The organism is Streptomyces sp. TN58 (genome assembly GCF_001941845.1).
Taxonomy (GTDB): Bacteria; Actinomycetota; Actinomycetes; order Streptomycetales; family Streptomycetaceae; genus Streptomyces.
In genome coordinates, this window is the sequence record NZ_CP018870.1 from 5,370,001 (window position 1) to 5,485,343 (window position 115,343).

The 115,343-nt window shown below is 72.4% G+C and carries 91 protein-coding genes, 1 tRNA gene and 2 rRNA genes (2 of these 94 only partly in view); 54 read left to right on the top strand and 40 right to left on the bottom strand.

Annotated elements, in window-relative coordinates; translation table 11 throughout:
* The 3 genes from BSL84_RS24565 to BSL84_RS24575 form a co-directional block, all read left to right on the top strand.
* A 23S ribosomal RNA gene (locus BSL84_RS24565) occupies window positions 1–2,616 on the top strand; it begins 508 nt to the left of the window's first position.
* A 79-nt stretch (window positions 2,617–2,695) separates the two neighbouring features.
* A 5S ribosomal RNA gene (gene rrf / locus BSL84_RS24570) occupies window positions 2,696–2,812 on the top strand.
* A 5-nt stretch (window positions 2,813–2,817) separates the two neighbouring features.
* Window positions 2,818–2,893: transfer RNA gene (locus BSL84_RS24575), tRNA-Thr, on the top strand.
* 121 nt (window positions 2,894–3,014) lie between these two features.
* Here BSL84_RS24575 and BSL84_RS24580 read toward each other — a convergent pair.
* Window positions 3,015–5,600: a SpoIIE family protein phosphatase gene (locus BSL84_RS24580; RefSeq protein ID WP_075971125.1), complete on the bottom strand. Its 2,586-nt coding sequence runs from the start codon at window positions 5,598–5,600 to the stop codon at window positions 3,015–3,017.
* Between the two features lie 168 nt (window positions 5,601–5,768).
* On the opposite strand from BSL84_RS24580, the gene BSL84_RS24585 reads away from it, so the two are divergent.
* The 8 genes from BSL84_RS24585 (at window position 5,769) to BSL84_RS24620 (ending at window position 19,658) form a co-directional block, all read left to right on the top strand.
* A complete protein-coding gene (locus BSL84_RS24585) occupies window positions 5,769–11,297 on the top strand; it encodes a HAMP domain-containing protein (RefSeq protein ID WP_199838743.1) in 5,529 nt (1,842 codons plus the stop codon).
* A gap of 274 nt (window positions 11,298–11,571) precedes the next feature.
* Entirely contained in the window at window positions 11,572–12,255 is a 684-nt protein-coding gene (locus BSL84_RS24590) for a response regulator (RefSeq protein ID WP_030031912.1), read from the top strand.
* 115 nt (window positions 12,256–12,370) lie between these two features.
* Window positions 12,371–15,205, top strand: a complete 2,835-nt coding sequence (locus BSL84_RS24595) for an FtsK/SpoIIIE family DNA translocase (protein WP_075972212.1) — start codon at window positions 12,371–12,373, stop codon at window positions 15,203–15,205.
* Window positions 15,206–15,425: 220 nt separating this feature from the next.
* Window positions 15,426–16,322 (top strand): helix-turn-helix domain-containing protein, encoded by an 897-nt coding sequence (locus BSL84_RS24600; RefSeq protein ID WP_030029311.1) that lies wholly within the window; start codon window positions 15,426–15,428, stop codon window positions 16,320–16,322.
* A gap of 127 nt (window positions 16,323–16,449) precedes the next feature.
* A complete protein-coding gene (gene rimO / locus BSL84_RS24605; RefSeq protein ID WP_030029314.1) occupies window positions 16,450–17,955 on the top strand; it encodes a 30S ribosomal protein S12 methylthiotransferase RimO in 1,506 nt (501 codons plus the stop codon).
* The gene (gene pgsA / locus BSL84_RS24610) at window positions 17,952–18,608 is read left to right on the top strand and encodes a CDP-diacylglycerol--glycerol-3-phosphate 3-phosphatidyltransferase (RefSeq protein ID WP_030029316.1); all 657 of its coding nucleotides are present in this window, start codon (window positions 17,952–17,954) and stop codon (window positions 18,606–18,608) included. Before rimO ends, pgsA begins: the two co-directional genes overlap by 4 nt.
* A gap of 23 nt (window positions 18,609–18,631) precedes the next feature.
* The gene (locus tag BSL84_RS24615; protein WP_075972213.1) at window positions 18,632–19,171 is read left to right on the top strand and encodes a CinA family protein; all 540 of its coding nucleotides are present in this window, start codon (window positions 18,632–18,634) and stop codon (window positions 19,169–19,171) included.
* Window positions 19,172–19,280: 109 nt separating this feature from the next.
* The gene (locus BSL84_RS24620; protein ID WP_030029320.1) at window positions 19,281–19,658 is read left to right on the top strand and encodes a helix-turn-helix domain-containing protein; all 378 of its coding nucleotides are present in this window, start codon (window positions 19,281–19,283) and stop codon (window positions 19,656–19,658) included.
* A 416-nt stretch (window positions 19,659–20,074) separates the two neighbouring features.
* On the opposite strand, the gene BSL84_RS24630 is transcribed toward BSL84_RS24620, so the two are convergent.
* From BSL84_RS24630 to BSL84_RS24645, 4 genes are all read right to left on the bottom strand, one after another.
* Window positions 20,075–20,845: an SDR family NAD(P)-dependent oxidoreductase gene (locus BSL84_RS24630; protein WP_045322156.1), complete on the bottom strand. Its 771-nt coding sequence runs from the start codon at window positions 20,843–20,845 to the stop codon at window positions 20,075–20,077.
* 83 nt (window positions 20,846–20,928) lie between these two features.
* Complete coding sequence (locus BSL84_RS24635; protein WP_030031444.1) at window positions 20,929–21,723, bottom strand: Fpg/Nei family DNA glycosylase; 795 nt, start codon at window positions 21,721–21,723, stop codon at window positions 20,929–20,931.
* Window positions 21,724–21,903: 180 nt separating this feature from the next.
* The gene (locus BSL84_RS24640) at window positions 21,904–22,590 is read right to left on the bottom strand and encodes a hypothetical protein (RefSeq protein ID WP_052680558.1); all 687 of its coding nucleotides are present in this window, start codon (window positions 22,588–22,590) and stop codon (window positions 21,904–21,906) included.
* Between the two features lie 155 nt (window positions 22,591–22,745).
* Window positions 22,746–27,335, bottom strand: coding sequence for an ATP-dependent helicase (locus tag BSL84_RS24645; RefSeq protein WP_045322155.1), 4,590 nt, complete (start codon window positions 27,333–27,335; stop codon window positions 22,746–22,748).
* Window positions 27,336–27,415: 80 nt separating this feature from the next.
* Between BSL84_RS24645 and BSL84_RS24650 the strand changes: the two genes are divergently transcribed.
* The 3 genes from BSL84_RS24650 (at window position 27,416) to BSL84_RS24660 (ending at window position 29,450) form a co-directional block, all read left to right on the top strand.
* On the top strand, window positions 27,416–28,336 hold the full coding sequence (locus BSL84_RS24650) for an AraC family transcriptional regulator (protein WP_075971128.1): 921 nt from the start codon (window positions 27,416–27,418) through the stop codon (window positions 28,334–28,336).
* A 101-nt stretch (window positions 28,337–28,437) separates the two neighbouring features.
* On the top strand, window positions 28,438–29,145 hold the full coding sequence (locus BSL84_RS24655) for an AzlC family ABC transporter permease (RefSeq protein WP_075971129.1): 708 nt from the start codon (window positions 28,438–28,440) through the stop codon (window positions 29,143–29,145).
* On the top strand, window positions 29,142–29,450 hold the full coding sequence (locus BSL84_RS24660; RefSeq protein WP_045322152.1) for an AzlD domain-containing protein: 309 nt from the start codon (window positions 29,142–29,144) through the stop codon (window positions 29,448–29,450). The genes BSL84_RS24655 and BSL84_RS24660 overlap by 4 nt, the downstream gene beginning before the upstream one ends.
* Here the strand turns inward: BSL84_RS24660 and BSL84_RS24665 are convergent.
* Window positions 29,419–30,504 carry a hypothetical protein gene (locus BSL84_RS24665; RefSeq protein WP_234363504.1) on the bottom strand — a complete coding sequence of 362 codons (1,086 nt, stop codon included), beginning with the start codon at window positions 30,502–30,504 and terminating at the stop codon, window positions 29,419–29,421. The two genes, BSL84_RS24660 and BSL84_RS24665, sit on opposite strands and share 32 nt — an antisense overlap.
* Window positions 30,505–30,585: 81 nt before the next feature.
* Between BSL84_RS24665 and BSL84_RS24670 the strand changes: the two genes are divergently transcribed.
* Entirely contained in the window at window positions 30,586–30,780 is a 195-nt protein-coding gene (locus tag BSL84_RS24670) for a DUF3046 domain-containing protein (RefSeq protein WP_030033419.1), read from the top strand.
* A 219-nt stretch (window positions 30,781–30,999) separates the two neighbouring features.
* Window positions 31,000–32,214, top strand: coding sequence for an AI-2E family transporter (locus BSL84_RS24675; protein WP_075972215.1), 1,215 nt, complete (start codon window positions 31,000–31,002; stop codon window positions 32,212–32,214).
* Here BSL84_RS24675 and BSL84_RS24680 read toward each other — a convergent pair.
* Entirely contained in the window at window positions 32,168–32,923 is a 756-nt protein-coding gene (locus tag BSL84_RS24680; RefSeq protein WP_030026784.1) for a Clp protease N-terminal domain-containing protein, read from the bottom strand. The two genes, BSL84_RS24675 and BSL84_RS24680, sit on opposite strands and share 47 nt — an antisense overlap.
* 117 nt (window positions 32,924–33,040) lie before the next feature.
* Here BSL84_RS24680 and BSL84_RS24685 point away from each other — a divergent pair, with 117 nt between their 5' ends.
* Window positions 33,041–33,676, top strand: a complete 636-nt coding sequence (locus BSL84_RS24685) for a class I SAM-dependent methyltransferase (protein WP_075971130.1) — start codon at window positions 33,041–33,043, stop codon at window positions 33,674–33,676.
* A gap of 63 nt (window positions 33,677–33,739) precedes the next feature.
* Here the strand turns inward: BSL84_RS24685 and BSL84_RS24690 are convergent, their stop codons facing one another.
* The gene (locus BSL84_RS24690; protein WP_075971131.1) at window positions 33,740–34,783 is read right to left on the bottom strand and encodes a S66 family peptidase; all 1,044 of its coding nucleotides are present in this window, start codon (window positions 34,781–34,783) and stop codon (window positions 33,740–33,742) included.
* Window positions 34,784–34,845: 62 nt separating this feature from the next.
* Window positions 34,846–35,907 carry a PP2C family protein-serine/threonine phosphatase gene (locus tag BSL84_RS24695; RefSeq protein ID WP_037660878.1) on the bottom strand — a complete coding sequence of 354 codons (1,062 nt, stop codon included), beginning with the start codon at window positions 35,905–35,907 and terminating at the stop codon, window positions 34,846–34,848.
* A 235-nt stretch (window positions 35,908–36,142) separates the two neighbouring features.
* Here BSL84_RS24695 and recA point away from each other — a divergent pair, with 235 nt between their 5' ends.
* Both recA and recX read left to right on the top strand, forming a co-directional pair.
* Window positions 36,143–37,258 carry a recombinase RecA gene (recA, locus tag BSL84_RS24700; protein WP_045322149.1) on the top strand — a complete coding sequence of 372 codons (1,116 nt, stop codon included), beginning with the start codon at window positions 36,143–36,145 and terminating at the stop codon, window positions 37,256–37,258.
* 3 nt (window positions 37,259–37,261) lie between these two features.
* The gene (gene recX / locus BSL84_RS24705) at window positions 37,262–37,828 is read left to right on the top strand and encodes a recombination regulator RecX (protein WP_075971132.1); all 567 of its coding nucleotides are present in this window, start codon (window positions 37,262–37,264) and stop codon (window positions 37,826–37,828) included.
* A gap of 261 nt (window positions 37,829–38,089) precedes the next feature.
* Here the strand turns inward: recX and BSL84_RS24710 are convergent, their stop codons facing one another.
* From BSL84_RS24710 to BSL84_RS24740, 8 genes are all read right to left on the bottom strand, one after another.
* Window positions 38,090–38,512, bottom strand: a complete 423-nt coding sequence (locus BSL84_RS24710; protein WP_045322147.1) for a rhodanese-like domain-containing protein — start codon at window positions 38,510–38,512, stop codon at window positions 38,090–38,092.
* A complete protein-coding gene (locus BSL84_RS24715) occupies window positions 38,509–39,060 on the bottom strand; it encodes a cysteine dioxygenase (RefSeq protein ID WP_030026796.1) in 552 nt (183 codons plus the stop codon). Before BSL84_RS24715 ends, BSL84_RS24710 begins: the two co-directional genes overlap by 4 nt.
* Before the next feature lie 78 nt (window positions 39,061–39,138).
* Window positions 39,139–39,225, bottom strand: coding sequence for a putative leader peptide (locus BSL84_RS37815; RefSeq protein WP_324610027.1), 87 nt, complete (start codon window positions 39,223–39,225; stop codon window positions 39,139–39,141).
* A 32-nt stretch (window positions 39,226–39,257) separates the two neighbouring features.
* Window positions 39,258–40,850: an FAD-dependent monooxygenase gene (locus tag BSL84_RS24720; RefSeq protein WP_045322146.1), complete on the bottom strand. Its 1,593-nt coding sequence runs from the start codon at window positions 40,848–40,850 to the stop codon at window positions 39,258–39,260.
* 186 nt (window positions 40,851–41,036) lie between these two features.
* Window positions 41,037–41,930, bottom strand: a complete 894-nt coding sequence (locus BSL84_RS24725; RefSeq protein WP_030026800.1) for an amino acid ABC transporter permease — start codon at window positions 41,928–41,930, stop codon at window positions 41,037–41,039.
* Window positions 41,927–42,601, bottom strand: a complete 675-nt coding sequence (locus BSL84_RS24730; RefSeq protein ID WP_030026801.1) for an amino acid ABC transporter permease — start codon at window positions 42,599–42,601, stop codon at window positions 41,927–41,929. The genes BSL84_RS24725 and BSL84_RS24730 overlap by 4 nt, the downstream gene beginning before the upstream one ends.
* An 83-nt stretch (window positions 42,602–42,684) precedes the next feature.
* Window positions 42,685–43,536 (bottom strand): glutamate ABC transporter substrate-binding protein, encoded by an 852-nt coding sequence (locus tag BSL84_RS24735; protein WP_030026802.1) that lies wholly within the window; start codon window positions 43,534–43,536, stop codon window positions 42,685–42,687.
* A gap of 118 nt (window positions 43,537–43,654) precedes the next feature.
* A complete protein-coding gene (locus BSL84_RS24740; protein WP_030026804.1) occupies window positions 43,655–44,440 on the bottom strand; it encodes an amino acid ABC transporter ATP-binding protein in 786 nt (261 codons plus the stop codon).
* Window positions 44,441–44,811: 371 nt separating this feature from the next.
* Here BSL84_RS24740 and BSL84_RS24745 point away from each other — a divergent pair, with 371 nt between their 5' ends.
* A complete protein-coding gene (locus BSL84_RS24745; protein ID WP_030026807.1) occupies window positions 44,812–45,516 on the top strand; it encodes a response regulator transcription factor in 705 nt (234 codons plus the stop codon).
* 12 nt (window positions 45,517–45,528) lie between these two features.
* On the top strand, window positions 45,529–46,941 hold the full coding sequence (locus BSL84_RS24750; RefSeq protein ID WP_075971133.1) for a sensor histidine kinase: 1,413 nt from the start codon (window positions 45,529–45,531) through the stop codon (window positions 46,939–46,941).
* A 22-nt stretch (window positions 46,942–46,963) separates the two neighbouring features.
* Here BSL84_RS24750 and BSL84_RS24755 read toward each other — a convergent pair whose 3' ends face one another.
* Together BSL84_RS24755 and BSL84_RS24760 are read right to left on the bottom strand one after the other, a co-directional pair.
* A complete protein-coding gene (locus tag BSL84_RS24755; RefSeq protein WP_075971134.1) occupies window positions 46,964–49,186 on the bottom strand; it encodes an endo-beta-N-acetylglucosaminidase in 2,223 nt (740 codons plus the stop codon).
* Window positions 49,187–49,196: 10 nt separating this feature from the next.
* Complete coding sequence (locus tag BSL84_RS24760; RefSeq protein ID WP_045322134.1) at window positions 49,197–50,468, bottom strand: glycoside hydrolase 5 family protein; 1,272 nt, start codon at window positions 50,466–50,468, stop codon at window positions 49,197–49,199.
* A gap of 287 nt (window positions 50,469–50,755) precedes the next feature.
* Between BSL84_RS24760 and BSL84_RS24765 the strand changes: the two genes are divergently transcribed.
* Both BSL84_RS24765 and BSL84_RS24770 read left to right on the top strand, forming a co-directional pair.
* Window positions 50,756–51,868 carry a LacI family DNA-binding transcriptional regulator gene (locus BSL84_RS24765; protein ID WP_079273280.1) on the top strand — a complete coding sequence of 371 codons (1,113 nt, stop codon included), beginning with the start codon at window positions 50,756–50,758 and terminating at the stop codon, window positions 51,866–51,868.
* Window positions 51,865–52,890, top strand: a complete 1,026-nt coding sequence (locus BSL84_RS24770) for an ROK family protein (protein ID WP_420711172.1) — start codon at window positions 51,865–51,867, stop codon at window positions 52,888–52,890. Before BSL84_RS24765 ends, BSL84_RS24770 begins: the two co-directional genes overlap by 4 nt.
* 3 nt (window positions 52,891–52,893) lie before the next feature.
* Here the strand turns inward: BSL84_RS24770 and BSL84_RS24775 are convergent, their stop codons facing one another.
* On the bottom strand, window positions 52,894–53,889 hold the full coding sequence (locus BSL84_RS24775; RefSeq protein ID WP_075971136.1) for a TAXI family TRAP transporter solute-binding subunit: 996 nt from the start codon (window positions 53,887–53,889) through the stop codon (window positions 52,894–52,896).
* Between the two features lie 174 nt (window positions 53,890–54,063).
* On the opposite strand from BSL84_RS24775, the gene miaB reads away from it, so the two are divergent.
* Both miaB and BSL84_RS24785 read left to right on the top strand, forming a co-directional pair.
* Window positions 54,064–55,587, top strand: coding sequence for a tRNA (N6-isopentenyl adenosine(37)-C2)-methylthiotransferase MiaB (gene miaB, locus BSL84_RS24780; protein WP_075971137.1), 1,524 nt, complete (start codon window positions 54,064–54,066; stop codon window positions 55,585–55,587).
* A gap of 35 nt (window positions 55,588–55,622) precedes the next feature.
* Entirely contained in the window at window positions 55,623–56,345 is a 723-nt protein-coding gene (locus BSL84_RS24785) for a hypothetical protein (RefSeq protein WP_075971138.1), read from the top strand.
* Window positions 56,346–56,445: 100 nt separating this feature from the next.
* On the opposite strand, the gene BSL84_RS24790 is transcribed toward BSL84_RS24785, so the two are convergent.
* Entirely contained in the window at window positions 56,446–56,691 is a 246-nt protein-coding gene (locus BSL84_RS24790; protein WP_030027316.1) for an antitoxin, read from the bottom strand.
* Window positions 56,692–56,714: 23 nt separating this feature from the next.
* On the bottom strand, window positions 56,715–56,882 hold the full coding sequence (locus tag BSL84_RS24795) for a gliding motility protein (protein ID WP_324610026.1): 168 nt from the start codon (window positions 56,880–56,882) through the stop codon (window positions 56,715–56,717).
* Between the two features lie 226 nt (window positions 56,883–57,108).
* Here BSL84_RS24795 and miaA point away from each other — a divergent pair, with 226 nt between their 5' ends.
* The 6 genes from miaA (at window position 57,109) to hflX (ending at window position 65,084) form a co-directional block, all read left to right on the top strand.
* Window positions 57,109–58,047 (top strand): tRNA (adenosine(37)-N6)-dimethylallyltransferase MiaA, encoded by a 939-nt coding sequence (gene miaA / locus BSL84_RS24800; RefSeq protein WP_075971139.1) that lies wholly within the window; start codon window positions 57,109–57,111, stop codon window positions 58,045–58,047.
* Window positions 58,048–58,173: 126 nt separating this feature from the next.
* Window positions 58,174–58,692 (top strand): hypothetical protein, encoded by a 519-nt coding sequence (locus tag BSL84_RS24805; protein WP_037661161.1) that lies wholly within the window; start codon window positions 58,174–58,176, stop codon window positions 58,690–58,692.
* Between the two features lie 53 nt (window positions 58,693–58,745).
* On the top strand, window positions 58,746–59,621 hold the full coding sequence (gene dapF, locus BSL84_RS24810; protein WP_075971140.1) for a diaminopimelate epimerase: 876 nt from the start codon (window positions 58,746–58,748) through the stop codon (window positions 59,619–59,621).
* A gap of 139 nt (window positions 59,622–59,760) precedes the next feature.
* Window positions 59,761–61,842, top strand: coding sequence for a RelA/SpoT family protein (locus tag BSL84_RS24815; protein ID WP_030027321.1), 2,082 nt, complete (start codon window positions 59,761–59,763; stop codon window positions 61,840–61,842).
* A gap of 88 nt (window positions 61,843–61,930) precedes the next feature.
* A complete protein-coding gene (locus BSL84_RS24820; RefSeq protein WP_075971141.1) occupies window positions 61,931–63,445 on the top strand; it encodes a M1 family metallopeptidase in 1,515 nt (504 codons plus the stop codon).
* A gap of 133 nt (window positions 63,446–63,578) precedes the next feature.
* The gene (hflX, locus tag BSL84_RS24825) at window positions 63,579–65,084 is read left to right on the top strand and encodes a GTPase HflX (protein ID WP_030027323.1); all 1,506 of its coding nucleotides are present in this window, start codon (window positions 63,579–63,581) and stop codon (window positions 65,082–65,084) included.
* Window positions 65,085–65,220: 136 nt separating this feature from the next.
* Here hflX and BSL84_RS24830 read toward each other — a convergent pair whose 3' ends face one another.
* A complete protein-coding gene (locus BSL84_RS24830; RefSeq protein ID WP_030027324.1) occupies window positions 65,221–66,390 on the bottom strand; it encodes a hypothetical protein in 1,170 nt (389 codons plus the stop codon).
* 185 nt (window positions 66,391–66,575) lie between these two features.
* Here BSL84_RS24830 and BSL84_RS24835 point away from each other — a divergent pair, with 185 nt between their 5' ends.
* The 5 genes from BSL84_RS24835 to BSL84_RS24855 all read left to right on the top strand — a co-directional run bounded on the left by BSL84_RS24835 (window position 66,576) and on the right by BSL84_RS24855 (window position 75,216).
* The gene (locus tag BSL84_RS24835; protein WP_079273281.1) at window positions 66,576–68,027 is read left to right on the top strand and encodes a diaminobutyrate--2-oxoglutarate transaminase family protein; all 1,452 of its coding nucleotides are present in this window, start codon (window positions 66,576–66,578) and stop codon (window positions 68,025–68,027) included.
* Between the two features lie 539 nt (window positions 68,028–68,566).
* Window positions 68,567–70,456, top strand: a complete 1,890-nt coding sequence (locus tag BSL84_RS24840) for an IucA/IucC family protein (RefSeq protein ID WP_420718802.1) — start codon at window positions 68,567–68,569, stop codon at window positions 70,454–70,456.
* A gap of 33 nt (window positions 70,457–70,489) precedes the next feature.
* Complete coding sequence (locus BSL84_RS24845) at window positions 70,490–71,200, top strand: GNAT family N-acetyltransferase (RefSeq protein ID WP_030027005.1); 711 nt, start codon at window positions 70,490–70,492, stop codon at window positions 71,198–71,200.
* Between the two features lie 98 nt (window positions 71,201–71,298).
* Window positions 71,299–73,191 carry an IucA/IucC family protein gene (locus BSL84_RS24850; RefSeq protein ID WP_075971142.1) on the top strand — a complete coding sequence of 631 codons (1,893 nt, stop codon included), beginning with the start codon at window positions 71,299–71,301 and terminating at the stop codon, window positions 73,189–73,191.
* Window positions 73,192–73,245: 54 nt separating this feature from the next.
* Window positions 73,246–75,216 (top strand): ATP-dependent DNA helicase, encoded by a 1,971-nt coding sequence (locus BSL84_RS24855; RefSeq protein ID WP_030027003.1) that lies wholly within the window; start codon window positions 73,246–73,248, stop codon window positions 75,214–75,216.
* A gap of 92 nt (window positions 75,217–75,308) precedes the next feature.
* On the opposite strand, the gene lexA is transcribed toward BSL84_RS24855, so the two are convergent.
* A complete protein-coding gene (gene lexA, locus BSL84_RS24860; RefSeq protein ID WP_030027001.1) occupies window positions 75,309–76,103 on the bottom strand; it encodes a transcriptional repressor LexA in 795 nt (264 codons plus the stop codon).
* Between the two features lie 473 nt (window positions 76,104–76,576).
* Here lexA and nrdR point away from each other — a divergent pair, with 473 nt between their 5' ends.
* From nrdR to BSL84_RS24900, 8 genes are all read left to right on the top strand, one after another.
* Window positions 76,577–77,086, top strand: coding sequence for a transcriptional regulator NrdR (nrdR, locus tag BSL84_RS24865; protein ID WP_030027000.1), 510 nt, complete (start codon window positions 76,577–76,579; stop codon window positions 77,084–77,086).
* A gap of 145 nt (window positions 77,087–77,231) precedes the next feature.
* The gene (locus BSL84_RS24870; protein WP_045322138.1) at window positions 77,232–80,123 is read left to right on the top strand and encodes a vitamin B12-dependent ribonucleotide reductase; all 2,892 of its coding nucleotides are present in this window, start codon (window positions 77,232–77,234) and stop codon (window positions 80,121–80,123) included.
* A gap of 194 nt (window positions 80,124–80,317) precedes the next feature.
* A complete protein-coding gene (locus BSL84_RS24875; RefSeq protein WP_030026998.1) occupies window positions 80,318–80,923 on the top strand; it encodes a YdbC family protein in 606 nt (201 codons plus the stop codon).
* Between the two features lie 72 nt (window positions 80,924–80,995).
* Window positions 80,996–81,655: a histidine phosphatase family protein gene (locus BSL84_RS24880; RefSeq protein WP_030026997.1), complete on the top strand. Its 660-nt coding sequence runs from the start codon at window positions 80,996–80,998 to the stop codon at window positions 81,653–81,655.
* Window positions 81,656–81,666: 11 nt separating this feature from the next.
* The gene (locus BSL84_RS24885) at window positions 81,667–82,581 is read left to right on the top strand and encodes an ADP-ribosylglycohydrolase family protein (RefSeq protein WP_030026996.1); all 915 of its coding nucleotides are present in this window, start codon (window positions 81,667–81,669) and stop codon (window positions 82,579–82,581) included.
* Between the two features lie 163 nt (window positions 82,582–82,744).
* Complete coding sequence (locus tag BSL84_RS24890; RefSeq protein ID WP_075971143.1) at window positions 82,745–84,490, top strand: DUF4173 domain-containing protein; 1,746 nt, start codon at window positions 82,745–82,747, stop codon at window positions 84,488–84,490.
* Between the two features lie 706 nt (window positions 84,491–85,196).
* Window positions 85,197–85,907, top strand: coding sequence for a ribonuclease HII (locus BSL84_RS24895; RefSeq protein ID WP_030030962.1), 711 nt, complete (start codon window positions 85,197–85,199; stop codon window positions 85,905–85,907).
* An 8-nt stretch (window positions 85,908–85,915) separates the two neighbouring features.
* Window positions 85,916–86,605 carry a hypothetical protein gene (locus BSL84_RS24900; RefSeq protein ID WP_045322125.1) on the top strand — a complete coding sequence of 230 codons (690 nt, stop codon included), beginning with the start codon at window positions 85,916–85,918 and terminating at the stop codon, window positions 86,603–86,605.
* A 259-nt stretch (window positions 86,606–86,864) separates the two neighbouring features.
* Here the strand turns inward: BSL84_RS24900 and BSL84_RS24905 are convergent, their stop codons facing one another.
* Window positions 86,865–87,494, bottom strand: a complete 630-nt coding sequence (locus BSL84_RS24905; protein WP_030031094.1) for a hypothetical protein — start codon at window positions 87,492–87,494, stop codon at window positions 86,865–86,867.
* 302 nt (window positions 87,495–87,796) lie between these two features.
* On the opposite strand from BSL84_RS24905, the gene BSL84_RS24910 reads away from it, so the two are divergent.
* The 4 genes from BSL84_RS24910 to BSL84_RS24925 all read left to right on the top strand — a co-directional run bounded on the left by BSL84_RS24910 (window position 87,797) and on the right by BSL84_RS24925 (window position 93,041).
* Window positions 87,797–89,956 carry a RecQ family ATP-dependent DNA helicase gene (locus BSL84_RS24910; protein ID WP_045322124.1) on the top strand — a complete coding sequence of 720 codons (2,160 nt, stop codon included), beginning with the start codon at window positions 87,797–87,799 and terminating at the stop codon, window positions 89,954–89,956.
* A 144-nt stretch (window positions 89,957–90,100) separates the two neighbouring features.
* Complete coding sequence (locus BSL84_RS24915; RefSeq protein ID WP_199838744.1) at window positions 90,101–91,294, top strand: serine hydrolase domain-containing protein; 1,194 nt, start codon at window positions 90,101–90,103, stop codon at window positions 91,292–91,294.
* 112 nt (window positions 91,295–91,406) lie between these two features.
* Window positions 91,407–92,216, top strand: coding sequence for an SDR family NAD(P)-dependent oxidoreductase (locus tag BSL84_RS24920; RefSeq protein ID WP_075971144.1), 810 nt, complete (start codon window positions 91,407–91,409; stop codon window positions 92,214–92,216).
* 72 nt (window positions 92,217–92,288) lie between these two features.
* Window positions 92,289–93,041, top strand: a complete 753-nt coding sequence (locus tag BSL84_RS24925; RefSeq protein WP_045324235.1) for a TylF/MycF family methyltransferase — start codon at window positions 92,289–92,291, stop codon at window positions 93,039–93,041.
* Window positions 93,042–93,132: 91 nt separating this feature from the next.
* Here the strand turns inward: BSL84_RS24925 and BSL84_RS24930 are convergent, their stop codons facing one another.
* The 4 genes from BSL84_RS24930 to BSL84_RS24945 are packed head-to-tail and all read right to left on the bottom strand — an operon-like array spanning window position 93,133 to window position 96,828.
* Window positions 93,133–94,059 (bottom strand): aromatase/cyclase, encoded by a 927-nt coding sequence (locus tag BSL84_RS24930; protein WP_075971145.1) that lies wholly within the window; start codon window positions 94,057–94,059, stop codon window positions 93,133–93,135.
* Between the two features lie 3 nt (window positions 94,060–94,062).
* A complete protein-coding gene (locus BSL84_RS24935) occupies window positions 94,063–94,320 on the bottom strand; it encodes an acyl carrier protein (RefSeq protein WP_030028307.1) in 258 nt (85 codons plus the stop codon).
* A gap of 34 nt (window positions 94,321–94,354) precedes the next feature.
* Window positions 94,355–95,566, bottom strand: a complete 1,212-nt coding sequence (locus tag BSL84_RS24940; protein WP_030028306.1) for a ketosynthase chain-length factor — start codon at window positions 95,564–95,566, stop codon at window positions 94,355–94,357.
* On the bottom strand, window positions 95,563–96,828 hold the full coding sequence (locus BSL84_RS24945; RefSeq protein ID WP_030028304.1) for a beta-ketoacyl-[acyl-carrier-protein] synthase family protein: 1,266 nt from the start codon (window positions 96,826–96,828) through the stop codon (window positions 95,563–95,565). Before BSL84_RS24945 ends, BSL84_RS24940 begins: the two co-directional genes overlap by 4 nt.
* Before the next feature lie 166 nt (window positions 96,829–96,994).
* Between BSL84_RS24945 and BSL84_RS24950 the strand changes: the two genes are divergently transcribed.
* On the top strand, window positions 96,995–98,131 hold the full coding sequence (locus BSL84_RS24950) for a glycosyltransferase (protein WP_075972217.1): 1,137 nt from the start codon (window positions 96,995–96,997) through the stop codon (window positions 98,129–98,131).
* 49 nt (window positions 98,132–98,180) lie between these two features.
* On the opposite strand, the gene BSL84_RS24955 is transcribed toward BSL84_RS24950, so the two are convergent.
* The 5 genes from BSL84_RS24955 to BSL84_RS24975 all read right to left on the bottom strand — a co-directional run bounded on the left by BSL84_RS24955 (window position 98,181) and on the right by BSL84_RS24975 (window position 103,304).
* Complete coding sequence (locus BSL84_RS24955; protein ID WP_199838745.1) at window positions 98,181–99,188, bottom strand: NAD-dependent epimerase/dehydratase family protein; 1,008 nt, start codon at window positions 99,186–99,188, stop codon at window positions 98,181–98,183.
* Window positions 99,185–99,799, bottom strand: coding sequence for a dTDP-4-dehydrorhamnose 3,5-epimerase family protein (locus tag BSL84_RS24960; RefSeq protein WP_075971146.1), 615 nt, complete (start codon window positions 99,797–99,799; stop codon window positions 99,185–99,187). Before BSL84_RS24960 ends, BSL84_RS24955 begins: the two co-directional genes overlap by 4 nt.
* The gene (locus BSL84_RS24965) at window positions 99,796–100,548 is read right to left on the bottom strand and encodes a class I SAM-dependent DNA methyltransferase (protein ID WP_045324233.1); all 753 of its coding nucleotides are present in this window, start codon (window positions 100,546–100,548) and stop codon (window positions 99,796–99,798) included. Before BSL84_RS24965 ends, BSL84_RS24960 begins: the two co-directional genes overlap by 4 nt.
* Window positions 100,549–100,818: 270 nt before the next feature.
* Window positions 100,819–101,943 carry a DegT/DnrJ/EryC1/StrS family aminotransferase gene (locus tag BSL84_RS24970; protein ID WP_075971147.1) on the bottom strand — a complete coding sequence of 375 codons (1,125 nt, stop codon included), beginning with the start codon at window positions 101,941–101,943 and terminating at the stop codon, window positions 100,819–100,821.
* Window positions 101,940–103,304: an NDP-hexose 2,3-dehydratase family protein gene (locus BSL84_RS24975; protein ID WP_030036675.1), complete on the bottom strand. Its 1,365-nt coding sequence runs from the start codon at window positions 103,302–103,304 to the stop codon at window positions 101,940–101,942. The genes BSL84_RS24970 and BSL84_RS24975 overlap by 4 nt, the downstream gene beginning before the upstream one ends.
* A 286-nt stretch (window positions 103,305–103,590) precedes the next feature.
* Here BSL84_RS24975 and BSL84_RS24980 point away from each other — a divergent pair, with 286 nt between their 5' ends.
* Window positions 103,591–104,757: a serine hydrolase domain-containing protein gene (locus tag BSL84_RS24980; RefSeq protein WP_079273284.1), complete on the top strand. Its 1,167-nt coding sequence runs from the start codon at window positions 103,591–103,593 to the stop codon at window positions 104,755–104,757.
* Between the two features lie 33 nt (window positions 104,758–104,790).
* Window positions 104,791–106,014 carry a nucleotide disphospho-sugar-binding domain-containing protein gene (locus BSL84_RS24985; protein WP_199838746.1) on the top strand — a complete coding sequence of 408 codons (1,224 nt, stop codon included), beginning with the start codon at window positions 104,791–104,793 and terminating at the stop codon, window positions 106,012–106,014.
* Between the two features lie 100 nt (window positions 106,015–106,114).
* On the opposite strand, the gene BSL84_RS24990 is transcribed toward BSL84_RS24985, so the two are convergent.
* The 5 genes from BSL84_RS24990 to BSL84_RS25010 form a co-directional block, all read right to left on the bottom strand.
* A complete protein-coding gene (locus BSL84_RS24990) occupies window positions 106,115–107,149 on the bottom strand; it encodes an LLM class flavin-dependent oxidoreductase (RefSeq protein ID WP_030036685.1) in 1,035 nt (344 codons plus the stop codon).
* Window positions 107,150–107,163: 14 nt separating this feature from the next.
* Window positions 107,164–107,895 (bottom strand): SDR family NAD(P)-dependent oxidoreductase, encoded by a 732-nt coding sequence (locus BSL84_RS24995; protein ID WP_045324003.1) that lies wholly within the window; start codon window positions 107,893–107,895, stop codon window positions 107,164–107,166.
* 50 nt (window positions 107,896–107,945) lie between these two features.
* Window positions 107,946–108,404, bottom strand: a complete 459-nt coding sequence (locus BSL84_RS25000; RefSeq protein ID WP_075971148.1) for a nuclear transport factor 2 family protein — start codon at window positions 108,402–108,404, stop codon at window positions 107,946–107,948.
* 210 nt (window positions 108,405–108,614) lie between these two features.
* Entirely contained in the window at window positions 108,615–109,553 is a 939-nt protein-coding gene (locus BSL84_RS25005) for an MBL fold metallo-hydrolase (protein ID WP_030036691.1), read from the bottom strand.
* The gene (locus BSL84_RS25010; RefSeq protein ID WP_234308581.1) at window positions 109,550–110,320 is read right to left on the bottom strand and encodes an AfsR/SARP family transcriptional regulator; all 771 of its coding nucleotides are present in this window, start codon (window positions 110,318–110,320) and stop codon (window positions 109,550–109,552) included. Before BSL84_RS25010 ends, BSL84_RS25005 begins: the two co-directional genes overlap by 4 nt.
* 460 nt (window positions 110,321–110,780) lie before the next feature.
* Between BSL84_RS25010 and BSL84_RS25015 the strand changes: the two genes are divergently transcribed.
* Complete coding sequence (locus tag BSL84_RS25015) at window positions 110,781–111,947, top strand: acyl-CoA dehydrogenase family protein (protein ID WP_075971150.1); 1,167 nt, start codon at window positions 110,781–110,783, stop codon at window positions 111,945–111,947.
* Window positions 111,948–112,099: 152 nt separating this feature from the next.
* Here BSL84_RS25015 and BSL84_RS25020 read toward each other — a convergent pair whose 3' ends face one another.
* Window positions 112,100–113,041 (bottom strand): nitroreductase/quinone reductase family protein, encoded by a 942-nt coding sequence (locus BSL84_RS25020; protein WP_079273285.1) that lies wholly within the window; start codon window positions 113,039–113,041, stop codon window positions 112,100–112,102.
* Window positions 113,042–113,460: 419 nt separating this feature from the next.
* Between BSL84_RS25020 and BSL84_RS25025 the strand changes: the two genes are divergently transcribed.
* The gene (locus BSL84_RS25025; protein WP_234308580.1) at window positions 113,461–114,441 is read left to right on the top strand and encodes a superoxide dismutase; all 981 of its coding nucleotides are present in this window, start codon (window positions 113,461–113,463) and stop codon (window positions 114,439–114,441) included.
* A 120-nt stretch (window positions 114,442–114,561) separates the two neighbouring features.
* Window positions 114,562–115,343, top strand: partial view of a DUF4192 domain-containing protein gene (locus BSL84_RS25030; RefSeq protein ID WP_079273286.1) — the 5' portion only. Its footprint extends 487 nt past the window's final position; 782 of the gene's 1,269 nt are visible here — the first part of the coding sequence; the start codon lies at window positions 114,562–114,564; its stop codon lies off the right edge, out of view.

The following is a 115,343-nucleotide window of genomic DNA, read 5'->3' on the forward strand; positions in this document are numbered from 1 at the left end:
TAAGCCTAAATATTCCCTGGTGACCGATAGCGGATAGTACCGTGAGGGAATGGTGAAAAGTACCGCGGGAGCGGAGTGAAATAGTACCTGAAACCGTGTGCCTACAAGCCGTGGGAGCGTCGCTGTATGTGCTTGCACATGCAGTCGTGACTGCGTGCCTTTTGAAGAATGAGCCTGCGAGTTAGCGGTGTGTAGCGAGGTTAACCCGTGTGGGGAAGCCGTAGCGAAAGCGAGTCCGAACAGGGCGATTGAGTTGCACGCTCTAGACCCGAAGCGGAGTGATCTAGCCATGGGCAGGTTGAAGCGGAGGTAAGACTTCGTGGAGGACCGAACCCACCAGGGTTGAAAACCTGGGGGATGACCTGTGGTTAGGGGTGAAAGGCCAATCAAACTCCGTGATAGCTGGTTCTCCCCGAAATGCATTTAGGTGCAGCGTCGTGTGTTTCTTGCCGGAGGTAGAGCACTGGATAGGCGATGGGCCCTACCGGGTTACTGACCTTAGCCAAACTCCGAATGCCGGTAAGTGAGAGCACGGCAGTGAGACTGTGGGGGATAAGCTCCATGGTCGAGAGGGAAACAGCCCAGAGCATCGACTAAGGCCCCTAAGCGTACGCTAAGTGGGAAAGGATGTGGAGTCGCAGAGACAACCAGGAGGTTGGCTTAGAAGCAGCCACCCTTGAAAGAGTGCGTAATAGCTCACTGGTCAAGTGATTCCGCGCCGACAATGTAGCGGGGCTCAAGCGTACCGCCGAAGTCGTGTCATTGCAGCTAGAGGGCCAACGCCCGCTGTGATGGGTAGGGGAGCGTCGTGTGCCGGGTGAAGCAGCAGCGGAAGCTAGTTGTGGACGGTTCACGAGTGAGAATGCAGGCATGAGTAGCGATACACACGTGAGAAACGTGTGCGCCGATTGACTAAGGGTTCCTGGGTCAAGCTGATCTGCCCAGGGTAAGTCGGGACCTAAGGCGAGGCCGACAGGCGTAGTCGATGGACAACCGGTTGATATTCCGGTACCCGCTTTGAAACGCCCAATATCGAATCAGGCGATGCTAAGTCCGTGAAGCCGTCCTGGATCCTTCGGGTGAAGGGAAGTGGTGGAGCCGACGAACCAGACTTGTAGTAGGTAAGCGATGGGGTGACGCAGGAAGGTAGTCCAGCCCGGGCGGTGGTTGTCCCGGGGTAAGGGTGTAGGCCGAGGGGTAGGCAAATCCGTCCCTCATACAAGGCTGAGACCTGATGCCGAGCCGATTGTGGTGAAGTGGATGATCCTATGCTGTCGAGAAAAGCCTCTAGCGAGTTTCATGGCGGCCCGTACCCTAAACCGACTCAGGTGGTCAGGTAGAGAATACCGAGGCGTTCGGGTGAACTATGGTTAAGGAACTCGGCAAAATGCCCCCGTAACTTCGGGAGAAGGGGGGCCATTCCTGGTGATCGGATTTACTCCGTGAGCTGGGGGTGGCCGCAGAGACCAGCGAGAAGCGACTGTTTACTAAAAACACAGGTCCGTGCGAAGCCGTAAGGCGATGTATACGGACTGACGCCTGCCCGGTGCTGGAACGTTAAGGGGACCGGTTAGTGACCTTTCGGGGTTGCGAAGCTGAGAACTTAAGCGCCAGTAAACGGCGGTGGTAACTATAACCATCCTAAGGTAGCGAAATTCCTTGTCGGGTAAGTTCCGACCTGCACGAATGGCGTAACGACTTCTCGACTGTCTCAACCATAGGCCCGGTGAAATTGCACTACGAGTAAAGATGCTCGTTTCGCGCAGCAGGACGGAAAGACCCCGGGACCTTTACTACAGTTTGATATTGGTGTTCGGTTCGGCTTGTGTAGGATAGGTGGGAGACTTTGAAGCCCCAACGCCAGTTGGGGTGGAGTCGACGTTGAAATACCACTCTGGTCGTGCTGGATGTCTAACCTCGGTCCGTGATCCGGATCAGGGACAGTGTCTGATGGGTAGTTTAACTGGGGCGGTTGCCTCCCAAAGGGTAACGGAGGCGCCCAAAGGTTCCCTCAGCCTGGTTGGCAATCAGGTGTTGAGTGTAAGTGCACAAGGGAGCTTGACTGTGAGACCGACGGGTCGAGCAGGGACGAAAGTCGGGACTAGTGATCCGGCGGTGGCTTGTGGAAGCGCCGTCGCTCAACGGATAAAAGGTACCCCGGGGATAACAGGCTGATCTTCCCCAAGAGTCCATATCGACGGGATGGTTTGGCACCTCGATGTCGGCTCGTCGCATCCTGGGGCTGGAGTCGGTCCCAAGGGTTGGGCTGTTCGCCCATTAAAGCGGTACGCGAGCTGGGTTTAGAACGTCGTGAGACAGTTCGGTCCCTATCCGCTGTGCGCGTAGGAATATTGAGAAGGGCTGTCCCTAGTACGAGAGGACCGGGACGGACGAACCTCTGGTGTGCCAGTTGTCCTGCCAAGGGCATGGCTGGTTGGCTACGTTCGGGAGGGATAACCGCTGAAAGCATCTAAGCGGGAAGCCTGCTTCAAGATGAGTATTCCCACCTCCTTGAGAGGGTAAGGCTCCCAGTAGACGACTGGGTTGATAGGCCAGATGTGGAAGCCCGGTAACGGGTGGAGCTGACTGGTACTAATAGGCCGAGGGCTTGTCCTCAGTTGCTCGCGTCCACTGTGTTAGTTCTGAAATAACGAACGGCTGTGAAAACACCAGCATGTTCAGAATTTCATAGTGTTTCGGTGGTCATAGCGTTAGGGAAACGCCCGGTTACATTCCGAACCCGGAAGCTAAGCCTTTCAGCGCCGATGGTACTGCAGGGGGGACCCTGTGGGAGAGTAGGACGCCGCCGAACAACCCGCCCTTTTAGCTCAGTCGGTAGAGCGTCTCCATGGTAAGGAGAAGGTCAACGGTTCGATTCCGTTAAAGGGCTCCATCAGAAAGGCCCCCGCCATCAGGCGGGGGCCTTTTTTGCGTTGTCCGGTCTGTAGCGGCCCTTGCCGCCGCCGGCCGAGGGGCATCCCGTCGACCGGCAGGCCCGCACCCTCCACCCGCGGTCAGTCACCCGCCCGCGGGTGGGGTACGCGGAAGGCCAGGATCGCCATGTCGTCGGAAGCGGGCTCGGCCGCGAAGCGTTCCACAGCACGCAGGACGCGTGAGGCGACCGCGCCGGCGGTAAGTCCCGTACACGTCGTCAGGACCTCCGCGAGGCCGTCGTCCCCCAGCATGCGGCTGCCCTCGCGCCGCTCCGTCACACCGTCCGTGACGCACAGCAGGACATCACCCGGATCGAGGGTGACCGTCTGCTCGTACAGGTCCAGGTCCTCGATGACGCCCAGCAGAGGCTGCGGTTCCGCCGCCGCGTCGACCATGCCGTTGGGACGCAGGCGCAGCGGGAGCGGGTGGCCCGCGCAGACGACCTTCATCAGCGCGCCGCCGTCCGGCTGCGGGTGGAGTTCACCGTAGAGAAGGGTGAGGAAACGGCTGCGGGCGCCCTCGTCGAGGATCGCCGCGTTGAGGCGCTCCAGGACGGCCGGGCCGCCCAGGCCCTCCCGGGCCAGCAGACGCAGCGCGTGCCGGGCCAGGCCGGTCACAGCCGCCGCCTCCGGGCCCGTACCGCAGACGTCGCCGATGGCGAAACCGTACGCGCCGTCGCGGATCGGGAAGACGTCGTAGAAGTCGCCGCCCACCTCGTTGCCCTCGCCGGCCGCGCGGTAGATGACCTCGACCTCCATCCCGGGGATGGCGGGGGAGCCGGGCGGCAGCAGGCTGCGCTGGAGCGAGCGGCTGATCGCGGTGCGCTCCGAGTACAGGCGGGCGTTGTCCAGCGCGAGGGCGGCCCGACGGGAGAGGTCCTCGGCGAGTTCCAGGATCTCCTGGCGGAAGTGCTCCTCCCGCGGCTTGCCGAGGGTGAGCAGGCCGATCACGCGGTTGCGGGCGAGGAGGGGCAGGACCACCGTCTCGCCGCCGACCGCGAGGGCCGCTTCGGGCCACGGGCGGGCGCCGGCCTCGCGGAGCGGTTCGGGCGGGCTGACCCGGGAGAGCAGCGCCTTCAGGCCGTCGATGCGGTCCTCGTCCTCGTGGAGGACATAGCTGAGGTACGGGTCCGAGGACTGGTCGGCGATGGTGTAGACGGCGCACCACGTGGCGAGCGTCGGGACGGTCATCTGGGCCATGAGGGCCAGGGTCTGGTCCCGGTCCAGGGTGCCGGCGAGCAGGTCGGAGGCCTCGACGAGGAAGGACAGGGAGCCGCGGCGCAGCCGCTCCAGTTCGCCGAGGCGGGCGGACTCCACCGCCAGCGCGATGCGGTCGGCGGCGAACTGGAGGTGCAGTGCCTCCTCGTTCGAGTAGCGGCCGGGGCTCTCCGCGGCGACGCCCAGGGAGCCCGTGAGGCGGCCCTCCACCTTGAGGGGGACGGTGACCGCGGAGCGCATGCCGGTGGCCTCCAGGAGCGGAACGGCCCCGGGGACGGCGACGAGGTCGTCGTGGACGGCGGGCATGCGGGCGGAGCCGTAGCGGTTGGTGCCGGCCTCGACGGGTACGCGGGCGAAGCGCTGGCGGGTCGACGGCAGGCCCGTGGTGGCCCGGACCTCCAGCTCGGTCTCGTCGTCGGTGGCGAGCAGCAGGAACGCGGCGTCGGCGTCCAGGAGGTCGCGGGCGCGTTCCACGGTGCGCTGGAGCAGGCCGTCGAGGTCGTCGGGGGCGGGAGAGCCGATGAAGACCTCGAAGGGGTCGGCGGCGCGGGGCTCCGCGAAGTGGCCGCTGTCCGCGGCGGGCACGCGTACGGGGCTCTGGAGGAGGGCGCGCTCGTCGTCGTGGACGAGCAGGCAGACGGTGGACGGCTCGCCGTGGGCGTCGCGGACCCGCAGGTGGGAGGCGTAGACCGGGATGACGCGGCCGTCGGCGCCCCGGACGCCGTAGCTGCCCTCCCAGCGGGACAGGCGCAGGGCCTCGGCGATGCCGGTTCCGGTGCCGGGAGTCTGCGGCCAGGCGGCGAGCTCGGCCAGCGGGCGGCCCAGCGCCTTCTCCGCGGGGTGGCCGAAAATGTGCTCCGCGTCCTCGTTCCAGGCGGAGACGGCGTCGGCGGAGTCGACCTGGAGGACGGCGACGCGGACCCGGCTGTCGGCGAGGGGGAGCAGCTGGTCGGGGACGACGGGGCCCGCGGAGCGGGTACCGACCGGCCGGTCTGGGAGATCGAGGCGGAACCACACGTGCTTGTGGGTGGCGGTGTACTCGACGCCCCAGCGGGTGGCCAGGGCGGCGCAGAGCATCAGCCCGCGGCCGTTCTCGCGGTCGGGGTCGGCGTACGGGCTGCCGCCGGGGTGCCGCAGCGGCAGCTCGCGCTCCGGGTAGCGGTCGGCGACCTCGACCCGTACGCCGTCCTCGGTGCGCAGGCACAGGACCTCGGCGCGGGTGCCGGCGTGGACCACGGCGTTGGTGACGAGCTCGCTGGTGAGGACGACCGCGTCGTCGACGATGTCCGCGAAGCCCCAGCCCTGCAGGGTGTCGCGGACGAACGCGCGAGCTGCGGCGACCGAGCGCCCGAGGGGGTCGAAGCTGGCAGCCGCCCGTGCCGTGATCACGAATCTCCTTCGACGCGGTTGGACATCGGTTGCCAGGTTACTTACCTTCGCGGACGGCATGGTGCCGTCGTCCGGGAATCCACTCGCAGGGTACGGCCGGTGTGCGATGGTGCCGAAGTGTTATGGCCGGGTTCGGCCAGGGTGAAACACTGGGCAGGCTTGGAGAGCCGGCTTGAGACGAGTCAGGTGTCCGGTGGAACAGCGGTCGACCCTTTCGGGAGGGACACGGTGGAGTCTGGCGCAGTGGTGCGGCGTACGGGAACGCGGCCGAAGGGCGGGCGGTCCCGGCGCGGCGGCACGACAGAGGTCGATACCGCCGCTCTGAACCGGCTGCTCACGGCCCTGGTGTCGATGCGGGACGGGAACTTCCGCAAGCGGCTGACGGTGTCCGGCGAGGGCGTGATGGCGGAGATCGCCGCCGTCTACAACGAGGTCGCCGACCGCAATCTGCACCTGACCGGGGAGCTGTCCCGGGTGCGGCGGATGGTGGGCCGCGAGGGGAAGCTGAGCGAACGGCTGGAAACGGGTGCCTGCGAGGGCTCCTGGGCGGCCGCGATCGACGCATCCAACCAGCTGGTCGACGACCTGGCCCGGCCGGTGTCCGAGGTGGGACGGGTGCTGTCGGCGGTGGCCGAGGGCGACCTGGACCAGCGGATGGACCTGCGGACGCAGGCCGCCGAGGGGGCCGGGCATCCGCTGCGCGGGGAGTTCCTGAAGGTCGGGCGTACGGTCAACAACCTGGTCGACCAGTTGTCCGCGTTCACCGACGAGGTGACGCGCGTGGCGCTGGAGGTGGGCACCGAGGGCAAGCTCGGCGGTCAGGCACAGGTGCGCGGAATGTCCGGTTCCTGGAAGGATCTGACCGACTCCGTCAACACGATGGCGTACCGGCTCACCGCGCAGGTGCGTGACATCGCTCTCGTCACGACGGCGGTCGCGAAGGGCGATCTGTCGCGCAAGGTCACGGTGCACGTGGCCGGCGAGATGCTCCAGCTGAAGAACACCGTGAACACGATGGTGGACCAGCTGTCGTCCTTCTCCTCCGAGGTGACGAGGGTCGCCCGCGAGGTGGGTACGGAGGGGGAGCTGGGCGGCCAGGCCAAGGTGCCCGGGGTCGCCGGCGTGTGGAAGGACCTGACCGACTCCGTCAACACGATGGCGGGGAACCTGACGGCCCAGGTGCGCGGGATCGCGCAGGTGACGACGGCGGTCGCCAACGGCGACCTGTCGCAGAAGGTACGGGTCAGCGCGCGCGGCGAGGTCGCGCAGCTGGCCGAAACGATCAACCAGATGACGGAGACGCTGCGGACCTTCGCGGACGAGGTCACGCGGGTGGCCAGCGAGGTCGGCGCCAAGGGCCTGCTGGGCGGTCAGGCGCAGGTGCCGGGGGCGGCGGGGACCTGGAAGGACCTCACCGACTCGGTGAACACGGTCTTCCGCAACCTCACCACCCAGGTGCGGGACATCGCCCAGGTGACCACGGCGGTGGCCAACGGCGACCTGTCGCAGAAGGTCACCGTCGACGTGGCCGGCGAGATGCTGGAGCTGAAGAACACCGTCAACACGATGGTGGACCAGCTCCAGTCCTTCGGCGCGGAAGTGACGCGTGTGGCCCGTGAGGTCGGCGTCGAGGGCGAGCTGGGCGGTCAGGCGCAGGTGCCGGGGGCGGCGGGGACCTGGAAGGACCTCACCGACTCGGTGAACACCGCCTTCCGCAACCTCACCGGGCAGGTCCGCAACATCGCCCAGGTGACCACGGCGGTGGCCAACGGCGACCTGTCGCAGAAGGTCACGGTCGACGTCTCCGGCGAGATGCTCCAGCTGAAGAACACCGTGAACACGATGGTCGACCAGCTGTCGTCCTTCGCCGACCAGGTCACGCGGATGGCGCGGGACGTGGGCACGGAGGGCCGCCTCGGCGGCCAGGCCCGCGTGGAGGGGGTGTCGGGCACCTGGAAGGAGCTGACCGACTCCGTCAACTTCATGGCGGGGAACCTGACCTCGCAGGTGCGCCAGATCGCGCAGGTGACCACGGCGGTGGCGCGCGGCGACCTGTCGCAGAAGATCGACGTGGACGCCCGGGGCGAGATCCTGGAGCTGAAGAACACCATCAACACGATGGTCGACCAGCTCTCCGCCTTCGCCGAGCAGGTGACCCGGGTGGCCCGGGACGTGGGTACGGAGGGCCGCCTCGGCGGCCAGGCGCAGGTGCCCGGCGTGGCCGGTGTCTGGCGCGACCTGACGGACTCGGTGAACGGCATGGCCGGGAACCTCACCTCGCAGGTGCGCAACATCGCCCAGGTCGCCACGGCGGTGGCGCGCGGCGACCTGTCGCAGAAGATCGACGTGGACGCCCGGGGCGAGATCCTGGAACTGAAGAACACGCTCAACACGATGGTCGACCAGCTCTCGAACTTCGCGGAGCAGGTGACCCGGGTGGCCCGCGAGGTGGGCACGGAGGGCATCCTCGGCGGTCAGGCGGAGGTGAAGGGTGTCTCCGGCACCTGGAAGGACCTCACCCAGTCCGTCAACTTCATGGCGAACAACCTGACCTCGCAGGTGCGCAACATCGCCGAGGTGACGACGGCGGTCGCCATGGGCGACCTCTCCAAGAAGATCACCGTGGACGCCAAGGGCGAGATCCTCGAACTCGTCACGACCGTCAACACGATGGTGGACCAGCTGTCCTCGTTCGCGGAGCAGGTGACCCGGGTGGCCCGCGAGGTGGGCACCGAGGGCATCCTCGGCGGCCAGGCCCGCGTCCGCGGGGTCACCGGCATCTGGAAGGACCTCAGCGACAACGTCAACACGATGGCCGGGAACCTGACGGCCCAGGTGCGCGGCATCGCACAGGTGTCGGCGGCCGTCGCCAACGGCGACCTGACGAAGAAGGTCACCGTCGAGGCGCGCGGCGAGGTGGCGCAGCTCGCCGACACCGTCAACACGATGGTGAAGACCCTGTCGTCGTTCGCCGACGAGGTGACGAGGGTGGCCCGCGAGGTGGGCACCGAGGGCCGGCTCGGCGGGCAGGCGCATGTGCCGGGGGTGTCGGGGACGTGGAAGGACCTCACCGACTCGGTGAACTTCATGGCCTCCAACCTCACCGGCCAGGTGCGGCAGATCGCCATGGTCACGACCGCCATCGCCAAGGGCGACATGACCAAGAAGATCGACATCGACGCCCGGGGCGAGATCCTGGAGCTGAAGACCACCATCAACACGATGGTCGACCAGCTGTCCTCCTTCGCCGACCAGGTGACGAGGGTGGCCCGCGAGGTGGGCACCGAGGGCATCCTGGGCGGCCAGGCGCGGGTGCGCGACGTCGACGGCACGTGGCGGGACCTGACCGAGTCCGTGAACGAGATGGCCGGGAACCTCACCCGGCAGGTGCGCGCGATCGCGGCCGTGGCCACCGCGGTGACCCGCGGCGACCTCAGCCTGAAGGTCGACGTGGACGCCGCGGGCGAGATCCAGGTCCTCCAGGACAACATCAACACGATGATCGTCAACCTGCGCGACACCACCCTGGCCAACAAGGAGCAGGACTGGCTCAAGGGCAACCTGGCCCGTATCTCCGCACTGATGCAGGGCCGCCGGGACCTCGACGACGTCGCCTCGCTGATCATGAGCGAGCTGACCCCGGTGGTCTCCGCGCAGCACGGAGCCTTCTTCCTGGCGGTGCCGGCCGGCGGTACCAGCGAGATCGGGACGGAGGGCGGCGCGGACGGCACGTACGAGCTGCGGATGCGCGGCAGCTACGCGTACGCCGGCGGTCAGATGCCCATCTCCTTCCGGCCGGGGGAGGGGCTGATCGGAGCGGTCGCCGAGGAGAAGCGGACGATCCTCGTCGAGAACACGCCTCCCGGCTACCTGAAGATCTCCTCGGGCCTGGGCGAGGCGCCGCCCGCGCACGTGATCGTGCTGCCCGTGCTCTTCGAGGGGAAGGTGCTCGGCGTCATCGAGCTGGCCTCCTTCACGGGCTTCACGCAGATCCAGAAGGACTTCCTCAGCCAGATCGCCGAGATGATCGGTACGAGTGTCAACACCATCAGCGTCAACTCCAAGACGGAGATGCTGCTCAAGCAGTCGCAGGAGATGACCGAGCAGCTGCGCGAGCGGTCCGACGAGTTGGAGAACCGGCAGAAGGCCCTGCAGGCCGCCAACGCGGAGCTGGAGGAGAAGGCCGAACTGCTGGCCCAGCAGAACCGCGACATCGAGGTGAAGAACACCGAGATCGAGGAGGCGCGGCAGGTCCTGGAGGAGCGTGCCGAGCAGCTCGCGGTCTCGATGCGCTACAAGTCCGAGTTCCTGGCGAACATGTCGCACGAGCTGCGCACTCCGCTCAACTCGCTGCTGATCCTGGCCAAGCTGCTCGCCGACAACGCGGACGAGAACCTGTCGCCGAAGCAGGTGGAGTTCGCCGAGACCATCCACGGCGCGGGCTCCGACCTGCTCCAGCTGATCAACGACATCCTCGACCTGTCGAAGGTCGAGGCCGGGAAGATGGACGTCTCGCCGACCCGGATCGCGCTGGTACAGCTCGTGGACTACGTGGAGGCGACGTTCCGGCCGCTGACGGCGGAGAAGGGCCTGGACTTCTCGGTGCGGGTCTCCCCGGAGCTGCCCGCCACCCTGCACACCGACGAGCAGCGGCTGCTGCAGGTGCTGCGCAACCTGCTGTCGAACGCGGTGAAGTTCACCGACACCGGTGCGGTGGAGCTGGTGATCCGGCCCGCCGGGGCCGATGTGCCGGCGGCGATCCGCGAACAGCTGCTGGAGGCCGGCTCGCTCCGGGAGGCGGACGCGGACCTGATCGCCTTCTCGGTGACCGACACGGGCATCGGGATCGCGGCGAGCAAGATGCTGGTGATCTTCGAGGCGTTCAAGCAGGCCGACGGGACGACGAGCCGCAAGTACGGCGGTACCGGGCTGGGGCTGTCCATCAGCCGGGAGATCGCACGGCTGCTGGGCGGTGAGATCCACGCGGCGAGCGAGCCCGGCCGCGGCTCCACCTTCACGCTGTACCTGCCGCTGCACCCGAGCGAGCTGCCGCCGCAGGGGTACGCGCCGCCCACCCCGGGCGGCGCCCGCGGCGAGCTGTACCGCCGCTCCCTCGACGGGGCGCGCCCCGGACTGCCGGTGCTGCCGGCCGGGGGCGGTGCGCTGCCGGAGGCGCCGTCCGAGCCCGCACCGCCGGGAGCTGGGCAGCCGGGGCAGTCGGGGCAGAACAGCGGGGCGGCCGGGCTGTTCCGGCGCCGGCGCAAGGCGCTGAGCGACCTGGAGCCCCGTACGGTGCCGGCGCAGCCGAACACGACGGGGGCCGAGGACGGCTGGGACACCGCGCAGGAGGAGCCCCAGGCGGCGGCCCGGACGTACGACTTCCACGGCGAGCGGGTGCTCATCGTCGACGACGACGTCCGCAACGTCTTCGCGCTCACCAGCGTGCTGGAGCAGCACGGACTGGCCGTGCTGTACGCGGAGAACGGGCGGGAGGGCATCGAGGTCCTGGAGCAGCACGACGATGTGAAGGTCGTGCTGATGGACATCATGATGCCCGAGATGGACGGGTACGCCACGACCTCGGCGATCCGGCGGATGCCGCAGTTCGCGGGGCTGCCGATCATCGCGCTGACGGCCAAGGCGATGAAGGGGGACCGGGAGAAGGCGATCGACTCCGGCGCTTCCGACTACGTCACCAAGCCGGTCGACCCCGACTACCTGTTGTCGGTGATGGAGCAGTGGATGCTCGGCAAGTGACAGGAGGGAGAGCGGACGGGCGCCGGTCGCTGACGCACCGTGGCCGAAGCGGTGTGGGAGGGCGGTACACGGGGAACCTTCTGCTCTCCCCCCGCGTTTCTGCTTCGTGCACAGTGACATCTTGGTGACAGGGTGTGGCGATCTCGGGACTGGGGCTACGATGACCGGCACAAGGACGGACGGCGCACGGGTGTCGTCCTCTGGGGCGGGGCCCGGCGCACAGGCCGGTGCCACGAGCCGGGGAGGCCCCATGCCGGGGCGAGGAGGACAGGGCATGGTGCAGAAGGCCAAGATCCTCCTGGTCGACGACCGGCCGGAGAATCTGCTGGCGTTGGAGGCCATCCTCTCCGCGCTCGATCAGACACTGGTCCGGGCGTCGTCGGGGGAGGAGGCGCTCAAAGCGCTGCTGACGGACGATTTCGCGGTCATCCTGTTGGATGTGCAGATGCCGGGCATGGACGGGTTCGAGACGGCCGCGCACATCAAGCGGCGCGAACGCACCCGGGACATTCCGATCATCTTCCTCACCGCGATCAACCACGGCCCGCATCACACCTTCCGCGGTTACGCGGCGGGTGCGGTCGACTACATCTCCAAGCCGTTCGACCCGTGGGTGCTGCGGGCCAAGGTCTCCGTCTTCGTGGAGCTGTACACGAAGAACTGCCAACTGCGGGAGCAGGCGGCCCTGCTGAGGCTCCAGCTGGAGGGCGGCGACTCCAAGGGCGTGGACGCAGGCAGGGAGACGGCGGGCCTGCTGGCCGAGCTCTCCGCGCGGCTCGCGGCCGTCGAGGAGCAGGCCGAGGCGCTGAGCAAGCAGCTCGGAGAGGACGTCGCCGACGCCGGTGTCGTGGCGACCGCGGCCCATCTCGAACGTAAACTCACCGGTCTGCGGCGGGCGCTGGACGCCCTGGAGCCCGGGAGCGCCGGAGGGGCCCCGGCACTGCCCTCGCAGAACTGACCGCGTAGGCGTCCGGCTTGGCGGAGCGTCAAAGGACCTGCCCCGGCGACGACACGAACGGGTGAAGGGGTGGGCACGCGTGTCCACCGGCGCCCGCACCGGTAACCTCGGGCCCATGGCCTCACGTACGTCCGGCAAGGGCTCCCCGAGCAGTGCGGGCACCGCGAAGGGCCGCACCGGCCGTACGGCGGCGCCGGCCAGGAAGGCTGCCCCCGCGGGCAAGCCCCCGGCGAAGAAGGCCGCGGCCGCCAGGCGTGCCCCGGCCAAGAAGGCCGCGGCCAAGCCCGCGCCGTCCCCGACGAGCGGCGTGCTGCGACTGGTGCGGGCCCTCTGGCTGGGCTGCGCGCACGCGGTCGGCGCCGTCTTCCGCGGGATCGGCCAGGGAGCGAGGAACCTCGACCCCGCCCACCGCAAGGACGGCCTCGCGCTGCTGCTCCTCGCCCTGGCGCTGATCGTCGCCGCCGGTACCTGGTCGAACCTGAGCGGTCCCGTCGGGGATCTGGTGACCATGCTGGTCACCGGTGCCTTCGGGCGACTGGATCTGCTCGTTCCGATACTGCTCGGCGTCATGGCGGTACGTTTCATCCGCCACCCCGAGCAGGCCGACGCCAACGGCCGTATCGGCATCGGGCTGTCCGCCCTCGCCATCGGCGTCCTCGGCCTGGTCCACATCGCCTGCGGGGCCCCCGGCCGGGACGAGGGCACCACCGCCATGCAGAACGCGGGCGGCCTCATCGGCTGGGCCGCCTCCAAGCCGCTGATCTTCACCATGGGCGCGCCGCTGGCGGTGCCCATGCTGGTGCTGCTCACCGTCTTCGGCCTCCTCGTCGTCACCGCGACCCCGGTCAACGCGATCCCGCAGCGGCTGCGCCGGCTCGGCATCCGGCTCGGGATCATCGCCCCGAACGAGTACGACGAGGGCTACGGGCAGGCCGACGGCGGGGCCGTTGCCGGACACGACCCCGAACAGTGGCGAGCCCATGGCGGCGACCCCGCGGACACCGCCGAGGAGGAGGCCCTGGCCCGGCGGCGCCGGCCGCGCAGGACCGCCACCCGCCCCGCGGCGGACCGGGCGACGGGCCGGGGGATGGACGCCGTCGACGTGGCCGCGGCGGCCGCCGCCGCGCTGGACGGGGCGGTGTACGGCGGTATGCCGCCGTCCCCGCTCGTCGCCGACCTCACGCAGGGGATCTCCGCCGAGCGCGACGGCGCCGAGGTCACCGCCCCGGTGCCGACCGCCCGCGGCGGGCGTGCCGCCGCGAAGGCGGCCCCCGGGGCACCCGGGGACTCCGCTTCGCCCGCCGCTTCGTCGGCCGCGGCCTCCGCCGTGCCCGAGGCAGTCGCGGAGCCCGCCGGGCAGCCGCGCGCCACCACCGCGGCGGCCTCCGGAACGCTGGCGGTGCCCGACCTGACGAAGGCCGCCCCCGAGGCCCAGCCGCTGCCGCCCCGCGCCGAGCAGCTCCAGCTGCGCGGGGACATCACGTACTGCCTGCCCTCGCTGGACCTGCTGGAGAAGGGCGGGCCCGGCAAGACCCGCAGCGCCGCCAACGACGCGGTCGTCGCCTCCCTGCGCAACGTGTTCACCGAGTTCAAGGTGGACGCCGACGTCACCGGATTCACCCGGGGTCCGACGGTCACCCGCTACGAGGTCACCCTCGGCGCGGCCGTCAAGGTCGAGCGGATCACCGCCCTGACCAAGAACATCGCCTATGCCGTGGCCAGCCCGGACGTGCGGATCATCAGCCCGATCCCGGGCAAGTCCGCGGTCGGCATCGAGATCCCCAACACCGACCGTGAGATGGTCAACCTGGGCGACGTCCTGCGCCTCGCGGACGCTGCCGAGGACGACCACCCGATGCTGGTCGCGCTCGGCAAGGACGTCGAGGGCGGCTACGTCATGGCCAACCTCGCCAAGATGCCGCACGTGCTGGTCGCCGGCGCCACCGGATCCGGCAAGTCCTCCTGCATCAACTGCCTGATCACCTCGATCATGGTGCGGGCCACCCCGGAGGACGTCCGGATGGTCCTCGTCGACCCCAAGCGCGTCGAGCTGACGGCGTACGAGGGCATCCCGCACCTGATCACGCCGATCATCACCAACCCCAAGCGGGCCGCCGAGGCGCTCCAGTGGGTCGTGCGCGAGATGGACCTGCGCTACGACGACCTGGCCGCCTTCGGCTTCCGGCACATCGACGACTTCAACCAGGCCATCCGGGACGGGAAGATCAAACTCCCGCCGGGCAGCGAACGGGAGCTCAGCCCCTACCCGTACCTGCTGGTGATCGTCGACGAGCTGGCCGACCTGATGATGGTGGCCCCGCGCGACGTCGAGGACTCCATCGTCCGCATCACCCAGCTGGCCCGCGCCGCCGGCATCCACCTGGTGCTCGCCACCCAGCGGCCCTCGGTGGACGTGGTCACGGGCCTGATCAAGGCGAACGTGCCCTCGCGCCTCGCCTTCGCCACGTCCTCCCTCGCGGACAGCCGGGTCATCCTCGACCAGCCCGGCGCCGAGAAGCTCATCGGCAAGGGCGACGGGCTGTTCCTGCCGATGGGGGCGAACAAGCCCGTCCGCCTCCAGGGCGCGTTCGTCACCGAAGACGAGATCGCCGGGATCGTGCAGCACTGCAAGGACCAGATGGCGCCGGTCTTCCGGGACGACGTCACGGTGGGGCAGAAGCAGAAGAAGGAGATCGACGAGGACATCGGCGACGACCTGGACCTGCTGTGCCAGGCGGCGGAGCTGGTCGTCACCACGCAGTTCGGCTCCACCTCGATGCTCCAGCGCAAGCTGCGGGTGGGCTTCGCGAAGGCCGGACGGCTCATGGACCTCATGGAGTCGCGGGGCATCGTCGGCCCGAGCGAGGGTTCGAAAGCGCGTGACGTCCTGCTGAAGGCCGACGAGCTGGACGGGGTGCTCGCGGTGATCCGCGGCGAGACGCATTCGTAGCCGTTTGGCGGGCAACCGTTTCCCTTGGGGCCGCGTCAAGTTGAAGAGAGGTGGCGGCACCCGCGTACGACGTCCCGTACGGCGTGGGACCGCCGCGCCGGAGGGACCCTTCCACGCCATTCGGATGGCGTAGGAAGAGCACCCTCCGGTTGCTCCACCCTTTCGTCACCCCCCTAGACTGGACTTCCAGCAGGTGGCTACACGCTCGAAAGGCGCCCTTGTGTCCATCGGCAACTCCAACTCCCCCGAAGAAGAGCGGCCTTCGACCGACGACCGGTCCGAGGACCGCCTCGTCGAACGTTCCGTCGAAGAGCCGTCCATCGGGACGGCCCTCAAGAAGGCCCGGATCGCCGCCGGGCTCACAGTCGACGAGGTCAGTTCCGTCACCCGCGTGCGCATCCCGATCGTGCACGCGATCGAAGAGGACGACTTCACGCGGTGCGGCGGCGACGTCTACGCCCGCGGCCACATCCGTACCCTCGCCCGCGCCGTCCACCTCGATCCGGCACCCCTGGTCGAGAGCTACGACGCGGCCCACGGCGGCCGGCCGGCCCCCACCCCCGCCGCGCCGATGTTCGACGCCGAGCGGATCCGCCCCGAGCGGCAGCGGCCCAACTGGACCGCCGCCATGGTCGCCGCCATCGTCGCCGTCGTCGGCTTCGTGGGCTTCACCGCCTTCGGCGGCGGCGACGCCAAGGAGAAGCGCCCCGTGGCGGAGGGATCCGCCTCCCCCAAGCCCGCACCCAAGCAGAGCGGCGGCCAGCCTGCCGCGCAGCCCACCCAGGTCCCGCCGGCCGCCAAGCCGGAGCCCTCGGACAGCGCCATCGCCGCCGCGCCCAAGGACCTCGTCACGGTCGTCCTGACGGCCGACACGGGCGAGAGCTGGATCTCCGCGAAGGACTCCACGGGCCGGCTCCTCTTCGACGGCACCCTCGTGCAGGGGCAGTCGAAGACGTTCACGGACAAGGAGTCCGTCGACCTCGTGCTCGGCGACGCCGGGGCCGTGAAGCTCTTCGTGAACGGCAAGGAGATCAAGGACGATTTCCAGCCGGGTCAAGTGGAACGCCTCACATACACCAAGGAGGACCCCTCCCAGGACCAGCCGCAGGCGGGCTGACCGAAGGGGCCGCCCCAGGGCGGAAGGCGTTGACCGGGATCCCCGGGGTGCTGCCCGCACCCCGGGGATCTTGGCGTACGGGGGCGTGCGGCTGGGGCCCGCGCCGGGACGAAGTAGTCTTGAGTCCATGCCCGAACGCCGTACCGTCGCCCTTGTCACTCTTGGCTGCGCCCGTAACGAGGTGGACTCGGAGGAGCTCGCAGGCCGCTTGGCGGCGGATGGCTGGGAGCTCGTCGAGGACGCCGCCGACGCGGACGTTGCCGTCGTCAACACCTGCGGCTTCGTCGAAGCCGCGAAGAAGGACTCCGTAGACGCCCTGCTGGAAGCCAACGACCTCAAGGACCACGGCAGGACCCAGGCCGTCGTCGCCGTCGGCTGCATGGCCGAGCGCTACGGCAAGGAGCTCGCCGAAGCCCTGCCCGAGGCCGACGGGGTCCTCGGCTTCGACGACTACGCCGACATCTCCAACCGCCTCCAGGTCATCCTCGGCGGCGGCAGCGTCGAAGCCCACACCCCCCGCGACCGCCGCCAGCTGCTGCCGATCAGCCCCGCCGCGCGCCAGGACGCCGCCGTCGCCCTCCCCGGGCACGCCCAGGCGCCCGCCGAGGAGCCCGCAGAGGCCCCCGCGGACCTGCCCGAAGGTGTCGCGCCCGCCTCCGGCCCGCGCGCCCCGCTGCGCCGGCGCCTGGACAAGAGCCCCGTGGCCTCGGTCAAGCTGGCCTCCGGCTGCGACCGGCGCTGCTCCTTCTGCGCCATCCCGTCCTTCCGCGGCTCCTTCATCTCGCGCCGCCCCGCCGACGTGCTGGGCGAGACCCGCTGGCTGGCCGAGCAGGGCGTCAAGGAGATCATGCTGGTCTCCGAGAACAACACCTCGTACGGCAAGGACCTCGGCGACATCCGGCTCCTGGAGACGCTGCTGCCCGAGCTCGCCGCCGTCGACGGCATCGAGCGCGTCCGCGTCAGCTATCTCCAGCCCGCCGAGATGCGCCCGGGCCTCATCGACGTGCTGACCTCGACCCCCAAGGTCGTGCCGTACTTCGACCTGTCCTTCCAGCACTCGGCCCCGGACGTGCTGCGGGCCATGCGCCGCTTCGGTGACACCGACCGCTTCCTGGAGCTGCTGGACACCATCCGCTCCAAGGCCCCGCAGGCCGGCGTCCGCTCGAACTTCATCGTCGGCTTCCCCGGCGAGACGGAAGCCGACTTCGCCGAGCTGGAGCGCTTCCTCACCCACGCCCGCCTCGACGCGATCGGCGTGTTCGGCTACTCCGACGAGGACGGCACGGAGGCCGTCACCTACGAGGGCAAGCTGGACGAGGACACGATCGCCGAGCGCCTGGCGCACATGCAGCGGCTCGCCGAGGAGCTCACCGCCCAGCGTGCGGAGGAGCGGATCGGCGAGACCCTGGAAGTGCTCGTCGAGACGGTCGTGCCGTTCGACGAGGCCGAGGACGGCGAGGGCGCCTACGGGCGCGCCGCCCACCAGGCCCCCGAAACCGACGGCCAGGTCGTCTTCACGGACGGCACCGGCCTGGTCCCCGGGCGTATCGTCACCGCGAAGGTCGTCGGCACCCTGGGAGTGGACCTGGTGGCCGAGCCCCTGGACCTGCACTTTGAGGAGGCGACCGGATGACCGGTGTCCCGGCATCTGCGGCGGGCGGGACCGGCCGCCGGCCCGTACCCGGCGCGAAGCTGGGGGCCGCGGCGGTCGATCAGGCCAGCCTGTGGAACATCGCCAACATCCTGACGATGATCCGGCTCGTGCTGGTGCCGGGGTTCGTCCTGCTGCTCCTCGCCGACGGAGGCTACGACCCCGCCTGGCGGGCCTGGGCCTGGGCGGCGTTCGCCGTCGCCATGATCACGGACATCTTCGACGGGCACCTGGCCCGGACGTACAACCTGGTCACCGACTTCGGCAAGATCGCCGACCCGATCGCCGACAAGGCGATCATGGGCTCGGCGCTGATCTGCCTCTCCTGGCTCGGCGACCTCCCGTGGTGGGTGACCGGGGTGATCCTCGGACGGGAGCTGGGGATCACGCTGCTGCGCTTCTGGGTCATCCGTTACGGCGTGATTCCGGCCAGCCGCGGCGGCAAGCTGAAGACGCTGGCCCAGGGCACGGCCGTGGGCATGTACGTCCTCGCACTGACCGGTGCGCTGGCGACGATGCGCTTCTGGGTGATGGCGATCGCGGTCGTGCTGACCGTCGTCACCGGTTTGGACTACATCCGCCAGGCGATCGTGCTGCGCCGCCAGGGACTCGCCGCGGAGCGGGCCGCGCGGTGACGTACGGGGCGGGGGATGCCGGGGTGGCGCGGGGGCGCTCCGGAGCGGGCGAGGGGCGCACGGCTGCCGCGTACGCGCTCCAGCTGCTCGCGGAGAGTGACCAGACCCTCGCTGTCGCCGAATCACTGACCGGTGGCATGGTCGCGGCCGAGCTGACGGCCGTCCCCGGGGCCTCCCGGTCCTTCCGCGGATCGGTCACGGCGTACGCCACGGAGGTCAAACACCGGGTCCTCGGGGTCAGCGCCGACCTGCTGGCGGCCGAAGGCGCCGTGAACGCCCAGGTCGCCGCCGAGATGGCCGCCGGCGTGCGGAGCGTGATGGGCGCTTCGTGGGGGATCGCGACGACCGGTGTGGCCGGTCCGGAGCCCCAGGACGGCCGTCCGGTGGGCACGGTTTTCGTCGCCGTTGACGGTCCGGGGTGCAGGAAAACGGTCCGGCTGAGGTTGAACGGCTCCCGGGAGGAAATCCGTAGGGAGAGTGCACGGACAGTGCTCGGGCTTCTCTCGGACGAACTCCGCGAGAATGCGCGGGGGCAGGATACGGAACAGAACGGGGGGATTTGATGTTTGCAGCCCTGAGTGAACACGACATCGCTCCCCGCACGGCCGCGGCGCGAGGCGGTACGGTGGGGCGTGAAGGATGCGGCTACACGGTCAGAGGAGGGAGCCACCGATGATTCTGCTCCGTCGCCTGCTGGGTGACGTGCTGCGTCGGCAGCGCCAGCGCCAGGGCCGTACTCTGCGCGAAGTCTCCTCGTCGGCCCGAGTTTCGCTCGGCTATCTCTCCGAGGTGGAGCGGGGGCAGAAGGAGGCATCCTCCGAGCTGCTCTCCGCGATCTGCGACGCGTTGGACGTACGGATGTCCGAGCTGATGCGCGAAGTCAGTGACGAACTGTCGCTCGCTGAGCTGGCGCAGTCGGCCGCGGCAAGCGAACCGGTCCCCGTACCGGTCCGCCCGATGCTCAATTCGGTCTCGATGGCTTCGGTCGCCGGTCCGGAACGGGTGACCATCAAGGCGCCTGCGGAAGCGGTGAATGTAGTAGCCGCGTGAGCGAGCACGTGCGTGTCTGAGCTTGGCCGGAGCCCCGGCCGGTGCGTGGAGCACCGGCCGGGGCTCCCGGCCGTTCTGGGTGCGGGCACGGGGGGCGTGCGAGACGATGGGGCCGTCCGGGTCCCGGCCCCTGGAGGTGGCAGTGCGGACGTCGCTGCGCTTGCCCGTCCTGACGGCCCTCGCGCTGACGGTCGGGGCCCTGTGGTGGTGGGCCGTGCTGCGGCTGGTCCTGGCGCCCGCCGAGGCAGGGGCCGTGGAGGGCGCGGTGGCCGTGGGCGGCTGGGGACTGGGGCTGCTGCCGGTGCACTGTGTGCCGGCGCCGCTGCGCCGGGCCCGGCGTCGGGCCGGGACGTCCGGGGTGCCGTGTGGGCCGGGGGAGTCCGGGGCGCCGGGCGGGCCGGGGGAGTCCGGGCCGGTCACCACGGCATCGAGACCCCGCCGTTCGGACGCAGGATCTGGCCCGTCATGAAGGACGAGGCGTCCGAGGCCAGGTAGAGCACCGCCTGGGCGACGTCCTCCGGTTCGCCGACCCGGCGCAGGGGCGACATACGGACCATGGCGGCCTCGGTCTGCGCCTGGACCTCCGGGCTGTGGCGGCCGGTCATCGGGGTGCGGATCCAGCCGGGGGCGACGGCGTTGACCCGTATGCCGTGCGGGCCGGCCTCGGTGGCGAGGGTCTTCGTGAGCTGGACGACAGCGGCCTTGGCGGCGCTGTAGCAGAGCAGGCCGGGCTGGGCGGCGTCCACGGCGCCGGAGGCCATGGTGACGATCGAGCCGGGGCGGCCCGCCGCGATCATGGAGCGGGCGGCTTCCTGGCAGGTGCGCAGGACCCCCTTGAAGTTGATGTCCAGGACCCGGTCGAGGTCCTCGTCGGCCGTTTCCAGGACGGTGCTGGTGTGCATGATCCCGGCGATGGCGGCCGCGATGTCGAGGGGGCCCGCGGCGTTGACGGCGGCCCTGACCGCCGCCCGGTCGGTGACGTCGAGGGGGTGGACGGTGGCGCCGCCGCCGGCCTTGGCGGCGAGGGCGGCGGTCTCGGCCAGGCCCTCCTCGTCGCGGTCGGCGCAGTGCACGTGGGCGCCGGCGGCGGCGAGGAGGACGGCACTGGCGCGGCCGATGCCGCCTGCGGCTCCGGTGACCAGGGCGGTGCGGCCGGTGAGGTCGTACGGGGCTGTGGGAGAGGGCATGACGGGACGGTACGACCGGATCTGACGGGTCGTCAATCAGTCGTGCGCCGCTCCGGGTCGGACGCGGGCGCGGCCGTGGGTGTTCAGGGAGTGGGTCCCGGCTGGCAGCGGGGGCACCAGTAGGTGGGGCGGTCGTCCTGGGGGGCCTCGCGGACGGGGGTGCCGCAGCGCAGACAGGCGCGGCGGGCCCGGCCGTAGACGAAGAGCTCCTGGCCGGGGCGGTGGATGCCGGTGGTGTTGCGGTGGCCGGGCCGGTCGCCGATGTTCGCCGACAGCAGCCGGTGGGCGGCGGCGGCCAGGCGCGGCAGCTTGGACGGGGGGAGCCCGCCGACCGGGGTCCAGGGGGTGGCCTGGGCCAGGAAGCAGAGCTCGGACTTGTAGATGTTGCCGATGCCGGCGAGGTTGCGCTGGTCCAGCAGTGCCTCGCCGAGAGGGCGCTCCGGGGCGGCGAGGAGGTTGGCGGCGGCGCGGTCGGGGTCCCAGTCCGGGCCGAGGATGTCGGGGCCGAGGTGGCCGACGGCGCGGTCCTCCTCCGCGGTGCGGATCAGCTCCAGGACGGGCAGGCGGTAGCCGACGGCCGTGGCCTCGGCCGTGCCGAGGACGGCGCGGATCTCGTGGTCCGGGCCGCCGCGCCATTTCTCGCCCGCCGCGAAGACGTGCCAGGCGCCGTCCATGCGCAGGTGGCTGTGCAGGGTGAGCCCGCCTTCGAAGCGGGCGAGGAGGTGCTTGCCGCGGGGGGTGACGTCCAGGGTGACGCGGCCGGTGAGGTCCGCCGTGGCGAAGCGGGGGACGCGCAGGTCGCTCACGGTCAGTTCGCGGCCTGCCAGGGCCGCGTGCAGGCGGGTCGCCGCGCGCCGGATGCTGTCGCCTTCGGGCATGCCCCCATTGTCGCCCGGGGACGCCTGGTACGGGCGGACGGGTGGCGGGCCCGGACGGGCCCAAGGGCCGGGCAGTGCGGGTGGAACAGCGTCCGAGGAAAGGGGCGAGCCCCTGCGGCGGTGCGGCCGCAGGGGCTCGGTGGATCAGGAGGGGGCCGGAGGGGCCGGAGGGGCCACCCGTCACTTCCAGACGAGGCCCTTGTTCGGGTAGCTGTACGGCTTGCCCCAGTACTCTGCGGCGGTGACCTTCGTCTGGGCCGACGGGGCGAGGGCCAGCGCGCAGCTCGTCTGCGTCCGGCCGTTGGTGAAGCCCTTCGGCAGCGACTCGTTGGCGCACTTCTCGAACTTGCCGATGACCGACACGCGCTGCGCATCGGTGCCGTCGCCGAGCAGGCCCTTGATCTGGGTGACGGAGGAGTACGACAGGTCCGTGGTGCCGGTGTTCTTCACCGAGTAGCGGATGTAGTAGGGGATCATCCCCTTCACCTTGTCGCCGAGCTTCAGGGGCTCCAGGTCGGCGGGGTCGCCCTGCTCGATCGCGGTGACCGTGAGGGCGATCTGGCCGCCCTTGCTGTGCCCGTAGCTGAACGGCATCTCCGCCGCCTCGCCGATCTTGAAGGTCTGACCGGACTTCGCCGTGCCGTTCGCCCCGGCGGGGGCCTCGCTGCCGTCGGTGCCGGCGCTGGGGCTGCCCGCTTCGGACGGGGCGGTGGCCGAGGGGGACACGGCGCCGGCCGAGGCGGATCCGCTCGGCGGCGCGGGGATCAGCTCCTCGTTGCCGTTCTTGCAGCCCGTCAGGGCCAGGGTTCCGGCGACCGCCAGGCCGACCGCGCCGAGGGTGGTGGTACGCATGCTGATGGTGCTCACTCTTCTACTCCCCCATGACTGTGCATCGCCCGTGCAATGCCTGTGATCATCTTGATAAAGGATGAATAAGCATCTGTGCCAGCTCAGAGGGGCTCGGCAACAGTCCTGTGACATGTCCAGGACGCGAGCGGAACAGTCGGGACCGTTTGCGGTTCTCAGGAACGCAAGCGCAAACCTCTCGGCGTGGCATGGAAACCGGCCGCCTCCAGGGCCCGCCCCGTGGGGGAGGTCAGCGCCGCGGCCGCATTGATCCGCTCCACCGTCAGCGCCGGCAGCGTGCCCGCGCGGGAGGAGGCCGCCAGCGCGGCCGTGGCGGCCGCCAGCCGCGGGTCCTCCGGGCCGGGCCAGGCCAGCAGGGTCTTCCCGCCGCGCTCCAGGTACAGGGTGAGCTCCCCGTCCACCAGGACCACCAGGGAGCCCGCCTTGCGGCCCGGCTTGTGGGTGGCGCCGGCCGGTGGCTCCGGCCAGGGCAGGGCCGCACCGTACGCGTTCGCCGGGTCGGCGGCGGCCAGGACCACGGCGGCCAGCGGGGGCGGGGTGCGCTCGGCGGCCCGCAGCCGGTCCACCGCGCCGTCCATGGCGAACTGGGCCGCGCCCAGCCCCTCGACCACATAGCCCCGGCGGGCCTGCCCGCTGTCCTCGAAGGCCGACAGGACCCGGTACACCGCGCTGAAGCCCCCCTCCACGCCCTCCGCGGCGACCGCGCCGCGGGTCACCACCCCGTGCCGGTCCAGCAGGGTGCGGGCCAGGGCGTGGGCCCGGTGCGTCGGGTCGGGCGCCGGAGCCGGCAGCAGCGACCAGCGGCCGGACACCGTGGGCGGGCCCGTACGGGACGCCGTCGCACTCAACGTGCCGTACCGGCCGCGCGGGACGGTGCGGCGGGCCCGGTGGGCCGTGGCGCCCGCCGTACGGCCCGAACCGAGCAGGGAGCGCAGCGGGGCGAGGGTGTCGTTGGTGAGCCGGCCCGACCAGGCCAGATCCCACACCGCCTCGGAGAGGGCGAGATCCGACGCCTCGGGGAACTCGGCGCGGACCGCTTGGGAGATCTGCCGGAAGAACAGGCCGTAGCCGCCGGAGAGCGCCGCCAGGACCGCCTGCTGCAACGGGTTCGGCTCCAGCGGATGCGGCGGCGGCAGCAGCAGCGGGGCGGCGTCCGCCAGATAGAGCGACACCCAGCCGTCCTTGCCCGGCAGGGCCCCGGCCCCCGCCCAGACCACCTCGCCCGTGGTGGTCAGCTCGTCCAGCAGGCCGGGGGAGTAGCCGGTCACCCGCGACGGCAGGATCAGCCGCTCCAGCGCGGACGCCGGGACCGGCGCGCCCTGCAGCTGCTCGACCGCCCGGGCCAGGCCGTCGAGGCCGCGCAGGGCCCCGCCCAGGTGCTGCCACTGGGGCAGGAACGTGGCCAGCGAGGTCGGCGGGACCGGCTCCAGCTCCTGCCGGAGAGCGGCCAGGGAGCGGCGGCGGAGCCGGCGCAGCACCGTCGCGTCGCACCACTCCTGGCCGATGCCCGCCGGATGGAACTCGCCCTGCACCACCCGCCCCGCCGCCGCGAGACGGTTCAGGGCGCCCTCGGTCACCGCCGAGCCCAGACCGAAGGCGCCGGCCACGGCTGCCGTGGTGAACGGTCCGTGGGTGCGCGCGTACCGGGCCAGCAGGTCCCCCAGCGGGTCCTTGACCGGCTCGGTGAACGCCTCCGGAACGCCGACGGGCAGTGCGGTGCCCAGCGCGTCCCGCAGCCGGCCCGCGTCCTCGATCGCCGCCCAGTGGTCCGCCCCGCCGATCCGGACCCGGATGGCACGCCGGGCCGTGGCGAGCTCGCGGGCCCAGCCGGCCTCCGCGCCGCGCTCGGCCAGCTGGGCCTCCGTCAGCGGGCCCAGCAGCCGCAGCAGATCGGCCACCGACTCGGCGTCCTTGGCCCGCCGGTCCTCGGTGAGCCACTGCAGCTCCCGCTCCAGCTCCTCCAGCACCTGCGCGTCCAGCAGCTCCCGCAGCTCCGCCTGCCCCAGCAGCTCGGCCAGCAGCCGGGAGTCCAGGGACAGCGCGGCCGCCCTGCGCTCGGCCAGCGGGGAGTCGCCCTCGTAGAGGAACTGGGCGACATAGCCGAACAGGAGGGATCGGGCGAAGGGGGACGGCTCCGGCGTGGTGACCTCGACCAGCCGGACCCGGCGCGCCTCGATGTCGCCCATCAGCTCGGTCAGGCCGGGCACGTCGAAGACGTCCTGCAGGCACTCGCGTACGGCTTCGAGCACGATCGGGAAAGAGCCGAACTCGGAGGCCACCTGGAGCAGTTGGGAGGCGCGCTGGCGCTGCTGCCATAGCGGGGTGCGGCGGCCGGGGCTGCGGCGCGGCAGCAGCAGCGCGCGGGCCGCGCACTCGCGGAAGCGGGAGGCGAACAGCGCCGAGCCGCCCACCTGGTCGGTGACGATCTGGTTGATGTCCCCGTGGTCGAAGGCGACGTCGGAGGCGCCCAGCGGTGCCTGCTCGTCGTCGAACTCGAAGGAGGGCGCTCCGGCCGGGTCGTGGTCCAGGAGGTCCATGGACAGCAGGTCCGCGTCGGGAAGACGGAGCACGATGCCGTCGTCGGCGTGCATCACCTGCGCGTCCATGCCGTACTTCTCGGCGAGGCGGGCGCCCAGGGCCAGCGCCCACGGGGCGTGCACCTGCGCGCCGAACGGCGAGTGGACGACGACCCGCCAGTCGCCCAGCTCGTCGCGGAACCGCTCCACCACGATCGTCCGGTCGTCCGGGACGTGGCCGCAGGCCTCGCGCTGCTCCGCCAGATACGCCAGCACGTTCTCCGCGGCCCAGGCGTCCAGGCCGGCCGCCACCAGCCGCAGCCGGGCGTCCTCCGCGGACAGCCCGCCCAGCTCACGCAGGAACGCGCCGACCGCGCGGCCCAGTTCGAGCGGCCGGCCGAGCTGGTCGCCCTTCCAGAACGGCAGCCGGCCCGGCACCCCGGGGGCGGGTGTGACCAGGACCCGGTCGCGGGTGATGTCCTCGATGCGCCAGGAGGTGGTGCCCAGCGTGAAGACGTCCCCGATCCGGGACTCGTAGACCATCTCCTCGTCGAGCTCGCCGACCCGGCCGCCGCCCTTCTTCGGGTCCGAGCCGGCCAGGAACACCCCGAAGAGTCCCCGGTCCGGGATCGTGCCGCCGGAGGTGACCGCGAGGCGCTGGGCGCCCGGCCGGCCGGTGACCGTCCCCGCCACCCGGTCCCAGACCACGCGCGGCCGCAGCTCGGCGAAGGCGTCGGACGGATAGCGGCCCGCCAGCATGTCGAGCACCGCCGTGAAGGCCGACTCCGGCAGCGCCGCGAACGGCGCCGCCCGCCGCACCAGCGCAAGGAGGTCGTCCAGCTGCCAGGTGTCCATCGCGACCATGGCGACCAGCTGCTGCGCCAGGACGTCGAGGGGGTTGGCGGGGATGCGCAGGGACTCGATCGCGCCCGTCCGCATCCGCTCGGTGACCACGGCCGCCTGCACCAGGTCGCCCCGGTACTTGGGGAAGACCACCCCGGTCGAGACCGCGCCCACCTGGTGCCCCGCCCGGCCCACCCGCTGGAGCCCGGACGCCACCGAGGGCGGGGACTCCACCTGCACCACCAGGTCCACCGCGCCCATGTCGATGCCGAGCTCCAGGCTGGAGGTGGCGACCACGGCCGGCAGCCGGCCCGCCTTCAGGTCCTCCTCCACGATCGCCCGCTGCTCTTTGGACACCGACCCGTGGTGCGCCCGGGCCAGCAGGGGCGGGGCGCCCAGGGCCGCGCCCGACTGGGCCATGACCTCGGCCGGCGACGCGTCCTCGGGCAGCTTCTCGCCGACGGCCCGCTCGTACGCGATCTCGTTGAGCCGGTTGCACAGCCGCTCGGCGAGGCGGCGGGAGTTGGCGAACACGATCGTCGAGCGGTGCGCCTGCACCAGGTCCGCGATCCGCTCCTCCACATGCGGCCAGATCGACGGCTTGTCCCCGCCCTCCCGGCCCTCCGTCGCGGGGGAACCGCCCAACTCGCCCATGTCCTGCACCGGGACGACCACCGACAGGTCGAACTCCTTGTCCGACGGCGGCTGGACGATCTCCACCCGCCCGCGCGGCGCCAGGTACCGGGCCACCTCCTCCACCGGCCGGACCGTCGCCGACAGCCCGATCCGGCGGGCGGGCCGCGGCAGCAGCTCGTCCAGCCGCTCCAGGGACACGGCGAGGTGCGCGCCGCGCTTGGTCCCGGCGACGGCGTGCACCTCGTCCACGATCACCGTCTCGATCCCGGCCAGCGCCTCCCGCGCCGCCGAGGTCAGCATCAGGAACAGCGACTCGGGCGTGGTGATCAGGATGTCCGGCGGCCGGGTGGCCAGCGCCCGCCGCTCCGCCGCCGGGGTGTCGCCTGAGCGGATCCCCACCCGGATGTCCGGCTCCGGCAGCCCCAGGCGGACCGACTCCTGCCGGATCCCGGTCAACGGGCTGCGCAGATTGCGCTCGACGTCGACGGCCAGGGCCTTCAGCGGCGACACGTACAGCACCCGGCAGCGCTTCTTCGACTCGGCGGGCGGCGGCGTCGAGGCGAGCCGGTCGAGGGCGGCCAGGAACGCGGCCAGGGTCTTGCCCGAGCCGGTGGGCGCCACCACCAGCACGTCCGAGCCCTCCCCGATGGCCCGCCAGGCACCCTCCTGCGCGCTGGTGGGCGAGACGAAGGCCCCCGTGAACCACGAGCGGGTCGCGGGGGAGAACGAGTCGAGCGCAGCTCCTGCCATGCCCCCATCGTGCACCCCGCCACTGACAACGCCCCGGACCTGCGCGAACACGCGTCAGCCGGGGGGCGCAGAATGGGGGGATGGGGACGGACGAAGGCCGCGGGGAGTGGGCCCGGCACTGGCAGTACCCGGAACTGCCCGGGCTCGACCTGCTGCGCGCCCACTACGTGCGCCACACCTTCCCGCGCCACGCGCACGACGGCTACGTCATCGCGGCCGTCACCGGCGGCATCGAGGAGGTGGGCCTCCCCGGCCACGTCGTACGCGCCGGACCGGGCAGCGTGGTCCTGATCAACCCCGAGGTGCCCCACACGGCGCGCGCCGGGGCGCCCGAAGGGTGGGCGTACGCCACCCTCTACCCGTCCGGCGGCCTGATAGCCGAGGTCGCGGCCGAGATCGGCACCCTGCGCGGCACCCCCGGCTTCACCGCCGACATCGTCGCCGACCCGCAGGCCTCGCGCATGGTCACCGAGGTGCACCGGGCCGCCGAGGCAGGGAACGCGCTGGCCGCCGACACGCTCCTGCGGGGTGTGGTCGCCCGGATGCTGACCCGGTACGCCGGACCGCTGCCCGCCCGTACGGTCCGCGGCACGGGCGGCTCCGAGGCGGCGGCGGCCCGGGCCGTACTGGAGGAGCGCCTGGCCGACCCGCCGTCCCTGGAGCAGCTCGCGGCGGAGCTGGGCACGAGCCCCTTCGCCCTGCTGCGGGCCTTCCGGGAGCGGTACGGGATGCCGCCGCACACCTGGCTGACCGACGCCAGGGTCCGGCGGGCGCGCCGGCTGCTCGACGCCGGCACCCCGCCCGCCGCGGCGGCGGTCGCCGTCGGCTTCACCGACCAGCCCCACCTGAACCGGCACTTCACCCGCATCGTGGGCGTCCCACCGGGGGCGTACCGGCGGGAGCGGACCGGCCAGGCCCCGCCCGGCGGCTTCCGGGACGGCTCCCGGGACGGGGCGCACGGATCGGGCGAAGGAGTCCGCCGCGTGCGTGGCGCGCAGTGATCCCGCGGCGGCAGAGGCCCGCAGCGAGAACGTACGTGCAAGAACGTACAAGACCAGCCGCCCGGCTCCCGCCTACCTTCGGCGACGTGGGAGAGAAGCAGATGGTCACCGAGCCAGAGACACGACAGACAGTGGCAGCCGACGGGCGGCCGCGGGCAGCGGTCGTCCGGGACGCGCTCGGCGTCGGTGTCGCCGTCGGCCTGTCCGGGTTCGCCTTCGGCGTGACCGCGGCCGGAGCCGGCATCAGCACACTCCAGGCCTGCGTCCTGAGCCTGCTCGTCTTCACCGGGGCCTCGCAGTTCGCCCTGGTCGGGGCGCTGGCCGCGGGCGGGAACCCGTTCACCGCCGCCGCCGGGGCGTTCTTCCTCGGGACCCGGAACGCCTTCTACGGGCTGCGCCTGTCGCAGCTGCTCCGGCTGCCGCGCGCCGTACGCCCCCTCGCCGCGCACTGGGTGATCGACGAGACCACCGCCGTGGCGCTGGCGCAGCCCGACCGGAAGTCGGCCCGGCTCGGCTTCACGGTCACCGGGCTCACCCTCTACGTGCTGTGGAACACCACCACGCTGCTCGGCTCGCTCGGAGCCGAGGCCATCGGCGACACCAGGGCCTGGGGGCTGGACGCGGCCGGACCCGCCGTGTTCCTGGCCCTGCTCGCTCCGATGCTGAAGACGGCCACCGAGCGGGCGGTCGCCGCCCTCGCGCTCGTCCTCGGGCTGGGCTTCCTGCCCGTGCTGCCCGCCGGGGTGCCCGTGCTGATCGCGGCCCTTGCCGCACCGGTCGTGCTGTGGATGAAGGGACGCCGCCCGTGAACGTCTGGATCGCCATCGCGCTCACCGTCGTCGGCTGCTACGCCGTGAAGTACGCGGGGCTGCTCGTCCCCGCCGGGGCCCTGGAACGGCCGCTGGTCCGCCGCCTGGCCGCGCTGCTGCCTGTCGCGCTGCTCGCCGCGCTCACGGCCCAGCAGACCTTCAGCACCGGATCCGCGCTCGTCGTCGACGCCCGCGCCGCCGGGCTGGCCGCCGCCGGGCTCGCACTGCTGCTGCGCGCCCCGTTCCTGGTCGTCGTCGCGGCCGCCGTCGCCGTCACCGCGGGGGTACGGGCCCTGGGCGGCTGACCTGCGCCGGCAGGCGGCCGTACGCCCGCAGGGTCAGCAGCGCCTCCAGCGTCGCGATCGGCCGCCGCTCCAGGGAGCTCCCCGGCGCCCAGGCCTCGCGGCGGACCGGCCAGCCGCCGTCCGCCTGCTGCGCCGCGGCCAGGAAGTCCAGCGAGCGGCGCATCTCCTCGTCCGTGAACCAGCCGCAAGCCAGCGACTCCGGCCGCCGCGCGAAGTCGTGCGGGAACAGCTGCTCGCCCGGCGCGTAGCCCGGAGCCGGCGGGAACTCCGAGCGCCGCCGCGGATCGAGCACCACGAGGCGCTGCTCGCGTACCAGCCGTCCCAGCCGGTCCGCGGCCGCCGCCGCACGTGCCCGGTCGGGGACGCCGTCCAGGAACGCCACGGCGCTCTGGACCTCGTAGGGGTGCGTGCGGTGCAGGTTCTCGACGCGGTCCCAGCAGAAGTCCGTGGCCCGGAAGAGCCAGGCGTGCCAGACGCGGTTGCGGTGCAGCAGGCCCACGACGGGGCCGGTGGCCAGGAGCTCACCGGGCGGGTCGTCCCGGACCGGGTGGTAGGCGGCCGTGGGGTAGGCGCGCGGGGCGGGGCAGAGCACCGGAAGCGCGCCCTCCGGGGTGGACACGTCCGTCAGGTGGCGGCAGAGCCGCTCGATGCGCTGGCCGGCGCAGCGGCCCAAGTCGTCCAGTACGCGCAGGGCGTGTGCGCTGTGCAGCGGCTGGCTCAGGGGGCCGCGCAGATCCGGATCGAGCGCGTGGCCGTAGCCGCCGTCCGGGTTGAGGTAGGAGCCGAGGGCGGTGTCCACCGGGTCGGCGTCCCCGCCGAGGAAGTGGTACGCGAACCGGTGCTGCTCCAGCACGCGGGCGGTGAGCCAGATGAAGCGCTCGGCGCGGTCCAGCGCGGGCAGCGGGTCCGAGGGGGCGCGAGGGGCGGGAGGGGCTGGAAGTGCGGGGGGTGCGGGCTGCGCGTGCGGGGCGGGGGCGGCGGCCTCCGGGGATCGGGGGGACTGCCGGGATCGCGGGGATCGCGGGATCTGCGGGGAAGCTTCGTCTCCGGGCATGCGTGCAACGTAGGCCGCGGTGACGCGGAGGCGCGGGGTGAACGCCGCCGGTGCACTCTCCCGGGGCGGGATACTGGGGGCATGCGGTTGACGATTTTCTGGGAGCGGATGGCCGAGCACTTCGGCGCGGGCTACGCCGACTCCTTCGCACGGGACCATGTGATGGCGGAGCTGGGCGGCCGGACCGTCCACCAGGCGCTGGAGGCGGGCTGGGAGGCCAAGGACGTGTGGCGTGCGGTGTGTTCGGCGATGGACGTACCGGCCTCACTGCGCTGACGCCCCGAGGGGGTGGGGGCGCGGTGTGGGCGCCCCTTTCGCGGCACGGCCCGCCGGTGGGCCAGACTTGGCCGCGTGGGAGCCACCGAAGAGACGACCGACCAGCCCGCAGCCGTCCGGGACGCACTGCCGCCGCCACGTGCGGCCGATCAGGGCGCGGCCGGCGCCGCACCCGTCGCCTCCGGCCCCGAACCGGAACCGGGACCGGGGCCAGGCGCGGTGGCCGCGGACGCGGCGGCGACGGGCACGGCGGCGGCCTGGCCCGCCGATCCCGCCTCGCCGCCGGGCCCCGTCGGCCCCGGCACGCCTCCGGCCGGGACCCCGCCGACCGGCGGCGAGGAGCGGATGCCGCGCTGGCTGCCCCGCGCGGTGGTCCTCGTACTGGCCCTCGTCGCCTGCTTCCAGCTCGGAAGCTGGGCCTTCCACCAGCTGATCGGGCTGCTCGTCAACATCCTGATCGCGTTCTTCCTCGCGCTCGCGATCGAGCCCGCGGTGGCCAGGATGGCGGCCGGCGGCATGCGCCGCGGACTGGCCACCTTCCTGATGTTCACCGCGGTGGTCGTGGTGAGCGCGGGATTCCTGGCGCTGCTCGGCTCCCTGCTCGCCGGGCAGATCGTCGCCATGGTGGAAGGCTTCCCCGGCTACCTCGACAAGGTGATCAACGCCATCAACTCCACCTTCAACACGGACCTGTCCCGGCTGGAGATCCAGGAGAGCGTCCTGCGCTCCGACTGGCTGCGCAAGTACGTGCAGAACAGCGCGTCCGGCGTGCTCGACGTGTCCGCCACCGTGCTCGGCGGGCTCTTCAAGCTGCTGACGATCGGGCTGTTCTCCTTCTACTTCGCCGCCGACGGACCGAGGCTGCGGCGCGCCCTGTGCTCCGTGCTGCCGCCCGCCAAGCAGGCCGAGGTGCTGCGCGCCTGGGAGATCGCCGTCGCCAAGACGGGCGGCTACCTCTACTCGCGCGGGCTGATGGCGTTGATCTCGGGTGTCGCGACCTACATCGTGCTGGCCGTCCTCGAAGTGCCGTACGCGCCCGCGCTCGCCGTGTGGGTGGGGCTGGTCTCGCAGTTCATCCCCACCATCGGCACCTATCTCGCGGGCGCGCTGCCGGTCCTGCTCGCCTTCACCGTCAACCCCTGGTACGCGCTGTACGTCCTCGGATTCGTGGTGGTCTACCAGCAGTTCGAGAACTACGTGCTCCAGCCGAAGCTGACCTCGAAGACCGTCGACATCCACCCGGCGGTGGCCTTCGGATCGGTCATCGCGGGCACCGCCCTGCTGGGCGCGGTCGGGGCGCTGATCGCGATCCCCGCCGTCGCCACGCTGCAGGCTTTCCTCGGCGCGTACGTCAGGCGCTACGAGCTGACGCGGGACGCGGACTCCTCTACTTCGCGTCCTCGCCGCCGAGTACGGCTGCCAAGGCTTCGTTGACGGTTGCCTCGGCGGCGGCCTTGTCCAGGCCGAGGCCGCTCAGCAGGCCCTCGCCGTTCTCCAGCTCCAGGAGCGCGAGCAGGATGTGCTCGGTGCCGACGAAGTCGTGGCCCAGGCGCAGGGCCTCACGGAAGGTCAGCTCCAGAGCCTTCTTCGCCGAGGCGTCGAAGGGGACGAGGTCGGGGATCTCGGCCTGGGCCGGCGGGAGTGCGGCGGTCGCGGCGGCCCGTACGTCGTCCGGTGAGACCTCCTGGGCGCGCAGGACGAGTCCCGCGAGGCCGTCGGCCTCGGCCGTCAGGCCCAGGACCAGGTGCTCGGTGCGGATCTCGCTGTTGCCGGCGGCGCGGGCCTCGTTCTGCGCGGTGACCACCACGTTGCGGGCGCGGGGGGTGAAGCGGCCGAAGCCCGCGTTCGGGTCGAGGGCGCCGGCGCCCTCCTTGTCCGCCTTGGGTACGAAGCGCTTCTGGGCCGCCTGGCGGGTGACGCCCATGCTGCGGCCGATGTCGGTCCAGGAGGCGCCGGAGCGGCGGGCCTGGTCGACGAAGTGGCCGATCAGGTGGTCCGCGACGTCCCCCAGGGCCTCGGCCGCGACGACGGCGCCGCTGAGCTGCTCCAGGGGGTCGGTGTGGACCTTGTTGATGGCCTCGATCAGGTCGTCGAGGCGTACCGGATTGGTCATGCGAACGGGTTCCACCGAAGGGTTCGTCATAGGTGCAACCCTAGGTTGACAGTCGAGCGAGTGTCAACCTCGGGTTGTCAGTTGGTGGCGGTGCCGCACCGCGGCGGGCCCCGGTGCCATGCTGGGGGCACCGAGACGGAGGCTGTGATGGGTTTCTACGCCGAACGGGTCGTTCCGCGGATCGTCGACCTCGCCTGCGGGGCGCGGTCGACCCGGCCGCTCAGGCGCCGCGCCTGCGCCGGCCTGGCCGGGGAGGTCGTCGAGATCGGTTTCGGCACCGGCCACAACGTGCCCTTCTATCCGCCGGCCGTCACCGGCGTGGCCGCGATCGAGCCCTCCGAACTGGGATGGAAGCTCGCGGCCGACCGCGTACGCGACTCGCGGGTCCCGGTGAGGCGGGCCGGCCTGGACGGCCGGTCGCTGCCCTTCGGGGACGCCACCTTCGACGCCGCCCTGTCCACCTGGACGCTGTGCACCATCCCGGACCCCGTGGCGGCGCTGCGCGAGGTGCGGCGCGTACTCAAACCCGGAGGCGCCCTGCACTTCGTCGAGCACGGCCTCGCCCCGGCGCAGGACGAGGGCGTGCGCCGCTGGCAGCGGCGGATCGAACCGCTGCACAAGCGGCTCTGCGGCGGGTGCCATCTGACGCGGCCGACCGTCGACCTGCTGACCGCCGCCGGCTTCACCGTCACCGAGCTCGACGTCTTCTACCAGGAGGGCGCGCCGAAGCCCTTCGCCGCCGACTCGCTCGGCGTCGCGCTCGCGCCCCGGGCGGCAGGGTGACGGGCCCCGCGGGTCACGGGCCCGCGGTGAGCCTCGGCGGGTGGCGGCTCAGCAGGTGACGGCTCAGTAGGTGACGGTGATCCGACGGGCCGGCCCGTCCACCCGGATCCGCCCGCCCACGGGGATCACGAGCTGCGGGTCGGTGTGGCCGAGGTCCACGTCGAAGACCACCATGGTGTCAGGGGCGTACTGCCGCAGCGCGCGCAGGACGGCCGCGCGCTGCTCCTCGCGGTAGCGCTCCTTGCGTGTCGCCTCGAACCGGTTCTCGAACGACCAGCTCTTCGCCCTGCCCATCAGCAGCGCGGGGAACTGCCGCAGCAGGCCGCGCTCGCCCATGTTCCGCAGGATCCGGTAGACCTCCTCGGCGCGCGGCATCTCCTCGGAGGTCTCCAGGAAGAGCACGTCGCCGGCGTAGGACTCGGCGGGCAGCACCGCGCGGTCGGCCATCAGCATCCAGGAGATGATCTCCAGATTGCCGCCCCAGCCGGGTCCTTCGACCACCCGGTCGTCGTTGTGCCAGGTCCAGCCGTAGGAGCGTTCCATCAGCGGCTCGGACTCGAAGGTCCGCGGATCCTCCCAGGGCCGGTTCTCGTCCCCGTACTCGCCCGACCGGTTGAGCTCGTAGGCGCCCGAGGTGAACAACGCGGCCCGGAGGGAGGCGGCGGTGGCCGGGTGCATCGCTCCGGGCCGGCCGAGCTCGACCATCACCGAGGCGCCGTGGTAGCCGACGATGCCCAGGTTCCGCAGGAACAGCAGCAGGTTGGTGTTGTCGCTGTAGCCGAGGAACGGCTTGGGGTGGGCGCGCAGGAGGTCGCCGTCGAGGTGGGGGAGGACGGTGATCTGGTCGTCGCCACCGATGCTGGAGATCACCGCCTTGACGCCGGGGTCGGCGAAGGCGGCGTGGACGTCCGCGGCCCGCTCCTGCGGCGTCGCACCCATCTTCCGTGTGGTGGGGTACTCCACGGGCTCCAGCCCGAAGTCGTCCCGGAGCCTGCGCAGCCCCAGCTCGTAGGGGAGCGGGAAGAGGCCGGGCAGTCCGGACGAGGGCGACAGGATCGCGACGCGGTCCCCCGGGCGGGGCTTGGGCGGATACACGAATTCGATCATGCGGTGATCGTATGGGCCCGCCGGCCGCGCATCCCGGAGATACGGCCGCCGTGCGGGCGCGGCTACGACGCCTGCGCCTGCGCGCCCTGGGGGCCGCGCAGGCGGACGGCGAGGGCCGCGATGTCGTCGTCGAGACGGCCCCTGCTGTGACGCAGGAGGTCGTGGTGGAGGGCGGTGAGCAGGTCGCGGGGAGGTGCCGGGGGCTGCCGGCCCATCCAGGCCGCCAGCGGGAAGAACTCTCCGTCGCGCGCGCGGGCCTCGGCGATCCCGTCGGTGTAGAGAAGGAGCAGGTCGTCGGGGGCGAAGTCGAAGCTGTCGACGCTGTAGTCGTCGCCGATCAGGTCGGCGAGGCTGAGCAGCGGCGACGGACTGGCCGATTCGAGGGAGCGGATCCCCCCGCGGGTCAGGAGCAGGGGCGGTGGGTGTCCGCAGTTGAGGATGTCGATGCGTCTGCCCTCGTGCGGGATCTGGACGAGGAGGGCGGTGGCGAATCGTTCCATCGGCCCCTCGGGAGGGAAGGCGGCGTTGTAGCGCATGCTGCTGGCGTCCAGCCGGCGGGCGACGTCGACCAGGTCGGTCTCGCCGTAGGCGGCCTCCCGGAAGGCGTTGACGATCGCCGCGGCCGCCCCCACCGCCGGCAGGCCCTTGCCCCGCACGTCGCCGATGAGCAGCCGGACCCCGTGCGGGGTGTCGACCACCTCGTAGAAGTCCCCGCCGATACGGGCCTCCGCGGCGGCCGCGAGGTACAGCGATTCGATCTCGACGCTGCCGAAGCGGCGCGGCATGGGGCTCAGGACCACCTGCTGCGCCGCGTCGGCGACGAGCCGCACCTGGAAGAGCGTGCGCTCCCGCTGGAGCCGGACGTGGCTCCCGTACGCGGCGGCGACGGTGACCGCGACGATCCCGCCGACCGTCCACCACGTGCCCAGGTCGGGGAAGACGAGGCTGAGGCCGACCATCAGGACCAGGCACACCGTCCCGAGCAGGACGGTGGGGAGGACCGGCCACATGGCGGCGGCGAGGGCCGGCGCCGCGGGCAGGAGGCGGCTGAAGGCCATCTCCGGCGGAGTGTTGTATGCCAGGCTGGCGATGACGACGGTCAGGATGACCGGCGACAGCCGCACGAGTCTTCCCGGGCCGGGGCGCCTACGAGGTCGTGGCCGTCCAGACTCGATCACACTCCATAGGATATCCACGTAATGGGGGCATAGCGCCCTGGCATGGCGAGCTTGACAGGGAAATCGAACATCCATTCTGATGAGTTATCCACAGCCGAACCGGTCGTGGGGCGCATTGTCAGTGGCAGGCATTAGCGTCAATGGCGTGAAGCGATCGACTCAAGCAAACCGGGTGGAACCCATGGCAGGCACCGACCGCGAGAAGGCTCTCGACGCCGCGCTCGCACAGATTGAACGGCAATTCGGCAAGGGTGCGGTCATGCGCCTCGGCGACAAGCCGAACGACCCCATCGACGTCATCCCGACCGGGTCGACCGCGCTGGACATCGCCCTCGGTGTCGGCGGGCTGCCCCGCGGCCGTGTGGTCGAGGTGTACGGGCCGGAGTCGTCCGGTAAGACGACCCTGACCCTGCACGCCGTGGCCAACGCGCAGAAGGCCGGCGGCACCGTCGCCTTCGTGGACGCCGAGCACGCGCTCGACCCCGAGTACGCCAAGGCCCTCGGCGTCGACACCGACAACCTCATCCTCTCGCAGCCGGACACCGGTGAGCAGGCGCTGGAGATCGTGGACATGCTCGTCCGCTCCGGTGCCCTCGACCTGATCGTCATCGACTCCGTGGCGGCCCTCGTGCCGCGCGCCGAGATCGAGGGCGAGATGGGCGACTCCCACGTCGGTCTCCAGGCCCGTCTGATGAGCCAGGCACTCCGGAAGATCACCGGTGCGCTCAACCAGTCCAAGACCACCGCGATCTTCATCAACCAGCTCCGCGAGAAGATCGGCGTGATGTTCGGCTCGCCGGAGACCACGACCGGTGGCCGCGCGCTGAAGTTCTACGCCTCGGTGCGTATCGACATCCGTCGCATCGAGACCCTGAAGGACGGCACGGAGGCGGTCGGCAACCGCACCCGCTGCAAGGTCGTGAAGAACAAGGTCGCGCCGCCGTTCAAGCAGGCCGAGTTCGACATCCTCTACGGCCAGGGCATCAGCCGCGAGGGCGGCCTGATCGACATGGGCGTGGAGCACGGCTTCATCCGCAAGGCCGGCGCCTGGTACACGTACGAGGGCGACCAGCTCGGCCAGGGCAAGGAGAACGCCCGCAACTTCCTCAAGGACAACCCGGATCTCGCGAACGAGATCGAGCGGAAGATCAAGGAGAAGCTGGGCGTGGGCGTCCGCAAGGACGGCGACGAGGACACGGCCGGTGCCGCGGCCGCCGCACCCGCCGATGCCGCGGCCGTGCCCGCGCCCGCGTCGAAGGCCAAGACGACGGCCAAGGCCGCCGTGGCCAAGAGCTGACCCGTGCGCGAGCAGGAAGGGGGCGGCGGGAGCCGCGGAGGCCGTGAGGGCCGCCAGGAGCCGCCGCCCCAGAGCCCCGAGGAGCAGGCGCGGGCGATCTGCCTGCGCCTGCTCACGGGCAGCCCGCGCACCCGCCGCCAGCTCGCGGACGCCCTGCACAAGCGCGGCATCCCCGACGAGGTGTCGCAGGAGGTCCTCTCCCGGTACGAGGAGGTGGGCCTGATCGACGACGCGGCGTTCGCCGGAGCCTGGGTCGAGTCCCGCCACCGCGGCCGGGGCCTCGCCCGCCGGGCCCTCGCCCAGGAGCTGCGCACCAAGGGGGTGCACGCCACCCTCGTGGAGGAGGCCCTGGGACAGCTGGACTCCGACCAGGAGGAGCAGACCGCCCGCGAGCTCGTGGAGCGCAAGCTGCGCTCCACCCGGGGCCTGGAACGGGACAAGCGGATCCGGCGCCTGGCCGGGATGCTCGCCCGCAAGGGCTACCCGGAGGGCATGGCCCTGCGCGTGGTCCGCCGCGCCCTGGAGGCGGAGGGCGAGGACGCCGACGACCTCGGATGGCCGGGGCAGTGATCCGTAGGGCCCGGGGCGAGGGCAGCCCCCGGGCCGGGACGGCGGCCGACTCCAACGCCAAGGGGTGCGCCGCGCAGCAGAGTCGACGCTGTGATGCCGCGTTACGCCCTTCCGATCGTCTGGGACCGCAAGGCCGGTTCCACGGCGCCTTCACCCTCCTGCTGCGAGACCGCCCACCTCACCGCCTGCGGCCCCTCCTCGAAACGGGACTCCGCGGAACGATCCGCACCAAGCGCCACGCGGCGGTGGCGGGCATGGTTGTCAGCGGTGCGGCGCCGCCCCCGTGACGACCGGGAGGCCGGCGGACCTCCACGCCTGGAACCCGCCGGCCAGGTCCGTCGCGCGATGCAGGCCCAGGGCGTGCAGCGAGGCCGCCGCGAGGCTGGACGCGTAGCCCTCGTCGCAGATCACCACCACCCGCAGGTCGTGGCCCGTGGCCTCGGGGACGCGGTGGCTGCCCGTCGGATCCAGCCGCCACTCCAGCTCGTTGCGCTCGACCACCAGCGCTCCCGGGATCAGCCCGTCCCGGTCCCGCAGGGCCTGGTAGCGGATGTCCACCAGGAGCGCCCCGGCCGCCGCGGCCGCGTACGCCTCCTGCGCGTCGACGCGGGCGTATCCCGCGCGGACGCGCTCCAGCAACTCGTCGATGCCGACCGGGGCGACCGGCCCGCTCTCGGCGCTCACTGCCAGTCCGCCGGACGCTCGACGTGCTCTAGGTGCAGCACCGGCCCGCTGCGGCTGTACCGGCGGATCAGCGGCAGCGGCGGGTAGTAGGCGTGCACCGATACCGCGTGCTCCTCCCGGGACTCGTTGAGGACCTCGTGCACGTGGTGGCGGCCGAAGGCCCTGCCGCCGCCCGCCGCCAGCGTGCGGCTGAGGTCGACACCGGGGGCCAGCTCCAGAGAACGCCAGCCCTCCGAGGGCAGGCGTACGGACAGGGAACGCTCGGTGAGGCGGCCGCGGGCGGTGGCGAACGCGCCGAGCGATGCGCCATGGTCGTGCCAGCCGGTGCCGGTGCCCGGCGGCCAGCCGATCAGCCACGCCTCACTGCCGCCGGGCCCGTCGAGCCGGATCCAGGTGCGGCCCTCCGGATCGAGCGGCAGCGAGGCCACGATGCCGGGGTCGGACGCGGCGCGCAGGGCGAAGTCGAGGAGTCCGGTGGCTGTGGGACCCCCGGCCGGCCCGGACTCAGGGGCGTAGGCGTACGCGGGTGCGGGTGCGGATGCAGACATGGAAGTGGACCGTTCCTGGGTTCGCGGAAGTGCGCGCAGGCCGGTGGACGGCGCGGGGCGCGCGGAGGGAAGGGCGAATCAGCAGGAAGGGCGACACACGCAGCCCGCGTAGCGGAGCAGGTCCATATGGACCCTCCGCCACAGGCGCACGTCGATGCCGGTCATTTCGCGAGTGAACCACGCGCGCCCGCGCACGGTCAATCGATCACCACGGCCGCCGAGGTCGGAGGCGAAAGCGAAGTCGAGGGCGCGGGCACCCGGGACGCGGGCGCGCCGGCCCGGACCGCGTCCGCCGCCTCGTACAGCTCCGCCGGGCGGACCCCCGCGAACGTCGCCGCCAGATGGCCGTCCGGCCGCACCAGCAGGACGGTGTGCGCCGGGGCCCCCGGGTAGCTGTCGGCGACCAGCAGGTCGGTGCGGACCGGCAGGGCGCTGACCGCGGCCGCCAGACGGGGCATCAGCCCGGCGCCCAGCCAGTGCCGCCGGTCCCAGACCCCGGTGCCGGGCGCCACGAGCACCACCAGCAGCCGGCCCTTCCCCAGCAGGTCCCGCAGCGGCACGGTCGCCCCGTCCGGCGCGGTCACCGGGACGTTCGCCACCGGGCCGCCCGGTTCCGTGGCCGTCGGCACCTCCCGTACGGCGACCGGCGGGGCGTACGCCGGCTCAGCGCCCAGCGGCCCCCGCCCCAGATGGCCGTCGGTGAGCAGGGACTCGGCGGAACGCGAGGCCCCGGGCAGGTAGTTGCGCAGCCCGCCCCCGGACCGCAGCGCCGGCATCGCCTGGTCGGCGGCGCGCAGCCGGGACGCCACCGCGGTGCGCCGCTCGTCCTCGTAGCTGTCGAGCAGCGCCTCGGACGCACCCTGGTGCCAGGCCAGGGACAGCTTCCACGCCAGGTTCTCGGCGTCCCGCAGCCCCTCCTCGACGCCCTGCGTGCCGAGTGCGCCCAGCAGGTGCGCGGCGTCGCCGGCGAGGAAGGCCCGCCCGTCGCGCCAGCGCCGGGCCAGCCGGTGGTGCAGCGTGTACACGCCGGTGTCCAGCAGGTCGTACGGGGGAGTCGTGCCGCCACACCACTGCGCGAGGGTGTCGCGGATCAGGGTCACCAGCGCGTCGGGGGTCACCAGGTCGCCGCGGGCCGGGAGCAGCCAGTCCAGCCGCCATACGCCGTCGGGCAGCGGCCGCGAGGTGACCTCCTGCTGCGCGCCGCGGTGCAGCAGGGCCTCGCCGGGCCAGGGCAGTTCGGTGCGCAGCGCGGCCACGGCATGGCGCTCCACGGCGGTACGGCCGGGAAAGCGGATGCCGAGGAGCTTGCGCACGGTGGAACGCGCTCCGTCGCAGCCGACCAGGTAACTCCCGCGCCACCAGGTGGCCTCGGCGCCCAGGGTGTGTGCGGTGACGCCCCGCTCGTCCTGCTCCAGGGCGTCCAGCCGGCTGTCGAAGACCAGCTGGACGAGGGGGTGCGCGGCGGCGGAGTCGCGCAGTCCGCGGGCCAGGGCGTGCTGCGGGACGTGCAGGGGGGCCGGCAGGTCCTCGAAGGTCAGCCGGTGGGCGTCACGGCTGCGCCGCATGGTGCGCCAGGCGGCGAAGTACGCCCCCTCGTCGCGCAGCGTCGTACAGCCCAGCCGGTGGGCCATGGCCGCCGTGTCCGCGTGCAGGACGACCGTGCGGGCCGGACGGACCTCGTCCTTGCCCGGCCCTTCGTCGAGCACGACGGAGGGCACGCCCGCGCCCGCGAGGGCGAGCGCCATGGACAGCCCGACGGGTCCCGCGCCGACGACGATCACCGGGTCCATGGCGCGGCTCCCGATGTCCGGTATGTGATCACAGAAGTATGCAACCCACTGGAGGTGTCTGCGTCAAGTGACACTCGACGGCGCACAGCAGTGTGGTGCGGCGGATGAGATCCGCCGCACCACACGGGCTACGCCCTATGACTGACCGTACGTCAGGCCTTCAGGGGGCCGTCCGCCGGTGGCGCCTCAGGCTCCGGCGGCCGTGTTCGCTCCGGGTACCGGGTCGTCGACCTCTTCCGCGCCGAGCACCGCGCCGGTGCTCTTCTTCGACCCCCGCAGCCGCTTCTCCAGCCAGGAGGCCACGGTGGTCAGGGTGAAGTTCACCGCGATGTAGATCAGTGCGATCACGAACATGGTCGCGATGGTGTTGCTGTAGTTCGCCGCGATCTGCCGGTTCATGGAGAGCAGCTCCGCGAAGCCGAGCAGCGCGCCGCCGAGGGCGGTGTCCTTGAGGATCACGACGAGCTGGCTGACCAGCGCCGGCAGCATGGCCGTCACGGCCTGCGGGAGCAGCACGTGGGTCATGGTCTGGCCCTTGCGCATGCCGATCGCCTTCGCGGCCTCCGCCTGTCCCTTCGGGAGGGAGAGCACACCCGCCCGGACGATCTCCGCGATGACGGCCGAGTTGTAGAGGACCAGGCCTGTGACGACCGCCCAGAACGGACGGGTGTCGGACGGGACGTCCATGAGCTGGGGTGAGAACAGCGCGCTGCTGAAAAGCATCAGCATCAGCACCGGGATGGCTCGGAAGAACTCCACCCACGCGCCGACCGCGGCGCGCACCCCGGCGTGGTCGGACAGGCGGCCGATGCCCAGCGCCGCGCCCAGGGGGAGGGCGATCACCATGGAGAGTGCGCCGGCCTTGAGGGTCTCGATCAGGCCGGGGATCAGGTACGTGGTCCAGACCTGGCTGTCGGTGACGAAGGGGGTCCACTTGTCGGCGTCGAGCTGGCCCTTGTCGGCCATGAGGGACAGCGCCCACCACAGGACCAGCCCGAACAGGACGACGAAAATCCCGCTGTAGATCCAGTTGCGCACCTTGGCCCGGGGGCCGGGGGTGTCGTACAGCACGGAGCTCATCGCTTCACCGCCACTCGCTTGGCCACCCAGCCCAGCAGCAGGCCGGTGGGCAGGGTCAGAAGGACAAAACCGAGGGCGAAGACAGCGAAGACGGCGAAGACCGCCTGGGCCTCGTTCTCCAGCATTTCCTTCATCAGCAGCGCCGCCTCGGCCACGCCGATGGTCGCCGCCACCGTGGTGTTCTTGGTGAGCGCGATCAGTACGTTGGTGAGCGGTGCGACGACCGCCCGGAAGGCCTGGGGAAGCACGATCAGGGTGAGCACCTGGAAGAAGCTCAGCCCGAGTGCGCGGGCCGCCTCGGCCTGGCCGACGGGCACCGTGTTGATGCCGGAGCGCAGGGCCTCGCAGACGAAGGTGCCGGTGTAGGCGATCAGCCCGAGGACGGCGAGGCGGAAGCCCGTCTCCTTGAACGTCTCACCGCCCAGGTTGATGCCGAGGGTCTGGCTGAGGCCCAGTGAGCAGCCGATGACCACCAAGGTCAGCGGCGTGTTGCGCACGAGGTTGACGTACGCGGTGCCGAAGCCGCGCAGCAGCGGGACCGGGCTGACCCGCATTCCCACCAGGACGGTGCCCCAGATCAGGGACCCGACCGCCGAGTAGAGGGTGAGCTGAACCGTCACCCAGAAGGCTCCGAGCACGTCGTACTGCCCGGAATCAAGAAAATCGAACACGATGCCCTGCGCTCTCCCCAGGATGGCCGGTGAGGTGCGCCGCCGCCCGCAGCGGGCGGGCGGCGACGCCCCTCACCGATGAATCAGCTGCCTTCGGTGATCTGCGGGGCAGGCTCGCTCTTGAAGTTGGCCGGGCCGAGGTTCTTGTCGACGGCCTTCTGCCAGCTGCCGTCCTCGACCATCTTCTTGAGCGCGGCGTTGATCTTGGTCTGGAGCTCCTTGTCGCCCTTCTTCAGACCGATGCCGTAGTTCTCGTTGCTCAGGTTCAGGCCGACCAGCTTGAACTTGCCCTTGTTCTTCTCCTGGGCCGCGTAGCCGGCCAGGATCGAGTTGTCCGTGGTCAGCGCGTCCACAGCCTTGTTCTCAAGGCCGGTGAGGCACTCGGAGTAGCCGCCCTGCTCCAGCAGGTCGGCCTCCGGGGCCAGCTTGGTCTTGACGTTCTGCGCCGAGGTGGAGCCGGTGACCGAGCAGAGCTTCTTCTTGTTCAGGTCCTCGGCCTTGGTGATCGAGGTGTCGTCGGCCCGGACCAGCAGGTCCTGGTGCGCGAGGAAGTACGGGCCGGCGAAGTCGACCTTCTCCTTGCGCTTGTCGTTGATCGAGTACGTCGCGACGATGAACTTGACATCGCCGTTGGCGATCAGGTTCTCGCGCTCGGCGCTGACGGCCTGCTTGAACTCGATCTGGTCGGGCTGGTAGCCGAGCTCCTTGGCGACGTAGGTGGCCACGTCCACGTCGAAGCCAGTGAACTTGCCGTCGGGGGTCTTCAGGCCCATGCCGGGCTGGTCGTACTTGATGCCGACGACGATCTTGTCCTTGGCGCCACCGGAGGCACCGCCGTCACTGGAGGCGTCCTGCTTGCTGCCGCCACACGCGGTCGCGGTCAGGGACAGGGCGACGGCGACGGCCGCGGCCGCAGCGGCCTTGGAGATCTTCATGGTGAACTTCCCTCGGATGAGACGTTGTTGAACGACGAGCGACGCTTACGGCGCACGCACGGCCGACAGGAACCGTTCCGGGAGTGATCCGCATACGGATCACTACCAGACGTAAACCTCAGTGGTGCAGGATCTTCGACAGGAAGTCCTTCGCCCGATCACTGCGCGGGTTGCTGAAGAACTGCTCGGGGGTGGCCTCTTCGACGATCTTTCCGTCGGCCATGAAGACGACCCGGTTCGCCGCGGAGCGGGCGAAGCCCATCTCGTGCGTGACGACCACCATGGTCATCCCCTCACTGGCGAGCTGCTGCATGACCTCCAGCACCTCGTTGATCATCTCCGGGTCGAGCGCCGAGGTGGGCTCGTCGAAGAGCATCACCTTGGGCTCCATCGCCAGCGCCCGGGCGATCGCCACGCGCTGCTGCTGGCCGCCGGAGAGCTGGGCCGGGTACTTGTCGGCCTGCGACGCGACGCCGACCCGCTCCAGCAGGGACAGCGCCTTCGCGTGCGCCGCGGCCTGGTCGGTCTTGCGGACCTTCATCTGGCCCAGCATGACGTTCTGCAGCACCGTCTTGTGCGCGAAGAGGTTGAACGACTGGAACACCATGCCGACGTCGGCACGCAGACGGGCGAGCTCCTTGCCCTCCGAGGGCAGCTCCTTGCCGTCCAGCGTGATGGTGCCCGAGTCGATGGTCTCCAGGCGGTTGATGGTCCGGCACAGCGTGGACTTGCCCGATCCCGAAGGACCGATCACCACGACTACCTCACCGCGGGCAATGCTCAGATCGATGTCCTGAAGCACGTGCAGCGCGCCGAAGTGCTTGTTGACGTTGCTCAGCACGACCAGGTCGTCCGCGGCACCGGCCGCGTCCTGAACGTCCTTGGTCACTGATACTCCGCTCATCGGCTTCTAGCTCCGTCCTCCTCGGTTGGGAGGACAGTAGTGATGACTCGCGCACAACGTCATCACATCTGAGGGAGAATTGAGCATAACGATACGGCCTCTTCCGGATACGCTCCGTGCGCGGCACCGGCGTGGCCGATCATGTCCTCGTACCGGGTGCATAACGGTGGGCGAGACGCGGCGGAACCCTCTTGACGTGGGACTCCGCATGGGCGTGGATGCAGGGTGGCCGTTTCTGCGGCCGTGCGCGCGGCAACGACCGGCCGCGTGGGAGCCCTGCGGGCCGTACCAGCCGTACCAGCCGTGACCGCCCGGGGCCGGGGCGTAGGACGCCCGAGAGACCGAGAGAGAAGGAAGGAGACGGGGACGACATGAGACTGCTGCTCGTCGAGGACGACGACCACGTCGCCGCCGCCCTGTCCGCGATCCTCGCCCGGCACGGCTTCCAGGTCACCCACGCCCGCAACGGCGAGGAGGCCCTCCAGGCACTGCTGCCCGCCGGAGCCCCGCCCTTCGGCGTGGTCCTGCTCGACCTCGGCCTCCCCGACCAGGACGGCTACGAGGTCTGCGGCCGGATCCGCAAGCGCACCGCCACGCCCGTCATCATGGTCACCGCGCGGGCCGACGTCCGCTCGCGCATCCACGGCCTGAACATGGGCGCCGACGACTACGTCGTCAAGCCCTACGACACCGGCGAGCTCCTCGCCCGCATCCACGCCGTCGCCCGGCGCACCGGAGCCTCCGAGGAGGCCGTCGCCACCGGCACCGGCGCGCCCACCACCGTCCGCCTCGGCCCTGTCAGCATCGAGCTGCCCACCCGCCGGGTCAGCGTGGACGGCACCGACGTACCCCTCACCCGCAAGGAGTTCGACCTGCTGGCCCTGCTCGCCCAGCGGCCCGGCGTCGTCTTCCGCCGCGAACAGATCATCAGCGAGGTGTGGCGTACCAGCTGGGAGGGGACCGGGCGCACCCTGGAGGTCCACGTGGCCTCGCTGCGCTCCAAGCTGCGCATGCCGGCCCTCATCGAGACCGTGCGCGGGGTGGGCTACCGGCTCGTCACCCCGGCCGCCCCCTAGGGGCCTCCCGCCGTGCGTGCCCGCCTGCTCCCCCTGCTCGTCATCCTGATGGCGGGCACGCTGCTCGCCCTCGGTTTCCCGCTCGCCGTGAGCCTGGCCGCCGGGCAGCAGCAGCGGGTGGTCGTCGACCGCATCGACGACAGCGCCCGCTTCGCCGCCCTCGCCCAGTTCGTCATCGACGCCCGGGGATCCGGCGCCACCGGCGCCGACGAGCGCGAGCAGACCCTCCAGCACGAACTCGGCCGCTACCACGAGCTGTACGGCATCCGCGTCGGGATCTTCAACCGCGACGACAACGCCATGGTCCGCTCCCCGGGCTGGTGGCGGCTCCCGGAATCCGGGGAGGGCCGCCGGGCCTTCGAGGAGGCGCTCGCCGGACGCCGCAGCCACGACCCGCCCCAGGTGTGGCCCTGGCAGACGCACGGCAAACTGCTCGTCGCCTCCCCGGTCGTCCTCGACGGCGACGTGGTCGCCGTCGTCGCCACCGAATCGCCGACCGACCTCATGCGGGGCCGGATCCTCAGGGGCTGGCTGCTCATCGCGAGCGGCCTCACCGCCGCCATGCTGGTCGCCTTCGCCGCCGCCCTGCGGCTCACCAGCTGGGTGCTCAAGCCCGTACGGACCCTGGACACCGCCGCCCACGGCATCGCCACCGGCCGGATGAACTCCCGCGTCGCGGCCGCCGGCGGCCCGCCGGAACTCCGGCGCCTGGCGCACTCGTTCAACGAGATGGCCGACAACGTCGAAGAGGCGCTGGAGCAGCAGCGGGCGTTCGTCGCCGACGCCTCGCACCAGCTGCGCAACCCGCTCGCGGCACTGCTCCTGCGCATCGAGCTGCTCGCCCTCGAACTGCCCGAGGGCAACAAGGAGATCGCCTCCGTACGCACCGAGGGCAAGCGCCTGACGCAGGTCCTCGACGACCTGCTGGACCTGGCGCTGGCCGAGCACACCTCCGCCGAGATCAGCCTCACCGACATCGGCGCGCTCGCCGCCGAGCGGGTCGCCGCGTGGCGGCCGTACGCCGAGGAGAAGGGCGTACGGCTCACCGAGACGGGCCGCAGCGCCGTCACCGGCTGGGCCGATCCCATCGCGCTGTCCAGCGCCCTCGACGCCGTCATCGACAACGCCCTCAAGTTCACTCCGGCCGGTGAGGAGGTCGAGGTGTCGGTCTTCGCCGAGGGCGCCTCCGTCAGCGTGGTCGTCGCCGACCGCGGCCCCGGCCTCACCGAGGAGGAGCTGCTGCGCGTGGGCGACCGCTTCTGGCGCAGCGGCCGCCACCAGAACGTCAAGGGCTCCGGACTCGGCCTGTCGATCTCCCGGACCCTGCTCGCCGGGGGCGGCGGGACCCTCTCCTACGCGACGAACCCGCCGCACGGCCTCCGGGTGACCGTGACCGTCCCGCGCACGAGCCCCGAGGCCTCCTGACCGGGACCGGCCGGAGCCCTTGCTACGGCTGCCAGGGCAGGGCCGTGCGGGCGGGCGCGGAAGCCGTGTACAGCTCGTCGACGGCCCGCACCTCGAAGACGGCGGCCCGCTCCCGGCCGGCGCGCGGGACCTCCGCGAGGTAGAGGGCGGTGCCGCAGGTGCCGCCGAGGAAGCGGCGGCCTCCGCCGGGCAGCACCCGGTGCACCTCGTAGTGGCGCGGCCGTCCGTCCGGACCGGGCACCGCCGCCCGCCACGACAGGCGCAGCCAGGCCCTGCCGTCCCGGCGGACCGCGCGGTCCACGGCCGCCGCGGTGGGCGGGGCCGGGCGCCGGGTCCGGCCGCCGTCGTGCACCGACAGCGCGCCGAGCCGCCACACCACCCGGGTGCCCCCGGGCGCGGTGACGCGTACGGCGAGGGCGTACGCCGTCCTGCCCGCCAGCGGCGCGAGCGCGGCCCTCGCCACGCGCCAGCCGGCAGCCCCGGCCGCCCCCGCAGCGCCGCCCGCCCCGGCAGGTGTCGTCCGCAGCCAGGTGTACGGAACCGGCTCCCCAGGGGCGGAGGGCTCGCGGACGGCCACGCCGAACTCGACGGCCACCGGCCCCGATCCGGTGGCATGCACCAGTTCCACGACGCTCCGGCGGGTCAGCGGCAGCCGGGTGGCGTGCAGCGCGACGGCCACCGGGGCCGTCAGTGTGCCCGAGACCAGCAGGCTGGACCCGCCGCGCCAGGCGTCCGCGAAGTCCAGCGTGACGGACGGACGCGTTCCGGCGGTGTCCACCACCCAGCGGCGGCCCGGCAGCCGGTCCTGCAGACCGAGGTGGTTCCACGGTGTGTCCGCCGAGACCTCGCCGTTCTCGTACCAGCGCAGGCCGTGTCCGGTGTTGAAGGAGCACGCGAAGGGCAGCCCGGCCACGGTGGACCGGTCCGCGACGGCCGTCGCCGGAGCCCGCCAGGAACTTTCCGGCGCGGGCCGGGCCGGGTCCAGGGACTCGCCCGTCCAGAACCGGTCGTCCGCCCGGTGGAAGGCGCCGGGGGAGCGGTCGGTGAGGTGGTGCAGGGTCCATTCCGGCCGGTAGAAGCCGTAGCTGACGACGTGGTCGCGTGTGTGCGGGACGATCGCGTCCCAGGGGACGTCGGCGTCCCAGCCCCGGGACTCCGTGTCCACGGCGGCCCACAGCTCGTGGCGGGAGCGGCCCAGCCGGTCGGCGAGCGCGCCCGAGGCGGACAGCGTCTGCGGGGTCCAGCGGAAGTCGAGGAACACCGTGTCGGCGACCCTCCCCGCCCGGTCCTCGTAGAACTCCTGGTTCAGCGCGTTCAGCGCGCCCTGCCAGCCGACCCGCCCGGTGGCGTTCATGGCGTCGTACCAGGTGATCCGCAGTCCGTGCGGCTCGCCCGCCGCCCGCAGGGCCCGCAGGAACTCCCGCATCCGGGTGGCCAGCGCACTGTCGCCGCCGTCGGTCTCGGCGTTGACGAACCAGCCGTCGAAGCCGTACGTCCGGGCCACGCGGACGAGCTGCTCCGCGATCGGGAAGCGGCCGAGGGAGTCGCGCCGCACCAGGTCGCGGGTCCACCGCAGGTCGCCGCCGTACGCCACGGGCGGCAGGAACACGTTGCCCAGCACCCGCACCCCGTTGCGGTGCGCGGCGTCGACCACGGGCGCGTTCGGTGCCAGGACGATCCCCTCGCCCGCGGAACCGCCCCAGAAGACCAGCTCGTCGATGTACGCCCAGTGCGTGAGCGCGTAGTAGTCGGCAGTGGCGGAGCCCTGCGAAGGGTTCCCGGCGGTCGGTGCGAAGGAGACGAGGGAGGCGATACGCGCCTGCCCGGCGCGGGCCGTCCTGTTGGCCGGGACGGGGGTGAACCGCTCCGCGAGCGGCACGGTCGCGGTGTTGTGGGCCAGGTCGGGGTCGTCCTCGGGGCGCCACCGGCTGAGCGAGCGCCACACGATTCCGGGGCCGGGGGTGCCCGCCGGGAGGGAGTCCGGGAACCAGTAGGAGGCGTACGGGGCCAGGCCGGCCGGGGCCGGCCCGGGCCCGCCTGCCGCCGGTGCGTCCGGCTCCGGTGCGTCCGGCTTCGCGGCGGCCGGATCCGAGCCCGCCGCGGCGCGTGCGCGCCCGGCCGCGCCCAGCAGCGCGGCGGCGCCGGCCCCGGCGGCCAGCACCCTGCGCCGGGTCGGGCGGGACGGGCGCGGCCGTAACGGGACGGGCGGCGTACGGCGACCGGCGCCGCGGTCGGTGTCGGACATGCGGGGCTCCTCACGAGCGGTCGGATCGGGGCATGACGTCACGGACGTGCAGCACCTCGGTGATGCCGCGGGCCGCCAGATGGGCGGAATCCCCGGCGCGCTCCGCAAGGACCACCGCGGGGCGCGCCCCCTGGGCCGTCAGCGCGGTCCAGGCGTCGAAGAACGCGCCGCCGGGGGCGCACACGGAACGCCCAGGGGCGTGCTCGGCTCCTCCCACGTCCACCGCCAGCGCCGTGGTGCGCGGAGCGGGACGGTGGGCGCGGCCGCGCCACCGCGCCGCGATCCGGGCGAGGGCGGCGCCGGCCGGCTTGGTCCTGCGGTCGTTGGTGAGCAGGCCGAGGCCGTACTCCAGCTCCGGGAAGTCGGCGAGGTCCCGGGACACGTCGTGCGAGCACCACCAGGTCACTCCCCACAGATCCGGGCAGTCCAGCGCGTTCACGACGGTGGCCTCGGTGAACCGCTCCGCCTGCTCCGGCCCGATCAGCGGCGCCGGGGCGCCGGCCTCCTGGAGCCACACCGGGCGGTGCGGGTCGGTGGCCCAGGCCTTGGAGAGCTCGATCAGGTACGCGGCGTGGTGCTCGGTCGCCGTCCCGCGCGCCCCGTGGCGCTGCGCGGTGCCGTCGAACACCCACGAGTGGACGGCGGTGGCCGCGCCCGGCCCGGAGGCCTGGGCGGGCGTGAAGGGGTGGTCGTCGCGGTACCAGACGGCGTCGTACGCGGCGTGCAGGTGGAGGCGGCCGGGCGCTCCCCGCTCGCAGGCGGCGAGCATCCGCTCCAGCCAGCGGGCGGCCTGGGCGGGGGTGATCCGGTCGGGGTCGGGGTGCGGGGCGCCGGAGAACTGGTTGACCTCGTTGCCGACGGTCATCCCGAGGAAGTTCGGCCGGTCGGCGAGGGCCGCGGCGAGCGTGCGCAGGTACTCCTCCTGCGCGGCGACCACGTCGGGGTCGGTGAAGATGTTGCGCCGGTGCCAGGTCCGGGTCCAGGCGGGCAGGAAGTCGAAGCTCGACAAGTGCCCCTGTAGGCCGTCCACGTGGACGTCGAGTCCGCGCGCGGCGGCCGCGTCCGCGAGGGCGACGAGCTGCTCGACGGCACGGGGCCGGATCAGTGTGCGGTTCGGGTGGAAGACCGGCCACAGCGGGAAGACCCGTACGTGGTCCAGCCCGAGCGCGGCGATGGCGTCGAGGTCGGCTCCGACCTCGCCGAGATCGAAGTCCAGCCAGTGGTGGAACCAGCCCTGGGCCGGCGTGTAGTTGGCACCGAAGCGGATCGGGTCGTCCTGCACAAGGCGTCCTCGGTTCTGCGGTCCGCACGAATTCACCGGGCGGGCCACAAAGTGCCCGTGGCCGTGCGGAAAGTCAACAGGGCGTCCGGTGCGGCGGCTTATGCGCTTGAGCCCGGTCCCCCCAAGGGGTACGTGCCGAAAGGAGCCGTGCGGCTAATGCGGTTTAGCGAAGGTGTGGCCCGGGGAATGTGCCGGAATGGACGGCGGTGCCCCCGGCCGATGTCCCCGGCTGATGTCCTCGGCCGGTGCCCCGGCGTGTCCGCACCCCGCAGTGAATGAGGCAGGCCATGGCCCGCAGGCCCACGATCAAGGACATCGCCCGGCGGGCCGGAGTGTCGCAGAGCGCCGTCTCCTTCGCGCTGAACGGCCGCCCCGGCGTCTCGCAGGACACCCGGGCCCGGATCCGCCGCGTCGCGGAGGAACTCGGCTGGCAGGCCAACAGCGCCGCCCGCGCGCTGTCCGGCGAACGCTCCGGCGCCGTCGGGCTCGTCCTGGCCCGGCCCGCGCACACCCTCGGCGCCGAGTCCTTCTTCCTGCGGCTCGTATCCGGCATCCAGGAGGTCCTCGCCGCCGCCGGTACCGCGCTGCTGTTCCAGGTCGTCGAGGACGTGGACGCCGAATGCGCGGTCTACCGCCGCTGGTGGGCGGAGCGACGGGTCGACGGCGTGCTCGTCGTCGACCCGCGTACGGGGGACCCGCGGCCCGCGCTCCTGGCGGAGCTGGGCCTGCCCGCGGTCACCATAGGCGAGCCCGGCCCGCCGGCCCCGGCCGGCCTCGCACCGCCGGCGGTTCCCGGGTCCCTGCCCCCGTCCCCGCCGCTGTCCTCGGTCCGGGCGGACGACGCCGGTGCGATGGCCCAGATCCTGGAACACCTCCACGGGCTGGGCCACCGCCGGATCGTCCACATAGCGGGGCTGCCCGGCCTCGCCCACACCGTCCGCCGGATGGAGTCCCTGCGGGCCGAGGCCGAGCGGCGCGGCCTCGGCCCCGACCGCGTGCACTCCGTGGTCACCGACTACTCCGACACGGAGGGCGCGGCCGCCACCCGCCGGGTCCTCGCCGAGCCGCGGCCCCCGACCGCGCTCGTCTACGACAACGACGTGATGGCCGTCACCGGCCGTGCGGTCGCCGCCGAACTGGGCATCCCCGTGCCGCACCGGCTCTCGATCGTGGCCTGGGACGACTCCGCGCTGTGCCGGGTCACCCACCCCCGGCTCACGGCCCTCGTCCGCGACACGGCCGGCTTCGGGCGGCTGGCCGCCGAGGAACTGCTGTCCGTGATCGCGGGCGGTCCGACCGGGGTACGGGAGAGCGAGCGGCCGCGGCTGGAGCCTCGTGAGAGCACGGCTCCGCCCCCGCGCATACTGATTCCCGAACCCTTCCTGGAGCCGCCACCGTGATCACCCCCACCACCCCGTCACCCGCACCGCGTGCCCCCGCGCGGGCCACCGGACCGACGGTGGCGATCGACATCGGCGGCACGAAGATCGCCGGGGCGCTGGTGCACCCCGACGGAACGATGTCGGCCACCACGCGCCGCCCCACCCCGCGCGGAGCGGACGCCGAAGGCGTCATGGCGGCGGTGGCCGAGGTCGTCGCCGACCTGTCCCGTTCGCCGCTGTGGGCCTCCGCGGTCCGCTGCGGCATCGGCAGCGCCGGTCCCGTGGACACCTCCCGCGGCACGGTCAGCCCGGTGAACATCGGGGCGTGGCGGGATTTCCCGGTCCGGGAGCGGGTCGAGGCGGAGCTCGCCGCGCGCGGAGCCGGACTGCCGGCCGTACTGGCGGGCGACGGTGTGGCGATGACCGCCGCCGAGCACTGGCTGGGCGCGGCCCGCGGGTACGCGAACGCGCTGTGCATGGTGGTCTCCACGGGTGTCGGCGGCGGGCTGATCCTCGACAACCGGCTCCACCCCGGCCCCACCGGCAACGCCGGCCACATCGGCCACATCAGCGTGGCCTTCGACGGCGAGAGGTGCGTCTGCGGCGGGCGCGGCTGCGTCGAATCGATCGCCTCCGGCACGGCGATCGCCCGCTGGGCCCTCGACCAGGGCTGGAAGCCGTCGGCCGGCTCCGGTGGGAGTGCCGCGCACGACGCCACGGCGGCGGGCGTGGCCGCGGCCGCCGCGCAGGGAGACCCGATCGCCCTGGCCGCCTTCGACCGTGCCGGCCGCGCCCTGGCCGCGGCCATCGCGGCGAGCGCCACCCTCGTGGAGACGGACATCGCGGTCATCGGGGGTGGGGTGGCCGCCGCCGGGGAGACCCTCTTCGGCCCGATCCGCGCCCACCTCGCCCAGTACGCCACGCTCTCCTTCGTCCAGCGGCTGCAGGTGGTGCCGGCGGCGCTGGGCACCCACGCGGGCCTGATCGGCGCGGCAGCGGCGGCGACGATGCTGCTGTCGCCCCGGGGATCCGGTGTCTGAGCGTCAGGGCTTGACGGACCGGTAGTACCGGCCGGCGCCCTCGTGGAGCTCCAGGGGATCGGTGTAGATCGCCGTCCGCAGGTCCACCAGCTGCGCCGCGTGTACCTCGTGGCCGACCAGGTCCCGGCTGAGGATCACCGTGCGGGTCAGCTGCTCGGTCAGCTCCGGGTCGGTCTTGGCGGTGGTCACGAGCAGGTTCGGCACGGCCAGGGTGGTCACCGCGCTGGTGTTGCGCGCCCGGGAGTACGCGTCCTGCGGCATCACGGCCGTCCGGTAGTAGCGCGCCGGGCTGCCGGTCCTCTGCAGCCCCTCCGCCATGTCGCCGAGCTGCACGAGCCGGATGTCGAAGCGTTCCGACAGCTCCTTCACCGCGTTCGTCGGCAGGCCGCCCGACCAGAAGAAGGCGTCGATCCGGCCCGCCTCCAGCTCGGCCGGCATCGTGTCGATGCCGATGGACACCGGCGTGATGTCCAGCACCGGGTCGATGCCCGCCGCGGTGAGCAGCCGCTCCGTGACCAGGCGTACCCCGGAGGCGGGCTGGCCGATCGCGACCCGCTTGCCCCGCAGGTCCCGCGCCGACTGCACCGGCGACCCGGCCGGCACCACGAGCTGCACGTAGTCGTCGTAGAGCCGCGCGCATCCGCGCAGCAGGTCCGCGCCCGGCTTCCCGTCGAGCCGGTACTGGGCCACCGCGTCCGCCGTGGCCACGGTGAAGTCCGCCTCCCCGGTGGCCAGCCGCTTCAGGTTCTCCTGCGAGCCCTCGCTGGTCATCAGCTCCACGTCCACCCCGGGCATGTCCCGCCCGAGCGCCTGCTGCAGGAGCGTTCCGTACCGGTGGTAGACACCGGTGCGCCCGCCGGTGCTGAAGGTCAGCTCGCCCTGGAGGTCCGGCCTGCCGAAAGGATTGAGCCACCAGGTGAGGACGCCGAGCACGGCGAGTACGGCCACCAGGACCCGCAGGGCGTGGCGCCTGCTGATCCGGGGCGGTACGAGAGGCATGGGCGCGATCCTGCCACCCGGCCGCCGTCCTGTCACGGTGCGGGCCGTCCGCCCTCCCTGCCCGCGGCCGCCGTCACGCCCCTGACCTGCGGCTCGACCGGTACGCCGGGCTCCCGCCCGGGGGCGGGCCGCACGGCGGCCGGAGGCCTCCCGCGCACCGCCTACCCTTGTGGCATGACCAGCAGCGACCGGAGCCAGGCAGTGGACGAGAAGCGAAGCTACGAGGTGCGCACCTACGGGTGCCAGATGAACGTGCACGACTCGGAGCGGCTCTCCGGTCTGCTGGAGGACGCCGGATACGTCCGGGCGCCCGAGGGCTCCGACGGCGACGCCGACGTGGTGGTCTTCAACACCTGCGCGGTCCGTGAGAACGCCGACAACAAGCTGTACGGAAACCTCGGCCGGCTCGCCCCGATGAAGACCAGGCGCCCCGGCATGCAGATCGCCGTCGGCGGCTGCCTCGCCCAGAAGGACCGGGACACGATCGTCAAGAAGGCCCCCTGGGTCGACGTCGTCTTCGGCACGCACAACATCGGCAAGCTCCCCGTGCTGCTGGAGCGCGCCCGCATCCAGGAAGAGGCGCAGGTCGAGATCGCCGAGTCGCTGGAGGCCTTCCCCTCCACGCTCCCCACCCGCCGGGAGTCCGCGTACGCGGCCTGGGTCTCGATCTCCGTCGGCTGCAACAACACCTGCACCTTCTGCATCGTGCCCGCGCTGCGCGGCAAGGAGGAGGACCGCCGGCCCGGCGACATCCTTGCCGAGGTGGAGGCCCTGGTCGCCGAGGGCGTCTCGGAGATCACCCTGCTCGGCCAGAACGTCAACGCCTACGGTTCCGACCTCGGCGACCGCGAGGCCTTCTCCAAGCTGCTGCGCGCCTGCGGCCGGATCGAGGGCCTGGAGCGGGTCCGCTTCACCTCCCCGCACCCCCGCGACTTCACGGACGACGTGATCGCGGCGATGGCCGAGACGCCGAACGTGATGCCGCAGCTGCACATGCCGCTGCAGTCCGGCTCGGACCCGGTCCTGAAGGCGATGCGCCGCTCGTACCGGCAGGAGCGCTTCCTCGGCATCATCGAGAAGGTCCGCGCCGCGATCCCGCACGCCGCGATCTCCACCGACATCATCGTGGGCTTCCCCGGTGAGACGGAGGAGGACTTCCAGCAGACGATGCACGTGGTGCGCGAGGCCCGCTTCGCCAACGCCTTCACCTTCCAGTACTCCAAGCGGCCCGGCACCCCCGCCGCCGACATGGACGGGCAGATCCCCAAGGAGGTCGTGCAGGACCGCTACATGCGCCTGGTCGCCCTCCAGGAGGAGATCTCCTGGGAGGAGAACAAGAAGCAGGTAGGCCGCACGCTGGAGGTCATGGTCGCCGAGGGCGAGGGCCGCAAGGACGGCGCCACGCACCGACTGTCCGGCCGCGCCCCCGACAACCGCCTGGTCCACTTCACCAAGCCGGAGCAGGAGGTCCGCCCCGGCGACGTGGTCACCGTGGAGATCACCTACGCCGCCCCGCACCACCTGCTGGCCGAGGGCCCCACGTCGGCGGTGCGCCGCACCCGCGCCGGCGACGCCTGGGAGAAGCGCAACGCCGCCCCCGCCCAGCCCGCGGGTGTCATGCTCGGCATCCCGACGCTGGGCGTCCCGGCGCCCCTGCCGGCCGCCGCCTCCGGCTGCTCGGTGCCCGCCTCCTCCTGAGGCTCGGGTGCGGCGCTCCGGCTAGGCTGCGGATCATGCTCGTAGCCGCTGCCGTCTGCCCCGCCCCGCCGCTGCTCGTGCCGGAGGTCGCCGCGGGCGCCGCCGCCGAACTCGGTGACGCCCGTACCGCCTGCTCCGACGCCCTCGCTGTGCTCGCCGCCTCCCGGCCCGACCTCCTCGTCGTGGTCGGAGCGGCGGCCGAAGGCGGCGGGTACGACCAGGGCACCCCCGGCAGCTTCGCCGGCTTCGGCGTCGACCTGACCGTCACCCTCGGTCCGGACCTGGGCGAATCGCCGAGCGGCCACGCCACCGGGGACACCCTGCCGGCTTCCCTCGCGGTCGCCGGCTGGCTGCTCGGGCAGGCCCGCTGGTCGGCCGCCCCGGTCGCCGGAGTGGCCGTCGCCGAGGACCTCCCGCCCGGCGGCTGTGGCCTCCTCGGGCAGGACATCGGCCGTTCCGCGGCACGCGTGGCCATGCTCGTCGTCGGGGACGGTAGCGCCTGCCGCACCCTCAAGGCCCCCGGGTACCTGGACGAGCGTGCCGCGGGCTTCGACGCGGCCGCCGCCCGCGCCCTCGCAACCGCCGACACGGCCGCGCTTGCCGCGATCGACGCCGGGCTCGCCGCCGAGCTCCAGGCCGCCGGCCGGGCGCCCTGGCAGGTGCTGGCCGGCGCCGCCGAGGGCGCGGACCTCGCCGGCCGCCTGCTGTACGAGGACGCCCCGTACGGCGTCGGGTACTTCGTCGCCGCCTGGTCCTGACGAGTCGGCCGGCCAGGCGCCCGGCCGCTCCGCCGAACGCCGCAGGGGCGCGGAACCGGACTCATCCGGTTCCGCGCCCCTGCGGCGTTCGCGGACCGCGTCAGGAGGCGGCCGGCGGCGTCTGCCCGCCGGGGGCGTCCTTGTGCGCGATCTTCCCCAAGGCGTCCTTCGCCTTGCCCGTCCCGCTCGTGATCTGGCCGCTGTACTTGCCCTTGGTCTTGGAGTCCACGGCCTTGGCGACCTTGTCCAGACCCTCGCTGATCCTGCCCTCGTGCTGGTGCGCGAGATCGCCGACCTTGTCCTTCGCCGGAGCGAGCTTGGCCTTCAGATTGTCCAGCAGGCCCATGGGTCACCTTCCGTTGGCGTGCGCTACGTACGGGCGCCCTCGCCGGCCTCGCTGTCCGCGGCCGCCTCGGCCGACTGCTGCTTCGGGATCTCCACGGCTTCCGCCGGCTCGCCCTCCGCGACAGCAGGCTCGGCCTCGGCCTCCGCACCGGACTCCGCCGCGGGAGCCGCGGCCGCGACCTCCTCGGTCACGGCCTCGTCCTTACGACGAAAAAACCGATCAAAAACGCCCATGTCTACTCCCGTAACGTTACGCGTGTAAGTGAAGTTCCGCGTTCACGAACCGGCTCGCGCCGGTCGTACGCACGGCGTGCGCCCGGCCGGAACCTCGCCAGGGCAACGACGCCCCTCCCACCCCGTCACGTCGCTCGATCGGGTACATGCGGGCGTCTTGACCGGGGGCTGCGAGACTGGGGCGGTGAGGAATGCACCCCCCGCCCCGCGGGTCATCGCCGTCGTCGGTCCCACCGCGGCAGGAAAGTCCGACCTGGGCGTCGCCCTGGCCCGCCGGTTCGACGGCGAAGTCGTCAACGCCGACTCCATGCAGCTGTACCGGGGGATGGACATCGGCACCGCCAAGCTGACGGTCGAGGAGCGCAGCGGCGTCCCGCACCACCTCCTCGACATCTGGGACGTCACCGACACCGCGAACGTCGCCGAGTACCAGCGGCTGGCCCGCCTGGAGATCGACAGGCTGCTGGCCGAGGGCCGCACCCCCGTCCTCGTCGGCGGATCCGGCCTGTACGTGCGGGGCGCCCTGGACGTCATGGAGTTCCCCGGCACCGACCCCGAGGTCCGCGCCCGGCTGGAGGAAGAGGTCACGCTGCGCGGCCCCGGCGCCCTGCACGCCCGGCTCGCCGCCGCCGACCCCGAAGCCGCCCGGGCGATCCTGCCCAGCAACGGCCGCCGCATCGTCCGCGCGCTGGAGGTCATCGAGATCACCGGCAAGCCGTTCACCGCCAACCTGCCAGGCCACGAGTCCGTCTACGACACCGTGCAGATCGGCGTGGACGTCGCCCGGCCGGAGCTCGACGAGCGGATCGCCCGGCGCGTCGACCGGATGTGGGAGGACGGCCTCGTGGACGAGGTCCGCACGCTGGAGGCCCGCGGGCTGCGCGACGGGATCACCGCCTCCCGGGCGCTGGGCTACCAGCAGGTGCTCGCCGCGCTCGCCGGCGACTGCACCGAGGACGAGGCACGGGCGGAGACCGTGCGGGCGACCAAGCGGTTCGCCCGCCGCCAGGACTCCTGGTTCCGCCGCGATCCGCGGGTCCACTGGCTCAGCGGAGCCGCCGCCGACCGGGCGGAACTCCCCGGACTCGCGCAGTCGTTGGTCGAACGAGCGGTCACAGCCTGATCACGTGATGGCATCGGGACGCACCGGGCGCCTGTAGCGGGGCCGAGGGCGTGCCATCATCAAACTCCAGCGGGTGCGATCACCTGCGATGCATGGCGGCGTACTGAGTCCGAGTGGGGAGGGCGCGTGGCGATGGAGGCCGGCCCTCGCGACACCGGGCGGGACGACACCCGGCGGGAAGCGGATCCGATGCTTCTCGGCGGGATGGAGGGACCCGAGGGCCTCGGGCTGCCCGCCGACCCCGCACGGCTGACCCCCGACGGCCCGGACACCGCGGACGCCGCCGAGGCCGAAGCGGCCTCCGGACCCGAGTTCGAGGTCGAACTGCGACCGCAGCGCCGCCTGCGCCTGTGGCAGATCGCCCCCATCGTGATGCTCGCCGCCGCCGGCTCGCTGATGTTCGCCTTCCCCCTCGCCTTCGAGTTCGGCGACGGCGGGGCCGTGGTCGCCATGCTCGGCTTCCTCATCAGCTGCTGCGCCGGAGGCTGGGGCATGATGGCCGCCCGGCGGGTCGGCTACACCTGGCCCGGGCTCCCGGCCCGGGGGAGCGGCCGCCGCCCCGACTGGCGCATGGCCGCGCTGTACGCCGTCGTCGCGCTGGTCCTCGTAGGCCTCGCCGTGTACCGGGTGGCCCGGCTGCGGTGACCGCCCCTCGGACGGTCCGGCCCCTCTGAGCTGCGGCTGGGTACGATGGGCCGGTGACGCAGACCACCCTCTCCTTCCTCAAGGGCCACGGCACCGAGAACGACTTCGTGATCGTCCCGGACCCGGGCAACGCCATCGAGCTGCCCGCGTCCGCCGTCGCGAGGATCTGCGACCGGCGCGCCGGCATCGGCGGCGACGGGGTCCTGCACGTCGTCCGGTCCGCCGCCCACCCGGAGGCGGCGCACCTGGCCGACGAGGCGGAGTGGTTCATGGACTACCGCAACAGCGACGGCTCCGTCGCCGAGATGTGCGGCAACGGCGTGCGCGTCTTCGCCCGCTACCTCCAGTACGCCGGCCACGTCGAGCCGGGCGACCTCGCCGTCGCCACCCGCGGCGGCGTCAAGCGCGTGCACCTCGACAAGGCGGGCGACGTCACCGTCGCCATGGGCCGCGCCGTGTTCCCGGAGGGCGAGGTCACCGTCAGCGTCGGATCGCGCAGCTGGCCCGCCCGCAACGTGAACATGGGCAACCCGCACGCCGTCGCCTTCGTCGAGAGCCTCGACGACGCCGGGAACCTGTACACCGCCCCGCCGTTCAGCCCGGCGTCCGCCTACCCCCAGGGCGTCAACGTCGAGTTCGTCGTGGACCGCGGCCCCCGGCACGTCGCCATGCGGGTCCACGAGCGCGGGTCCGGCGAGACCCGCTCCTGCGGTACCGGCGCCTGCGCCGTCGCCGTGGCCGCCATCCGCCGTGACGGAGCGGACCCCGCCGCCACCGGCGAACCGGCCACGTACACCGTCGACCTGCCCGGCGGAACGCTCGTCATCACCGAACACCCCGACGGCCGCGTCGACATGACCGGTCCGGCCGTGATCGTGGCCACCGGCGAGTTCGACGCGGCCTGGCTCACCGAAACGGCCTTCGCCTGAAGCTCCCTCTAATGGGTGATCCGTTTCACGCTGTGCCAGAGGTGGACTGCGCCACGTGGTGGGGTCGGTAACATCAGGCACCGGCCCTGAGGGCGCACCCCATGCCCGCCACCGCCGGTCGAAGCCGCCGGAGGTGCCCATGAGTGCAGAGGCCACGAACCCCGAAGCACACCCCGAAGCGCGCCCTGAGCTCCGCAGACGGGGCCGGAGCAGGATCGACCTGCGCCGACTCGGGCGCGCGGCGCTGCTCGGGCCGACGTCCCGGGACCGCCTCCCGGACGCGATCGGGCACGTCGCGGAGGCGCACCGCGCCCACCATCCGGACGCCGACCTGTCCGTCCTCCGGCGCGCCTACCTCCTCGCGGAGAGCTCCCACCGCGGCCAGATGCGCAAAAGCGGTGAGCCGTACATCACACATCCGCTCGCCGTCACCCTGATCCTCGCCGAACTGGGCGCGGAAACCACGACCTTGACGGCCTCTCTGCTCCACGACACCGTCGAGGACACCGATGTGACCCTCGACCAGGTGCGGGAGGAGTTCGGCGACGAGGTCTGCTTCATCGTCGACGGCGTCACCAAGGTCGAGAAGATCGACTACGGCGCCGCCGCCGAACCGGAGACCTTCCGCAAGATGCTCGTCGCCACCGGCAACGACGTCCGCGTGATGTCCATCAAACTCGCCGACCGGCTGCACAACATGCGCACCCTGGGCGTGATGCGCCCCGAGAAACAGGCCCGTATCGCCAAGGTCACGCGCGACGTCCTGATCCCGCTGGCCGAGCGGCTGGGCGTGCAGGCCCTCAAGACCGAACTGGAAGACCTCGTCTTCGCGATCCTGCACCCCGAGGAGTACGAGAGCACCCGGGCCCTGATCGCGGCGCACGCCGGCGAACGCGACCCGCTGCCCGCCATCGCCGACTCCGTACGGACCGTCCTGCGCGAGGCCGGCATCAGCGCCGAAGTGCAGGTCCGGCCGCGGCACTTCGTCTCCGTGCACCGCATCGCCCGCTCGCGCGGCGAGCTGCGCGGCTCCGACTTCGGCCGGATCCTCGTACTCGTCGGCGAGAACGCCGACTGCTACGGCGTGCTCGGCGAGCTGCACACCTGCTTCACACCGGTCGTCTCGGAGTTCAAGGACTTCATCGCCACCCCGAAGTTCAACCTCTACCAGTCCCTCCACACGGCCGTCGCCACGCCCGAGGGGTACGTCGCCGAAGTCATCGTGCGCACCCGGCAGATGCACCGCGTCGCCGAGGCCGGCGTGGTCGCGCTCGGCAACCCGTACGCCACCGCGACCGCGGACGCCGCCGCCGACCCGGACGAGGAGCGGGTGGACCCCACCCGGCCCGGCTGGCTGTCCCGGCTGCTCGACTGGCAGCAGTCCGCCCCCGACCCCGACACCTTCTGGACCGTCCTCCGCGCCGAGCTGGCACAGGACCGGGAGATCACCGTGTTCCGGGCCGACGGCGGCACCCTGGGCCTCCCGGCCGGAGCCAGCTGCATCGACGCCGCCTACGCCCAGCACGGCGAGGCCGCCCACGGCTGTATCGGCGCCCGCGTCAACGGGCGCCTCACCTCACTGTCCTCACCCCTGTCCGACGGGGACACCGTGCAGCTGCTGCTCGCCCAGGACGCCTCCTCCGGACCGGCGGCCGAATGGCTGGACCACGCCCGGACGCCCGCCGCCCGCATCGCCATCAGCAGCTGGCTGGAGACCCACCCCGACCGCGCCCTGGCCACCACCTCGGCGGCCAGGGCACCGCTGTCGGTGGTCGGAGCCCGGGGCGGCGGGGCCAACGCCGTCGCCGACCTGCCGGACGCCACCGTACGGCTCGCCGGATGCTGCACCCCGGTGCCCCCGGACGCCGTCGCCGGCTTCCTGGTCCGCGGCGGGGCCGTCACCGTGCACCGCGTCCAGTGCGCGGCCGTGGCGCAGATGCGGGCCGTCGGGCGCACCTCCGTCGCCGTGCACTGGCGGGCGACCGCCGACTGCCGGGTCACGCTGCTCGCCGAATCGTTCGGCCGCCCCCATCTCCTGGCGGACCTGACCGAGGCCATCGCCCAGGAGGGCGTCGAGGTGGTCTCCGCGACAGTGGAACCGCCGGTCGAGGGCCGGGTCCGGCACACCTACACCCTCCAGCTGCCCGACGCGGCCGGGCTCCCCGCCCTGATGCGCGCCATGAGGGACGTCCCGGGCGTCTACGACGTCAGCCGCGCGTAGGCCGGTACGGCGCCGGAAGGTCCCGTTCGGGTGGACCCGTCGCGCGCCGTGCACGGCCTCGCCGCCGACCGCTGGTAAGCGGTGGTGGATGCAGCTCTCCTCCCCCCGCCTGCGCGCCGCCCTGCTCGCCGCGGCCTCCCTCACCCTCGTCGCCGCGGTACTGCCCCCGCCGAAGCCCCTGGGCATCGGCGACCGGCTCTTCCCCGAGCTCGGCAACCCCGGATACGACGTCCTCTCGTACGACCTGTCCTTCACGTACAAGGACAACAAGAGCCCCCTCGACGCGGTGACCGTGATCGACGCCCGGGCGACGGCGCCGCTGGAACGGGTCAACCTGGACTTCACACACGGCGAAGTGGCGTCCGCCGAGGTCAACGGGGAGCCCGCACGGTTCGAGAGCGTGGGGGAGGACCTCGTGCTGACCCCCCGGCGGGCGGTGGCGGACGGCGGCCCGCTGCGCATCACGGTCCGCCACACCAGCGACCCGCGCGGACGCGGGGACGGCGGCTGGGTGCCCACCGAGGACGGTCTGGCCATGGCCAACCAGGCGGACGCCGCCCACCGCGTCTTCCCCTGCAACGACCACCCCGCAGACAAGGCCCTCTTCACCTTCCGCATCAGCGCCCCCGCCGGGCTCACGGCCGTCGCCAACGGCTACCAGGCGGCACCCGCCCTGCGCTCCGGCGCCTCGACGACATGGACGTACCGGACCAGGCACCCGATGGCCACCGAGCTGGCCCAGGTCTCCGTGGGCCGCTCCGCCGTCGTGCACGGGACCGGACCGCACGGGCTGCCGCTGCGCGACGTGGTGCCCGCCGCCGACCGGCAGCGCCTCGACCCCTGGCTGAAGAAGACCGCCGGCCACATCGCGTGGATGGAGGAGCGGGTCGGCCGCTACCCCTTCGAGAACTACGGGGTGCTGATCGCCCGGGCGACCACCGGTTTCGAGCTGGAGACGCAGACCCTCTCGCTCTTCGAGAGCAGCCTGTTCTCCGGCGACGGCTACCCCGAGTGGTACGTCGAGTCGGTGATGGTCCACGAGCTCGCCCACCAGTGGTTCGGCGACAGCGTCACTCCGCGCACCTGGTCCGACCTGTGGCTCAACGAGGGACACGCCACCTGGTACGAGGCCCTGTACGCGGACGGGCTCGGCAAGTACTCCCTGGAGCGGCGCATGCGCGAGGCGTACCAGCGCTCCGACCAGTGGCGGGCGGCGGGCGGGCCCCCGGCGGCCCCGAAGGCCTCCGCGCCCGGCGAGAAGATCGGGCTGTTCCGGCCGGTCGTGTACGACGGCTCCGCACTGATCCTCTACGCCCTGCGGCAGGAGATCGGCGCGCCCGCCTTCGACCGGATCGAACGGCGCTGGGTCGAGCAGTACCGGGACGGGATCGCGGGCACGGACGACTTCGTACGCCTCGCCTCGCAGGAGGCCGGCCGTGACCTCACCGCCTTCCTGGAGCCCTGGCTGTACGGGGCGAAGACCCCGCCGATGCCGGGGCACCCGGAGTGGAGCGCCCCGGCCGCGGCACCGGCCGCGGCACCGGGCAAGGCGGCGCCGGGCAAGACGGCGGGCAAGGCCGTGCCCGGCGGGAAAAGGGTGTGACCGCCGGGGAACGGGCATGTCACCATCGACAGGTCCGTTCGGGGAATCCCCGGGCGGTGTGACACGTTGGACGAGACAGCCACCGTGTCCCCGCCAGGCGTGACACCGCTATTCGAATCGACGTAAGGATCCAATGACCTCCTCTTCTTCCCCTTCCCAGGATGCGCGGGACGCGACGGACGTGCGTGACTCGCAGAGCTTCACCGAGAGCCTTCGGGCCGATGCCCTGATGGAAGAGGACGTCGCCTGGAGCCACGAGATCGACGGAGACCGGGACGGCGACCAGTTCGACCGCTCCGACCGCGCGGCACTGCGCCGCGTGGCCGGCCTCTCCACCGAGCTCGAAGACGTCACCGAGGTCGAGTACCGACAGCTCCGCCTGGAGCGAGTCGTCCTCGTCGGTGTCTGGACCTCCGGAACGGTGCAGGACGCGGACAACTCCCTCGCGGAGCTCGCCGCCCTCGCCGAGACGGCCGGCGCTCTCGTACTGGACGGCGTGATCCAGCGCCGCGACAAGCCGGACCCGGCCACCTTCATCGGCTCGGGCAAGGCCCGCGAGCTGCGTGACATCGTCATGGAGAGCGGTGCCGACACCGTCGTCTGCGACGGCGAGCTCAGCCCCGGCCAGCTCATCGCCCTCGAAGACGTCGTCAAGGTCAAGGTGGTCGACCGGACCGCCCTGATCCTCGACATCTTCGCCCAGCACGCCAAGTCCCGAGAGGGCAAGGCGCAGGTCGCTCTCGCGCAGATGCAGTACATGCTGCCGCGGCTGCGGGGCTGGGGTCAGTCGCTGTCCCGGCAGATGGGTGGCGGCGGCGGTGGCGGCATGGCCACCCGAGGCCCCGGTGAGACCAAGATCGAGACCGACCGGCGCCGGATCCGCGAGAAGATGGCGAAGATGCGCCGGGAGATCGCGGAGATGAAGACCGGCCGCGACATCAAGCGGCAGGAGCGGCGTCGCAACAGGGTGCCGTCGGTCGCCATCGCCGGCTACACCAACGCGGGCAAGTCCTCGCTGCTCAACCGCCTCACGGGCGCGGGCGTGCTGGTGGAGAACGCACTGTTCGCCACCCTCGACCCGACCGTGCGCCGGGCGGAGACGCCGAGCGGCCGGATCTACACCCTGGCCGACACCGTCGGGTTCGTCCGGCACCTGCCCCACCACCTCGTCGAGGCGTTCCGCTCCACGATGGAGGAGGTCGGCGACTCCGACCTGATCCTGCACATCGTGGACGGCTCGCACCCGGCGCCGGAGGAGCAGCTGGCGGCGGTGCGCGAGGTCATCCGCGAGGTCGGCGCGGTCGACGTGCCCGAGATCGTGGTGATCAACAAGGCGGACGCCGCGGACCCGCTCGTCCTGCAGCGGCTGCTGCGGATCGAGCGGCACTCCATCGCCGTCTCGGCGCGGACGGGCATGGGCATCGAGGAACTCCTCGCGCTCATCGACTCCGAGCTGCCGCGGCCCGAGGTCGAGGTGGAGGCCCTGGTGCCGTACACCCGCGGCTCGCTGGTCGCCAAGGCACACGCCGAGGGCGAGGTGATCTCCGAGGAGCACACCCCGGAGGGCACCCTGCTCAAGGCGCGCGTCCACCAGGAGCTGGCGGCGGACCTGGCGCCGTACGCGCTGGCGAAGCAGTAGCCCGGATCGGGCTCCGGAGCGCCTGAGCTCCTGAGGGTCCGAACGGCTGAGGGCCCCCTGCGGTGCAGGGGGCCCTCAGCCGTTCGTCATCGCTCCTGGCGGACCGTCGGCGGCCAGGGCCGCCGACGGCCGCCGTCTACTTGAACTTGTTGCTGACGGCGGTGAAGATGCCCTTCGCCTCCGGACCCAGCCGGGGCCCGGCCAGCCAGCCCGCCTTGACCGGCCCGATCGAGGTGTTCGACACCAGCGCCCGCTTGCCGTCGGCGCCCGTCGCGACCCAGCCGCCGCCGGAGGCGCCGCCGGTCATCGTGCAGCCGATGCGGTACATCACCGGCTCGTTCGCCCGCAGGGTCAGCCGCCCGGGCCGGTCCGTGCACTGGAAGGCCTTCTGGCCGTCGAACGGGGCCGCCGCCGGGTAACCCGTCGCCGTCAGGCTCGCGACCTTCGGGACCGCGGGCGCCGCGAACTCCACCGGGAGCGCCGAACCGACCGTCTCCTCCAGGGACTTGCCGCTGCCCTTCTCAGGCGTCACGTGCAGCACGGCGAAGTCGTACGGGGCACCCGCGCCGCCGGTCGGACCGCCGGTCGCGATCCACTGGTCGGAAGTCTGCGCCCAGTCGCTCCACCACACGCCGAACGGGGCCACCTGCGACCGGGGAGCGCCCTTGAGCTGCGCCGACGGCTTGCCCGCGTTGTTGTAGGAGGGGACGAAGGCGATGTTGCGGTACCAGCCGCCGGACTTGCCCGCGTGCACGCAGTGCCCCGCGGTCCAGACCAGGTTGGACTTGCCGGGGCGTGCGGGGTCCTTGACCACGGTCGCCGAGCACACCATCGAGCCCTCGGGGCCGTCGAAGAAGACCTTGCCGGACTCCGGGACGCTCTGGTGGTAGGGCGCGCTGGCCGGCCTGGCCGCCACCGGGGCCGGGGTCGGGTCGGTGACGCCCTGGTCCCTGCCCGCGTCCGGGTCGACGGACGGGCGCTGCGGCTGCTCGGCGTCACGCATGCGGTCCGGGTCCCAGAGGTCCTCGATGATCGGATTTATGTAGTCGCCGGCCTCCCGGAGCCAGTCCTCCTGCTTCCAGTTCTTCCACTCACCCCCCTTCCACTTCTCCAGGTCGATTCCGCGTTCCCTGAGCTTTTGCTTGAGCTGGTCCGGGATCTTGATCCCGTCCGTGTTCGGCAGGCTCGCCGCCACGGTCGGCTTGGCGTCGGCGCCGGCCTCCCCGTCGCCGGGGCCGCACGCGGCGGCGGTCAGCACGAGGGCGGCCGCGCAGAGCGTCGCGGTGACCGGTCGGTTCGGTCGCATGGTTCGTCCCCCTGGAGGTTCGAGGCGTGGAGTGGAGCCCCCCACTATGCCGCTGCCGCCTTGGACGACACAGCCCGGGTCCGCGGTTCCTTTTGCTCATTTCTTGAGCAACCAAGGATCTTGGGTCCACCCGTGATCCCTCGCCGTCACCGTCGTTGGTACGTACGGGGGATGGGGGAGCGCCGATGTTCGAAGCGCAATCCACAGGCGAAGCCAGTGCGGGAGGAGCGACACTCGTGGCATTCACCGAGCCGGCCGGGGCGGCGGCCGCGACACAGGTCCCACCGCAGGAAACGCCGCACGCGCGGCCCCCGGTGGCGCCGCCGACCGGCCGCGCGGCACGCCATGACGGCATCCTGCGCAGGCAGGCGCAGCGGGAGTCCGCGGCCCGGACGTACGCCCGCTCCCTGCCCATCGTCCCGGTACGGGCGCGCGGGCTGACCATCGAGGGCGCCGACGGCCGGCGTTACCTCGACTGCCTTTCCGGCGCCGGCACTCTCGCGCTCGGACACAACCATCCGGTGGTGCTGGAAGCCGTCCGCGGAGTACTCGACTCGGGAGCGCCCCTGCACGTCCTCGACCTCGCCACACCCGTCAAGGACGCCTTCACCACGGAGCTGTTCGCCAACCTGCCGCCGGCCCTGGCCGCCGACGCGCGCATCCAGTTCTGCGGGCCCGCCGGCACGGACGCCGTGGAGGCCGCCCTCAAACTGGTCCGCACCGCGACCGGCCGCCCCGGACTGCTCGCCTTCACCGGGGCCTACCACGGCATGACCGCCGGCGCCCTGGAAGCCTCGGGAGGCGCTGCCGAGGGCCGGGTGACCCGGCTTCCCTACCCGCAGGACTTCCGCTGCCCGTTCGGCGTCGGCGGCCCCGAGGGAGCCGAACTCGCCGCGCGCTGGACGGAGAACCTGCTCGACGACCCCAAGGGGGGCGTCCCCCTCCCCGCCGGCCTGATCGTCGAACCGGTACAGGGCGAGGGCGGGGTCCACCCCGCACCGGACGGCTGGCTGCGCCGCATGCGGGAGATCACCGCGTCGAGGGGGATCCCCCTCATCGCCGACGAGGTCCAGACGGGGGTCGGCCGGACCGGAGCCTTCTGGGGCGTCGACCACGCCGGAGTGGTGCCCGACGTGATGGTCCTGTCCAAGGCCATCGGCGGCAGCCTGCCGCTCGCGGTGATCGTGTACCGGTCGGGCCTGGACGTATGGGCGCCCGGCGCCCACGCCGGGACCTTCCGCGGCAACCAGCTCGCCATGGCCGCCGGCACGGCCACGCTCGCCTTCGTCCGCGAGAACCGGCTCGCGGAGCGCGCCGCCGTCCTCGGCGACCGGATGACGGCGGCCCTGCGCGGTCTGGCCGCCGGCCATCCCTGCATCGGAGACGTCCGGGGCCGCGGTCTCATGATCGGCCTCGAACTCGTCGACCCCGACACGCAGGCCGCCGCACCGGCCCTCGCGGCGGCGGTCCGCCAGGAGTGCCTGGAACGCGGCCTGATCGTCGAACTCGGCGGCCGCCACAGCGCCGTGGTCCGCCTGATGCCCCCGCTGACCCTGACCGACGAGCAGGCCGCGGCGGTCCTCGACCGCCTGGCCGACGCCATCCCGGCCGCCGCACGCCGGACCCGGACCCGTTGACCCGCACCGGAGGACCCGTGATGCCCGAGCCGCACCAGTCCACCCCGACCACTCCCGTCACCCCGGCCACCCCCATCACCCCGGCCCCTCCTGGCAACTCGACCACCCCGTTCACCCCTGGTACCTCGATCCAGACCAACCCCCTTCCCGAGAAGGCGACTTCTGCCACCCCCGCGCCCGCGGCCGACCCGGAGGGGCCGGCCCGACCGCAGCCACGGCCCGACCCGGTCCGTTCGGCGCCCCCGCGTCCCGAGCCCGCAGCCGCAGCCGCAGCCTCAGCCGCGGCCCCGGGCCGGCCGGCGCCGGTGCCGCCCGCCGACCCCGCAGGGGACGCCGCCCGGGCGCAGCCACCCACCGCGCCGGCCGCGGCCGACGACGCACCTGCACCGTCCGCCGACGAGCCCCGCAGCCCAGACCCCCTCCGGGCCACCGACCCGGCGCCCGGTCCGTCCGAGGCGCGGACGCCCCCAGGTGAACCGGCCGCCGGGCCCGGCTCCGCCGCCGGCACCCCCACCGGCGGGATCACGGCGGAGCAGTCCCTGAGCCCGGAATCCACCCCCCGAGTGCCGTTCCCACAGCCCGCCGCCGCAGCCGACACCGGGGCCACCGCCACCGTGCCGCGGCAGAAAGCCGGCACTCCCAGAGCCCGCACCGGTTGGCCGGGCTTCATCCGACCGGAGCCGACCGCCGGACCCGACCCCCTGGACCACCCGGACCCGGCTCTCGCCGCCGAGGCCGCGGCGGTGGAGAACATCCTCCGGTGCTGGGTCCGCGAATCCGGACTCCACCGCCCCGACGGCCCCGCCGCGAGCCCGCTGCGCATCCCCCTTCCCTCATCCGGCACCGCCGTGCTGGTCGGCGTCCGCCACTGGTCGCACACGGGCTGGCACCGCTTCGGTCCCGCCCGCCTCGAAGGCACCGCGCCCACCGCGCCGTGCCTGGACGCCGTGACCCTCGCCGCGCTCATCGCCCGTGAGGGCGCGGGCGGCGGACGCGGTGGATCCGACCTCGTCGGCCGGGTCGCCGACTCGGTGCGCCGGACCGCCGAGTTCATCGCCGACCGGCGCGTGCGCCCCACCGCCCCGGCCCCCGCCTGCGCGGACCGCTTCCTCACCGCCGAACAGTCACTCCTCCTGGGCCACCCCCTCCAGCCGGACCCGAAGAGCCGCGAAGGACTCTCCGAGACCGAAGCCCGTCACTACTCGCCCGAACTCCACGGTTCCTTCCCCCTGCACTGGTTCGCCGTCGCTCCCTCCGCACTGGCCACCGACTCCGCCTGGACCGAGCGCGGCCGTCCGGTGTCCGCGCCGCGACTCCTCGGCCGACTCGCCCCCGGACTTCCACTGCCCGACGGCACCACCCCCCTTCCCCTGCACCCCTGGCAGGCCCGCGAACTCCTCCAGCGCCCCTCCGTCGCCGCCCTCCGCGCCGCGGGACTCCTGCACGACCTGGGCCCGCACGGCGAGGCCTGGTACCCGACCTCCTCCGTCCGAACCGTCCACCGGCCAGGCGCCCCCGCGATGCTGAAGCTCTCCCTGGGCGTACGCATCACCAACTCCCGCCGCGAGAACCTCCGCAAGGAACTCCACCGGGGCGTCGAAGTGCACCGGCTGCTCCGCACGGGCCTCGCCCAGCAGTGGCGCGCGGCCCACCCCGGCTTCGACATCGTCCGCGACCCGGCATGGGTGGCCGTGGACGCCCCCGACGGCACCCCCGTCCCCGGCCTCGACGCCCTGCTCCGCCACAACCCCTTCCGCTCGGGCGACGACGCCGTCTGCATCGCCGCGCTCACCTCTCCCCGCCCATGGCCCGGCCGGACCACCATGACCTCCCGGCTCACCGAGATCGTCACCGGTCTCGCCTCCGCCACCGGCCACACCAGCACAGCCGTCGCCGCCGAGTGGTTCCTGCGCTACCTCGACCACGTGGTCCTGCCGGTCCTCGCCTTCGACGCCCTCGCCGGTATCGCCCTCGAAGCGCACCAGCAGAACACGCTGGTCCTCCTCGACCCCGCCGGCTGGCCGACGGGCGGCCGCTACCGCGACAACCAGGGCTACTACTTCCGCGAATCCCGCCGCGCGGAGCTGGAACGACGGCTTCCCGGCATCGGCGGCCGCAGCGACACCTTCGTCTCCGACTCCGTCACCGACGAACGCTTCGCCTACTACCTCGGCATCAACAACGTGTTCGGCCTCATCGGAGCCTTCGGCTCCCAGCGCCTCGCCGACGAACGCGTCCTCCTCGCCGCATTCCGCCGCTTCCTCGCCAAGGCCGCGGGCCTCGGCCCGCTCCCCACGCGGCTGCTCGACTCGCCCACCCTGCGCTGCAAGGCGAACCTGCTCACCCGCCTGGGCGGTCTCGACGAGCTGGTCGGCCCCGTCGACACCCAGTCCGTCTACGTCACCATCACCAACCCCCTTCACGATTGACGCGTCGGAGCCCGACGCGGAGGAGAGCCCCCGATGAGCCTCACGGACACCGCCGCCGATCTCGCAGGACCCGGTCTCGACGCCCATGACGCGGTCGACGCCCTTCTCGCGGCCCGCCGGCACTCCGACGTACAGCGCCTCAACGCAGACCTGCTGCCCCTGCTCGCCGAGGCGGACCTGCTCGACTCACCGGCCACCTGGGGCAGCGTCACCACCCGGGCCGGAGCCTTCCGCCTCGAACCCGTACGCCCGGGCCGGGACCTGGATCTCCTCACCGCGTGGATGAACGATCCCGAAGTGGACGCCTACTGGGAGCTCGCCGGCCCCGCCGCGGTCACCGCCGCGCACCTGCGGTCGCAGATCGACGGCGACGGCCGGAGCATCCCCTGCCTCGGCCTCCTCGACGGCACGCCGATGAGCTACTGGGAGATCTACCGGGCCGACCTCGACCCGCTCTCCCGGCACTACCCGGCGCGCCCCCACGACACGGGTATCCACCTGCTCATCGGAGACGGCGCGAACCGGGGCCGCGGGCTGGGCACGGCCCTGCTCCGTGCCGTCGCCGACCTGGTACTCGGCAACCGCCCCCGCTGCACACGCGTCGTCGCGGAACCGGACATCCGCAACACCCCCTCCGTATCGGCCTTCCTCAGCTCGGGCTTCCGCTGCCAGGCGGAAATCGACCTTCCCGAGAAGCGCGCCGCCCTGATGGTCCGGGAGCGGGTGCTGCGCAATCTCCTCTGATCGCCGCACCGCACGCCCCGACCGCCGTCGCCGCTCCGCACCTCTCCCTTCGAAAACTCTGCGTCGCGCAGCAAAGTTCCCGATCTTCGAGGAGTCTCGTGCCGAACTTGTCCGCAGCCCCCGAGCCGACGCAGCCGGTCCCGTCGCCGTCGCCCCGGCAACACCGCACGCCGCCCGAACTCACCCTTGCGACCTGGTGCTCAGCCGCCCGCAGGCTCCTCGCCAAGATGCTCGGCGAATTCGCCTACGAGGAGATCATCCGCCCGGCTCCCGCCCCTGACCCGGTTCCCGCCGACGTCGGCGCCCTCTCCCCGGCCGCCGCCGGCGACGCATGGACCCTGACCCTCGACGACGGCAGCAGCCTCGGCTTCCGCGCCCACCGCCGCGCGTACGGCAGCTGGCACGTCGCACCGGACAGCGTCACCCTCACCCCGCCGCCACCCGCACCGGCCGCCCCGACCCCCTTCGGCGACCCGTACGACTTCCTCGTCCGCGCCCGCGCCCTCCTCGGCCTCGACGGAGCCACCCTCGGCCATCTCGTCCGCGAGCTCAGCGCCACCCTGGCCGCCGACGCCCGGCTCGACCACACCGCCCGCACCGCCGACGTCCTCGCCGACCTCGACTACGCCGCCCTCGAAGGCCACCAGACCGGGCACCCCTGGCTCGTCCTCAACAAGGGCCGCATCGGACTGTCCTCCTCCGACACCGCGGCGTGGGCCCCCGAGGCCCGCAACCGCCAGCGCCTGCCCTGGCTCGCCGCCCACACCTCGCTCGCCGCCTACCGCGGCACCGCCGGCCTGGAGGACCCCGCCCGCCTCTACCGCGCCGAGCTCGACCCGGCCACCCGCGACGCCTTCGACCAGGCCCTCCGCGACCGCGGTCTCGACCCGCTGCGCTATCTCTACTTCCCCGTGCACCCCTGGCAGTGGGACGAGGTCGTCGTCCCCCTCTTCGCGCCGGCGCTCGCCTCCGGCGAACTCGTCCCGCTGCCCGCCGATCCGGATGTCCGCCTGCCCCAGCAGTCGATCCGTACCTTCCTCAACCTCAGCCGGCCCGACCGGCACAGCGTCAAGCTCCCCCTGTCCGTCTTCAACACCATGGTCTGGCGCGGCCTGCCCTCCGACCTCGCCCTCGCGGCGCCCGCCGTCACCGCCTGGATCCACTCCCTGCGCGACGCCGACCCCTTCCTGCGCGACGAGTGCCGGGTCATCCTGCTCGGCGAGGTCGCCTCCGTCACCGTCCGCCATCCCGTCTACGACCGCCTCCCCGAGGTCCCCTACCAGTACAAGGAACTCCTCGGCGCGATCTGGCGCGAGCCCCTCACCGGCCTCCTCGCCCCCGGAGAGCGCGCCCGCACGCTCGCCTCACTGCTCCACACCGACCCCCGCGGCCGGTCCTTCACCGCCGAGCTGGTCGCCCGCTCCGGTCTGCCGCCCACCGTCTGGCTGCGGCGGCTCTTCGCCGCAACCCTGCCCCCGCTGCTCCACTTCCTCTACCGCTACGGCACCGTCTTCTCCCCGCACGGCGAGAACGCCGTCGTGATCTTCGACGAGCACGACGTCCCGGTCCGGCTCGCGGTCAAGGACTTCGTGGACGACGTCAACATCAGCGACGAGCCGCTGCCCGAGCTGGCCTCCGTACCCGCCGAGGTCCGGGCCGTCCTCCTCTCCCAGCCCGCCGACTTCCTGCCGCAGTTCATCCATTCCGGGCTCTTCATCGGAGTCTTCCGCTACCTGTCGGCTCTCTGCGAGGACCGCCTCGGCGTCCCGGAGGGCGATTTCTGGTCGCTCGTACGGGCCGAGATCATGCGCCACCAGGCCCGCTTCCCGGAGCTGAAGGACCGCTACGAGCTCTTCGACCTCCTCGGCGAGCGCATCACCCGGCTGTGCCTCAACAGGAACCGGCTGTACGAGGACGGCTACCGCGACCGCCCCGACCGCCCCCACGCCGTGCGGTACGGCACCGTGCCCAACCCCCTCCACCGGCCATGAATCCCCGTCGGAGTGCGCCCGCTGTCGGCGGGGCCCCGTAGGGTTGGCAGTGCTATGACGAAGCCCTCCCTCCCCGACCTGCTGCACGCCGCCGTCTCCGCCGTCGGCGGCACGGAGCGCCCCGGCCAGGTGGCCATGGCCGAAGCCGTCGCCGAAGCGATCGACGAGAACGCCCACCGGCTCATCCAGGCGGGTACCGGCACCGGCAAGTCCCTCGGCTACCTGGTGCCGGCCCTCGCCCACGGCGAGCGTGTGGTCGTGGCCACCGCGACCCTCGCCCTCCAGCGGCAGCTCGTCGAGCGTGACCTGCCCCGGACGGTGGACGCACTGCATCCGCAGCTGCGCCGCCGGCCGCAGTTCGCCATGCTCAAGGGCCGCTCGAACTACCTGTGCCTGCACCGCCTGCACGAGGGCGCTCCGCAGGACGAGGAAGAGGGCCTGTTCGACCAGTTCGAGGCGGCGACCCCCACGAGCAAGCTCGGCAAGGACCTGCTGCGCCTGCGCGACTGGGCCGACGAGACGGAGACCGGCGACCGCGACGACCTGACACCGGGCGTGTCGGACAAGGCGTGGTCGCAGATCTCCGTCTCCTCCCGTGAGTGCCTGGGCGCGACCAAGTGCGCGTACGGGGCCGAGTGCTTCGCCGAGGCCGCACGTGAGCGGGCCAAGCTCGCGGACGTCGTCGTCACCAACCACGCACTGCTGGCCATCGACGCCATCGAGGGCGCGCCGGTGCTGCCGCAGCATGAGGTGCTGATCGTCGACGAGGCCCACGAGCTGGTCTCCCGGGTGACCGGCGTCGCCACCGGCGAACTCACGCCCGGCCAGGTCAACCGTGCCGTGAAGCGCGCCGCCAAGCTGGTCGACGAAAAGACCGCCGACGCGCTCCAGACCGCCTCCGAGTCCTTCGAGCGCGTGATGGAGCTGGCCCTCCCGGGCCGCCTGGAGCAGATTCCCGAAGACCTCGGCTACGCCCTGATGTCCCTGCGGGACGCCGCGCGCAACGTGATCTCCGCGATCGGCGCCACCCGCGACAAGTCCGTCCACGACGAGGACGCGGTCCGCAAGCAGGCCCTGGCGGCGGTGGAGAGCATCCACACGGTGGCGGAGCGGATCACGAACGGCTCCGAGTACGACGTCGTCTGGTACGAGCGCCACGACCGCTTCGGCGCCACCCTCCGGGTCGCCCCGCTGTCGGTGTCCGGGCTGCTGCGCGAGAAGCTCTTCGAGGACCGTTCAGTGGTCCTGACCTCGGCCACCTTGAAGATCGGCGGCGACTTCAACGGCGTCGCCGCGTCTTTGGGCCTGTCCCCGGAAGGCGTCGAAGGCGACGACGTGCCCGTGTGGAAGGGGCTGGACGTCGGCTCTCCCTTCGACTACCCGAAGCAGGGCATCCTCTACGTCGCCAAGCACCTGGCGACGCCGGGCCGGGAGGGCACCCGCGGCGACATGATGGACGAGCTCGCCGAGCTGATCGAGGCGGCGGGCGGCCGCACCCTCGGGCTGTTCTCCTCCATGCGCGGCGCCAAGGCGGCCGCCGAGGAACTGCGCGGCCGGCTCGACAACCCGATCCTCCTCCAGGGCGAGGAAACGCTCGGCGAACTGATCAAGACCTTCGCCGCCGACCCGAAGACCTGCCTGTTCGGAACGCTGTCGCTGTGGCAGGGCGTGGACGTGCCCGGCCCCAGCTGCCAGCTTGTGATCATGGATCGGATCCCCTTCCCGCGCCCCGACGACCCGCTGATGAGCGCCCGGCAGAAGTCGGTGGAGGAGCACGGCGGAAACGGCTTCATGGCCGTCGCCGCCACGCACGCCGCCCTGCTGATGGCGCAGGGCGCGGGCCGGCTCGTACGGGCCACGGGGGACCGGGGCGTCGTCGCGGTCCTGGATCCCCGCCTGGCCACGGCCCGCTACGGGAGCTTCCTGCGGGCCACGCTGCCGGACTTCTGGTACACCACGGACCGCAACCAGGTCCGCCGCTCGCTCGCCGCGATCGACGCCACCGCCCGGGCCGACGGCGCGTAGTGCCCGGGGCACGACGGGGGCACGCGGGGAGAACGGAACAACCCCCGGGACCGGCGCAGTGGGTCCCGGGGGTTGGCTAGGGAGCGGCGGGGTCAGACGCGGCGCAGGACGGCGACGACCTTGCCGAGGATGGTCGCCTCGTCGCCGGGGATCGGCTGGTAGGCGGCGTTGTGCGGGAGGAGCCAGACATGGCCGTCCTCGCGCTTGAAGCGCTTGACGGTCGCTTCGCCGTCCAGCATCGCGGCGACGATGTCGCCGTTCTCGGCGACCGGCTGGCGGCGGACGGTGACCCAGTCGCCGTCGCAGATGGCGGCCTCGATCATCGAGTCGCCGACGACCTTGAGGACGAAGAGCTCACCGTCGCCGACGAGCTGGCGGGGGAGTGGGAACACGTCCTCGACCGACTCCTCGGCGAGGATCGGCCCGCCGGCCGCGATCCGGCCGACCAGCGGAACGTAGGAGGCGGCGGGCTTGCCGGTGGTGTCCGTGGGCTGCGAGCTGGGCTGGTCCGAGCCGCGCACCTCGTAGGCCCTGGGGCGGTGCGGGTCGCGGCGCAGGAAGCCCTTGCGCTCCAGGGCCATCAGCTGGTGCGCCACCGACGACGTGCTGGACAGGCCGACGGCCTGGCCGATCTCCCGCATCGACGGCGGGTAACCCCGGCGCTGCACGGAGTCGCGGATGACCTCGATGACCCTCCGCTGCCGGTCCGTGAGCCCGGAGCTGTCGGCGCGGATGCCTGGAGGTCGACCTGGCAGCGAGCGGGCGGGGCGCACTGCGGCCTCCGCGTCCGGGTTCAGGTTTGCGTCGTTCATGGCATGCACCGGCTCAAGTCGGCTCTGGGAGCGGTTCTGGGCAGTGATGGCGGCACTGTCTGCGGTGGTGGTCACGTCGGTCGGCCCCTCTCGAAATGTTCTCCCTAGCTGGACAACGGTAGTTGCTTTCGAAAGGTTGCGCCAAACACACGTTCGAGTGAAAAATCGCAGATCGCCCTGCGTGGGCAAATCGGGGGGTGTATGGGCGATCGGTTCCACGAACGCGGGTTCGGTCCGCCTCCCGCTGCTTACGGTACTCTTCCCGGTCGGATCGCCGCCGTCCGGCCCATCGCCCAGTGTGGCATCGGCGGGCCCCGTATCCGGCTATCGGACGCCGCGACACGCAGAGGCATCCAAATCCACCACAACCCAAGATCTAGTGGTTGGATGGGCGCGGCCACCCAGAAGTTGTGGTCCCCGGGTCCGCTGAGACTCCTGGGATCGCATATGCTTGTGGCTGCTCCGCGAGCCCCCGACAGAGTCCGTCTCCGTCGTCCGGTCGCTCTGCGGGGTGATTCAGTCGTGCCGAGAAGGAGGGTGAGGGAACCATGCACTGCCCCTTCTGCAGGCACCCCGACAGCCGCGTCGTCGACAGCCGCACCACGGACGACGGCACGTCGATCCGCCGGCGCCGTCAGTGTCCCGACTGCTCCCGCCGTTTCACGACGGTGGAGACGGCCTCGCTGATGGTGATCAAGCGCAGCGGGGTGACCGAGCCCTTCAGCCGTACCAAGGTCATCTCCGGCGTGCGCAAGGCGTGCCAGGGGCGGCCGGTCACCGAGGACGCCCTCGCCAAGCTCGGCCAGCGGGTCGAGGAGGCGGTGCGCGCCACCGGGAGTGCCGAGCTGACCACCCACGACGTGGGTCTGGCCATACTCGGCCCGTTGCAGGAACTCGACCTGGTCGCGTACCTGCGCTTCGCGTCCGTTTACAAAGCGTTCGACACCCTCGAAGACTTCGAGACCGCCATCGCGGAACTGCGCGTGCCGCGGCCTCATCCCGAGTGCGGGCACGGCGGGACCGGTTCGGTCCCCGTGCCCGCCTCCGCCGCCGACTGACCGGGCTGCCCGCGGCGTGGTGCCCGTGCACCGGGTCGCGGCCGGTCGGCCGTGCGAAGAGACGTAGATACAGAGACACAGCATTGTGCCGCGGAATATCGCTGGCACTTTAGGGCGTTTTTGCCCGCATATGGGAGGCAGCGGCATGACAGAGACGGCGAGCAGCTCGGCACGTGGTTCCCGCGCCAAGGGGACCAAGGCTGCCAAGGGCGGCCTGCGTATCGAGCGCATCCACACCACCCCCGGCGTGCACCCCTACGACGAGGTGAACTGGGAGCTCCGCGACGTCGTCATGACCAACTGGCGCGACGGCTCGGTCAACTTCGAGCAGCGCGGCGTCGAGTTCCCCGACTTCTGGTCGGTGAACGCGGTCAACATCGTCACCAGCAAGTACTTCCGCGGCGCGGTCGGCACCCCGCAGCGCGAGACCGGTCTGAAGCAGCTCATCGACCGGATCGTGAAGACGTACACGAAGGCCGGCGAGGACCACGGCTACTTCTCGTCGCCCGCCGACGCGGAGATCTTCGAGCACGAGCTGACCTACGCCCTCCTGCACCAGATCTTCAGCTTCAACTCCCCGGTGTGGTTCAACGTCGGCACGCCCCAGCCCCAGCAGGTCTCCGCCTGCTTCATCCTGTCCGTCGACGACTCCATGGAGTCGATCCTCGACTGGTACAAGGAAGAGGGCATGATCTTCAAGGGCGGCTCCGGCGCCGGCCTGAACCTCTCCCGCATCCGCTCCTCCAAGGAGCTCCTCTCCTCCGGCGGCAACGCCTCCGGGCCGGTCTCCTTCATGCGCGGCGCCGACGCGTCCGCGGGAACGATCAAGTCGGGCGGCGCCACCCGCCGCGCGGCCAAGATGGTCGTCCTGGACGTGGACCACCCGGACGTCGAGGCCTTCATCGAGACCAAGGTGAAGGAGGAGGAGAAGATCCGCGCCCTGCGCGACGCGGGCTTCGACATGGACCTCGGCGGCGACGACATCACGTCCGTCCAGTACCAGAACGCCAACAACTCCGTCCGTGTGAACGACGAGTTCATGACGGCCGTCGAGAACGGCACCGAGTTCGGCCTGCGGGCCCGCATGACCGGCGAGGTCATCGAGAAGGTCGACGCCAAGGCCCTCTTCCGCAAGCTGGCCGAGGCCGCGTGGGCCTGCGCCGACCCGGGCATCCAGTACGACGGTGTGATCAACAACTGGCACACCTGCCCCGAGTCCGGCCGCATCACCGCGTCCAACCCGTGCAGCGAGTACATGCACCTGGACAACACGTCCTGCAACCTCGCCTCGCTGAACCTGATGAAGTTCCTGAACGACGACGGCAAGGGCGACCAGTCCTTCGACGCCGAGCGCTTCGCCAAGGTCGTCGAGCTCGTCATCACCGCGATGGACATCTCCATCTGCTTCGCCGACTTCCCGACGCAGAAGATCGGCGAGAACACCCGCGCCTTCCGCCAGCTGGGCATCGGCTACGCCAACCTCGGCGCCCTGCTCATGGCCACCGGCCACGCGTACGACTCGGACGGCGGCCGCACCCTCGCCGCCTCGATCACCTCCCTCATGACCGGCACCGCGTACAGGCGCTCCGCCGAGCTGGCCGCCATCGTCGGCCCGTACGACGGCTACGCCCGCAACGCCGAGGCGCACAAGCGCGTCATGAAGCAGCACGCCGACGCCAACGCCCTCGCGCCGCGCACCGACGACCTCGACAACTCGATCTGGGCCGCTGCCACCGAGGCCTGGCAGGACGTCCTGCGCCTCGGCGAGAAGAACGGCTTCCGCAACTCCCAGGCCTCCGTCCTCGCACCGACCGGCACCATCGGTCTCGCGATGTCCTGCGACACCACCGGTGTCGAGCCGGACCTGGCCCTGGTCAAGTTCAAGAAGCTCGTCGGCGGCGGCTCGATGCAGATCGTCAACGGCACCGTCCCGCAGGCCCTGCGCCGCCTGGGCTACCAGGAGGAGCAGGTCGAGGCGATCGTCGCGCACATCGCCGAGCACGGCGTGGTCGTCGACGCCCCGGGCCTGAAGACCGAGCACTACGAGGTCTTCGACTGCGCCATGGGCGAGCGCTCCATCTCCGCGATGGGCCACGTCCGGATGATGGCGGCGATCCAGCCCTGGATCTCGGGCGCGATCTCGAAGACGGTCAACATGCCGGAGTCGGCGACCGTCGAGGAGATCGAGGAGATCTACTTCGAGGCGTGGAAGCTCGGCGTCAAGGCGCTCGCGATCTACCGCGACAACTGCAAGGTCGGCCAGCCCCTCTCCGCCAAGAAGAAGGAAGAGGAGAAGGAGGAGGTCACCGCCAAGACGGAGGAGACCATCCGCGCCGCCGTCGAGAAGGTCATCGAGTACCGCCCCGTCCGCAAGCGCCTCCCCAAGGGCCGCCCGGGCATCACCACCTCCTTCACGGTGGGCGGCGCCGAGGGCTACATGACGGCGAACTCCTACCCGGACGACGGCCTGGGCGAGGTCTTCCTGAAGATGTCCAAGCAGGGCTCGACCCTCGCGGGCATGATGGACGCCTTCTCGATCGCCGTGTCGGTCGGCCTCCAGTACGGCGTGCCGCTGGAGACCTACGTCTCGAAGTTCACGAACATGCGCTTCGAGCCGGCCGGTATGACGGACGACCCGGACGTGCGGATGGCGCAGTCGATCGTCGACTACATCTTCCGTCGCCTGGCGCTGGACTTCCTGCCCTTCGAGACCCGCTCGGCCCTCGGCATCCACACCGCCGAGGAGCGTCAGCGCCACCTGGAGACCGGCTCCTACGAGCCGCTCGACGAGGAGCTGGACACCGAGACGCTGGCCCAGTCCGCCCCGCTCGCCGCGGTGCCCTCGGCCCCGAAGCAGGCCCCGGCCGCCGTCCCGGCCCCGGAGCGGAAGACGGCCCACAGCAGCGCCGAACTGGTCGAGATGCAGCTCGGTGTCTCCGCGGACGCCCCGCTCTGCTTCTCCTGCGGCACGAAGATGCAGCGCGCCGGCTCCTGCTACATCTGCGAGGGCTGCGGCTCCACCAGCGGCTGCAGCTGACACCGGGCGGAGTGATCCGCGCGGGGGCTCCGACCCGCTGTTGACGAAGGGGACCGGCTACGGCCGGTCCCCTTCCGCATGTCGGCCGACCTGGAGTTCGGTCTTCGGCCGCCTGGTCGGGCCGGGGAAGAACTGGTGGGGATGTACCCCGCCGGGGACTGACCGGGGCCGCGCCCGGCCCGTACGATGGCGCAGTGCTGGTCAAGTGGATTCGCTGCACGGTGACGGACCGACGCGGGTTCGAGCGGGGGCAGCGAAAATGGGCGGGGCTGCCGGGCGAGCCGGGATTCCGGGGGCAGGGCGGCGGCTGGAGCAGAGGCCGGCAGGGGGTCGCGCATGTCTTCGCGTTCTGGGAGAGCCGGTCCTTCTACGACTCCTTCATGGCGCGCTCCCACGACAGACTGGCCGCCGCGCAGCACGGCACCTACACCGATCCGCGGGTCACCCTCTTCGACCACCGCTTCGACGTGAAGACCGGTTTCGAGCCGCGCTTCACCGATGCCGACGTGGTCCGCGTCGCGCACACCCGGGTCCGGGAGGGCCGCGTCGACCACTTCGCCCTGATGCAGGAGAAGGTGTGGAACCCGGCGATGGCGGGCTCGCCCGGGATGATCCGGGGCCTCTTCGGCGAGGCCCCGGGCCGGGAGTTCCTGGTGCTCTCCATGTGGCAGGCCGCCGCCGAGCACGGCAAGTACCGGCAGGAGCGGGTCGAGCGGCTGTCCCTGCGCGCCCAGATCCAGGCTGACGTGGAAGCCCTCACCGGCGACGTGGTCGACCTCGAACCGTCCTGGACGGTGTGACCGTATGACGAGCGCCAGGCCGACCGGCGTGCCCGGTCGGCCGGCCCGGCGATGGCCGAATAGGGTCGTGGGATGGTTCGACCACGGCGCATCGTCCTTGTCCGACACGGGGAATCGGAGGGAAACGCCGACGACTCGGTGTACGAGAGGGAACCCGACCACGCCCTGAGGCTGACCCGGAACGGCCGCGAGCAGGCCGCGGCGGCCGGCGTCCGGCTGCGCGAGATCTTCGGCGACGAGACCATCAGCGCGTACGTCTCCCCGTACCGCCGGACCCTCCAGACCTTCCGGGAGCTACGGCTCGACCCCACCCGGGTCCGGATGCGGGAGGAGCCGCGGCTGCGCGAGCAGGACTGGGGGAACTGGCAGGACCGGGCGGACGTGAAGCTCCAGAAGGCATACCGGGACGCCTACGGGCACTTCTTCTACCGCTTCGCCCAGGGCGAGTCGGGGGCTGACGTGTACGACCGGGTCGGGTCCTTCCTGGAGAGCCTGTACCGCAGCTTCGAAGCCCCGGACCATCCCCAGAACGTGCTGCTGGTGACGCACGGACTGACGATGCGGCTCTTCTGCATGCGCTGGTTCCACTGGTCCGTGGCCGAATTCGAGGCCCTGTCCAATCCCGGGAACGGCGATTTCCGGATGCTCCTGCTGGGCCCCGACGGCCGGTACCGGATGGACCGCCCGTTTGAGCGGTGGACCACACCGGAGCCTTATGACCTGGACGGCTAGAGTGACCCGCGATGACGCCTGACTCCACTCCCGAACGGCGCTACGCACGCGCCATGGCCAGCCTCCGCGGGCTGGCGCTGGGTGACGCCCTCGGCTCCCAGTACTTCGTCCCCGTGAACTACCCGCTGCTCAAGCGGCGCGAGGTGCCCTCCGGCACCGAGACGTGGCAGTGGACCGACGACACCGAGATGGCCTGCTCGGTGGTGTCCGTGCTCGCCGGGCACGGACGGATCGACCAGGACGCGCTCGCGCTGTCCTTCGCCCACCACCACGACTTCGACCGCGGCTACGGGCCCGCGGTCAACCGGATGCTGCGGCTGGTGCGGGAGGGCGGGGACTGGCGGACGCTGGCCGCCGAACTGTTCAACGGGCAGGGCTCCTGGGGCAACGGCGCCGCCATGCGGATCGCACCGCTGGGCGCCTGGTACGCCGACGACCCGGAGCAGGCCACGCACCAGGCGGAGATCTCCGCCTACACGACCCACCAGCACCGCGAGGCCGTCTGCGGGGCGATGGCGGTCGCGGCGGCGGCCGCGCTGGCCGCCGGTACGCAGGCCCCGCCGAAGGCGGCCGACCTGCTGGACGGGGTGATCGCGCTCGTCCCCCGCAGCGCGGTGGGCGCCGGGCTGCGGCGCGCTCGGGACATGCTGGACTACGGCGACGCGACCACCGTCGCGGCCGTGCTCGGCTGCGGACGGCGCACGAGTGCCCACGACACCGTGCCCTTCGCCCTGTGGTCGGCGGCGCGGGCCCTGGACGACTACGAGCGGGCGTTCTGGACCACCGCGCAGGTGGGCGGGGACGTCGACACGACCTGCGCGATCGTGGGCGGAGTGCTGGGTGCGCGCGGGGACGCCGTGCTGCCGGCCGAGTGGCTGGCGCGCACCGAGGATCTGCCGGCCTGGCTGCCGCAGACGGCGGCTTAGCCCGCCCCCGCGTTCCGCGCGGGGTGACGGTCTGCCCCCCGATTGTCACGGTCCTGCCACAGCCCTCTTTTGATCCTGTTCAAAACTGCATGGCTGCTGCCTACCCTGTCCCCATCGCCGCCCCACCGTGAACGCCGGGGCGGCCGAAAGGGGAGGGGACCCGATGTCAGAGAACAAGGGCGGGGCGGACGAAGCCCGGCCCGAGGCGGCGGCCGACGCACCTGCCTCGACCGGGGGTTCGCCCACGGAACCGACTCCGGCCCCGGCCGGCGGTCCGCCGGCCGACGCCGCGCAGTCCCAGCCGGGCGCACCCGCCGACGCGGCGGCGTGGCGGGCCCAGCAGCAGTGCCGGCACCAGCACCAGTGGCCCCAGCAGCAACAGCGCCCATGGGGCGCCCCGGGCGCGCACTCACCCGCGAAGCCCTCCTGGGCCACGCTGGTGCGCCCCGGCGAGGCCGCCCCCGTCCGGACCGCCGCCCTGGCCGCCGTCCTCGTCTCCGGCCTCGCCGCCGCGCTCCTCCTGGCCGACGGCATGGGCCCCGGTCTGCCGCTCGCGGTGGTGCCCGCCGCCACCGCCGCGTACATCGCCGCCCGCGCGGCCGGGCGCAGGGCCCGTCCCTGGACACTGGCCTGGGCGATCGGCTGCCTCGCGCTCCTCGTCATACCCGCGCTGCGCGACTCCGCGTGGCCGTCCACGCTCGCGATCCTGGCCGCCGTACTGCTCGGCGCGCTCGCCCTCCACGGCAGCCGCACCTGGCCCGGGGTCTTCCTCAGCCCCCTCGGCTTCGCCGACTCCACCGTGTCCGGCACCGCCTGGATGCTCAAGGGGCTGCGCTCACGCGGAGGGATCGGCAAGGAGCGCTGGCTGCCCGTCGCCAAGGCGGCCGCCGTGGCCGTTGCCCTGCTCCTGCTCTTCGGAGGGCTGTTCGCCTCCGCCGACGCGGCCTTCGCCGATCTCCTGGGCGGCCTGGTACCCGACGTGTCGGTGGAGGACGGGCCCGTCCGCTTCATGCTCTTCGTCCTCGGTGCGGTGATCGCGATCGCGGCGGCCCGCACCGCGGCCGCCCCGCTGCGCTGGGACCGGATCGAGGTGGCCCCGGGCAAGCCCCGCTCCCGGGTCGAGTGGGCCCTCCCGCTCGTCGTGCTCAACCTGCTCTTCGCCGGTTTCAACGCCGTCCAGCTGGCCGTCCTGTTCGGCGGCTACGACAAGGTCCTGCGGAGCACCGGCCTCGGCCACGCCGAGTACGCCCGACAGGGTTTCTGGCAGCTCCTCTGGGCCACCCTGCTCACCCTCGCCGTGATCGCGCTCGCGTTGCGCTGGGCCCCCCGCTCGGGGGCCGGCGACCGGCGCCTCGTCCGGATCGTCCTGGGAACACTGTGTGCGATGACGCTCGTCGTGGTCGCCTCCGCGCTGCGCCGCATGGACTTCTACGTGGACGAGTACGGGCTGACCCGGCTGCGCGTCTCGGTGGCCGCGATGGAGCTGTGGCTCGGGCTGGTCATCGTACTGATCATGGCGGCAGGGGTGTTCGGCGCGCGCTGGCTGCCCCGTGCGGTCGCGGGCAGCGCGGCGGCCGCGGTCCTCGCCTTCGGGCTGCTGTCCCCGGACGGAATGGTCGCCGAACGGAACGTGGCCCGATACGAGCAGGACGGGAAGCTGGACCTGGCCTACTTCCAGTCACTGTCGGCGGACGCCGTCCCCGCCCTGGACCGGCTGCCCGAGCCCCAGCGGTCCTGCGCACTGCGCGGGATCAACGACGAACTGGCCGAGGCCGGCGACGTCCCCTGGTACGCGATGAGCATGGGCGAGTACCGAGCCCGGGAGATCCTGCGCGAGCGCCCGGTGACGGCGTCGTACGAGGAATGCCGCAGCCTGGGCGCCTTCCGCGGCCGCGCGAACACCCCCTAGCGGGGCATCAGAGGGGGGAACCGGCAGGGCCGGGCGCGGGGGAGTCCTCCGCGCCCGGCCCCGCCCGCTGCGTGGAGGCGGGGTCACCGGGCGCAGGCGGCGTCCCGAACACGAACGGGCGATTCCCGGCGCGGCGTTGACGCAGGGCGGGTGCGGCCGGCCGGGACGCGCTCACGGTGGAGGGCGTCACCGCCGGCCTGCCGCGGATCGGTGAGATTCCCGACTCACGCCCGGCGCCGGCCCGATCCGCGGGGACCGCTGCCCGCGGTACGTGCGGACGGGGGAGGCCGGCTACGCGCCCGCCCGGCAGACCCTCTCATCGGACCTTCGCGAATGCGATCATGTGGCGGCGGGGCGGTCGCCGGCGGTCATCCGGTCCGGGCTACGGGACCCCGCCCGGCGTCTGACCAGGGAGCTTGATCGGCGGGAAACAGTGCGAGGGGACGTTCGACCGGACGCCGGTGGTCCGTTTGTCGCGGAGGTGATTCCGGCCATGCGGATGCGCCGCGTCAGGGTGTGCGGTAGTGAACGAAAGGATACGGAGATCACCGCGTCGGCCGACGAGGTGCCGGTGTCGCCGTCCACGGTGTGGGACGCGGAGGGCGGCCGCGAGCCGGGCACGGAGGTGCCCGCGGCCGATCACGGGCCCGTAGGACCCGGGCGGGGGTGTGCAGTGGGCTCGGGGCGGCGTACCCTTGCTGGCGCCATGCCGTACGAAGCACCCACCCACACCGTCGAGCGCTCCCTCCGTGCCACCACCGGCGCCAAGGTCATCGCCGGGGTCGACGAAGTCGGACGAGGGGCCTGGGCCGGTCCCGTCACCGTGTGCGCGGCGATCACGGGCCTGCGCCGGCCGCCCACCGGGCTCACCGACTCCAAACTGCTCACCCCCAAACGGCGCGACGCCCTGCTCGACGTCCTGGAGGACTGGGTCACCGCGTACGCGCTCGGGCACTCCAGCCCGGAGGAGATCGACGAGCTCGGGATGACGGCCGCCCTGCGGCTCGCGGCGGAGCGCGCCCTGTCGGCCCTGCCGGTGCGGCCCGACGCGGTGATACTCGACGGCAAGCACGACTATCTCGGCCCGCCCTGGCGGGTCCGTACGGTGATCAAGGGCGACCAGTCCTGCATCGCCGTCTCCGCGGCTTCGGTCATCGCCAAGGTCCGCCGCGACCGCATGATGGCCGAACTCGGCGGCCAGGGCGGTGGGATCGAGGACTTCGCCTTCGCCGCCAACGCCGGATACCCCTCGCCCGTGCACCGCGCGGCCCTGGAGGAGCGGGGGCCCACCCCCTACCACCGGCTCTCGTGGTCGTACCTCGACGCGCTGCCCAGATGGCGCCACCTCAAGAAGGTGCGCCGCAGCGACGAGTCGATGGAGCTGGAAAACGGAGGCCAACTCGGCTTCGAATTCTGATCGCACCCATGTGCCACCGGCCGGTACGTTTCGTACCGGTGTTTGATAGATGTCAACTCCCGCCTCTCACCCCCGCCATCGAGGAGCCTCAGATTCACGAGAGTGCCCAGGGTCCCCGCGTCACGCCGGCCGCGAGCCGCACCGCGCAGACCCCCCGCCCCGTACCTGGTCCGCGTCCCGCCGCCGTCCCGCGGCCCGGCCGCCCCGGTCCCGCCCGGCCCGCACCTCCCGCGCAGCGCGCGGCGCAGGCCACCCCCGGACCCGTTCCCGCAGCCCCTGCACCCACCGCACCGTCCGTCTCGGCGGCGGTGCCGCAGATCCAGCTGATCCCGGCCTCCGCCGAGGGTGCGCTGGACGCGGCCGAAGAGGCCGTGGACCTGCTGCTCGACACCGGGCGCGCGCCCGGCGACATCCTGGTGCTCACCACCGGCGACCCGCACCCGTGGGCCGCCCACGAGCTGTCCTTCGGCGAGGCCGCGTACTGGGCCCAGCACGACGCCGGGGACGACGTCTTCTACGCGGACGCGGCGCAGGTCCAGCGCGCCGCCGGCCGTCCTGTCGTGGTCTTCGCGGCCAACGGGGGTGCGGTCGACGCCCTCGCGGGCTCCCTGCCGGTCGCGCTCACCCGGGCGGGTGCGCTGCTGATCGTGTGCGGTGACCCGCAGCAGATCAACTCCGTGCTGGGTGCGGGCGTCTGACGCCCTGTGCGCCGACGCGGGCGAGGGGCGGGGCGGGCTGTGAGCCGGCCCCGCTGAAGCCCGACCCGCACCTGGATTCGGATCCGCACCTGGATTCGGACCCGTACCTGAGCCGGTTCACACCGGGACCCGGAGGGGGCCGAGCCGTGGCCCCGGCCGGCGCCGGCAGGATGCCCGCAGCCGAACCGCCGTGGGGCCCCGTCCCGGGCGTACGGCCGCGCGGCCGGCCCGCGAGCAGGCCGCGGGCGGGGTGGGGGCGTCAGCGCGCTGCGGTCCGGCGCAGGGCCTCGATCGAGCCCCCGCCGGTGTGCAGGGCGAGCGGAGCGAATTCGGCCACGGTGTCACCGAGCCGCTGGGGCCGGGAGTCCGAGTCCGGCCGCCGGCCGCCCCGGTCCTCACCCAGTACCTGCCAGCCGTCGCGGGTCAGTGTGATGTACGCGCCGCAGCGCAGTCCGTGCAGGGTGCAGGCATCCCGGAGGCCCCACATCCACGCGCCGTCCTCGGGGGTCCACCGCCCGTCACCCTCGCGGCAGTAGAGCAGCACCGCCGTCCGTACCGGGGTCCGCCGCCGCAGATCGTGCGGGAGGACCCGGCGCAGCCGGGACAGCAGGGCGTTGCGGTACTCCCAGCCGTCGGCGGACGCCGAGCGCTGCACGAAGGAGGCGCTGGCCACGAGCTGTTCCTCCGGGCCGAGGACCGCGATCACCGCGGTCGAGGGGACCGGGCCGTGCCGGGAGTGCAGGCCGCTGACCACCTCGCGCGGGTTGCTCAGCAGCGGAATCCCCGCCGAGGCCCACTCGGACGGTTCCAGCAGCCTGCCGTGCCGGCTCGCACCGCCGGCGGCCGTTGCCAGGGACGATGTCGAAGGCGGCGTGAATCCGAAGGTCACGTTCCTCCCTTCGGGTACACGCCCGCGGACGGGCACGGCTGGAGTCAGGGCGCGCCGCAGCACGGCCCAGGAGGGTGCCGGGGAGCCGAGCGGGAGCACTCCGATTCTCGCGTGGCTTCCGAGCATGCGGCAACGAGCAATTGACGGCGCCGACCGGAATTCGCCGGTATGCCGTTCATATCCTTGCCCCGCCACGCCGAGAACGACGCATCCGGTCTCCCGCGGAGCGCCGGCACCAGCGCGAACGCCTCCTTCGCGGGGCGAAGTGGCCGAGTGTCGTAGCCATCGGGTTGCATGGGGTCATGGACAACCAGGAGCTGCGCACCGAAGCCGACACGATCCTCGCCGAGCTGGTCGGCGACCCCGGGGGGTCGGCGCGGCTGCGTGAGGACCAGTGGCAGGCGGTGGCGGCTTTGGTGCGGGAGCGCCGGCGGGCACTGGTGGTGCAGCGCACCGGCTGGGGGAAGTCGGCGGTCTACTTCGTCGCCACCGCCCTGCTGCGCCGCCGCGGCTCCGGCCCCACGGTCATCATCTCGCCGCTGCTGGCTCTGATGCGCAATCAGGTCGAGGCGGCGGCGCGGGCCGGCATCCAGGCCCGCACCATCAACTCGGCCAACCCGGAGGAGTGGGACGCCATCTACAAGGAGGTGGAGCGCGGCGAGACCGACGTCCTCCTCGTCAGCCCGGAACGGCTCAACTCGGTGGACTTCCGCGAGCAGGTGCTGCCCGAACTCGCGGCCACCACCGGCCTCCTGGTGGTCGACGAGGCCCACTGCATCTCCGACTGGGGCCACGACTTCCGTCCCGACTACCGCCGGCTGCGGGCCATGCTGGCCGAGCTCGCCCCCGGCGTGCCCGTCCTGGCCACCACGGCGACCGCCAACGCGCGCGTCACGGCGGACGTGGCGGAACAGCTGGGCACCGGCGCCGGAGAGGCCTTGGTGCTGCGAGGCCCGCTGGAGCGGGAGAGCCTGCGGCTGGGCGTGGTCCGGCTGCCGGACGCCGCACACCGGCTGGCGTGGCTCGCCGAGCACCTGGACGACCTGCCGGGCTCCGGGATCGTCTACGCCCTCACCGTCGCCGCGGCCGAGGAGGCCACCGCCTTCCTGCGGCAGCGCGGCTTCAAGGTGGCCTCCTACACGGGGCGCACGGAGAACGCCGACCGGCTGCAGGCGGAGACCGACCTGCAGGAGAACCGGGTCAAGGCGCTGGTCGCGACGTCCGCGCTCGGCATGGGCTTCGACAAGCCCGACCTCGGTTTCGTGGTCCACCTCGGCTCGCCGTCCTCACCGATCGCCTACTACCAGCAGGTGGGCCGCGCCGGCCGCGGAGTCGAGCACGCAGACGTGCTACTGCTGCCGGGCAAGGAGGACGAGGCCATCTGGCGGTACTTCGCCGACACCGCCTTCCCTCCCGAAGCGCAGGTCCGGCAGACCCTCTCGGCCCTCGCCGACGCGGGGCGGCCCCTGTCCGTGCCCGCGCTGGAGGCGGCGGTGGACCTGCGGCGCACCAGGCTGGAGACCATGCTGAAGGTCCTCGACGTGGACGGCGCGGTCCAGCGGGTCAAGGGCGGCTGGACGTCCACGGGCCGGGAGTGGACCTACGACTCCGAGCGGTACGCGTGGGTGGCCCGGCAGCGGGCCGCCGAACAGCAGGCCATGCGCGACTACGTCAGCACGACGGGGTGCCGCATGGAGTTCCTGCGCCGGCAGCTCGACGACGAAGGCGCCGCCCCGTGCGGCCGCTGCGACAACTGCGCGGGCGCCTGGGCCGACTCCGCCGTCTCGGCGGAGACGCTGACGGGGGCGGCGAAGGAACTGGACCGTCCGGGGGTGGAGGTCGAACCGCGCCGCATGTGGCCCACCGGAATGCCGGCCCTGGGCGTCGACCTCAAGGGGCGCATCCCGGCCGGCGAGCAGTGCTCCACCGGCCGCGCCCTGGGACGGCTCTCGGACATCGGCTGGGGCAACCGGCTGCGGCCCCTGCTGGCCGAGAACGCGCCCGACGTGCAGGTCCCGGACGACGTCCTGAACGCCGCGGTGGCCGTCCTCGCCGACTGGGCCCGCTCTCCCGGCGGTTGGGCGCCGGACGTCGCGGACGCCTCCGCCCGGCCGGTGGGTGTCGTCGCCGTACCGTCCATGACCCGTCCGCAGTTGGTCGGTTCCCTGGCACAGGGCATCGCGGCCGTCGGCCGGCTCCCGTTCCTCGGCACGCTGGCGTACACCGGGCCGGGCGGAGCGCATGCGGCACGCCGCAGCAACTCCGCCCAGCGGCTGCGGGCGCTGTCCGGCGCGTTCACCGTGCCCGAGGACCTGGCCGGCGCGCTGGCCGGGGCTACCGGGCCGGTCCTGCTCGTGGACGACTGCACGGACTCCGGCTGGACCCTCGCGGTCGCCGCCCGGCTGCTCCGCAGGGCGGGCGCCGACCAGGTCCTCCCCCTGGTCCTGGCCTCGGCGGGCTGACCCGCCGACGGGCGTCCGGCCGTCCCCCTTCGGCCCCTGCCGCCCCGTCGCCGCTCAAGCGATGCGCGAGCGGCGGTTCGTAGAGAGACGGCAGCCGGCCGTCAGGAAGGAGGGCCGCACTCCCGACGCGAAGGACGGACCACTGTGCAGCACCATCCCCTGGCAGGCCTGGCCGAGGACGCGTTCGGCGAGGTCGCGCGCGTCTTCGAGGAGAACTTCACGGCGGGCGAGGAGCTGGGCGCGGCCGTCGGCGTCTACCACCGCGGCCGCCCGGTGGTGGACCTCTGGGGTGGCTGGGCGGATCCCGGGCGTACCGATCCGTGGCGTGCGGACACGCTGGCGGTCCTCGCCTCGCCGACCAAGGCCCTGGTCACGGCGGCCTTCCTGCACCTGGCCGACCGGCAGCGGCTGGACCTGGACGAGCCGGTCGCCGCGCATTGGCCGGAGTTCGCCGCCAACGGCAAGGCGGCCATCACCCCCCGCATGATCCTCACCCAGCGCTCCGGGATCGTCTGCCTGGACCACGCGCCTCTCACCCCCTCCGCCCTGCGCGCCCACACTCCGGTGGCCGAGGCGCTGGCCGCGGCCCGCCCCGAGTGGGAGCCCGACACCGCGCACGGCTACCACGCCACCACCTACGGGCACCTGCTGAGCGAACTCGTCCGCCGCCGCACCGGCCTGACCGCGGGCCGCTACTTCGCCCGCCACCTGGCGGGACCCCTCGGCCTCGACGCGTACATCGGGCTGCCCGCCGGCTCCGAAGCCCACCTCGCCACCATGCTGGAGTCCAAGGCGGAGGCCCTGATGGACGGCGCCGAACCGGGAACGGAGCTGGACATGCTGCGGGCCCTCGGCGACCCCGGATCGCTCACCCACCGGGCGATGATCGGCAGCATGCGGCTGTACGACGCCCTGGACCCGTCCGTCGAGGACCCCTCGTACGGAGGCCTGGCCGCGGCCGGCTCACTGTCCCGGTTGTTCGCCGCCCTGGTCGGCGAGGTCGACGGCATCCGCCTCATCAGCGCCGACCGCACCGCCGAACTGGCCCGCCCCCACTCACGCGGCACATGCGAGGTGGTGCTGCTGCCCAGCACCTGGGGCCTCGGCTTCATGCTTCCCGACAGCCCCGTCTTCCCGGCCTCCGCCGGACTCGGTCCGCGCGCCTTCGGCTTCGACGGCGCCAACGGCACCTTCGTCTTCGCCGACCCCGACCGCGAACTGGCCTTCGCGTACGTCCAGAACGCCGGCTCGCGCACCATCGGCCGCATGAACGACCGGGCCCACCGCCTCGTCGCCGCCGTGTACCGGTCGCTCGGGGGAACCGTGAGCGGGGCGTGACCCGAGGCGGCGCGAGGCCCGCGCTCTAGCGGTTTTCCAGGGCCCGTGAAGGGCGCTTTGAGCGGCCGCTGCGAGCGTGACGGCTCCCAGCCGACCCCTTCGCGGAGGAAACATGGCCAACGCCGGCGCCAACGCCCCTGCCCACACCGACGCACGCACCGCCCTCGTCACCGGAGCCACCAGCGGAATCGGCCTGGAGATCGCCACCCGGCTGGCCCGCGCCGGCCACCGCGTCTTCCTGGGCGCCCGCACCGCCGACCGGGTGGAGCGGACCGTCGCCGCACTGCGCTCCGAAGGGCTGGACGTGGACGGCCGGAGCCTGGACGTGACCTCCCGCGAGGACATCACCGCCTTCGTCCGGGCCGCGACCGAGCGCTTCGGCCCGGTGGGCATCCTCGTCAACAACGCCGGCCGCTCCGGCGGCGGCGTGACCCGCGAGGTCCCCGACGAGCTCTGGCTCGACGTCATCAACACCAACCTCAACAGCGTGTTCCTGATGACGAAGGACGTCCTCAACCACGGCGGCATGCTGGAGCAGGGCTGGGGACGGATCATCAACATCGCCTCCACCGGCGGCAAGCAGGGCGTCCTGCACGGTGCCCCCTACTCGGCGTCCAAGCACGGAGTCGTCGGCTTCTCCAAGTCCCTCGGCCTGGAGCTGGCCCGGACCGGGGTCACGGTCAACGCCGTCTGCCCCGGCTTCGTCGAGACCCCGATGGCCGCCCGGGTCCGTGAGACGTACGCCGGCCTGTGGGACGTCACCGTCGACGAGGCCCACGCCCGCGTCAGCGCCCGCGTGCCGGTCGGCCGGTACGTGCTGCCCGAGGAGGTGGGCGCGATGGTCGACTACCTCGTCGGCCCGGGCGCCGCCTCCGTCACCGCGCAGGCCCTCAACGTCTGCGGCGGCCTGGGCAACTACTGACCGGCCGCCCACCCCCTCCACACTTCCCGCGCGCACGCGCCGTCATCACGACCGAAAGGACACGCACCGCTCATGGAGAACACGGCCGAGCTGTACCTGGACCTGCTGGAAAAGGTGGTCACCAACCTCGTCTACGAGGATGCCCCGATCCCCAACGAGTGGTTCCCCGAGCAGGAGTTCCGCCCGGAGAACCGGGAGACCGGCACCGACTGGCCGAGCGTCGCGCACACCATGGTGGGCCTCAAGCGGATCCGCAACATCCGCACCCTCCTCGACCAGGTCGTCGCCGACGGCGTACCCGGGGACTTCATCGAGACCGGCGTCTGGCGCGGCGGCGTCTGCATCTTCGCCCGCGGCTACCTCAAGGCCCACGGGATCACCGACCGGACCGTCTGGCTCGCCGACTCCTTCGAGGGCATCCCGGACACCGGCGAGGACGGCCACCCCATGGACCGGGAGATGGCCCTGCACCGCTGCAACGGCGTGCTCGGGGTCACCGCCGACACCGTGCGGGAGAACTTCGGCCGCTACGGACTCCTCGACGACCAGGTCCGCTTCCTTCCGGGCTGGTTCAAGGACACGCTGCCGACAGCCCCCGTGGAGCGCCTCGCGGTGCTGCGCCTCGACGGCGACCTGTACGAGTCCACGCTGGACGCGCTCGACAACCTCTACCCGAAGCTCTCCACCGGCGGCTTCGTCGTGATCGACGACTACTTCATCCCGGCCTGCCGCAAGGCCGTGGACGAGTTCCGCGAGAGGCACGGCATCACGGACGAGATCGAGGCCATCGACGAGTACAGCGTCTTCTGGCGCCGCTCCGCCTGATCGGGCCCACGTCCTACGCACACGCCATCGGCCTCCAGGATCTCCCAGGATCCTGGAGGCCGATCGCGTGGTCAGGCGGTGCCCGCGACGGTCAGGCGGCGGCGGTGCGGGCCGCCAGCTCCAGCGTCGTACGGCTGTTCCTGCCGAGCACCTCGCGCAGGTGCCGGCGTGCGTCGGCCACCGTGGCCCCCGCACCGAGGACCGCCTCCACGGCGCCGGGGTCGATCACCACCGTGTGCTCGGCCGTGACCCGGGCGCCCGCCCCGGAGTCGGTGAACTCCCAGACACCGCTGTGCCCGAGCAGCAGCCGCGGCGGCACCAGCTGCTTGTAGGCGATCCGCTCCCCGGGGCGGCAGACGCGCACCGACCGGGTGGTGTGCGCCGCCCCGTCGGCGGTGACGGTGTCCATCTCCATCTCCTGCACCCCGGCGGCGTCCTCCGTCAGCTCCACCCGGCCCACATGGGGCAGCCGCTCGGGCCACAGGTCCGCGCGGTGCACGAACGCGTAGGCCTCCTGCGCGGTGCAGTCCAGGGTGACGGTGTCGGAGAAGGAGAACACCAGGTCGCCGGCGTCCGCGCCGAGTTCGGCGATGCGGGCCAGAGCCGCCAGTTCCAGCGGGCTGTTGCGGTCCAGCGCGGCGTTGATCCACTCCACGGTGTCCGGGTCGTCGCCGACCGCCGTGAAGTCGTGCAGCAGCACGATGTCCGTGCCGCCGTCCTCACGCACCTCGAAGATCCACTCACCGCCCATCGAGGCGATCGGCGCGGCGCTCTCCTCCTGATCGAACCGGATCCGCAGGTTCAGCGGGTCCAGGGTGCGGCGCGACACCCAGGTCTTGATCTCGCCCCCCACGGTGGCCCACAGCCGGAACCGCTCGAAGAGCTCGCCGCGCTCCAGGTAGTGCGCGGCGACGCTCGGCGCGAACACGGCCGGCCACCGGCCGACGTCGGCCGCGAGGTCGTACAGCGCCTGCGGCGGGGCGGTGGAGGTCAGGGTGTGCCGGGTGTGCCGACGCATGCCTCAGCCCGCCGCGGGGAGGGTGCCGTTGACGGAGTCCAGCAGCTCACGCGGGGTGGCGACCTTGTCCGGGACCTCCACCCCGTACTCGCGCTGGATGACGGCCGAGGTCTCCAGCAGCGCCAGCGAGTCGTAGCCCAGCTCCGTGAAGGCCGTGTCGAGGATGTCCCCGTCGAGCTGGCCGCCCTCGCTGCCGGCGGACTCCGACAGGATCCGGCGCAGGTCGTCCAGGGTCATCGTGGTGGTGGTCGGGTCGCTCATCGTTCCATCTCCTTGATCGTCACAGCTCGTTGCATCAGTGGTCGTACGTCCGGACGACAGCGGCCGAGTTGAAGCCGCCCGTGCCCCGGGCGAGGACGAGGGCCGTCGCCAGCCGCGCCTCCCGGGGGGCCTTGCGGACCACGTCGACGCCGTACTCCTCCGGCACGTCGTCGGTGTTCGCGGTCGGCGGGATCACGCCGTCGCGCAGCGACAGCAGCGCCGCCACCACGTCCAGCGGACCGCCCGCCGAGTGCAGCCGCCCGGTCAGCGCCTTGGGCGCCGTCACCGGGACGCCGTGGGCGCCGAACACCTCGCGCAGGGCCTCCGCCTCGCCCCGGTCCAGGGCGGGCAGGCCCGCCGAGTCCGCGAAGACGACGTCCACTTCGGCCGGGGCGGTGCCGGCCTCGGCCAGCGCGAGTTCGACGGCGCGGCGCAAAGCCGGCGGCCGCGGCGATCCGGGCGGCGGGTCGAACGTGGAGGCCTGCCCCGCGAGTTCGCCGTACACCCGGGACACACCGCGCCCGCGGGCCGCGTCCGCGTCCTCCAGGACCAGGATCGCGGCGCCCTCCCCGGGCACGTGGCCGCTCGCCGTCCGGTCGAAGGGCCGGTACTCGCCGGAGGCGGCCACCCGGCCACCCGACCACTGCGCGGCCCAGCCCCACGGGTCCAGCGCCGAGTCCGCGCCGCCGGTGACGACGAGCTTCGCCTCACCGCGGCGAAGGGACCGCCGGGCGTGACCGAGGGCGTCCAGCCCGCCGGCCTGCTCGGCGACGAGCGCCTTGCCCGGGCCGCGCAGCTGGTGGCGGATGGAGATCTGGCCGGTGTTGACGGCGTAGAACCAGGCGAAGGACTCGTACACGCTGACGAACTGCGGCCCCTTGGACCACAGCTTCGCGAACTCACGGTGGGTGAACTCGAAGCCGCCGAACGCGTTGGCGGTGATCACGCCCATGTCGTAGTCGGCGAGCGCGCCCGGGTCCACGCCACCGTCGGCCAGGGCCCGCTCGGCGGCGGTCAGCGCGAACCGGGTGGACCGGTCGGTCTGCGGCAGCAGCCGGTTCGGCAGGTGCGCCGACGGGTCGAAGTCCCGTACCTCGCCCGCCTGCCGGGCCGGATAGCCGGAGGCGTCGAACGCGGTGATGTCGGCGATGCCGCTGCGGCCCTCCAGGGTCGCGGACCAGAACTCCTCCGTGTCCGCTCCGTTGGGGGCGACCACGCCCAGCCCCGTGAACACCGTGGTCGTCATGACACTCCTTCCGGCCGCCGCAGCAGCATCGCGCTCTGGAAACCGCCGAACCCGCTGCCCACGGTCAGCACGGTGTCCACGCGCTGCTCGCGGGCGGTCAGCGGCACGTAGTCGAGGTCGCACTCGGGGTCGGACCGGTACAGGTTGGCGGTGGGCGGCACCACGTTGTGCTGCATGGCGAGCGCGCACGCCGCGATCTCCACGGAGCCGATCGCCCCCAGGGAGTGGCCCACCATGGACTTGATCGAGCTGATCGGGGTGCGGTAGGCGTGGTCGCCCAGCGCGCGCTTGAACGCGGCCGTCTCGTGCCGGTCGTTCTGCACGGTCCCCGAACCGTGGGCGTTGACGTAGTCGATCGCGTCGGGGTTCAGCCGCGACTGGTCCAAAGCGACCCTGATGGCCTCGGCCATCTCCCGGCCGTCCGTCTTCAGACCGGTCATGTGGTAGGCGTTGAGCCGCGTGGCATACCCGCTGACCTCGGCGTAGATCGTCGCGCCGCGCGCCCGCGCCCGCTCCAGCCCCTCCAGTACGAACACGGCCGCGCCCTCGGCCAGGACGAAGCCGTTGCGGGAGGCGTCGAAGGGGCGGGAGGCGTGCGCGGGGTCGTCGTTGCGGTTGGTGGTGGCCTTGATCGCGTCGAAGCTGGCCACCACGACCGGGGTGACCGGGGTGTCGGCCGCTCCGGCCAGCATCACGTCGGCGCTGCCGTCCGCGATCAGCTGGACGGCGTTGCCGACGGCGTCCAGCCCGGAGGTGCAGCCGTTGGACACCAGGGCCACCGGGCCCTCAGCGCCCACCGTCCAGGCGACCTCGGCGGGCATCTTCCCGGGGGTCAGGTAGTCGTACATGTGCGGTGACAGGTAGCCGGGATCGACCTCCCACTGCCGTCCGGCGTCGGACAGCACCAGGTACTCGCGCTCCAGGCTGGTCGCGGCGGCGACGGCGCTGCCCAGGCTCACGCCGACCCGGGACGGGTCGAGCGCTCCGAAGTCGAGGCGGCTGTCCGACACCGCGTCACGGGCGCAGACCACGGCGAGCTGCGTCGCCCGGTCCATTCTGCGGACCTCCCGCGGGGTGAGCCCTTCGGCCCCCGCGTCGAAGTCGCACTCGCCCGCGAGCTGGGAGCGGAAGGGGGTGGGGTCGAAGAAGCTGATCCGGCGGGTCGCGGTACGACCCGCGGCCAGCAGGGACCAGAACTCCTCCGTGCCGCTTCCTCCCGGTGCGCGCACCCCCATACCGGTTATCACGACACGACGGGACATCGAATCGGTTTCCTTCTCGAAGAGGTACTCGGTGGGACCGGGAGAAACCCGGCCGGATCTCTTGGTAGGCGCAGGCGGTCAACCTCGGCTCAAGGGGCGCTAGATGTGCGCTCAGGACGGACGGGGGTCCAGCGGTTCTCTAGTGCCGCGGGGCAGCGTCCGTGCGATGAAGATCCTCTTTATCACCGGGGGGAGTCCGGCGACCGTCTTCGCCCTCGCCCCGCTCGCCTCGGCGGCCCGTCTCGCCGGCCATGACGTCCTCGTCGCGTCCCCGCAGGACATGGCCCCCTACGTCACGGGCACGGGGCTGCCGGTCCTGCCCGTCACCGACGGGACCATGCGCCGGTTCATGTTCGAGGACCGCGCCGGGCGCGAACTGTCCATCCCCGACGACCCGCAGGAGCGGATCCGCTTCAACGGGGAGGGGTTCGGACGCCTGGCCGCCGCCTCGCTGCCCCGGCTGCGTGCCCTGGCCGCCGACTGGAGCCCGGACCTCGTGGTCGGCGGGTCGCTGTGCTACGCGGCGGCCCTGCTCGCCCACGAGCTCCGCGTTCCGTGGGTACGGCACACCTGGGACCTCGGCGAGCCGCCCGGGATGGACGCCGGGGCGGCCGCCGAGCTGTCCGCCGAACTCGGCGGGGCCGGCCTGGAGGGGCTGCCCGTGCCAAAACTCTGGGTGGACATCTGCCCGCCGTCGCTGCGCGCCGCGGACCTGGCCCCGGGCCCGCGGCAGTCGATGCGGTTCGTCCCCGCCAACCTGCGCCGGCCGCTGGAACCGTGGATGCTGCGCAGGCCGGACCGGGCCAGGGTGTGCGTCACCGCCGGGAGCCGGGTCTCCGGGCCGGACGGGGTGGCCGAACTGGTCGACCTCGCCCGGACGGTGGAGGGACTCGACGGGGAGCTGGTGGTGGCCGCCCCGCAGGACGTGGCCGACGCGCTCACCGAAGCGGTGCCCGGAGTCCGGGCGGGCTGGTTCGCGCTGGACACCCTGCTGGCCACGTGCGACCTGATCGTCCACCACGGCGGCGGACAGACCGCCATGACCGCCCTGCATGCCGGCGTGCCCCAGCTGCTGGTCCCCACGATCCCGAAGATGCTGGAGCCGTGCCGCCGCATCGAGGCCCGCGGCGCCGCCGTGGTGCTCGCCGACGGTGAGCAGTCCGGTGCCCGGATCGCCCGCGCGGCGGGCACCCTGCTGGCGGGCCCCGGCCCCCGGGAGCGGGCAGCGGAGATCGGGCGGGAGATCGCCGCGCAGCCGGCCCCGGCACAGGTGGTCTCGGTACTGGAATCGCTGCGGGCGTGACCCGCACGTACGCGACGGCCCCGCCCGGCCGGGCGGGGCCGTCGTCGGCTCAGGTCCGGTGCCCGGCCCGCGCCTCGCGGGCCACGGCGCTCACCGTACGGTCCAGGGCCTCGTCCAGGGCGGTACCCGCCCGCCACCCCGTGGCGGCCGTGAAGGCCGAAGGGTCGACCTCCAGACTGCGGAAGTCGGTCGGGTCCGCGTGCGCGGGCGGCTCCACCGACACCACCGGTACCGGCTCGGCTCCCGTGTGGCGTGCCACGGCGCACGCCACCGCGCCGAACACCTCGCCCAGCGGCAGCGCCCGGCCCGTACCGACCAGGAAGTGGCGGCCGGACAGCGCCTCGGCGTGCCCCAGCGCCGCCGTGAACGCCCGGGCGGCGTCCTCCACGTACAGCAGGTCGCGGCGGACCGTGCCGTCGTGCCACATCGTCAGCGGCTCCCCGGCCAGCGCCCGCCGGATCATGGTGGACACCACCCCGCGGTCGTCGGCCGTCGGGCAGCCGGGCCCGTACACGGGCGGCAGCCTGAGGCTGACGGCCCGCGCCAGGCCCTGCGCCGCGGCCTGCTTCAGCAGGGACTCGGCGGCGTGCTTCTGCCGGTCGTAGACCCCTTCCGGGCGGTCCGGCTCCGATCCGTCGATTCGCTCGGCCGCCACCCGCCCCACCTGGGTGTTGCTGCCCGGGAACACGACGGCGGGCGGGCCCGTACGGTCGGAGGGCCGCTCGGCGAGCACCGCCACCAGGTCCCGGACCAGGCCCACGTTGACCCGCTCCGCCTCCTCGTCGTCCTCGGACAGCCGCCAGCCCGACGCGCCACGGATGCGCGCGGCGAAGGGCAGCACGGCGTCGGCGCCCGCCACCGCCCGGGCCAGGACGTCCCGCGAGGTGAGATCGCCCGTGAGCACCTCCACCCGCCCGGCGATCCCCTCCGGGAGCGGGACCGGCCGCCGGGAGACCGCGCGCACCCGGACGGTACGGTCGGCGGCCAGCGCCCGGACGACGGCCGAGCCGAGGAAGCCCGACGCCCCGAGCACCACCACCCGCGCCGGCGCGCTCACCGCCCGCCTCCACCGGAGGCGCCGGCGCCGGACGGCACGCAGTCGGCGTACGACGGCAGCAGCCCGGCCTCGCGGGCGGCGGCCAGCGTCGGCGCCACCCGGTCGCGCTCGGACAGCACCGGGTCGCTCCCGCCCGGCAGCTCCAGGCCGAGCGCGGGGTCCAGCGGGTGCACGGCCCGCTCCCGGTCGGCCCGATAGGCCGCCGACAGCAGGTACACCATCACGGTGTCGTCCTCCAGCGCGGCGAACAGGTGCCCCACGCCCGGCGGCAGATAGAGCGCGGTGCCCGCCTCCGGGGAGAGCTCCACCCGCTCGCTGCGTCCGAAGGTGGGCGAGCCGAGCCGGAGGTCGACCACGACGTCCAGGGCCCGGCCGCCGGTGCAGAGCACGTACTTGGCCATCGACCCCGGTGTCGCCGTGTAGTGCACCCCGCGCACCACTCCGCGGCGCGACCGGCTGGTGCTGACCTGGGCGACCGGGAACAGCGGGCCGCCCAGCGCCGCGCCGAAGGCGGCCTCCTGATGCGGTGAGCGGAACGAGCCGCGCTCGTCGTGGAAGACGTCGGGCTCGAAGGCGTACGCGCCCTCGACCGCCAGCTGACGGGCCTTCACGCGACACCGCCGGGCCGGGTGGCGACGAACAGCCCCGGGCCGTAGAGCTCGTGCCGCACGTACGAGGGCTCCAGACCGGCCCGCAGGAAAGCGTCCCGGTACTCCGTGCGCTCGAACAGGGTCATGACGTGCGTGTCGGTGAAGTGCTCGATGCCGGCGAGGGGGTCGGCGACGGTGTAGTGCACCTCCATCCGGCTGTTCCGGCCGTCGCGGACGGTGTGGGAGACCCGGGAGATGGTGCGCTCCCCGGACCGGACCACGTCGGCGCCGACCCAGCCGGGCCGGAAGCTCTCCGGGCACCACCAGGGTTCGACGACGAGGACGCCGCCGGGCTCCAGGTGCGCGGCCAGGTTCGCGATCGCCGCGTCCAGGTCGGCGGCGGTCTCCAGGTAACCGACGGAGCTGAACATGCACGTCACGGCGGAGAAGGTGCGGCCGAGCCGGAAGTCGCGCATGTCGCCCTGCGTCAGCGGGACCCCGGGGTTGAGGCGGGCGGCGACGGCGAGCATGTCGGCGGACAGGTCCACCCCGGCCGTGTGGCCGAAGTGGCCCGCGTGCTCGGCCAGATGGGAGCCGGTGCCGCAGGCGACGTCCAGCAGCGACCCCGCGGCCGGCGGCACCGGGGTGCGCTGCCCGACGAGTTCGCGCACGACGGCGGCCTCGGCCCGGTAGTCCTTGCCGCGGCCGTGGTAGAAGTCGTGGTAGACGTCGGCGCGGTGGTAGATGAGGGTGTCCGTGCTGGCGGGCATGGTGTGCCTTTCGATCGGGCGGTGGGAGCGGCGGCTAGGGGGTGTCGTCGAAGTAGCGTCGGCCGCTTGCGAGGGACCTTCGCGGTCACAGCACTGGGGCGTGTTGCGAAAGTCCCGTCTGGCTCGCGGCGCCTGGCACGGCACCTCGCCGCGTTGTCGGGATCGCCCGCGTACGACCGGTACGCGGGCGACCCTCCGCCTTGCGAGGCACCGCACCAGACACCGCGAGCACCGCCCTGCGGGCGGACGACGCCACTTTCGCAACACGCCCTAGAGGGCCCGAAGGACCTCGTGGAGCGCGTCGATGACCTTGTCCTGCACGGCTTCCGGCAGCGACGGGTACATGGGCAGCGAGAAGATCTCCCCGGCCAGCCGTTCGGTGACCGGCAGCGAGCCGGCCTCCACACCGAGGTGGGCGAAGCCGCGCATCGTGTGGACCGGCCACGGATAGCTGATGTTGAGGGAGATGTCGTAGCGCTCCTTGAGGGCGCTGAGGATCTCGTCGCGGCGCGGGTGGCGCACCACGTACACGTAGTACACGTGCTCGTTGCCCGCGGCCGTGGCGGGCAGGGTCAGCCCGCCCGCCCCGCACAGGTCCGCGAGCCCCTCGGCGTAGCGCCGCGCCACCCGTCGCCGGCCCGCGACGTAGGCGTCGAGCCGGGTCAGCTTGCGGCGCAGGATCTCGGCCTGGACCTCGTCGAGCCGGCTGTTGTGGCCGGGCGTCCGCTCGACGTAGTACACCTCCTCCATGCCGTAGTACCGCAGCCGGCGCAGCGCGCGGTCGGTGTCGGCGGACCCGGTCAGGACGGCCCCGCCGTCGCCGTACGCCCCCAGCACCTTGGTCGGGTAGAAGGAGAACGCCGCGGCGTCGCCCATGGTCCCGGCCGGAGCCCCGTGGTGCCGGGCGCCGTGGGCCTGCGCGCAGTCCTCCACGATCGCCAGCCCGTGCCGGTCGGCCAGGCGCCGCAGCGGATCCATGTCCACGCACTGGCCGTACAGGTGCACCGGCAGCAGCGCCTTGGTTCGCGGGGTGATCGCGGCGGCCACCTGGTCGGTGTCCATCAGGTGGTCCTCGGCGCGGACGTCGACGAAGACGGGGACGGCGCCTGCCGCGTCGATCGCGACGACGGTCGGGGCGGCGGTGTTCGACACCGTGACGACCTCGTCGCCGCGGCCGACACCCAGGGACTCCAGTGCCAGCTGGACCGCGTTGGTGCCGTTGTCGACGCCGACGCAGTGGGGCAGGCCGTGGCGGGCGGCGAACTCGGCCTCGAACCCGCGCACGCTCTCGCCCAGCACCAGCCGGCCGCTTGCGAAGACCTGCTGGACGGCGTCGAGGATGTCCTCCCGCTCCGCCTCGTACTCCGGCAGGTAGTCCCAGACATGGGTGGTCACTCGTCGTCCTCCTTGTAGAAGCCCGCGAACGTCAGCAGGCTCCGGGCCTCGACGTTCAGGTGGTTGCCGTAGCGCACGAAGTCGGTGAGCTGGCGCAGGGTGATCCAGGCGTAGTCGTCGGGCACGTCCAGCGGGAAGCCGTCCGCGGCCTCGACCAGCAGGTAGCGGTTCTGCGCGTGGTAGAAGCGGCCGCCCTCCTCGGAGTGGACCCGGTCGAAGCGGATCCGCTCCGGGGGCGCGTCCAGCACCTCCGCGAGGAACCGCGGCCGGCGCTCCTCGGGCAGGCCGCGGTAGCTGTCGGGCTGGCACTGCACGGTCGGGGCCATCTCCACGCCGTCGAAGCCGCCCGTCTCCGTCCGGGCCTGCATCAGGACGTGCAGCACACCCCCGATCCGGCGGACCAGGAAGGCGATGACGCCCTGGCTGCGCGGTTCGAACATGGGCTGGTGCCAGCGCGCCACCTCCCGGCTGTCGGTCTCGACGGACACCCCGATGACGGCGAAGTGCAGGTCCCGGTCGTGGACCACGGCACCGTCGCGCCGGTTCCACCCGTCGACCTTGGTGAGCGGGATCAGCTGCCGGGTCAGCGTGCAGCGGTTCTTGGCCTCGGTGAACCAGCTCAGCAGGTGGGTGGTGTCGTGCAGGGCCACGTTGCCGGGCGCCCAGGACCGGGCCAGCGCGCCGCGGAAGGTGTCCGCGACCAGGTCGGCGTCGCGGTCGCGCCAGGAAGCGGCCCCGGCAAGCACCGTGCGGGTGTCCATGTTGACCAGGTTCGGCTCGCGCAGCAGCAGGGCGATCTGCTCGAAGTCCAACCAGCAGAAGTCCTCCAGCACGGGGACGTCGACGTCCGCGTCGACCTGCACGATCATGTTGCGGTTGCGCTTGGCCAGGAACCAGGACGCCTGCTCGGACTGCAGGACGTCCGACAGGACCCGCCCCGAACGCGGCGCCGTGAAGTACTCCAGGTAGGGGACCGACCTGCCGCCGTGCGCACCGGTGAAGTTGGAGCGGGTCGCCTGCACGGTCGGCGAGAGCTGGAGGCCGTTGACGTTGCCCGGCTCCATCTTGACCTGGAGCAGGAAGTGCGGGACGCCCGCGAACTCCTTGACCAGGATGCCGAGGACGCCCTGCTCGGGCTGGACGATGATCGGCTGCTGCCAGGCGCCCACCTCCCGGCCGGAGTCCGCGACGTCCAGCCCCTCGACGGTGAAGAACCGCCCGGTGCGGTGGACGAGGTTGCCGGAGTCGGGATCGGTGCGCCAGCCGTCGAGGGCTTCGAGCGGGATCCGATCCACCCGGTAGCCGTGGGCACGGCGCCGCCCCGCGTACCAGTCATGGAATTCAGCTATGCCGGAGAACACGCGGCCACCCTTCCGTGCGGAGAATCCCGTCCCATTCCCCGGAAGAATGCCTGCTTTCCGAGGAGAACAGCCTTTGTGCGGAATCGCATGGCGCCGATCCTGCCAGACGATTTTCCTTGTGGTCACCCCGCGCGGGCTTCTGTATTCCTTTACGAGCGGGACATGACCGGTATTCGAGCGGGGCCCGAGCGGCGGTCGGATCATCACAGGTCGGAGCCGACCGAAAGCCGCCCCGGGGCCCACCCGAGCGGGGTGGCGGCACCTCCCTCGCGAAGGACGGAAGACTGTGCAGCAATATCCCCAGGCAGGGCTGGCCGAGGACGCGTTCGCCGACGTCGCGCGCGCCTTCGAGGAGAACTTCGCGGCGGGCGAGGAGGCGGGCGCCGCCGTCTGCGTCTACCACCGCGGCCGCCCGGTGGTCGACCTCTGGGGCGGCTGGGCCGACCCCGACCGCGCCGACCCCTGGCGGGCCGGCACCGTGGGCGTCCTCGCCTCCCCGACCAAGGCGCTGGTCACCGCGGCCTTCCTGCACCTGTGGCAGGAACAGGGCCTCGACCTGGACGAGCCGGTCGCCGCGCACTGGCCGGAGTTCGCCGCCAACGGCAAGGCGGCCATCACCCCCCGCATGATCCTCTCGCACCGCTCCGGCGTGGTCTGCCTCGACCACGCCCCGCTGTCGCTGGCGGCCCTGCGTGCCCACACTCCGGTGGCCGAGGCGCTGGCCGCGGCCCGCCCCGAGTGGGAGCCCGACACCGCGCACGGCTACCACGCCACCACCTACGGGCACCTGCTGAGCGAACTCGTCCGCCGCCGCACCGGCCTGACCGCGGGCCGCTACTTCGCCCGCCACCTGGCGGGACCCCTCGGCCTCGACGCGTACATCGGGCTGCCCGCCGGCTCCGACGCCCACCTCGCCACCATGCTGGAGTCCAAGGCGGAGGCCCTGATGGCCGGCGCCGACCCCGGTGAGGTCGTCGAGCTGCGCGACCCCACCACGCTCACCTACCGGGCGACCATCGGCAGCATGTCCCAGGATCCGGCCGACCCGGCCGTCGAGGACCCCTCCTACGGCGGCCTCGCCAGCGCCCACGCCCTGGCCCGGCTCTTCGCCGCGCTCGTCGGAGAGGTCGACGGCATCCGCCTCATCGGCCAAGGCCTCACCGCCGAGCTGGCCCGACCGCACTCCAGCGGCACCTGCGAGGTCATGCTGACCCCCCTCACCTGGGGGCTCGGCGTACAGCTCGCGGACAGCGCGGTATTCCCCGCCGACGCGGGCCTGAAGAATTCCTTCGGGCTGAGCGGGGCCAACGGCGTCTTCACTTTCTCCGACCCCGATCGCGAGCTGGCATTCGGATACGTGCCGAATATGGGATCCGCGGTGATGGGCAGCATGGACGGCAGGGTCCGCAGGCTTGCCGAGGCCGTTTTCCGCAGCGTCGACCGAATTCTGTGAACCATCACACCGTCCGAATCTGAAGGAGTCCTCATGCGGATCCTGTTCCCCGCCGCGCCGGGATACGGGCTGATGCTGCCGCTCGTGCCGCTCGTCTGGGCGGCGCGCGCGGCGGGCCACGAAATCCTGGTCGCCACCACCGCCCACATGGCGAAGGCGGCCGCCTGGGCGGGAGCGCCCGTGGTCGACGTGTTCCCCCTCCGCGACGTCGGCGAGGACCTGGTCGCCGGACCCGCCGCGCCCGGGTGCGACGACGGTCCCGGACTGCCCGAGGGGTACTGGGAACTCGCCCGCGCCATGCGGCCGTTCGAGCTGTTCACCCTCGCGATGACGCGGGGCACCGTCGAGGCTGGCCGGGACTTCGGTGCCGACCTCGTCGTCTACTGCTCCGACCACCAGGCCGGCAAACTGGCCGCCGTCGCCCTCGGCGTGCCCGCACTGGAGGTCGGCAACCGGGTGTCCTGGTCGATGCGCGATCCGGGGGTGCGCGAGGCCGCGCGGACCAACGCCCGCTTCGGTGTCGTCGCCGACGACAGCCCCGTCGTCCTGCGGCTGCGGGAGGAACTCGGCCTCGGCGAACGCGAACCGGACCTCCTCGGCCGGATCGACCCGCGCGCCCCCAGCCTCGGCGGCCTGGAGCACGAGGAGGCCGACCCGCACGACGGCGTGCCCTGGCTGCCGATGCGCTACGTGCCGTACAACGGCGGGGCCGTGCTGCCCGACTGGGCACTGCGCAAGGCCGCCAGGCCCCGCATCTGCCTCACCCTGGGCACCGTCGCCCCCCTGCTGCCGGGCGGCACCGACGCCCTACGGCTGCTGATCGACGCGCTCGCCGCGCTGGACGCGGACGTGGTCCTCGCCGACGACGAGACCGACCTGAGCACGCTGGGCCCGCTGCCCGCCAACCTCATCCCGGCCGGCTTCGTACCGCTCTCCGGGATCCTGCGCGACTGCGCGCTCGTGGTCCACCACGGAGGGTCGGGCACCACCGCGGCCGCCCTGCACTACGGCGTGCCGCAACTGCTCGTCCCCAGCGGCGCGGACAACGAACTGTGCGCCCGCCGGGTGACGGAGCGCGGGGTGGGCCTCGCCGTGGCACCGGCGACGGCTGACCCCGCCGGGATCGCAGCGGCCGCGGCGCGGCTGCTGACGGAGGAGTCCTTCCGGCACGCCGCCCGCCAGGTCCGCCAGGAGATGGCCGGACAGCCGTCCCCGGCCGAACTGATCGACCGGGTCACCGCAGGCGTGGCGGCCTGAGGGGCCGGTGTCGCGGTGCGCGCGCGAACGCCCGCGGGCGGGGCACCCCTTCAGGTGCCCCGCCCGCGTTCCGTCATCTCCCGCGGTGCCCGCCGCGGCGTCAGCCGCGCACACCGGACCGGTCCAGTGCGGCCATCGCCCTTTCCAGCACCGTGATCCGCTCCTCGGTACTGCCGGCCATCGAGGAGATCATGATGCCGAGCGTGGTGACGCCCGCCTCCGCGTACTGCCGCATCCGCTCCGCGACCCGCTCCACCGGCCCGGTCAGCGCGGTCAGCTCCACGAACCCGGCCGGCACCGCCGCCGCGGCTCCCGCCCGGTCTCCCGCGCGCGCCAGCCGGCCCACCTCGGCGGCCCCCGCCCCGAAGCCCAGCCGCGTCGCCAGCGCGATGTAGAAGTTCCGCTCGGGCGCCCCGATGCCCATGAGGTAGGCGTAGTGGGCCCGCAGCAGGTCGACGCACGCGCCGGTGTCCTCGCCGATCGCAGTCGCCAGGCAGGGCATCACGTCGAAGCCGGCCATCGGCTTCCCGGCCCGCGCCCGGCCCGCCTCGATGTGCGTGACCGACTCGGCAACCTGCTCGGGAGCGGCGAAGACCCCGATCCACCCGTCGGCGATCTCCCCGGCCAGCGCCAGGTTCCCCGGCCCGACCGCCCCCAGGTACACGGGTACGGGCGCACCCGCCGGTTCGGTGATCACGTGCAGCGGTGCCGCGCCGGAGCCGGAGGAGGGCAGCCGGTAGTGCCTGCCCTCGTAGCGGACCGGCTCACCCGTCAGGGCCCGCCGTACGATCTCCACGTACTCGCGGGTGCGGGCCAGCGGCTCCGCGAACGGGACCCCGTACCAGCCCTCCGAGACATCCGGGTTGGACACTCCCAGGCCCAGCCGGAACCGGCCGCCCGAGAGCGACTGGAGGGTCGCGGCGGTCAGCGCGGCCAGTGCCGGGCTGCGGGCGGGGATCTGCATCACGGCGGAGCCGAGCGCGATCCGCCCGGTGCGCCCCGCGACGAGCCCGAGCACGCTGGCGGCGTCCGAGCGGTAGCCCTCGGGGGCCAGCGCCACGTCGTAGCCGAGCCTTTCGGCCGCCACGGCCAGGTCCGCGGCGCCCTGGTAACTCAGGTTCACGCCAAGCTTCACGGTCTGTCGTCCTCTCAGATCAGCAGGTGGGCGCCGCCGTCGGCCAGCACCACCTCGCCGGTGGTGTAGGCCGCCCGGTGCAGGCCCACCACCAGCTCGGCGACGTCTTCCGGGGTGCCGGTGCGGCGCAACGGCACGGCCTCGCGCACCCGCTCGCGGATCTCGGTGAAGGTCTCCGTCCACGGGGTGTCGACGAGCCCGGGGGCGATGGCGTTCACCCGCACCTCCGGGCCGACGGAGGCCGCCAGCAGCCGGGTCATGTGGTTGACGGCGGCCTTGCTGACCGCGTACGGGATGGAACTGCCGGCGGGCCGGACGCCGGCGACGGAGGAGATGTTGACGACGTGGCCGGCGCCCGACGCGCGAAGGAGGGGCATCGCGGCCACGGTCGTCTGCCAGGTTCCGACGACGTTGACACCGAGGATGGTGCGCCACACGTCCCCGGTGACCGCATCGAGATCCGCGTGGGGGATGCCCCGTGTGACGCCGGCGTTGTTGACGAGCAGGTCGAGGGCGCCGTACTCCCCGGCGACCTCGTCCAGCAGCCGCCGCACCTGCTCCTCGTCGGAGATGTCGGCCTGGACGAAGCGCGCGTCGGGCAGGGACTCGGCCAGCCGGCGGCCCGCGTCGGCGCTCCTGGCGGCGTTGACCACGACCGTCATCCCCTCGGCGGAGAGTCTGCGGGCGACGGCGGCCCCGATCCCGGACGAGGATCCGGTCACCAGGGCGACGGTTTTGCGGGACATGGCGGGGGTTTCTCCCTTCGGAGGGGGACCGGCCGGCGCGGGGCGGCCGCTCAACGGGCCGCGGGCTGGGCGTGCTGGACGTGCTGGTCGTGCTCGACGCGGCGGGAGCGGTTGCGGACGGACCCGTCCGTGATCTCCAGTACGTCGCGGACCAGGCAACTGGGCCCGACCTGGGGTTCCTTGACCCCGGGGCGGACGGTGAGCACCAGCGCGTAGAACACGGCGTCGAAGTCGCCGTCCTCCCGCGGGCTGAGGTCGATCATGTTGAACCAGTGCCGGCGCTGCACCGGGTCGTCGGCGAACCGCTCGTGGAAGGAGTGCAGTTCGGCGACGATGCCGGCCGGGGTACGGGCCGGGGGGACTCCGGGGGTGTGCTGGAACTCGCCGTCCTCGGTGAAGGTGTCGGCGTACTCCTCGAACCTCCCGCCGTCGAGGAACTGGACCTGGCGGGCGTAGTGCTGCCCCACCGCGGCGTAGAGGTCGGCGAAACGGCTGACGGCGGACGTCATCGGGTACTCCAGACGGCTCGGGTACGGCGGAGCGGGCGCCCGGGCACAGTTGCTGCTTGTCGTCGTGCACGGGCGCCCGCGAGCGTCGCCGATCCTGCGAGCCGTTCCTCAAGGCCCGCTTGAAACGCCGTCCAGCGGGTGCCGGGGGCCGGCCGGCGAGGTGTCATCTGTGGCAGGCGTGGCAGGCGTGGCAGGCGTGGCAGGCGCGTATCAGGCGTGGCAGGCCAGCGGAGCCCCCCGGTAGGCGGCCATCTCCTCGAACACCGTGTCCATCTCGGCGATGACGGCCGCCATGTCCAGTGCCCCGCCGTGCGCCCGGCCCCGCTCCTCGGCGAACGCGCGGTACAGATTGGGGACGATCCGCTCCGGATCGAGCAGCCCGGCGAAGGGGCCCAGATCTGCCTCCCGGGCCACCTCCGGCGCCGTCAGGCCCGCGGACACGCCCTGCCGGGCCAGTTCCTGCAGCCACCGCAGGTACGCCTCCGTGGTGTCGAGCACCTCGATGCCGCCGACGACCCCGTGCCCGGCCACCACCACCGCGGGGTCGAGCGCCCGCATCCGCGCGACGGCCCGCAGCGAACCGGCCACCGAGCCCATCGGCAGGAACGGCGTCACCCCCGACATCACCACGTCCCCGGTGAACAGCACCCGCCGCTCGGGTACCCATACGGCGGTGTCGTTCGTGCTGTGGGCCACCTCCAGGTGGATCAGGCGGGCCGTCACCGAACCCACGTGCAGCGTGAGTTCGTCGCGGTAGGTGACCTCGGGGAGCACGACCTCCAGCGCCCCCCACTCCACCTCTGGCCACAGCCCGGTCAGGTGCAGGCCGGCCGCGGCCATCTCCCGGCGTGTTTCGTGGTGCGCGTGCACGACCGCCTCCGGGAACACGAAGTTGCCGAAGGTGTGGTCCCCGTGCGAGTGGGTGTTGACCACCGCGTAGGGGACCGGCCGGCCCTGCGCCACGACCGCTGACCGCAGGCTGCGGGCGCGTGCCTCGGTGGCCGCGGTGTCGACCAGGACGGACCGGCCCCCGGAGACGATGAGCCCGGCGTTGTTCACGCACCAGCTGCCGTCCGGCTGGACGTAGGCGAACACCCCGTCGGCGACCTCGCCGAGCACTCCTGCCCTGTCGGGTCCGCCGGCGCTCATGTCAGGACGTATTCGCGCAGCGACAGGTCGGTGGCGTTCGACAGCAGCTCCTGGTGGAGGCTCTGGAGGCGACTGGAGGGCTCGACGCCGAGCTCGCTGATCAAGGCCTTCCGCAGGTCGCGGAAGACCTCCAGGGCGCGCCAGCCCGACCCCGACCGCTGGTGGGCGATCATCAGACAGGCGGCCAGCTTCTCGTGCAGGGGATGCTGTTCCACGAGCTTGCGCAGTTCCGGTACGAGACTTGCGCTCTTACCGAGCCAGAGATCGGCGAGAATTCGCTGCTCCAGAACGCGCATTCTTACTTCGTTGAGGCCCATGAGTTCCATGGAGAGCACCCGGCCCACGGGTACGTCCATCAATGCCGGACCGCGCCACAATTCCAATGCCTTGTGGAGGTGTTTCGAGGCGGCCTCGGCGTCCCCGCGCTCCAGCGCGTTGTCTCCGGATCCAGCCAGTGACTCAAATTCGACCAGGTCGAACGACTTCGGCTTGACGGAGAGCTGATAGCCGTTGAAGCGGGTGGCCAGTAGGTCCTTCGGGGTGCGCTCGGAGCCCTCGGGCAGGGCTTCCACGATGAGTCTGCGCAGGTGGAGGACGTAGGTCTGCAGGGTGGTCATTCCACTGCGGGGGATGTCCTCACCCCACACCTCCTCCATCAGGGTCGGCACCTGGACGACCCGGCCGCAGCGCAGGGCGAGGAGGGCGAGCAGTTGCCGCGGTTTTCCCGCGGTGGGAACGATGGACTGTCCGTTGATTTCGACGCTCAATGATCCGAGGATGCTGATTTCCGCGAAGGGTAGCGATCCGGACGGTCGAGAGGAATCGATTGACATTCTGTAAAACCCCCGATGGCAAGATCGGGCCATGCGTGGGGAGCCGGCCCGACGTCTCGCCAGGCTACGACTTCGGCAACCCAAGATCAAGTAAAGTATGAGCGGTCGGAGAGGTTCCGGATCGGTCATTGTGTACGTCGGATTCACATCTCGCAGCCCGGCGTGATAAAGCGCGCGGGGGCGTTGATCGGGTGCCTTCGCGATCCGTACCGACCGGTCTCCATGCCGGTCCTCCGCCTGCGCCGCCAACCGCCACCCGTGCGCTGTGACATATGTCCCACACGGCGCCGGCGGCTCTAGCCGGGCTGTAGCCGTGCCCTAGGCGACCTGTAGCGGTGCCCGATCGGCTCGGCCGACGTTGGCTCCCCGTACCGACCGCGAGGAGAGCCGGCCCATGCCCCAGCAGACACGTCCAGCGCCCGAACCGGCCCTCGCTGCCGGGGAAGCGGTCGCCCTCGCCGCCGAGCGTGCCGAAGCCGCCGAAGCCGCACGCGCGTTGGACCCGGACGTCGTACGGGCGCTGCTCGACGCCGGTTTCGCCCGCCACTTCGTGCCGGTCGGCCACGGGGGCCGCGGCGGGGGCTTCGGCGGCCTCGTCGACGCGGTCACCGCGATCGGGGCGTCCTGTCCGGCCACCGCCTGGTGCGCCTCCATCGCCCTGAGCCTGTCCCGGATGGCCGGATTCCTGCCCGAGGAGGGCCGCAAGCGCCTCTGGCAGGACGGCCCGGACGTTCTCGTCGTCGGCTCGGTCTCGCCGCGCGGCCGCGCGCTTCCGGCGGACGGGGGCTGGCAGCTGACCGGCACCTGGCCCTACGTCAGCGCCGTCGAGCACTCCGACTGGGCGCTCGTGCTGGGCCTGGCCAAGACCCCCGACGCCCCGAGCGAGCGGCGGATCTTCGCCATACCGCGCTCCGCCTACGGCATCGAGCGGACCTGGTCCGACATCGGCATGCGGGCCACCGGCAGCCACACGCTCACCGTCGACGACCTCCACGTGCCGGGGGAGATGTCCTTCCCGGTGGACGACCTGATGGCCGGCCGCCCCTCAGCCGAGCGTGCCGTCGGCGGCGAAACCGCACAGGGTGTACCGCTCGCCGCCGTGAACGGACTGTTCTTCTGCCTGCCGATGCTCGGTGCGGCCGAGGGCGCCCTCGCGCACTGGTCGGCGTACGCGCAGGACCGGCTGCGCGCCGAGCGCCCGGGAGTGCCCGGACCCGGCCGCGCCTTCTACGAGGAGACCCTTGCCCGGGCGGCAGGTGAGGTGGACGCCGCCCGCCTGCTGCTGGAACGTGTCGCGGCGGTGGCGGACTCCGGCCGGGAGATCACCGCACTGGAGACGGCGCGGGCCCAACGGGACTGCGCGCTGGTGGCCGACCTGCTGGTCGGAGCCGTGGACCGGCTGTTCCGCGCCTCCGGGACGGCCGGGCACAGCGAGAGCTCGCCGCTCCAGCGGCTGTGGCGGGACGTGCACTCCGCCGCCGGCCACATCGTGCTGCAGTTCGGGCCCAACGCGAGCGCGTACGCCGCCCAGGCGCTGCCGGCGGGCCCGCCCGAGCGGTAGCCGCCGCGCTCCGCGGGTCTCCTGCGGACCCGCTCCCGCGGTGCCAGCGCGTACGCCTGCTGCGCGCTGCTCTTTCCGCGCGCTCTGCTTCCCGCGCGTTCTGCTGCTCCTGTGCCCCGGCGGGCCGACGCTGCCGCCGGGGCACTTCGCGGTCAGGCGGCGGCCGGCGGGCCGGGCGGGAAGGGGATCTCGGAGAGCAGCGGCAGCAGCGACTCCTCCTCGTAGTCGAGGTGGGCGTTGAGCTCCTGCGACATACGGGCCAGGTCCTCGCGGAACCGCCCGGGGTCCGCCCCGCCGATGTCGGCCAGCAGAGCGCTCAGCTCGTGCTGCAGCCGCGCGACCGTGACGTGCTCCGTCCGCAGCCGGTCGAAGACGTCCTTCAGGTGCGGGTTCTGCGCCGCGAGCGCCGGGAACATGTGCGCGTCCTCGCCGGTGTGGTGGATCTCCAGCGTCTGGCAGAACGCCAGGCAGTGCTGGCGGATCTGGAGCCCGAGCCCCGGCGCGGGCGCGTCCCCCTCACCCCGGTGCGCGGCCACCGCCTCGAAATAGGCGTCGACCTCGGCGCTCACGTGCCGCAGCTGCCCGCGCAGCCACACGTGGACCTCGACCAGCTTGTCGGCCAGGCTCCGGATCTCGGCCGGTCCCTCGCCGGGTGCGGGGTCGTTGCGCTCCAGCACCACCACGGGCAGCACGCGGCTGGTGTTCTCCTGGTACTCGCCGTAGCCCGGCTCCGCCGCCACGACGTGTGCGAACAGCCGGTCCCGGCGCTCGCCCTCGGCGGGCACCGCGACCGCCTCGAAGGAGTCGGCACCGACCTCCACCTGGACCAGGGGGTTGGCGAGCACGTTGTGGTACCAGTCGGGGTGCTTCGGCCCGCCCAGGTTGGAGCCGATGACCAGGAGGTCGTCGTCGTGGCGCACATAGCCGAGCGGGACGGTGTGCTCCGCACCGGACTTGGCACCGGTGACCGTGAGCAGCAGCAGGTCACTGCCCTCGAAGTACCCGCCGACCTTTCCCTGGTTGGCGCGGAACTCGTCGATGACGGACTGGTTGAAGGACATGGCGGGGTGGGACTCCTTGGGGTGACGGGGCATGCGGGGAAGACGACGAGGGGGAGGGGAGAGGGTGCGTGCGCGGGCGTCGTCCCGTACGGCACGCCGTGCGACGGCGGGCGGGAGGACGTGCGGCGCCACGGCGGGACGCGGGGGATGGGCACGGCCGGTTCGAGCGGCGGCGCGGGCGCGCTGAGGCGCCTGGGTCAGGCGGAGCCTGTGGGAAGAGAACGCATGAGACGGTCCCTGATGTGCGGGTGGTCGCCCGGTCACCGGCCGGCCCAGTTCTCTTTGGCCGGCGCCACGCGCCACGCTCCCCATTAGAACGAGCACTTCGCGATCTTGTCAATGCGGTCACAGCACGAGCGGGCCGCTGGCCGGATTCGAGCGGAACTCAGGCGGCCCGCCCCACACTCGCGCACGACGACGACACCACAGGGGGCGCGATGCTCAGCTCGGCCATGGCACGACGACGGTTCCTCGGCATCGGCGCGGCGGCGGGTGCCGCCACGCTGATCGGCGGCGCGGGCTGGGGCGGGACGGCGGTCGCCGCCGAGCCCGACGGCCGGTCTGCGTCCCGCGCCGGCCGGCCCGACGTCCTGAACCTGCCGAACGGATTCCACCCGGCCGGCATCGGTATCGGACCGGCCCCCTACGCCTACTTCGGTTCGCTGCTCGGCGGCGCCATCTACCGGGCCTGCCTGCTCACCGGCCGGGGAAAGGTCATCAACCCCGGTCTCGGGGAGGGGTACTACGCGGTCGGGCTCCAGGTGGACGGCCGACAGCGGGTCTTCGTCGCGGGCGGCTGGGGCCGGCTGATCACCGTCCTCGACGGAATCACGGGCAAGGTGATCGAGACGTACGAGGTCGGCAACGCCGACACCTTCGTCGACCACGTGGTGCTCACACCGCGCGCCGCCTGGTTCACGGACTCCTTCAGCGGCCAGCTGTTCCGCCTGCCGCTCGGCCCGCGCGGGGAGCTCCCGGCGCGCGACGCGGTGGCGACCCTGCGGCTGGGCGGCGAGTGGGTCCAGGGTCCGTCGGACGGCCTCACCGCCACGGGCATCGCGGCCACCCCGGACGGCTCCGCGCTGCTGGTGGTCAACATCCACGCCCACGGCGGCAGCCTGTTCCGCGTCGACCCGGTGACCGGCGTCGCCCGGCGCACCGACCTCGGCGGGGTCACGCTCCCCACGACCAACGGCATCCTGGTGCACGGCCGCACCCTGTACGCGCCCCGCATGAACGACCTCGCGGTGCTGCGCCTGGACCCGACCGGCCACAACGCCCGCCTGGCCCGTACGGTCACCGACGCGCGCTTCGAGACCCCCTGCGCGGCGGCCCTCCACGGCAACCGCCTCTACCTGCCCAACTCCCGCTTCCCGCAGCCCCCGGAGCCGGACCTCCCCTACAACGCGGTGGCGCTGTCACTGCCGCTGTAGCTGTAGCCCCGGTGCCCCCGGTCGCGCTGCTCAGGGTGGTCCATACCCGCGCGGTGGTTGAGGCGTCAACAGTTATCCACAGGGCTTTCGGGATCGGATCATGCACGGGACCTTCGTGACATGACGAACAACAACGCATCCCGCCGCCCGTCCGACCGGTCGTCATCAACCAGCCCGGCCGCAACCGCCTACGAGCCGCAGATCACCCTGCGCAGCCCGGCCGAACTGGCCGACGCACTGCCCTACATGCTCGGCTTCCACCCGTCCGACTCGCTCGTCATGGTCGCCGTGCACGGTGAGGGCGGGCGCTTCGGAGGCCGCCTGCGTGTGGGTATCCCCACCGCTCCCGCCGAATGGGAGGACACCGCCCGGCAGGTCGCCGACTGCCTCATCCGGGGCGGCGAACGGCGCGGCGCCAAGCCCGACGGCATCGTCGTCTACCTCTGCCAGGAGCCGCGCGGAGAGGAGGGCGGCCGGGGGGTGATGACCCGGCTGCGCCCGCTCGCCCAGCGGATCAGGCTGGCGTGCGGCGCGCTGGACGTGCCCGTGCTGGAAGCCCTGTGCCTGTCAGCCGGCCGCTTCTGGTCCTACGTCTGCCCCGACGAGCGGTGCTGCCCCGCCGAGGGCAGCCCGCTCGCCGCGGTCGGCACCTCGGTGACGGCCGCGGCCGCCACCTTCGCCGGCCTCCAGGTCCGGGGCTCCCTCGACGAGATCGAAGGCAGGCTCGCACCGCTGCGCGGGCCCGTGGCCGAGGAGGCGGAGCGGGCCCTCGACCGGGCCGCCACCGCTCTGATGCCGAGGATCCTGCACGGCGCCACGCGGGAGGAGGTCGGCGCCGAGACCATCACGTTGGCACAGGCCCTGATGCGGCGCATGGCCCAAGCTCCGCCCGCCGAGAGCGG

What these genes read in the sequence shown, in the direction of transcription:
- BSL84_RS24580 (WP_075971125.1), bottom strand. Translation starts at nt 5,600, where the DNA reads ATGCCGTCCGCGAAGGTAAGTAACCTGGCAACCGATGTCCAACCGCGT.
- BSL84_RS24590 (WP_030031912.1), top strand. Translation starts at nt 11,572, where the DNA reads ATGGTGCAGAAGGCCAAGATCCTCCTGGTCGACGACCGGCCGGAGAAT.
- BSL84_RS24595 (WP_075972212.1), top strand. Translation starts at nt 12,371, where the DNA reads ATGGCCTCACGTACGTCCGGCAAGGGCTCCCCGAGCAGTGCGGGCACC.
- rimO (WP_030029314.1), top strand. Translation starts at nt 16,450, where the DNA reads ATGCCCGAACGCCGTACCGTCGCCCTTGTCACTCTTGGCTGCGCCCGT.
- pgsA (WP_030029316.1), top strand. Translation starts at nt 17,952, where the DNA reads ATGACCGGTGTCCCGGCATCTGCGGCGGGCGGGACCGGCCGCCGGCCC.
- BSL84_RS24620 (WP_030029320.1), top strand. Translation starts at nt 19,281, where the DNA reads ATGATTCTGCTCCGTCGCCTGCTGGGTGACGTGCTGCGTCGGCAGCGC.
- BSL84_RS24630 (WP_045322156.1), bottom strand. Translation starts at nt 20,845, where the DNA reads ATGCCCTCTCCCACAGCCCCGTACGACCTCACCGGCCGCACCGCCCTG.
- BSL84_RS24635 (WP_030031444.1), bottom strand. Translation starts at nt 21,723, where the DNA reads ATGCCCGAAGGCGACAGCATCCGGCGCGCGGCGACCCGCCTGCACGCG.
- BSL84_RS24645 (WP_045322155.1), bottom strand. Translation starts at nt 27,335, where the DNA reads ATGGCAGGAGCTGCGCTCGACTCGTTCTCCCCCGCGACCCGCTCGTGG.
- BSL84_RS24650 (WP_075971128.1), top strand. Translation starts at nt 27,416, where the DNA reads ATGGGGACGGACGAAGGCCGCGGGGAGTGGGCCCGGCACTGGCAGTAC.
- BSL84_RS24655 (WP_075971129.1), top strand. Translation starts at nt 28,438, where the DNA reads ATGGTCACCGAGCCAGAGACACGACAGACAGTGGCAGCCGACGGGCGG.
- BSL84_RS24665 (WP_234363504.1), bottom strand. Translation starts at nt 30,504, where the DNA reads ATGCCCGGAGACGAAGCTTCCCCGCAGATCCCGCGATCCCCGCGATCC.
- BSL84_RS24670 (WP_030033419.1), top strand. Translation starts at nt 30,586, where the DNA reads ATGCGGTTGACGATTTTCTGGGAGCGGATGGCCGAGCACTTCGGCGCG.
- BSL84_RS24680 (WP_030026784.1), bottom strand. Translation starts at nt 32,923, where the DNA reads ATGACGAACCCTTCGGTGGAACCCGTTCGCATGACCAATCCGGTACGC.
- BSL84_RS24685 (WP_075971130.1), top strand. Translation starts at nt 33,041, where the DNA reads ATGGGTTTCTACGCCGAACGGGTCGTTCCGCGGATCGTCGACCTCGCC.
- BSL84_RS24690 (WP_075971131.1), bottom strand. Translation starts at nt 34,783, where the DNA reads ATGATCGAATTCGTGTATCCGCCCAAGCCCCGCCCGGGGGACCGCGTC.
- recA (WP_045322149.1), top strand. Translation starts at nt 36,143, where the DNA reads ATGGCAGGCACCGACCGCGAGAAGGCTCTCGACGCCGCGCTCGCACAG.
- BSL84_RS24715 (WP_030026796.1), bottom strand. Translation starts at nt 39,060, where the DNA reads ATGTCTGCATCCGCACCCGCACCCGCGTACGCCTACGCCCCTGAGTCC.
- BSL84_RS37815 (WP_324610027.1), bottom strand. Translation starts at nt 39,225, where the DNA reads ATGACCGGCATCGACGTGCGCCTGTGGCGGAGGGTCCATATGGACCTG.
- BSL84_RS24720 (WP_045322146.1), bottom strand. Translation starts at nt 40,850, where the DNA reads ATGGACCCGGTGATCGTCGTCGGCGCGGGACCCGTCGGGCTGTCCATG.
- BSL84_RS24725 (WP_030026800.1), bottom strand. Translation starts at nt 41,930, where the DNA reads ATGAGCTCCGTGCTGTACGACACCCCCGGCCCCCGGGCCAAGGTGCGC.
- BSL84_RS24735 (WP_030026802.1), bottom strand. Translation starts at nt 43,536, where the DNA reads ATGAAGATCTCCAAGGCCGCTGCGGCCGCGGCCGTCGCCGTCGCCCTG.
- BSL84_RS24740 (WP_030026804.1), bottom strand. Translation starts at nt 44,440, where the DNA reads ATGAGCGGAGTATCAGTGACCAAGGACGTTCAGGACGCGGCCGGTGCC.
- BSL84_RS24745 (WP_030026807.1), top strand. Translation starts at nt 44,812, where the DNA reads ATGAGACTGCTGCTCGTCGAGGACGACGACCACGTCGCCGCCGCCCTG.
- BSL84_RS24755 (WP_075971134.1), bottom strand. Translation starts at nt 49,186, where the DNA reads ATGTCCGACACCGACCGCGGCGCCGGTCGCCGTACGCCGCCCGTCCCG.
- BSL84_RS24765 (WP_079273280.1), top strand. Translation starts at nt 50,756, where the DNA reads ATGGCCCGCAGGCCCACGATCAAGGACATCGCCCGGCGGGCCGGAGTG.
- BSL84_RS24775 (WP_075971136.1), bottom strand. Translation starts at nt 53,889, where the DNA reads ATGCCTCTCGTACCGCCCCGGATCAGCAGGCGCCACGCCCTGCGGGTC.
- miaB (WP_075971137.1), top strand. Translation starts at nt 54,064, where the DNA reads ATGACCAGCAGCGACCGGAGCCAGGCAGTGGACGAGAAGCGAAGCTAC.
- BSL84_RS24785 (WP_075971138.1), top strand. Translation starts at nt 55,623, where the DNA reads ATGCTCGTAGCCGCTGCCGTCTGCCCCGCCCCGCCGCTGCTCGTGCCG.
- BSL84_RS24790 (WP_030027316.1), bottom strand. Translation starts at nt 56,691, where the DNA reads ATGGGCCTGCTGGACAATCTGAAGGCCAAGCTCGCTCCGGCGAAGGAC.
- BSL84_RS24815 (WP_030027321.1), top strand. Translation starts at nt 59,761, where the DNA reads ATGAGTGCAGAGGCCACGAACCCCGAAGCACACCCCGAAGCGCGCCCT.
- BSL84_RS24820 (WP_075971141.1), top strand. Translation starts at nt 61,931, where the DNA reads ATGCAGCTCTCCTCCCCCCGCCTGCGCGCCGCCCTGCTCGCCGCGGCC.
- hflX (WP_030027323.1), top strand. Translation starts at nt 63,579, where the DNA reads ATGACCTCCTCTTCTTCCCCTTCCCAGGATGCGCGGGACGCGACGGAC.
- BSL84_RS24830 (WP_030027324.1), bottom strand. Translation starts at nt 66,390, where the DNA reads ATGCGACCGAACCGACCGGTCACCGCGACGCTCTGCGCGGCCGCCCTC.
- BSL84_RS24835 (WP_079273281.1), top strand. Translation starts at nt 66,576, where the DNA reads ATGTTCGAAGCGCAATCCACAGGCGAAGCCAGTGCGGGAGGAGCGACA.
- BSL84_RS24845 (WP_030027005.1), top strand. Translation starts at nt 70,490, where the DNA reads ATGAGCCTCACGGACACCGCCGCCGATCTCGCAGGACCCGGTCTCGAC.
- BSL84_RS24855 (WP_030027003.1), top strand. Translation starts at nt 73,246, where the DNA reads ATGACGAAGCCCTCCCTCCCCGACCTGCTGCACGCCGCCGTCTCCGCC.
- nrdR (WP_030027000.1), top strand. Translation starts at nt 76,577, where the DNA reads ATGCACTGCCCCTTCTGCAGGCACCCCGACAGCCGCGTCGTCGACAGC.
- BSL84_RS24870 (WP_045322138.1), top strand. Translation starts at nt 77,232, where the DNA reads ATGACAGAGACGGCGAGCAGCTCGGCACGTGGTTCCCGCGCCAAGGGG.
- BSL84_RS24880 (WP_030026997.1), top strand. Translation starts at nt 80,996, where the DNA reads ATGGTTCGACCACGGCGCATCGTCCTTGTCCGACACGGGGAATCGGAG.
- BSL84_RS24885 (WP_030026996.1), top strand. Translation starts at nt 81,667, where the DNA reads ATGACGCCTGACTCCACTCCCGAACGGCGCTACGCACGCGCCATGGCC.
- BSL84_RS24890 (WP_075971143.1), top strand. Translation starts at nt 82,745, where the DNA reads ATGTCAGAGAACAAGGGCGGGGCGGACGAAGCCCGGCCCGAGGCGGCG.
- BSL84_RS24895 (WP_030030962.1), top strand. Translation starts at nt 85,197, where the DNA reads ATGCCGTACGAAGCACCCACCCACACCGTCGAGCGCTCCCTCCGTGCC.
- BSL84_RS24900 (WP_045322125.1), top strand. Translation starts at nt 85,916, where the DNA reads ATGTGCCACCGGCCGGTACGTTTCGTACCGGTGTTTGATAGATGTCAA.
- BSL84_RS24910 (WP_045322124.1), top strand. Translation starts at nt 87,797, where the DNA reads ATGGACAACCAGGAGCTGCGCACCGAAGCCGACACGATCCTCGCCGAG.
- BSL84_RS24920 (WP_075971144.1), top strand. Translation starts at nt 91,407, where the DNA reads ATGGCCAACGCCGGCGCCAACGCCCCTGCCCACACCGACGCACGCACC.
- BSL84_RS24925 (WP_045324235.1), top strand. Translation starts at nt 92,289, where the DNA reads ATGGAGAACACGGCCGAGCTGTACCTGGACCTGCTGGAAAAGGTGGTC.
- BSL84_RS24930 (WP_075971145.1), bottom strand. Translation starts at nt 94,059, where the DNA reads ATGCGTCGGCACACCCGGCACACCCTGACCTCCACCGCCCCGCCGCAG.
- BSL84_RS24935 (WP_030028307.1), bottom strand. Translation starts at nt 94,320, where the DNA reads ATGAGCGACCCGACCACCACCACGATGACCCTGGACGACCTGCGCCGG.
- BSL84_RS24940 (WP_030028306.1), bottom strand. Translation starts at nt 95,566, where the DNA reads ATGACGACCACGGTGTTCACGGGGCTGGGCGTGGTCGCCCCCAACGGA.
- BSL84_RS24945 (WP_030028304.1), bottom strand. Translation starts at nt 96,828, where the DNA reads ATGTCCCGTCGTGTCGTGATAACCGGTATGGGGGTGCGCGCACCGGGA.
- BSL84_RS24950 (WP_075972217.1), top strand. Translation starts at nt 96,995, where the DNA reads ATGAAGATCCTCTTTATCACCGGGGGGAGTCCGGCGACCGTCTTCGCC.
- BSL84_RS24965 (WP_045324233.1), bottom strand. Translation starts at nt 100,548, where the DNA reads ATGCCCGCCAGCACGGACACCCTCATCTACCACCGCGCCGACGTCTAC.
- BSL84_RS24985 (WP_199838746.1), top strand. Translation starts at nt 104,791, where the DNA reads ATGCGGATCCTGTTCCCCGCCGCGCCGGGATACGGGCTGATGCTGCCG.
- BSL84_RS24995 (WP_045324003.1), bottom strand. Translation starts at nt 107,895, where the DNA reads ATGTCCCGCAAAACCGTCGCCCTGGTGACCGGATCCTCGTCCGGGATC.
- BSL84_RS25000 (WP_075971148.1), bottom strand. Translation starts at nt 108,404, where the DNA reads ATGACGTCCGCCGTCAGCCGTTTCGCCGACCTCTACGCCGCGGTGGGG.
- BSL84_RS25005 (WP_030036691.1), bottom strand. Translation starts at nt 109,553, where the DNA reads ATGAGCGCCGGCGGACCCGACAGGGCAGGAGTGCTCGGCGAGGTCGCC.
- BSL84_RS25015 (WP_075971150.1), top strand. Translation starts at nt 110,781, where the DNA reads ATGCCCCAGCAGACACGTCCAGCGCCCGAACCGGCCCTCGCTGCCGGG.
- BSL84_RS25020 (WP_079273285.1), bottom strand. Translation starts at nt 113,041, where the DNA reads ATGCCCCGTCACCCCAAGGAGTCCCACCCCGCCATGTCCTTCAACCAG.
- BSL84_RS25025 (WP_234308580.1), top strand. Translation starts at nt 113,461, where the DNA reads ATGGCACGACGACGGTTCCTCGGCATCGGCGCGGCGGCGGGTGCCGCC.